General features: G+C 63.1%; 117 protein-coding genes and 1 pseudogene. 63 read left to right on the forward strand and 55 right to left on the reverse strand.

Annotated features, from left to right (window positions below):
• The first annotated feature begins 43 nt into the window (after positions 1-43).
• A complete protein-coding gene (locus JQ597_RS13720; protein WP_349628830.1) occupies positions 44-1,282 on the forward strand; it encodes an MFS transporter in 1,239 nt (412 codons plus the stop codon).
• Here JQ597_RS13720 and JQ597_RS13725 read toward each other — a convergent pair.
• On the reverse strand, positions 1,279-2,304 hold the full coding sequence (locus JQ597_RS13725; protein WP_212264803.1) for a fatty acid desaturase family protein: 1,026 nt from the start codon (positions 2,302-2,304) through the stop codon (positions 1,279-1,281). The two genes, JQ597_RS13720 and JQ597_RS13725, sit on opposite strands and share 4 nt — an antisense overlap.
• Positions 2,301-3,032, reverse strand: a complete 732-nt coding sequence (locus JQ597_RS13730) for a TetR/AcrR family transcriptional regulator C-terminal domain-containing protein (protein WP_212264804.1) — start codon at positions 3,030-3,032, stop codon at positions 2,301-2,303. The genes JQ597_RS13725 and JQ597_RS13730 overlap by 4 nt, the downstream gene beginning before the upstream one ends.
• Positions 3,033-3,361: 329 nt before the next feature.
• Here JQ597_RS13730 and rpsF point away from each other — a divergent pair, with 329 nt between their 5' ends.
• The 4 genes from rpsF to rplI all read left to right on the forward strand — a co-directional run bounded on the left by rpsF (position 3,362) and on the right by rplI (position 5,827).
• Complete coding sequence (gene rpsF / locus JQ597_RS13735; RefSeq protein WP_211994594.1) at positions 3,362-3,832, forward strand: 30S ribosomal protein S6; 471 nt, start codon at positions 3,362-3,364, stop codon at positions 3,830-3,832.
• Positions 3,833-3,837: 5 nt separating this feature from the next.
• Positions 3,838-4,077, forward strand: coding sequence for a 30S ribosomal protein S18 (gene rpsR, locus JQ597_RS13740; protein WP_002711478.1), 240 nt, complete (start codon positions 3,838-3,840; stop codon positions 4,075-4,077).
• A 123-nt stretch (positions 4,078-4,200) separates the two neighbouring features.
• Positions 4,201-5,172: a hypothetical protein gene (locus JQ597_RS13745; protein ID WP_212264805.1), complete on the forward strand. Its 972-nt coding sequence runs from the start codon at positions 4,201-4,203 to the stop codon at positions 5,170-5,172.
• A gap of 55 nt (positions 5,173-5,227) precedes the next feature.
• Positions 5,228-5,827, forward strand: coding sequence for a 50S ribosomal protein L9 (gene rplI / locus JQ597_RS13750; RefSeq protein WP_212264806.1), 600 nt, complete (start codon positions 5,228-5,230; stop codon positions 5,825-5,827).
• 53 nt (positions 5,828-5,880) lie between these two features.
• Here the strand turns inward: rplI and JQ597_RS13755 are convergent, their stop codons facing one another.
• From JQ597_RS13755 to JQ597_RS13765, 3 genes are all read right to left on the reverse strand, one after another.
• A complete protein-coding gene (locus JQ597_RS13755; RefSeq protein WP_212264807.1) occupies positions 5,881-6,345 on the reverse strand; it encodes a PaaI family thioesterase in 465 nt (154 codons plus the stop codon).
• Positions 6,342-6,947 (reverse strand): TetR/AcrR family transcriptional regulator, encoded by a 606-nt coding sequence (locus JQ597_RS13760; protein ID WP_212264808.1) that lies wholly within the window; start codon positions 6,945-6,947, stop codon positions 6,342-6,344. The genes JQ597_RS13755 and JQ597_RS13760 overlap by 4 nt, the downstream gene beginning before the upstream one ends.
• 188 nt (positions 6,948-7,135) lie before the next feature.
• Positions 7,136-7,813 (reverse strand): pentapeptide repeat-containing protein, encoded by a 678-nt coding sequence (locus JQ597_RS13765; protein ID WP_212264962.1) that lies wholly within the window; start codon positions 7,811-7,813, stop codon positions 7,136-7,138.
• A 552-nt stretch (positions 7,814-8,365) separates the two neighbouring features.
• On the opposite strand from JQ597_RS13765, the gene JQ597_RS13770 reads away from it, so the two are divergent.
• The 7 genes from JQ597_RS13770 (at position 8,366) to JQ597_RS38285 (ending at position 15,944) form a co-directional block, all read left to right on the forward strand.
• Positions 8,366-9,616, forward strand: a complete 1,251-nt coding sequence (locus JQ597_RS13770) for a cyclopropane fatty acid synthase (protein ID WP_212264809.1) — start codon at positions 8,366-8,368, stop codon at positions 9,614-9,616.
• A 372-nt stretch (positions 9,617-9,988) separates the two neighbouring features.
• Positions 9,989-10,111: a hypothetical protein gene (locus JQ597_RS38090; RefSeq protein WP_283813416.1), complete on the forward strand. Its 123-nt coding sequence runs from the start codon at positions 9,989-9,991 to the stop codon at positions 10,109-10,111.
• Between the two features lie 314 nt (positions 10,112-10,425).
• Entirely contained in the window at positions 10,426-11,928 is a 1,503-nt protein-coding gene (locus JQ597_RS13775) for a replicative DNA helicase (RefSeq protein ID WP_212264810.1), read from the forward strand.
• A 175-nt stretch (positions 11,929-12,103) separates the two neighbouring features.
• The gene (gene alr / locus JQ597_RS13780) at positions 12,104-13,399 is read left to right on the forward strand and encodes an alanine racemase (protein WP_212264811.1); all 1,296 of its coding nucleotides are present in this window, start codon (positions 12,104-12,106) and stop codon (positions 13,397-13,399) included.
• A 15-nt stretch (positions 13,400-13,414) separates the two neighbouring features.
• Positions 13,415-14,185 carry an exodeoxyribonuclease III gene (locus JQ597_RS13785; RefSeq protein WP_212264812.1) on the forward strand — a complete coding sequence of 257 codons (771 nt, stop codon included), beginning with the start codon at positions 13,415-13,417 and terminating at the stop codon, positions 14,183-14,185.
• Between the two features lie 90 nt (positions 14,186-14,275).
• Complete coding sequence (locus JQ597_RS13790) at positions 14,276-14,656, forward strand: hypothetical protein (protein ID WP_212264813.1); 381 nt, start codon at positions 14,276-14,278, stop codon at positions 14,654-14,656.
• Positions 14,649-15,944 carry a methyltransferase family protein gene (locus tag JQ597_RS38285; protein ID WP_212264814.1) on the forward strand — a complete coding sequence of 432 codons (1,296 nt, stop codon included), beginning with the start codon at positions 14,649-14,651 and terminating at the stop codon, positions 15,942-15,944. The genes JQ597_RS13790 and JQ597_RS38285 overlap by 8 nt, the downstream gene beginning before the upstream one ends.
• A gap of 15 nt (positions 15,945-15,959) precedes the next feature.
• On the opposite strand, the gene JQ597_RS13800 is transcribed toward JQ597_RS38285, so the two are convergent.
• Positions 15,960-18,224, reverse strand: a complete 2,265-nt coding sequence (locus JQ597_RS13800; RefSeq protein WP_212264815.1) for a fused MFS/spermidine synthase — start codon at positions 18,222-18,224, stop codon at positions 15,960-15,962.
• A 228-nt stretch (positions 18,225-18,452) separates the two neighbouring features.
• Positions 18,453-18,902 carry a cupin domain-containing protein gene (locus JQ597_RS13805; protein ID WP_212264816.1) on the reverse strand — a complete coding sequence of 150 codons (450 nt, stop codon included), beginning with the start codon at positions 18,900-18,902 and terminating at the stop codon, positions 18,453-18,455.
• Between the two features lie 156 nt (positions 18,903-19,058).
• Here JQ597_RS13805 and JQ597_RS13810 point away from each other — a divergent pair, with 156 nt between their 5' ends.
• A complete protein-coding gene (locus JQ597_RS13810) occupies positions 19,059-19,787 on the forward strand; it encodes an adenylate/guanylate cyclase domain-containing protein (protein ID WP_212264963.1) in 729 nt (242 codons plus the stop codon).
• Positions 19,788-19,815: 28 nt separating this feature from the next.
• On the opposite strand, the gene JQ597_RS13815 is transcribed toward JQ597_RS13810, so the two are convergent.
• A complete protein-coding gene (locus JQ597_RS13815; RefSeq protein WP_212264817.1) occupies positions 19,816-20,184 on the reverse strand; it encodes a GFA family protein in 369 nt (122 codons plus the stop codon).
• Between the two features lie 211 nt (positions 20,185-20,395).
• On the opposite strand from JQ597_RS13815, the gene JQ597_RS13820 reads away from it, so the two are divergent.
• From JQ597_RS13820 to JQ597_RS13875, 12 genes are all read left to right on the forward strand, one after another.
• Entirely contained in the window at positions 20,396-21,121 is a 726-nt protein-coding gene (locus JQ597_RS13820) for a sulfite exporter TauE/SafE family protein (RefSeq protein WP_212264818.1), read from the forward strand.
• Positions 21,122-21,255: 134 nt separating this feature from the next.
• Positions 21,256-22,140, forward strand: a complete 885-nt coding sequence (locus JQ597_RS13825; RefSeq protein ID WP_212034038.1) for a prohibitin family protein — start codon at positions 21,256-21,258, stop codon at positions 22,138-22,140.
• A gap of 73 nt (positions 22,141-22,213) precedes the next feature.
• Positions 22,214-22,645, forward strand: coding sequence for a hypothetical protein (locus JQ597_RS13830; RefSeq protein ID WP_212264819.1), 432 nt, complete (start codon positions 22,214-22,216; stop codon positions 22,643-22,645).
• A gap of 139 nt (positions 22,646-22,784) precedes the next feature.
• Positions 22,785-23,450: an HAD family hydrolase gene (locus tag JQ597_RS13835; protein WP_212264820.1), complete on the forward strand. Its 666-nt coding sequence runs from the start codon at positions 22,785-22,787 to the stop codon at positions 23,448-23,450.
• Between the two features lie 152 nt (positions 23,451-23,602).
• Positions 23,603-25,006: an adenylate/guanylate cyclase domain-containing protein gene (locus JQ597_RS13840; protein WP_212264821.1), complete on the forward strand. Its 1,404-nt coding sequence runs from the start codon at positions 23,603-23,605 to the stop codon at positions 25,004-25,006.
• 99 nt (positions 25,007-25,105) lie between these two features.
• Positions 25,106-26,251, forward strand: a complete 1,146-nt coding sequence (locus tag JQ597_RS13845; RefSeq protein ID WP_212264822.1) for a threonine synthase — start codon at positions 25,106-25,108, stop codon at positions 26,249-26,251.
• Between the two features lie 83 nt (positions 26,252-26,334).
• Complete coding sequence (gene radA, locus JQ597_RS13850; protein ID WP_212264823.1) at positions 26,335-27,810, forward strand: DNA repair protein RadA; 1,476 nt, start codon at positions 26,335-26,337, stop codon at positions 27,808-27,810.
• A 167-nt stretch (positions 27,811-27,977) separates the two neighbouring features.
• A complete protein-coding gene (locus JQ597_RS13855; RefSeq protein ID WP_192740670.1) occupies positions 27,978-28,607 on the forward strand; it encodes a CvpA family protein in 630 nt (209 codons plus the stop codon).
• A 30-nt stretch (positions 28,608-28,637) separates the two neighbouring features.
• Entirely contained in the window at positions 28,638-30,146 is a 1,509-nt protein-coding gene (gene purF / locus JQ597_RS13860; protein WP_212264964.1) for an amidophosphoribosyltransferase, read from the forward strand.
• Positions 30,147-30,313: 167 nt separating this feature from the next.
• The gene (locus JQ597_RS13865) at positions 30,314-31,054 is read left to right on the forward strand and encodes an SDR family NAD(P)-dependent oxidoreductase (RefSeq protein WP_212264824.1); all 741 of its coding nucleotides are present in this window, start codon (positions 30,314-30,316) and stop codon (positions 31,052-31,054) included.
• 295 nt (positions 31,055-31,349) lie between these two features.
• Positions 31,350-32,426 carry an NHL repeat-containing protein gene (locus JQ597_RS13870; RefSeq protein WP_249147857.1) on the forward strand — a complete coding sequence of 359 codons (1,077 nt, stop codon included), beginning with the start codon at positions 31,350-31,352 and terminating at the stop codon, positions 32,424-32,426.
• Between the two features lie 103 nt (positions 32,427-32,529).
• Positions 32,530-33,756, forward strand: coding sequence for an ABC transporter substrate-binding protein (locus JQ597_RS13875; RefSeq protein ID WP_212264825.1), 1,227 nt, complete (start codon positions 32,530-32,532; stop codon positions 33,754-33,756).
• Between the two features lie 45 nt (positions 33,757-33,801).
• On the opposite strand, the gene poxB is transcribed toward JQ597_RS13875, so the two are convergent.
• The 5 genes from poxB to JQ597_RS13900 all read right to left on the reverse strand — a co-directional run bounded on the left by poxB (position 33,802) and on the right by JQ597_RS13900 (position 39,682).
• Complete coding sequence (gene poxB, locus JQ597_RS13880; RefSeq protein ID WP_212264826.1) at positions 33,802-35,538, reverse strand: ubiquinone-dependent pyruvate dehydrogenase; 1,737 nt, start codon at positions 35,536-35,538, stop codon at positions 33,802-33,804.
• A gap of 128 nt (positions 35,539-35,666) precedes the next feature.
• Positions 35,667-36,884 carry a TCR/Tet family MFS transporter gene (locus tag JQ597_RS13885; protein ID WP_212264966.1) on the reverse strand — a complete coding sequence of 406 codons (1,218 nt, stop codon included), beginning with the start codon at positions 36,882-36,884 and terminating at the stop codon, positions 35,667-35,669.
• Between the two features lie 29 nt (positions 36,885-36,913).
• The gene (gene der / locus JQ597_RS13890) at positions 36,914-38,299 is read right to left on the reverse strand and encodes a ribosome biogenesis GTPase Der (protein WP_212264827.1); all 1,386 of its coding nucleotides are present in this window, start codon (positions 38,297-38,299) and stop codon (positions 36,914-36,916) included.
• Between the two features lie 145 nt (positions 38,300-38,444).
• Positions 38,445-38,999, reverse strand: a complete 555-nt coding sequence (locus JQ597_RS13895; RefSeq protein WP_212264828.1) for a hypothetical protein — start codon at positions 38,997-38,999, stop codon at positions 38,445-38,447.
• A gap of 29 nt (positions 39,000-39,028) precedes the next feature.
• Positions 39,029-39,682: a tetratricopeptide repeat protein gene (locus JQ597_RS13900; protein WP_212264829.1), complete on the reverse strand. Its 654-nt coding sequence runs from the start codon at positions 39,680-39,682 to the stop codon at positions 39,029-39,031.
• 260 nt (positions 39,683-39,942) lie between these two features.
• Here JQ597_RS13900 and JQ597_RS13905 point away from each other — a divergent pair, with 260 nt between their 5' ends.
• Positions 39,943-40,806: a hypothetical protein gene (locus JQ597_RS13905; protein ID WP_212264830.1), complete on the forward strand. Its 864-nt coding sequence runs from the start codon at positions 39,943-39,945 to the stop codon at positions 40,804-40,806.
• Between the two features lie 3 nt (positions 40,807-40,809).
• Here JQ597_RS13905 and JQ597_RS13910 read toward each other — a convergent pair whose 3' ends face one another.
• From JQ597_RS13910 to JQ597_RS13935, 6 genes are all read right to left on the reverse strand, one after another.
• Positions 40,810-42,405: a class I adenylate-forming enzyme family protein gene (locus JQ597_RS13910; protein WP_212264831.1), complete on the reverse strand. Its 1,596-nt coding sequence runs from the start codon at positions 42,403-42,405 to the stop codon at positions 40,810-40,812.
• A gap of 18 nt (positions 42,406-42,423) precedes the next feature.
• Positions 42,424-43,008: an NnrU family protein gene (locus JQ597_RS13915; protein WP_212264832.1), complete on the reverse strand. Its 585-nt coding sequence runs from the start codon at positions 43,006-43,008 to the stop codon at positions 42,424-42,426.
• A gap of 86 nt (positions 43,009-43,094) precedes the next feature.
• Positions 43,095-43,697, reverse strand: a complete 603-nt coding sequence (locus JQ597_RS13920; protein WP_212264833.1) for a UCP034077 family protein — start codon at positions 43,695-43,697, stop codon at positions 43,095-43,097.
• An 87-nt stretch (positions 43,698-43,784) separates the two neighbouring features.
• Complete coding sequence (locus tag JQ597_RS13925; RefSeq protein WP_212264834.1) at positions 43,785-44,342, reverse strand: TetR/AcrR family transcriptional regulator; 558 nt, start codon at positions 44,340-44,342, stop codon at positions 43,785-43,787.
• 60 nt (positions 44,343-44,402) lie between these two features.
• Positions 44,403-45,128, reverse strand: a complete 726-nt coding sequence (locus JQ597_RS13930; RefSeq protein WP_212264835.1) for a crotonase/enoyl-CoA hydratase family protein — start codon at positions 45,126-45,128, stop codon at positions 44,403-44,405.
• Positions 45,129-45,433: 305 nt separating this feature from the next.
• On the reverse strand, positions 45,434-47,053 hold the full coding sequence (locus JQ597_RS13935) for a peptide chain release factor 3 (RefSeq protein ID WP_212264836.1): 1,620 nt from the start codon (positions 47,051-47,053) through the stop codon (positions 45,434-45,436).
• A 151-nt stretch (positions 47,054-47,204) separates the two neighbouring features.
• Between JQ597_RS13935 and sugE the strand changes: the two genes are divergently transcribed.
• A complete protein-coding gene (sugE, locus tag JQ597_RS13940) occupies positions 47,205-47,519 on the forward strand; it encodes a quaternary ammonium compound efflux SMR transporter SugE (protein ID WP_212034055.1) in 315 nt (104 codons plus the stop codon).
• On the opposite strand, the gene JQ597_RS13945 is transcribed toward sugE, so the two are convergent.
• The 7 genes from JQ597_RS13945 to JQ597_RS13975 all read right to left on the reverse strand — a co-directional run bounded on the left by JQ597_RS13945 (position 47,520) and on the right by JQ597_RS13975 (position 54,024).
• On the reverse strand, positions 47,520-48,524 hold the full coding sequence (locus JQ597_RS13945; RefSeq protein ID WP_212264837.1) for an inorganic phosphate transporter: 1,005 nt from the start codon (positions 48,522-48,524) through the stop codon (positions 47,520-47,522).
• 14 nt (positions 48,525-48,538) lie between these two features.
• Complete coding sequence (locus JQ597_RS13950; RefSeq protein ID WP_212264838.1) at positions 48,539-49,183, reverse strand: DUF47 domain-containing protein; 645 nt, start codon at positions 49,181-49,183, stop codon at positions 48,539-48,541.
• 151 nt (positions 49,184-49,334) lie between these two features.
• Positions 49,335-50,303 carry a branched-chain amino acid ABC transporter permease gene (locus tag JQ597_RS13955; RefSeq protein WP_212264839.1) on the reverse strand — a complete coding sequence of 323 codons (969 nt, stop codon included), beginning with the start codon at positions 50,301-50,303 and terminating at the stop codon, positions 49,335-49,337.
• A gap of 1 nt (position 50,304) precedes the next feature.
• Positions 50,305-51,168, reverse strand: a complete 864-nt coding sequence (locus JQ597_RS13960) for a branched-chain amino acid ABC transporter permease (protein WP_212264840.1) — start codon at positions 51,166-51,168, stop codon at positions 50,305-50,307.
• 109 nt (positions 51,169-51,277) lie between these two features.
• The gene (locus JQ597_RS13965; RefSeq protein ID WP_212264841.1) at positions 51,278-52,495 is read right to left on the reverse strand and encodes an ABC transporter substrate-binding protein; all 1,218 of its coding nucleotides are present in this window, start codon (positions 52,493-52,495) and stop codon (positions 51,278-51,280) included.
• Between the two features lie 37 nt (positions 52,496-52,532).
• Positions 52,533-53,276 (reverse strand): ABC transporter ATP-binding protein, encoded by a 744-nt coding sequence (locus tag JQ597_RS13970; RefSeq protein WP_212264842.1) that lies wholly within the window; start codon positions 53,274-53,276, stop codon positions 52,533-52,535.
• A complete protein-coding gene (locus JQ597_RS13975; protein WP_212264843.1) occupies positions 53,269-54,024 on the reverse strand; it encodes an ABC transporter ATP-binding protein in 756 nt (251 codons plus the stop codon). Before JQ597_RS13975 ends, JQ597_RS13970 begins: the two co-directional genes overlap by 8 nt.
• Before the next feature lie 371 nt (positions 54,025-54,395).
• On the opposite strand from JQ597_RS13975, the gene JQ597_RS13980 reads away from it, so the two are divergent.
• Positions 54,396-54,998, forward strand: a complete 603-nt coding sequence (locus JQ597_RS13980; protein ID WP_212264844.1) for a PAS domain-containing protein — start codon at positions 54,396-54,398, stop codon at positions 54,996-54,998.
• Between the two features lie 4 nt (positions 54,999-55,002).
• The gene (locus JQ597_RS13985; RefSeq protein ID WP_212264845.1) at positions 55,003-55,632 is read left to right on the forward strand and encodes a hypothetical protein; all 630 of its coding nucleotides are present in this window, start codon (positions 55,003-55,005) and stop codon (positions 55,630-55,632) included.
• A 13-nt stretch (positions 55,633-55,645) separates the two neighbouring features.
• Here the strand turns inward: JQ597_RS13985 and JQ597_RS13990 are convergent, their stop codons facing one another.
• Entirely contained in the window at positions 55,646-56,014 is a 369-nt protein-coding gene (locus JQ597_RS13990) for an ArsC family reductase (protein WP_212264846.1), read from the reverse strand.
• A 113-nt stretch (positions 56,015-56,127) separates the two neighbouring features.
• Here JQ597_RS13990 and JQ597_RS13995 point away from each other — a divergent pair, with 113 nt between their 5' ends.
• Both JQ597_RS13995 and JQ597_RS14000 read left to right on the forward strand, forming a co-directional pair.
• On the forward strand, positions 56,128-56,286 hold the full coding sequence (locus JQ597_RS13995; RefSeq protein WP_212264847.1) for a DUF5993 family protein: 159 nt from the start codon (positions 56,128-56,130) through the stop codon (positions 56,284-56,286).
• Between the two features lie 7 nt (positions 56,287-56,293).
• Positions 56,294-56,851 carry a disulfide bond formation protein B gene (locus JQ597_RS14000; RefSeq protein WP_212264848.1) on the forward strand — a complete coding sequence of 186 codons (558 nt, stop codon included), beginning with the start codon at positions 56,294-56,296 and terminating at the stop codon, positions 56,849-56,851.
• Here the strand turns inward: JQ597_RS14000 and JQ597_RS14005 are convergent.
• The gene (locus JQ597_RS14005; protein WP_212264849.1) at positions 56,848-57,552 is read right to left on the reverse strand and encodes a glutathione S-transferase family protein; all 705 of its coding nucleotides are present in this window, start codon (positions 57,550-57,552) and stop codon (positions 56,848-56,850) included. The two genes, JQ597_RS14000 and JQ597_RS14005, sit on opposite strands and share 4 nt — an antisense overlap.
• Before the next feature lie 113 nt (positions 57,553-57,665).
• Here JQ597_RS14005 and JQ597_RS14010 point away from each other — a divergent pair, with 113 nt between their 5' ends.
• Together JQ597_RS14010 and JQ597_RS14015 are read left to right on the forward strand one after the other, a co-directional pair.
• Positions 57,666-58,502 carry an SDR family oxidoreductase gene (locus tag JQ597_RS14010; RefSeq protein ID WP_249135717.1) on the forward strand — a complete coding sequence of 279 codons (837 nt, stop codon included), beginning with the start codon at positions 57,666-57,668 and terminating at the stop codon, positions 58,500-58,502.
• Positions 58,503-58,520: 18 nt separating this feature from the next.
• Positions 58,521-59,153 carry an HAD hydrolase-like protein gene (locus tag JQ597_RS14015; protein WP_212264851.1) on the forward strand — a complete coding sequence of 211 codons (633 nt, stop codon included), beginning with the start codon at positions 58,521-58,523 and terminating at the stop codon, positions 59,151-59,153.
• A gap of 8 nt (positions 59,154-59,161) precedes the next feature.
• Here the strand turns inward: JQ597_RS14015 and JQ597_RS14020 are convergent.
• From JQ597_RS14020 to JQ597_RS14040, 5 genes and pseudogenes are all read right to left on the reverse strand, one after another.
• Positions 59,162-59,841, reverse strand: a pseudogene (locus JQ597_RS14020) (GNAT family N-acetyltransferase).
• Positions 59,842-59,863: 22 nt separating this feature from the next.
• A complete protein-coding gene (gene ilvD, locus JQ597_RS14025) occupies positions 59,864-61,579 on the reverse strand; it encodes a dihydroxy-acid dehydratase (RefSeq protein WP_212264852.1) in 1,716 nt (571 codons plus the stop codon).
• A gap of 6 nt (positions 61,580-61,585) precedes the next feature.
• Positions 61,586-62,920, reverse strand: coding sequence for an amidohydrolase (locus JQ597_RS14030; RefSeq protein WP_212264853.1), 1,335 nt, complete (start codon positions 62,918-62,920; stop codon positions 61,586-61,588).
• A gap of 69 nt (positions 62,921-62,989) precedes the next feature.
• Complete coding sequence (locus JQ597_RS14035; RefSeq protein ID WP_212264854.1) at positions 62,990-63,340, reverse strand: Lin0512 family protein; 351 nt, start codon at positions 63,338-63,340, stop codon at positions 62,990-62,992.
• A 140-nt stretch (positions 63,341-63,480) separates the two neighbouring features.
• A complete protein-coding gene (locus tag JQ597_RS14040; protein WP_212264855.1) occupies positions 63,481-64,665 on the reverse strand; it encodes an aminotransferase class V-fold PLP-dependent enzyme in 1,185 nt (394 codons plus the stop codon).
• A 251-nt stretch (positions 64,666-64,916) separates the two neighbouring features.
• Between JQ597_RS14040 and JQ597_RS14045 the strand changes: the two genes are divergently transcribed.
• From JQ597_RS14045 to JQ597_RS14065, 5 genes are all read left to right on the forward strand, one after another.
• Entirely contained in the window at positions 64,917-65,354 is a 438-nt protein-coding gene (locus JQ597_RS14045; protein WP_212264856.1) for a VOC family protein, read from the forward strand.
• 85 nt (positions 65,355-65,439) lie between these two features.
• Positions 65,440-66,384: a helix-turn-helix domain-containing protein gene (locus JQ597_RS14050; protein WP_249147844.1), complete on the forward strand. Its 945-nt coding sequence runs from the start codon at positions 65,440-65,442 to the stop codon at positions 66,382-66,384.
• A 154-nt stretch (positions 66,385-66,538) separates the two neighbouring features.
• Complete coding sequence (locus JQ597_RS14055; RefSeq protein ID WP_212264857.1) at positions 66,539-66,919, forward strand: nuclear transport factor 2 family protein; 381 nt, start codon at positions 66,539-66,541, stop codon at positions 66,917-66,919.
• A 26-nt stretch (positions 66,920-66,945) separates the two neighbouring features.
• On the forward strand, positions 66,946-67,596 hold the full coding sequence (locus JQ597_RS14060) for a hydrolase (protein WP_212264858.1): 651 nt from the start codon (positions 66,946-66,948) through the stop codon (positions 67,594-67,596).
• An 11-nt stretch (positions 67,597-67,607) separates the two neighbouring features.
• Positions 67,608-68,801 (forward strand): amino acid ABC transporter substrate-binding protein, encoded by a 1,194-nt coding sequence (locus JQ597_RS14065; protein WP_249147845.1) that lies wholly within the window; start codon positions 67,608-67,610, stop codon positions 68,799-68,801.
• Between the two features lie 44 nt (positions 68,802-68,845).
• Here the strand turns inward: JQ597_RS14065 and JQ597_RS14070 are convergent, their stop codons facing one another.
• The 7 genes from JQ597_RS14070 to JQ597_RS14100 all read right to left on the reverse strand — a co-directional run bounded on the left by JQ597_RS14070 (position 68,846) and on the right by JQ597_RS14100 (position 73,952).
• Positions 68,846-70,078: an MFS transporter gene (locus tag JQ597_RS14070; RefSeq protein ID WP_212264859.1), complete on the reverse strand. Its 1,233-nt coding sequence runs from the start codon at positions 70,076-70,078 to the stop codon at positions 68,846-68,848.
• A 94-nt stretch (positions 70,079-70,172) separates the two neighbouring features.
• A complete protein-coding gene (locus tag JQ597_RS14075; protein WP_212264969.1) occupies positions 70,173-70,598 on the reverse strand; it encodes a GFA family protein in 426 nt (141 codons plus the stop codon).
• A 74-nt stretch (positions 70,599-70,672) separates the two neighbouring features.
• Entirely contained in the window at positions 70,673-70,939 is a 267-nt protein-coding gene (locus JQ597_RS14080; protein ID WP_212264860.1) for a hypothetical protein, read from the reverse strand.
• Positions 70,940-71,018: 79 nt separating this feature from the next.
• The gene (locus tag JQ597_RS14085; protein ID WP_212264861.1) at positions 71,019-71,765 is read right to left on the reverse strand and encodes a DUF899 domain-containing protein; all 747 of its coding nucleotides are present in this window, start codon (positions 71,763-71,765) and stop codon (positions 71,019-71,021) included.
• Between the two features lie 54 nt (positions 71,766-71,819).
• Positions 71,820-72,350 carry an SRPBCC family protein gene (locus JQ597_RS14090; protein WP_212264862.1) on the reverse strand — a complete coding sequence of 177 codons (531 nt, stop codon included), beginning with the start codon at positions 72,348-72,350 and terminating at the stop codon, positions 71,820-71,822.
• 12 nt (positions 72,351-72,362) lie between these two features.
• Entirely contained in the window at positions 72,363-72,728 is a 366-nt protein-coding gene (locus JQ597_RS14095; RefSeq protein WP_349628831.1) for an ArsR/SmtB family transcription factor, read from the reverse strand.
• Positions 72,729-72,866: 138 nt separating this feature from the next.
• Positions 72,867-73,952 (reverse strand): adenylate/guanylate cyclase domain-containing protein, encoded by a 1,086-nt coding sequence (locus tag JQ597_RS14100; protein ID WP_212264864.1) that lies wholly within the window; start codon positions 73,950-73,952, stop codon positions 72,867-72,869.
• A 118-nt stretch (positions 73,953-74,070) separates the two neighbouring features.
• On the opposite strand from JQ597_RS14100, the gene JQ597_RS14105 reads away from it, so the two are divergent.
• Positions 74,071-74,529 (forward strand): SRPBCC family protein, encoded by a 459-nt coding sequence (locus tag JQ597_RS14105; protein WP_212264865.1) that lies wholly within the window; start codon positions 74,071-74,073, stop codon positions 74,527-74,529.
• A 99-nt stretch (positions 74,530-74,628) separates the two neighbouring features.
• On the opposite strand, the gene JQ597_RS14110 is transcribed toward JQ597_RS14105, so the two are convergent.
• Positions 74,629-75,534, reverse strand: coding sequence for a LysR substrate-binding domain-containing protein (locus JQ597_RS14110; RefSeq protein ID WP_212264866.1), 906 nt, complete (start codon positions 75,532-75,534; stop codon positions 74,629-74,631).
• A gap of 287 nt (positions 75,535-75,821) precedes the next feature.
• Between JQ597_RS14110 and JQ597_RS14115 the strand changes: the two genes are divergently transcribed.
• From JQ597_RS14115 to JQ597_RS14130, 4 genes are all read left to right on the forward strand, one after another.
• A complete protein-coding gene (locus JQ597_RS14115; RefSeq protein ID WP_212264867.1) occupies positions 75,822-77,180 on the forward strand; it encodes an NAD(P)H-dependent oxidoreductase in 1,359 nt (452 codons plus the stop codon).
• A gap of 86 nt (positions 77,181-77,266) precedes the next feature.
• On the forward strand, positions 77,267-78,262 hold the full coding sequence (locus JQ597_RS14120) for a TRAP transporter substrate-binding protein (protein ID WP_212264868.1): 996 nt from the start codon (positions 77,267-77,269) through the stop codon (positions 78,260-78,262).
• Positions 78,263-78,367: 105 nt separating this feature from the next.
• Positions 78,368-78,868: a TRAP transporter small permease gene (locus JQ597_RS14125; protein WP_212264869.1), complete on the forward strand. Its 501-nt coding sequence runs from the start codon at positions 78,368-78,370 to the stop codon at positions 78,866-78,868.
• A gap of 1 nt (position 78,869) precedes the next feature.
• On the forward strand, positions 78,870-80,162 hold the full coding sequence (locus JQ597_RS14130) for a TRAP transporter large permease (protein ID WP_212264870.1): 1,293 nt from the start codon (positions 78,870-78,872) through the stop codon (positions 80,160-80,162).
• Positions 80,163-80,208: 46 nt separating this feature from the next.
• Here the strand turns inward: JQ597_RS14130 and JQ597_RS14135 are convergent, their stop codons facing one another.
• The 3 genes from JQ597_RS14135 to JQ597_RS14145 all read right to left on the reverse strand — a co-directional run bounded on the left by JQ597_RS14135 (position 80,209) and on the right by JQ597_RS14145 (position 83,385).
• A complete protein-coding gene (locus JQ597_RS14135; protein ID WP_212264871.1) occupies positions 80,209-81,372 on the reverse strand; it encodes a substrate-binding protein in 1,164 nt (387 codons plus the stop codon).
• Between the two features lie 76 nt (positions 81,373-81,448).
• Positions 81,449-82,399: a 5-dehydro-4-deoxyglucarate dehydratase gene (gene kdgD, locus JQ597_RS14140; RefSeq protein ID WP_212264872.1), complete on the reverse strand. Its 951-nt coding sequence runs from the start codon at positions 82,397-82,399 to the stop codon at positions 81,449-81,451.
• A 95-nt stretch (positions 82,400-82,494) separates the two neighbouring features.
• Positions 82,495-83,385 carry a LysR family transcriptional regulator gene (locus JQ597_RS14145; protein WP_212264873.1) on the reverse strand — a complete coding sequence of 297 codons (891 nt, stop codon included), beginning with the start codon at positions 83,383-83,385 and terminating at the stop codon, positions 82,495-82,497.
• A gap of 205 nt (positions 83,386-83,590) precedes the next feature.
• Between JQ597_RS14145 and JQ597_RS14150 the strand changes: the two genes are divergently transcribed.
• From JQ597_RS14150 to JQ597_RS14160, 3 genes are read left to right on the forward strand one after another with little or no spacing between them, the layout of a single operon-like run.
• Positions 83,591-84,574: a Bug family tripartite tricarboxylate transporter substrate binding protein gene (locus tag JQ597_RS14150; RefSeq protein WP_212264874.1), complete on the forward strand. Its 984-nt coding sequence runs from the start codon at positions 83,591-83,593 to the stop codon at positions 84,572-84,574.
• A 31-nt stretch (positions 84,575-84,605) separates the two neighbouring features.
• Positions 84,606-85,064: a tripartite tricarboxylate transporter TctB family protein gene (locus JQ597_RS14155; RefSeq protein ID WP_212264875.1), complete on the forward strand. Its 459-nt coding sequence runs from the start codon at positions 84,606-84,608 to the stop codon at positions 85,062-85,064.
• Position 85,065: 1 nt separating this feature from the next.
• Positions 85,066-86,565, forward strand: coding sequence for a tripartite tricarboxylate transporter permease (locus JQ597_RS14160; RefSeq protein WP_212264876.1), 1,500 nt, complete (start codon positions 85,066-85,068; stop codon positions 86,563-86,565).
• 24 nt (positions 86,566-86,589) lie between these two features.
• On the opposite strand, the gene JQ597_RS14165 is transcribed toward JQ597_RS14160, so the two are convergent.
• Positions 86,590-87,186 (reverse strand): YdeI/OmpD-associated family protein, encoded by a 597-nt coding sequence (locus JQ597_RS14165; RefSeq protein WP_212264877.1) that lies wholly within the window; start codon positions 87,184-87,186, stop codon positions 86,590-86,592.
• Between the two features lie 380 nt (positions 87,187-87,566).
• Here JQ597_RS14165 and JQ597_RS14170 point away from each other — a divergent pair, with 380 nt between their 5' ends.
• From JQ597_RS14170 to JQ597_RS14185, 4 genes are all read left to right on the forward strand, one after another.
• A complete protein-coding gene (locus JQ597_RS14170; protein WP_212264878.1) occupies positions 87,567-88,226 on the forward strand; it encodes a VOC family protein in 660 nt (219 codons plus the stop codon).
• Between the two features lie 99 nt (positions 88,227-88,325).
• Complete coding sequence (locus JQ597_RS14175; RefSeq protein WP_212264970.1) at positions 88,326-88,727, forward strand: cupin domain-containing protein; 402 nt, start codon at positions 88,326-88,328, stop codon at positions 88,725-88,727.
• A 30-nt stretch (positions 88,728-88,757) separates the two neighbouring features.
• Entirely contained in the window at positions 88,758-89,459 is a 702-nt protein-coding gene (locus tag JQ597_RS14180) for a cytochrome c biogenesis CcdA family protein (RefSeq protein WP_212264879.1), read from the forward strand.
• 2 nt (positions 89,460-89,461) lie between these two features.
• Positions 89,462-90,442, forward strand: a complete 981-nt coding sequence (locus JQ597_RS14185; RefSeq protein ID WP_249147846.1) for a thioredoxin family protein — start codon at positions 89,462-89,464, stop codon at positions 90,440-90,442.
• On the opposite strand, the gene JQ597_RS14190 is transcribed toward JQ597_RS14185, so the two are convergent.
• Together JQ597_RS14190 and JQ597_RS14195 are read right to left on the reverse strand one after the other, a co-directional pair.
• The gene (locus JQ597_RS14190) at positions 90,421-91,833 is read right to left on the reverse strand and encodes an amidase (protein WP_212264881.1); all 1,413 of its coding nucleotides are present in this window, start codon (positions 91,831-91,833) and stop codon (positions 90,421-90,423) included. The two genes, JQ597_RS14185 and JQ597_RS14190, sit on opposite strands and share 22 nt — an antisense overlap.
• An 8-nt stretch (positions 91,834-91,841) precedes the next feature.
• Entirely contained in the window at positions 91,842-92,393 is a 552-nt protein-coding gene (locus JQ597_RS14195; protein WP_212264882.1) for a carboxymuconolactone decarboxylase family protein, read from the reverse strand.
• Positions 92,394-93,330: 937 nt separating this feature from the next.
• On the opposite strand from JQ597_RS14195, the gene JQ597_RS14200 reads away from it, so the two are divergent.
• Positions 93,331-93,828 carry a peptide deformylase gene (locus JQ597_RS14200; RefSeq protein WP_212264883.1) on the forward strand — a complete coding sequence of 166 codons (498 nt, stop codon included), beginning with the start codon at positions 93,331-93,333 and terminating at the stop codon, positions 93,826-93,828.
• Between the two features lie 115 nt (positions 93,829-93,943).
• On the forward strand, positions 93,944-94,600 hold the full coding sequence (locus JQ597_RS14205; protein WP_249135743.1) for an NAD(P)-dependent oxidoreductase: 657 nt from the start codon (positions 93,944-93,946) through the stop codon (positions 94,598-94,600).
• A 91-nt stretch (positions 94,601-94,691) separates the two neighbouring features.
• Here the strand turns inward: JQ597_RS14205 and JQ597_RS14210 are convergent, their stop codons facing one another.
• Positions 94,692-95,090, reverse strand: coding sequence for a RidA family protein (locus JQ597_RS14210; RefSeq protein ID WP_212264885.1), 399 nt, complete (start codon positions 95,088-95,090; stop codon positions 94,692-94,694).
• 149 nt (positions 95,091-95,239) lie between these two features.
• Between JQ597_RS14210 and JQ597_RS14215 the strand changes: the two genes are divergently transcribed.
• Positions 95,240-95,836 carry a TetR/AcrR family transcriptional regulator gene (locus JQ597_RS14215; protein ID WP_249135721.1) on the forward strand — a complete coding sequence of 199 codons (597 nt, stop codon included), beginning with the start codon at positions 95,240-95,242 and terminating at the stop codon, positions 95,834-95,836.
• A 22-nt stretch (positions 95,837-95,858) separates the two neighbouring features.
• Here JQ597_RS14215 and JQ597_RS14220 read toward each other — a convergent pair whose 3' ends face one another.
• Positions 95,859-96,338 (reverse strand): GNAT family N-acetyltransferase, encoded by a 480-nt coding sequence (locus JQ597_RS14220; protein WP_212264886.1) that lies wholly within the window; start codon positions 96,336-96,338, stop codon positions 95,859-95,861.
• Between the two features lie 118 nt (positions 96,339-96,456).
• Between JQ597_RS14220 and JQ597_RS14225 the strand changes: the two genes are divergently transcribed.
• The 4 genes from JQ597_RS14225 to JQ597_RS14240 all read left to right on the forward strand — a co-directional run bounded on the left by JQ597_RS14225 (position 96,457) and on the right by JQ597_RS14240 (position 98,170).
• Positions 96,457-96,771, forward strand: a complete 315-nt coding sequence (locus tag JQ597_RS14225; protein ID WP_249119179.1) for an ArsR/SmtB family transcription factor — start codon at positions 96,457-96,459, stop codon at positions 96,769-96,771.
• The gene (locus tag JQ597_RS14230; RefSeq protein WP_212264887.1) at positions 96,768-97,220 is read left to right on the forward strand and encodes an SRPBCC family protein; all 453 of its coding nucleotides are present in this window, start codon (positions 96,768-96,770) and stop codon (positions 97,218-97,220) included. The genes JQ597_RS14225 and JQ597_RS14230 overlap by 4 nt, the downstream gene beginning before the upstream one ends.
• Positions 97,217-97,864, forward strand: a complete 648-nt coding sequence (locus tag JQ597_RS14235; protein WP_212264888.1) for a glutathione S-transferase family protein — start codon at positions 97,217-97,219, stop codon at positions 97,862-97,864. Before JQ597_RS14230 ends, JQ597_RS14235 begins: the two co-directional genes overlap by 4 nt.
• 144 nt (positions 97,865-98,008) lie before the next feature.
• On the forward strand, positions 98,009-98,170 hold the full coding sequence (locus tag JQ597_RS14240) for a hypothetical protein (RefSeq protein ID WP_212264889.1): 162 nt from the start codon (positions 98,009-98,011) through the stop codon (positions 98,168-98,170).
• A 157-nt stretch (positions 98,171-98,327) separates the two neighbouring features.
• Here the strand turns inward: JQ597_RS14240 and JQ597_RS14245 are convergent, their stop codons facing one another.
• Entirely contained in the window at positions 98,328-99,125 is a 798-nt protein-coding gene (locus JQ597_RS14245) for an MBL fold metallo-hydrolase (protein WP_212264890.1), read from the reverse strand.
• 199 nt (positions 99,126-99,324) lie between these two features.
• Positions 99,325-99,768 carry an SRPBCC family protein gene (locus JQ597_RS14250; RefSeq protein ID WP_212264891.1) on the reverse strand — a complete coding sequence of 148 codons (444 nt, stop codon included), beginning with the start codon at positions 99,766-99,768 and terminating at the stop codon, positions 99,325-99,327.
• Positions 99,769-100,757: 989 nt separating this feature from the next.
• Here JQ597_RS14250 and JQ597_RS14255 point away from each other — a divergent pair.
• Positions 100,758-102,164 carry a DUF8225 domain-containing protein gene (locus JQ597_RS14255; RefSeq protein ID WP_212264892.1) on the forward strand — a complete coding sequence of 469 codons (1,407 nt, stop codon included), beginning with the start codon at positions 100,758-100,760 and terminating at the stop codon, positions 102,162-102,164.
• 3 nt (positions 102,165-102,167) lie between these two features.
• On the forward strand, positions 102,168-103,574 hold the full coding sequence (locus JQ597_RS14260) for a Dyp-type peroxidase (protein WP_212264893.1): 1,407 nt from the start codon (positions 102,168-102,170) through the stop codon (positions 103,572-103,574).
• A gap of 263 nt (positions 103,575-103,837) precedes the next feature.
• On the opposite strand, the gene JQ597_RS14265 is transcribed toward JQ597_RS14260, so the two are convergent.
• Positions 103,838-105,250, reverse strand: coding sequence for a sensor histidine kinase (locus JQ597_RS14265; RefSeq protein WP_212264894.1), 1,413 nt, complete (start codon positions 105,248-105,250; stop codon positions 103,838-103,840).
• Between the two features lie 133 nt (positions 105,251-105,383).
• Complete coding sequence (gene guaA / locus JQ597_RS14270; protein ID WP_212264895.1) at positions 105,384-106,979, reverse strand: glutamine-hydrolyzing GMP synthase; 1,596 nt, start codon at positions 106,977-106,979, stop codon at positions 105,384-105,386.
• A gap of 133 nt (positions 106,980-107,112) precedes the next feature.
• On the opposite strand from guaA, the gene JQ597_RS14275 reads away from it, so the two are divergent.
• Both JQ597_RS14275 and JQ597_RS14280 read left to right on the forward strand, forming a co-directional pair.
• Complete coding sequence (locus JQ597_RS14275) at positions 107,113-107,487, forward strand: nuclear transport factor 2 family protein (RefSeq protein WP_212264896.1); 375 nt, start codon at positions 107,113-107,115, stop codon at positions 107,485-107,487.
• Between the two features lie 217 nt (positions 107,488-107,704).
• Positions 107,705-108,037, forward strand: coding sequence for a DHCW motif cupin fold protein (locus JQ597_RS14280; protein ID WP_212264897.1), 333 nt, complete (start codon positions 107,705-107,707; stop codon positions 108,035-108,037).
• 97 nt (positions 108,038-108,134) lie between these two features.
• On the opposite strand, the gene JQ597_RS14285 is transcribed toward JQ597_RS14280, so the two are convergent.
• Positions 108,135-109,433, reverse strand: a complete 1,299-nt coding sequence (locus tag JQ597_RS14285) for an RsmB/NOP family class I SAM-dependent RNA methyltransferase (protein WP_212264898.1) — start codon at positions 109,431-109,433, stop codon at positions 108,135-108,137.
• 91 nt (positions 109,434-109,524) lie between these two features.
• Positions 109,525-109,947, reverse strand: a complete 423-nt coding sequence (locus tag JQ597_RS14290) for an MAPEG family protein (protein ID WP_212264972.1) — start codon at positions 109,945-109,947, stop codon at positions 109,525-109,527.
• A gap of 189 nt (positions 109,948-110,136) precedes the next feature.
• Here JQ597_RS14290 and JQ597_RS14295 point away from each other — a divergent pair, with 189 nt between their 5' ends.
• Both JQ597_RS14295 and JQ597_RS14300 read left to right on the forward strand, forming a co-directional pair.
• On the forward strand, positions 110,137-110,844 hold the full coding sequence (locus JQ597_RS14295; RefSeq protein WP_349628832.1) for an acriflavin resistance protein: 708 nt from the start codon (positions 110,137-110,139) through the stop codon (positions 110,842-110,844).
• 185 nt (positions 110,845-111,029) lie between these two features.
• Positions 111,030-111,869, forward strand: a complete 840-nt coding sequence (locus JQ597_RS14300; RefSeq protein WP_212264899.1) for a metallophosphoesterase family protein — start codon at positions 111,030-111,032, stop codon at positions 111,867-111,869.
• The last annotated feature ends 260 nt before the right edge of the window (positions 111,870-112,129 follow it).

Consider the following 112,129-nt stretch of genomic DNA (forward strand, 5'->3'; position numbering starts at 1 on the left):
TTACCCAGGTGATCTCTTGAGTCCTGAACCTTCTGCGAAACCCGTGGCGTCAAGCTCGTTCGCGGCCATGAAGTCGCGGCCCTATCGGGCCCAGTTCATCGCCTACGTGCTGGCCATGATGGCTGACAATGTCGAGCACGTGATCAGCTACTGGGTGGTGTTCCAGAAATTCCATTCGCCGGCGCTGGCGGGCTTTGCGGTGCTGTCGCACTGGCTGCCATTTCTGCTGTTTTCCGTCGCCGTCGGCGGGCTCGCCGACCGGTTCGATCCACGCCGCATCATTCAGTGCGGAATGCTGCTTTTCATCGTGGCGTCGGCGGGATGGGGAGTTTTCTTCGTCACCGACACGCTTCAGATGTGGCACGCGATGCTGCTCCTGGTCATCCACGGCTGCGCCGGCGTGCTGTGGCAGACGCCGAACCAGCTGCTGCTTTACGATATCGTCGGCCCCGCCGACCTGCCGAGCGCGGTGCGGCTGAACGCGATGGCGCGCTATTTGGGAATCCTGGTCGGTCCGGCCGCGGGCGGCGTGATCATGCTGGCACTCGGCCCGTCCCACGGCATCATTCTCAACACGCTTTTTTATCTCCCGATGCTGCTCTGGCTGTTCTGGGCACCCATCAGCGCCCAGGGCGCAGTGGCAAAGCGCCTCGCCGTCCGCGGCCTTTCCGACATCGTGCAGACCATCCGTGTCATCGGCACCTACCCTGTCCTGATCTCGATGACGCTGCTCGCCGGGCTGACCTCCTTCATGATCGGCAACGCCTATCACGCCCAGATGCCGGGCTTTGCCATCGATCTCGGCCACGGCGACCCCGGCGTGGCCTACAGCGTGCTGCTGGCGGCCGACGCCGCCGGCGCGCTCCTCGCAGGCATCGCGCTGGAAGCGTGGGGACGGCTCAGAGCGACGCCTCAGACGGCCATCGTCCTTGCCATTCTATGGGCGTTGTCGCTGCTCGCGTTCGCGTCGGTCGGGATCTACTCGCTTGCGATCGCACTGCTGTTCGCCGCAGGTTTCTTCGAGCTGTCGTTCAACACGATGGCGCAGACCATGGTCCAGCTGAATGCCCCCGCCGACATTCGCGGCCGCGTCGTCGGCCTGTTCAACATGGCCGGGCTCGGCATGCGGGCCTTCAGCGGCATCACCGTGGGCCTGTTCGGCGCGGCGATCGGCATTCACTGGTCGCTCGCCCTGTCGGCCGCGGTGCTGTTGGCGTTTCTGTTCGTGCTGTTTCGCCGCGCCAATCCGCAAGCCGGCCGAACACGCGTTAGCGGCGGCTAGAAGCCGCCGGCCTTCTGATCGCCGCCGACCTCCGCCCCGGCCCGCGCACGGCGCGCGCTGCTCACAAGCTGGCCCGGACGATCCTGCTGGTTTGGCTTCGCGGTGGCGAGCCGCAGCACGGCAGCGTAATTCGGCTGCACCTCCATGCGGTCCGCATGCCGGCTTTGGCTCAGAATGCTGTGGACGCGCGGCAGGTTGTAGCAGGGCACGTAGAACAGCAGATGATGCTCGAGATGATAGTTCACGTAATAGGGCGCGATGAACAGCCGCTCGAGGAAGCCGGCATGCGTGGTGCGGGTGTTGCGCAAGGGATCGCTGCTGTCGGGCACCACGGCATGCTCGGCGATATTGCGGATGCGGGTGATCACCATCTGCCAGGTGAAGAGCGGCAGCAGCCATAACAGCGGATAGGCCCACCACACCCCGGCAGCGGCAAGGCCTGCGAACATCACCGCATTGACCGCGAACTGCGGACCAAGCTTTTCCCAAAAATGGGCAGCGCGCTTCGACAGTGGCCATTCCGCAGGACCCAGCGCGTTGAGCAATTGCGCCTTGCGCTGCTGATAGCCGGTCTGCCCGGTGATATCGCGCAGGAATTTGCGGCGATAGCTCATCTTCGTAATCGGAAACGGCGCCGACAGGATGAGATCGGGATCATCCTCCTGCTGGGTGCGCGCATGATGCTGCAGATGATAGCGGCGATAGGCGCGGGTCTCGGCAAAAACCGGATAGGCGCAGAACCACTGGCTCAGAGTCAGATTGGTTTTCTCGTCGGCCGACAGGCAGCCATGGGCGCCGTCATGCATCAGGATCGCAAGCCCGAGCTGGCGCGAGCCGATGATGCCGACGGCCAGCAGAAACGTCAGCAGATTGGGCCACCACGCCACCAGCGCGATCGAGCCAATGATCAATACCCAGGCATGAACGATCAGGGCAACGCCTTTCCAGGTCGAGCGCCGGCGCACGGCGATCAATTCATCCTCGGACAGGAAATCACGGGCACGCATGCGAAGCGCGGTCATGACGATGTCTCCCCTTCGGTTGAATCTGAAGCGGATGTGGGATTGCCGACGAGGCGCAGGCGGCCGCCGTCGCCGGCCGATTTCGTCGTCGCCTGCTCGCCCAGCACGCGCAGCATCTCTGCGGATAATTCTTCGGCCGAACGGCCCATGGCATAGCCCTCGACCATCACGCCGATCGCGACCGCCCAGAATCGCCGCGAGGTCGCGTCGGGATCGCGCAGCGTGCTCCAGCCGTGGCATTCGATCTGGTTCGAATAGGCGCGCAGGCCCTCGCCGTGCAGCCGTTCGATGGTGCGCTCCACCAGCGGCGCGAGATCCTGGCGGCGGCGCGTCAGCGTCAGAGCTTCGGCAAAGAAGGCGACCGAATCCGTTGATGTCACGCTCTCGACCAGCGCGCGCGTGTAGTCGCGCGGCGTGTGCGCCGACAACGCCGCCTGCTCGGCCGCACGGGCGACATAGAGCATGTCGCGGCAGGCGGCCTCGACGAACAGCGCTTCCTTGGTGCGGAAATAATAGGTGATCTGGCTCGGAAACGCGTCGGCAGCGGCAGCGATATCCGAGATCGAGGTGCCGGAAAGGCCACGCTCTTTGAACAGGCGGCTGGCGCCATCCAGCAGGCGGGAACGCATCTGGCGTCCGGCGGAACGCGTGGCGCGGACGGCGTGCTTGGGGTCGCCGGCCAGTGCCTGAGCGGTTTCGACGGACTCGGAAACCATTTTGGGAGCCATTTTGCCCTCTCGTCTTTTATTTGTATGACATACAAACAAATATGTCAATTGGGTCCTTGGAGGCAGAGGTCGGCCATGGCATCAACCGGGCCAAAATCCCGCATCAACGCTTGCCAGCGGGCTCAAAATCTCTATAAACCGCGCATCCGTGGATCCCGGCCGGGAGCTGAACGGACGGTCTCAGCAATCTCACCTTTCGGCGATGTTGATGTGGCAGGGCCAGTTGGCCCGTCGTCCCGTGCTTCCGCCTTCTGAGCATTATCGAGTCCTTTCCGAAGGTCTCGAAGGGCTTGCCGCCGGGAACCGCGCCAACACAGGAAAGGACACCCATGCCTCTTTATGAGCATGTTTTTCTCGCGCGTCAGGATGCGAGCACCCAGCAGGTCGAAGAGCTGACCACCCAGATGACGGGCATCGTCGAAGGGCTCGGCGGCAAGATCACCAAGACCGAGAACTGGGGCGTGCGCTCCCTCACCTATCGCATGAACAAGAATCGCAAAGCACATTTCGTGCTGATGAACATCGATGCGCCCTCCGCTGCGGTCACCGAGATCGAGCGGCAGGAGCGGATCTCTGAAGACGTCATCCGCTATCTCACCGTCCGCGTCGAAGAGCACGAGGAAGGTCCCTCCGCCATGATGCGCAAGGCCGATCGTGACCGCGAACGCGACGACCGTGGTGGTGGTGGTTTCCGTGGTGACCGCGAAGGCGGCTTCCGTGGCGACCGTGAAGGCGGTGGCTTCCGTGGCGACCGTGGCCCGCGCCGTCCGCGCGATGAAGACGCAGCGGTTGAGGAGTAAGAATCATGGCTGAAGCTGGTGCACGCCGTCCGTTTTTCCGCCGCCGCAAGACCTGCCCGTTCACGGGTCCGAATGCGCCGAAGATCGACTACAAGGATTCCAAGCTGCTGATGCGTTACGTTTCCGAGCGCGGCAAGATCGTGCCGAGCCGCATCACCGCCGTCTCCGCCAAGAAGCAGCGTGAACTCGCCCGCGCCATCAAGCGCTCGCGGTTCCTCGGCTTGCTGCCCTACGTTATTCGCTAAGACGATTTCGATCGGCGGCATCCGTGCCGCCGATCGCGACTTTTCATAAGGCTTCCGGGTCGTCCGGTCGCCGATGGTTGGGGTCCAAAGACCTCTAACCGCTCGAAGGGAGCGGGACAGCTGATGATCGTGATCATACTCATTGCGCTTGCGGCCGGCTCTGCGTCGGCGCTGATGTTCGCCTCGATCATCTCGGGCGCGCTGATCTCATTGCTGCTGTTCTATCTGGCCCCGCTGCCACTGATGGTGGCCGCGCTTGGATGGGGACCGCTTGCGGCGACGATCGGCGGCATCGCGGCGGCTTCGGGCCTCGGGCTGATGTTCGGCCTGCCCTACTGCGTCGCCTTTGTCATTACCGTCGCCCTGCCCGCCTGGTGGCTCGGCCATCTCGCGCTGCTCGGACGACCGCTGCCCGCCGAGGAAGCAGGCAACGGCGCCCCGCCTGCCGCGGCTGCCGTGGAATGGTATCCGGTCGGCCGCATCCTGTTGTGGATTGCAGGCTTTGCGATGCTGACCACGATCACCGCCATGCTGACGCTCGGCAGCGACGCCGAGGCGATCACGGCGTCACTGAAACGCGGCCTGATGCGAATTCTGACGCCTCGCAATGCTGCGCCATCGGGCGACACCGAGCGGTGGGTTAGCGCGCTTGCAATCATCGCGCCGCCGGCAGCCGCGATCGTCGCCATGATGACGCTGACGCTCAACCTCTGGCTCGCCGGCAAGATCACGGCGACCTCGGGCCGCCTGCACCGGCCCTGGCCGGACTTGAAGAGCGCTGAATTGCCGCCGATGACGCTGGTCGCGTTGTCGGTCGCCCTCGCATTCTGTTTCGTCGGCGGGCTCGTTGCGTTGTTCGCGCAGATCACGGCCACCGCCTTGTTGATGGCTTACGCCATCACGGGCTTTGCCGTGCTGCACACGCTGACACTGGCGCTGAACGGCCGCGCGTTCTGGCTGTCCTGCGCCTACGCCGTCGTCGTGGTGTTCGGCTGGCCGGTGCTGGCACTGGTCGTGCTTGGCCTCGCCGACGCCGTATTCGGATTTCGCCAACGCTTTATGCGCGGCAGACCACCGCCGGTGCCTGCAGCGTAACCATTCCACCCATCCACTCAAACCGGATCATCACCACTTCAAAAGGAGAACGAATATGGAAGTCATTTTGCTGGAACGCGTCGCCAAGCTCGGTCAGATGGGCGAAGTCGTCAAAGTCAGGGACGGATTTGCCCGCAACTTTCTGCTCAAGCGCGGCAAGGCGCTGCGCGCAACGTCGGACAATCGCGCCAAGTTCGACGGCATGAAGGCCGAGCTCGAGGCCAACAACCTCAAGGCCAAGGGCGAAGCCACCAAGGTCGCGGAGAAGATCAACGACCGCAACGTCGTCGTGCTGCGCCAGGCCTCCGAAACCGGCCAGTTGTTCGGTTCGGTCAGCGTGCGCGACATCATCGCTTCCTTCGAGGCCGACGGCGTCACCATCAGCCGCAGCCAGGTCATGCTGGACGCGCCGATCAAGACCATCGGCAAGCACTCGATCGCCATCGCCGTGCACCCCGAAGTCGAAGTCAGCGTCAGCGTCACGGTTGCACGCAGTGCCGATGAAGCCGAGCGCATCAACCGCGGCGAAGACATCTCGAGCCGTCAGGAAGATCAGGACGCCGCCGCCGAGGCGCTGGCCGCCGCCGGCGAATTCTTCGATCCGGAAGCCCAGCACGACGACGAAGCGCCGGCTCCGGCTGCGACCGAGAAGTAACGCGCGCCTCTCTTTATCGCGCCTCTGTTTATGTGAGAACCAAGCCCGGCCGATCAGGCCGGGCTTGGGATTCGTGCCGCCGCTTTCTCGTCGAGCATCGCGATCGAGGCCAGCGCCGTTGCGGTGTGCTTTTCGACGCCGTCGGTGAGGCAATAGACATCGGCCGCAACCACCGCGACCTGACGTCCGGGCTTGATCACCCGCGCCCGGCAGATCAGCCGCTCGCCCACCGCCGGCGACAACAGATTCAACTTATATTCAGCCGTGAGCGCCGCCTGGCCGCGCGAGGTCGCAGCCGCGATGGTGGTCGCATTGTCGACCAGAAACGCGGTAACGCCGCCATGGAACAGGCCGTGCTGTTGCAACAGCTCCGGCCGGCGGTCGACCGCGAGCGTGCAGGAACCGCGCGTCAGTTCGGACAGCTCCGCGCCGATATGGGTCATAAAACCCTGGCGGCCGACATTATCGCGGATGCGCGTGGCGATCGGCGCGAACTCCGGATCGGTATTGGCGATCATGGGGTCTCTCCTGTTATGTGGCCGGCATCGATGGCGACCACCGCACGGGTGGCGCAGGCGATCAGGGTGTCGGCGTGGTCCCTGGGATCGGCGCGGTCGCGGCCCGACAGCCAGGCGCGGCAGAAAATCTGCGCAGGTCCGATGATCTGGCTGAAGAACAAGGTCGCCGTCATCGGCAGCAATTCGCCGCGCGCGATCAGCGGCGCGCGCCAGCGCTCGACGGCCTCGGCGAGACGCGAATTCTGCGCGCGCTGCGCACCACGGATTTCTTCGGTCCATTCGCTGCGCGAAATCTCGAACAGATAGCGCGCCTCGCGCCGGTTGTTCACGACCCAGTCAAGATGCCCATGGATCAACCGTGCCACGCCTTGTCTGGCGCCGCAGGATTCGTCGATCCCGGCGAGTACTGCGGCGTGATAGCGGCCGAAGATTTCCAGGAACAGCGTGCCGGCCAGCTCCTTCTTCGATCCGAAGAAATGGAAGAAGCTGCCGTTGGACGCGCGCGCCCGGGTTCGAATGGCGGCCACGGTTGCGCCCTCAAAGCCGTCGCGGTCGAACACCGCCAGTCCCGCCGCCAGCAAATCCTCTCGCGCCGTGGTCACCACGCCAAACCTCGCCGGTTAGATCACTGCTCTAGAGTATTACTCTAGCGATGATTGAGCAAGTCCGCTCGCGAGCTTTCCTTCGCGAACGTTATTGGTGTGCGTTGTTGGAACGCGGCGTTACTGGGAAATCGGCGGTGCGGGCGGCCCGGCCGGCACGACCGCCGGTGGAGGCGGCGCAACTGCCGTCACCTCGGGCGGAGTGGCCGGCGCAGTTGCTGCGGCGGGCGCCGACGGGCTCGGGATGGCGGCTGGCTCTCTCGGAATCGCGGCTGATTCTGATGTGCCGCTGGGGGGCGGCGCGGCGGCGGCCGGCGCGGGCGTGACCGGAGGAACTGGATCAGGCCGCAGCGGCGTTGGTTCGCTGCCGCCGGTTTCCCTGGGCGCATCGACCTTGGCGGTCTCAGACTTGGCTGCTTCAGGCTTGCTCGCTTCAGATTTGCCTGTTTCAGATTTGCCTGTTTCAGACTTGCTCGGGTCAGACTTGCTCGGGTCAGAGATCCCCTCGCCCGCCGGCTTGGCGGCTTCAGGCTTTTCGCCGGCGTCCACCTTGGCGGTTTCGCGCTTGGCCTCTTCCTTGGCCGCCTCGTCCGGTTTCGGCGGCTCTTCGGCAGGTTTGCCGCGCTTGCCGAGCTTCTGCTTGGCGCCCGTCTTGCTGTCGGTCGCGGCCTGCGGCGTCTGGCCATCGGCGGGCCTGGCGGCATCGGCCGGCTGCTGGCCCGGCCGTCGCCTGCTCTCGCGTGCGGGGCCTTGCGGCGTGAGGCCATCGGCGTCGGGCCGGGACGCCTCTTGCGTGGCGGCGGGATGTTGCCGGCGGCCGGGCTGATCCGGCCTGGCAGCCTCTTGCTTGGCGCCCTTTGCCGCATCGGTCTTCGGCTGATCCTTGCTCTGAAAGCGCGTGTCGGCGGCGCCGTTCGATATCAGGAACGAGGCGAGCACCCCGGCCATCTCGCTGCTGGTGGTGTAGTGCTGGCGCAGGAAGCCGGGCAGCGACGATGCCGAAACGTTCTTCAACAGGCCGCGGGGGCTCTTGTGGCACGCGTTGCAGGTACCCGCGAAGATCTGGGAAGGGGTCTTGCCGGCCTCCAGGTTTTCAGCCCGCGCCATCAGACAGCCAACCAGAAGCATCACCGTCGCCAGACTGAGCGCTCGGCTCAACATTCCCTGCTTCTCCAATTGGAATCGCTTCCAGCGTCGCGCAACACGGCCGACGGCGGTCACCTTTTAGCCGATTATCCTGCGAATGGAAGCTCACTTGTGACGCAACTGCGTGATCTCCACATTTTGGAATATCCGCTTTGACTACAACGCCCTAGCCCGTCGGGTTGATCACGATTATGATCTGGTTGACGCACATGGGAACCTTCGTTCCCGCCGTGCGTCGGTTGTAACGGGCCGGTCGTTCCATTGGTGCTTTGATGGATCGTTTGTTGCGTTATTTCCTAGGACAGTTCATCCGCCGCGGCACGATGACATTCACGGCCGCGAACGGGACCACATTTACCTGCGGCGACGGCACCGGGCGGCCGGTATCGGCCCGGTTCCTGAGCCCGCGCACCGAGCGGCGGATTCTCCTCAATCCCGAACTGGCGCTGGGCGAAGCCTATATGGACGGCACGTTCGTCGTCGAAAATGGCTCGATCGCAGACGCGCTCGCGATCCTGCTCGATCAGCCTGCCATGGTGCCGCAATGGGCCCGGCTGCAATGGTGGATGCGCTATCTCGCCCGGCACATCAGCCAATTCAACTGGCGCGGCCGGTCACGAAACAATGTCGCGCATCATTATGACCTCGACGGGCGGCTCTATTCGCTCTTCCTCGACGCCGACAAGCAATATAGCTGCGCCTATTTCGAGACGCCGGATGCCACGCTCGATGATGCCCAGTTGGCCAAGAAGCGCCACCTCGCCGCCAAGCTCAGAATCGGGCGCGGCGACCGCGTGCTCGACATCGGCTCGGGCTGGGGCGGCCTTGGGCTCTATCTGGCCGAGATGACCGGCGCCGATGTTACCGGCATTACGCTCTCGACCGAGCAATTGCAGGTCGCTAACGCCCGCGCCGGGGAAAAAAAGCTGGGCCGTCAGGCGAAATTCCTGCTCAGCGACTACCGCGACATTCCGGGTCCGTTCGACCGGATCGTGTCGGTCGGGATGTTCGAGCATGTCGGCGTCGGGTTTTATGAAACCTTCTTCAAGCGATGCGCCGAGTTACTCAGCGACGACGGGATCATCGTACTGCACTCGATCGGCCGCTCGACCGGCCCCGACGTGACCAGCCCCTGGATCACCAAGTATATTTTCCCGGGTGGCTATATCCCCGCGATGTCCGAAGTGACGCCGGCGATCGAGAGCGCCGGGCTTCTGGTCTGCGACATCGAGATTCTGAGGCTGCACTATGCGGAGACGCTGAAAGCCTGGCGCGAGCGCTTCATGGCGCGGCGCGAAGAGGCCGTGCGCCTTTACGATGAACGCTTTGCCCGGATGTGGGAATTCTATCTGGCCGCGTCGGAGATGTCGTTCCGCAAGCAGAACCTGATGAACTTCCAGATCCAGCTCACCAAGCGCCAGGGCGTCGTACCGATGACGCGCGACTACATCGCGCGCGAAGAGGCGCGGCTGCGCGGGATCGAAACCGGAAAGCAACCGCGGCTGCAAATCGCGGGCGAGTAGGCCGGTTTTGAGCTGAATGTCTTAGTTTCGGAAGCTGTAGCCCGAGCCGTAGGCTATTCCGGCAGTAGCGGGGCGCGCGAGTTGCGCGCGCAGAGCGTCCAAGACGTCGATATCGCAAGGCGCGACACGCGATTCCGGGCGCGAGACAAGTTCCATGGTGTCGATCAACATCGACAACCAAGCACGCTGCTCGCTTCCTGATCGCCATGTACCGAGCTGTTGACCCATCGTCTTGTCCTTGATCCCTGCTCTTAACCAACCCGAAAGCCTAAAACCCGTTCCCGAATTCCTCGACCAGGATGCCGGCCAGAAAGCCCCTCGGATGTGATCTGGTTCACAGAGTTCGCCGGCTGATTGCCGTAAAACTACTGAATGGCCCAGAAAACCTACTCAACCTCGCTCGTCCCTCGCGCCGATCTCATCGTCGATTACGCCTTGATCGCGACCGGCATCGGCTCGGCCCTGATCGCGTTGATCTTTCTCATCCTGGCTTGATCAATCGCTAACATCGCGGCCCGGATGACCTCCGCAGCCTTGGATAGGTCTGTCCAACTGGCGATAAAGTTCAGTTGGCCCTAACAGCTTTCCCAACATTTTCGTGAATTCGGTGGCACCGCCCGGCCGCCGCGCGGTTTTGGCCAAAACCCGTCAAGTGCAATGCCGCAACGACCGACGGGGATTCACATCTCGCTTGTGTGAATCGGGCATAAGGCATGTAGGTACTTCCGCTCGGCACGAGGGGAGCGCTTTATCGCCGCCCCAATCCGGCATCCCAAATACCGACCCAAATCCGAAGAACAATTCCGAGCATGGCGCTGACTGATTCGAACATTCTGAAGCTTGCCCCCGACGCGGGAACTCCGGCCTATCGGAGTGCGCCGCACAATATCGAAGCCGAACAGAGTCTGCTTGGCGCGATCCTGGTCAATAACGACGCGTTCTACCGGGTTTCGGACTTCCTCGAACCAAAACACTTCTTCGAACCGATTCATCAGGCGATCTACGAGACCGCCGGCAGCCTGATCCGGATGGGCAAGGTGGCGACGCCCGTCACGTTGAAAACCTTCCTGCCCGCCGAGACTGATATTGGCGGCATGACGGTTGGCCAGTACCTCGCCCGTGTCGCGGCCGAGGCCACCACCATCATCAACGCGCAGGATTACGGCCGGACGATCTACGACATGGCGTTGCGCCGCGATCTGATCCGGATCGGCGAGGACATGGTCAACGTTGCGTTCGACGCGCCGGTGGATTTTGCCCCGCGCGCGCAGATCGAGGACGCCGAACGCCAGCTCTACGAGCTGGCGGAGTCCGGCCGTTACGACGGCGGCTTCCAGCGTTTCGCGCAGGCGATGAAGACCGCGCTCGATATGGCGGCCAACGCCTATCAGCGCGACGGAAAATTGTCAGGCATTTCAACTGGCCTCCGCGATCTCGACTCCAAGATGGGCGGCCTGCAGCGGTCGGACTTGATCATCGTGGCCGGACGTCCCGGCATGGGCAAGACCGCGCTTGCCACCAATATCGCCTATAACATCGCCGAAGCGCACCAGGCGGAAGTTCAAGCCGACGGCACCATGAAGTCGGTCAATGGCGGCGTTGTCGGCTTCTTCTCCTGCGAAATGTCCGCCGAACAGCTCGCCACGCGTATTCTGGCCGAGCAAACCGGCATTGCGTCCAGCATGATCCGCCGCGGCGGGATCAAACAGGACGAATTCGACAGGATCCGCGACTACACCATCAAGCTCGAGCACTTGCCGCTGTTCGTCGACGAAACGGGCGGCCTTTCGATCTCGCAATTGACGGCGCGCGCGCGGCGGCTGAAGCGGCAGAAGGGCCTCGACATCATCGTGGTCGACTACATCCAGCTGCTGCAGGGCTCCGGCAAGCGCGGCAACGACAATCGCGTGCAGGAAGTCACCGAAATCACCACCAGCCTGAAAGCGCTCGCCAAGGAACTCAATATTCCCGTGGTCGCGCTCTCGCAGCTGTCGCGACAGGTCGAAAGCCGCGACGACAAGCACCCGCAATTGGCTGACTTGCGCGAATCCGGCTCGATCGAACAGGACGCCGACGTGGTGCTGTTCGTGTACCGCGAGGAATATTATTTGCAGAACAAGGAACCCAAAATCGGTACGCCCGAGCACGAGAAATGGAAGCTCGACATGGAGCTCGCTCACGGCAAGGCCGAGGTCATCATCGCCAAGCAGCGCCACGGACCGACGGGTACGGTCCAACTGCAATTCGAGGGGCAGTTCACGCGGTTTAGCGATTTCGCCGAAGGGGATAATCTACCCTACCGCGCGCCCTAGCGCGGTTTCCAGCGAAGCGTCGGACTTGATCCGGGGTGGTGCTAGGTTCGCGTGAAGAAAACACGTCAAAACAATAATCTGGAGCGCGATCGGTTCTGATCAATCAGGACCGATCGTGCCCCAGTCCTGCCTTCTGCGCGGTTGAACCATGGCGTTCGCCCGCGTAAAATGCGGCATGAACATCGCATCCGACCCCAAATCCATCCCAACCAGCACCCTGCTCTCGCCCGAGGCGAACCAGGCCGCCGCGCTGGCGAGCGTCACCGGCGTGCTGACCGTCGATCTCGACGCCATCGTCGCCAACTGGCGCAAGCTCGAAAAGACCGCCGTGCCGGCCGAATGCGCCGGCGTGGTGAAAGCGGACGCCTATGGCTGCGGCGCTGAACAGGTCGCGCGCGCGCTGGCCAACGCCGGCTGCAAGACGTTCTTCGTTGCGACGCTCGAGGAAGCCCGCGTGGTCCGTGAGGCTCTGCCCACCGTCACGATTTATACGCTCGACGGCTTCTTCCAGAACACCGGCGACGCCTACGCCAAGCTCGACTGCAAGCCCGTGATCGGCGATCTCAACGAACTCGCCGAATGGGACGTGTTCTGCCGCCGCTCGGGCTGGTCCGGCGGTGCGGCCATCCACATCGACACCGGCATGAACCGGCTCGGCCTGACCGTGACCGAGGCGCAAGGTATCATTCCGCGCATCAATGCCGGCGATCACGGCATCACGCTTGTGATGAGCCACCTCGCCTCCGCCGAACTCCTCAACAACCCGCTCAACGCCAAGCAGCTCACGACCTTCCGCGAAATCGCGAGCCTGTTCGCGGGCGTGCCGGCGTCGCTGGCGAATTCGTCCGGCGTTTTCCTGGGGCCGCAGTTCCAGTTCGAACTGGTGCGGCCGGGCGCCGCCGTCTACGGCATCAATCCGACACCGGAAGCCGACAATCCGATGCAGCCGGTCGTCGAATTGAAGGCGCGCATCGTGCAGATCCGCAATCTGGAAAAGGGCGAGACCGTCGGTTATGGCGGCACCTGGACCGCGCGGCGGCCGACGCGGGTCGCGATCGTCTCCGCAGGCTATGCCGACGGATATTTCCGCGCCGCCAGTTCGAATGACGGCAGCCGGGGCGCCGAGGTGGTGGTCGCCGGCAAGCGCTGCCCGATCGCGGGTCGCGTCTCGATGGACCTGATGGCGGTCGACGTCACCGATCTGGAGAAGAACGCCGTGCGGCGTGGCCACATGGTGACGCTGATCGGCGAAGGCATCACGGTCGATGAACTCGCCCATCATTTCGGCACCATCGGCTATGAAGTGCTGACCAGCCTCGGCAAGCGCTATGCGCGGATTTACAAGGGCGGCGAGGCAAAGCTGGAGGCGCCGTCGGTAACGGCGTCAACACCACCGGCAATCGAACCAGTGCCCGCGACCGCTGAACCGGCCGCCGCGCCAGCTCAGGCCCCGCCTCCGCTGCCGACCTGACAATTCCTGTCAGGCATGAAGATCGCCACCTTCAACATCAACAACATCAATCGCCGCCTGCCCAATTTGCTGCGCTGGCTGCGTTCGGCAAAACCGGATGTCGTGGCGTTGCAGGAGTTGAAATCGGCCGACGCCGATTTTCCGGCTGCTGCAATCGAGAAGGCCGGCTATGGCGCGGTGTGGCGCGGCCAGAAGACCTGGAACGGCGTCGCCATCCTGGCGCGCAACGCCGAACCGGTACTGACGCGGACCGCCCTGCCCGGCAACGCTGGGGATAACGAGGCGCGCTACATTGAGGCCGCCGTCAACGGCGTCATCGTCACCAGTCTCTATCTGCCGAACGGCAATCCGCAGCCCGGGCCGAAGTTCGACTACAAGCTCGACTGGTTCAAGCGGCTGCGCTCGCACGCCGCGAAATTCATCAAGCAGGATTTCCCCGTGGTGCTGGCCGGCGACTACAACGTCGCGCCGACCGAACTGGATATCTATCCGACCAAATCCTGGGACAAGGACGCGCTGATCCAGCCGAAAAGCCGTGCTGCGTTCAAGACGCTGACGGCGCAAGGCTGGACCGACGCCATCCGCACGCTGCATCCGTCAAAGCCGATGTTCACGTTCTGGGACTACAAGCGCAACCGCTGGCCGCGTGACGCGGGCCTGCGGCTCGATCATCTGCTGCTGAGCCCCGTGCTGGCGCCGCGCTTGTTGAAAGCCGGCGTCGACCGCAAGATCCGCGGCGAAGACAGCGCCAGCGATCACGCCCCAGCGTGGATCGTGTTGAAGTAGACGGCCAACGCCGCATTGCTTCCATTTGAAGCCAAGTTTCCTAAACTTCATTAGGGCTTTGCGGCTAGGCTCTCGCCGGAGGTCGTTGCCATGCCGCCTGCCCAGGCCGGTCCGGATTATCCCTATGGATCGACGCAGCTGCGGCCGCAGTGGCGCGACCGCTGGGCGCAGGGCCTCTCATTCGTGGTCGTGGCATGTGCCGGCACTTCACTGCTGATCTATCAGCATGTCTGGCCGCTTGAGCGGATGGCGCTGACGATCCTCTTTCCGGCGCTGCTCGGCATTACATTGGCCTTCGCGCCTGACCCTCCCGCCCTGATCTCGCGGCTGGCCAAGCGATTGACGGTGGCCGGCTGCGCCATCGGCACCTTGTCGGGCCCGTGGCTCGCGCCGATGATCCTCGCTGTACCGGCCTTGCTGGCCTCATCGGTCGCGATCGGCTGGCTCTACGGGGAACGCCGCCGTGACTGACAGCTCCGAATTCGTCGCGCTGGCGAGGACCACCCTCCTCATCGGGCCGACCCTCGCGGCCATGCTGATGCTGGTGTTGGTCCGATGCTCGCCGCGGCAGGCGACCGCGGCGATGCTGGGCGGCCTCTGGCAATTGCCGGCGCTCCTGTTGCTCAATTGGTACGCCCAGCAAGCGGGCTGGTGGCGGTTTCAACCTGATGCCGCATCCGTCCTCGGTCTGCCGGTCGATCTCTGGATCGGGTGGGCGATCTGGTGGGGACCGATCGCGGTGCTCGCCTCACGCAAATTGCCGATGCCACTCGTGATCGCCGGTCTGGTCGCCGCCGACATCATATCCATGCCGCTTCTCAAGCCTCTGGTGGTGCTCGGTGACAACTGGCTGATTGGCGAAATCGTCGCGGTCATCTTCGCGCTGCTTCCGGCGCTGATGCTTGCCCGCTTGACGGAAGCCGACCGCTTTCCCGTGTTGCGGACCTGTTTCCATGCGCTCGGTTGGGGCGGCTACATGCTGCTCGTGCTCCCGGCGTGTGTGCTGGCATGGGAGGGACGCGACTACATCGACGCGCTTGCGCAAGCCACGCCGTGGCGATGGATCGTGGCGCTCCTGATCGGACTGCCCTCGCTGCTGATCGGCTGGGCCGCCGCGCACGAATTCGCATTGGTCGGCCGGGGAACGCCGATCCCCTACGATCCGCCGAAACGCGTTGTGACCAGTGGCCCCTACGCATCGATTGCCAATCCGATGCAGCTGACATCGGCATTGGTGATGGCGGCGCTCGCGATCCTGGTGGCTTCGCGCGCGGCCTGGTCGCTGCCGATCATGTTTCTAGTGTTCGACGGCATTTTCGCCGCCTGGTACAACCGCGCCCACATCGCACTCGCCATGCCGGAAGACTGGGAGCGTTATCGTGCCGAGGTCCGCGACTGGCGCTTTCGGCGCCGTCCCTATATCGCGCGCACCGCGACGCTGCATTTTCCTGACTCCGGTCGCGACGCCAAGGCGTGGGCCTGGCTGATGCGGCGCGCCGCCGACGGGCTGACCATCGAGGTAGCACCCGCGCGTCCAAGCCTCGAGCGCCAGCGCATCGTTTATGTCAGCAGCGATCCCGATCTCGATGCCGTCGGCATCGCCGCGTTCGGGCGCGCGCTCGAGCATCTCGGCGGCATCCCGGCCTTCATCGGCTGGATGTTTCGCCTGCCGGGCGCCAATCATTTCGTCGAACTCGTCACCTTCCTCGTGCCATTGCGACGCCTGAACACGCGGCTCGCGCTCTGGTCCAGGTCGTGACGGCTGCGTGCGGCGTTACCCGCCGAATTTCTTGTGCAGCATGACGCCAAGAATATTGGAGTAATCGTCGGTCCACAGCGCGCTCGACCGGTCCGGCTGCAACGGCGTCCAGCTTGCGGCAACGCTGCCGGTGGCGGCCGCATCGCGCGCCAGGACAACGAGGCGTGCATTGGCTTTCATCGTGGTCAGCAGATCGCCGGCGCTGGTATCTTCGCGCAGGTAGGCGACAAGCCCAAGGGATTGCGCGACGTTACCCACAACAGGCGCGAGATCGAAGTACCGGTTGGAGATATGCACCACGATCACACCATGCGGCGTGAGCTTTGAAAGATAACCCGCAACCGCTTCGCGCGTCAGCAGATGCACCGGAATCGCATCCGACGAGAACGCATCGAGCACGATCAGATCATAGCGGTCGGTTGATGCCTCCAGCGTCAGGCGCGCGTCGCCGGCGACAATAGGCGCATCGGGGGCGCATTTCGACAGGAACTCGAAGCGACGCGGATCGCGCGCGATCCGGATCACTTCGGGGTCGATCTCGAAGAAGGTCCAGCGCTCCCTACCCTTGCGATGACAGGCCAGCGTGCCGGTACCGAGGCCCACGACGGCCACATGGTCAAGGCTGCCCCGCGCGGCACGGGCGGCGCCAATGGCTTCCGCGTACGGACCACCCGGATAGTAATAGGTCTGCGGCAAGAGCGGTCCGGTGACCGGCGTGCCATCATCGTTGCGCAACCGCTGCGCGCCATGAATGGTGGTGCCGTGGTAGAGCAAACGGGCACTGCCGCCGTTGATCTCTGCGACCTTATGGACGCCGAAGAAACTGCGCGCGGTTTCGATCGGCGCAATGCCGGGCCGCCACAGGGCGGTCACCGCAAAACTCAGGATCACGAGCCCGACGAAGCGCATCGGCCGTTGCCGCTGAAACAGCGTCGCCGCTGCCAGCAGCGCCAGCAGCACCTGGAAAGCCAGTTCCAATGTCGCCGGCGGCTGATAGCGCGTGACGTACCAGACCAGCGCCAGCGCTGCGCTGATCGCAAGCCATGGCAACGCGCCGGTCAGCGCCTTGCGGACGCCTCCGGTAAAAATGCCAGGCGCGCACAACAGCGCGAGCGCGATCAGGATCGGATATTCGTAATTGCCATTGAAGATCTGCGGCGCGACCAGCCCCGCAAAGGCGCCACCGATCACCCCGCCAAGTGACGTGCAGAGATAGAACTCCGTCAACCGCCGCGGGCTCGGCCGCCGCGCGTAAAGTTCGCCGTGGCACATCAGCGTCAGCAGCGCGAAGACGACGAGGTTGAGGGCGATGGTCGTCAGCCAGAACACCTTCTCACCGCCGATCAGGCTGACCGCGAGCGGCGCCACCGCGAACGGAACGAAGCGCACCACATTGGCGTGGCCGATCCATGGCCGCTCGCGGAACACGGCGACGAAAGTCAGCAGATAAATCGCAAGCGGCACCACCCACAGGAATGGTGCGGCGGCGATATCGGTCGTCAGATAGGCAGTGACCGCGATGACGAGCCCCGATGGCACGGCGGCGAGAGCGATCCACCGCATCCGTTCGCCGGTACTCGCGCGCATATCGTCAGAAACCTCGACCTTTGCGGCGACAGGCTTCGCGCGCGACGTCAACACCGCGACCAGGCTCAGGAGCATGGCGAGCAGCGCAAAACCTATCGACCACGCCGCAGCCTGCGTCTTCAACGTGAGAAACGGTTCGATGACGACGGGATAGGCGAACAGCGCCGCGAACGAACCAAGGTTGGACGCGGCGTAAAGAACGTAGGGATTGCCGGCCCGGCTGTGCCCGCTGCCTGCGAACCAGCTTTGCAGCAGCGGCGCGCTGGCCGACAGCGTGAAGAATGGCAGGCCGATCGAGACCGCGAACAGGCCGAACAGCCAGAGCGCCGTCCCATCCGATGGCGGAACACCCCATCCAGGTGCGATCGCGATCGGCAGCATCGTCGCGGTTGCGCCGAGCAGCGCAAGGTGGAACACTGCAGCCCAACGCGGCGGAAGCACACGGTTCAGCAGATGCGCGTAGGCATAGCCGCTGAGCAGCACGGTCTGGAAAAACACCATCGCCACCGACCACACCGCGGGAGCGCCGCCGAGCTTCGGCAACACCATCTTGGCGAACATCGGCTGGATCGAGAACAATAGCAGCGCCGAGACGAACAGCGTCGCGACATACAGCAGCGGCGTCAGCCGGACCACCATCGCCTGCCGATCGCAGTCGGGCGAAATCCGATCGGAAGCATTAAAAAGCGACATAGTCCCCCTGGCACACCGGCAATTTAGGGTTGCACGGTAGCCAATCAGTCCTGAGCAAAGTCTTAATCCGGCTGCCGGGAACCGCTAACCTGCGCCATGGTAAAGGCCGCCTTGCCAGGTTCCAGCCTTCGCTCGCGAAGCGCGTGAAGGCTGCCGCGCCAAAGCCGCAGGCGAAGGCGGGCTGCTCGGCCCGCGAGCTACGGCTCGGCAAGGCAAATGCCCCGCGGATCAGCCCTTCTTAGTATGGCCCCAGATCTGGTCCCAGTCCTCGCCCGCAGCATCGACGACACGGCCGTCGGCCTCGAAGAACTTGTTCGGGACCTGGAAGATCGCCAGCATCAGCCCGCCCTCGGGGCACCAGGCGACGTGACGGCTGCCCTGCTCGCGCCAGATGTATTCGCCGGCCTTGCATACGATGCCCTCGGCCGGCCCCTCCTTGTCGACCAGGCTGCCTTCGAGCACGTAGGTCTGCTCGATGTTGACATGCTCATGGTCGGGCAGCACCGCGCCGGGTTGAAACCGCATCAGCGCGGTCATCAGGCCGGTCTTGCGATCGAACAGCAGCGTCTTGGCTTCGCAACCGGGGAAACGGGTCTTCTGCCACTCCATGTCGGCCGGGCGAACGAGATGCGAATGCGTGTCTGCGGTCTCTGGGTGTTTCGGCGTCACGGCGTCCATGGCGATCCTCCGTTTTTTTGGATTTGAGGCGATCCTAGCAGCTTTGCCCGCGACCGCCAGCCGGGGGAACCCGCATGCTGCCTTGCTGGCGCCCGCCCGCAATTGTAGGCTCGACAAGCCTGCCCCTCCCGCGACGCATGGTGAACAATGGCGGCGCTGCAACATTCGCGTTTCTGCAAGGGCTGCTGGGAGCAGATGCACATGCCCGTTCCGCTCCGCGGGGTCATCTCGGTGCCGTTCCGGGCGTTTGGCGTTCGCCCCAGCCGAATGAACCCCAACACCTGCACCATCTGCGAGCTGATGTTCACGAAGGTGATGCGAGCCCGCAAGATCACCATCGACGCGACCGTGATGTTTGCCGATCTGCGCGGCTATACCAGCCTGTCCCAATCGAAGTCGGCGGAGGCCGTCTCGGGCCTGCTCGACGCGTTCTATGATGAGTGTGCGGGCGCGATCTGGGCGCATGAGGGGCTCCTCAACAAGACGATTGGCGATGCCGTCATGGCCGTCTTCAATTTTCCGTTGCGGCGCGATGACCATGTCCGCAATGCCCTGCTCGCGGCACGCGATATCCAGAGGAACTGGCGCGAGCGGCGCGACAGCCTTGCAGTGGCCCTCGGCCTGAACGCCGGCGAACTCGGGATCGGCATCGGCATTCACGCTGGCGAACTCAGTTTTGGCGAATTCGGCCGGTCACACCGCGACCTCACCGCCATCGGCACCGTCGTCAACACCGCTTCCCGCGCGCAGTCGGTCGCCGAAGCCGACCAGATTCTCGTGACGCAGGAGGTCTATCAGCGCGCCCGACCGGATTTGCAGGAGAGTCATTCGAAGACCTTTCAGCTCAAGGGATTCGATGCCCCGATCGAGCTTTACGCGGCATAGCCCTGCCTCGCTTTCCAGCGGTCCTTGCTCACCAGAGGTTCTTGCCGTCGATGACCGTCACCGGCACGGTGTCGAGATCGACATCGTCGAACAGCCGCGCATTGACGCCGACCTTGGGATTTTCGAAATCCGGTTTACCCGTCGACCAATCGGGCGATTCCCCATAGGTCCCGCAGCCGCAATTGGCGCAGAAATGATGCTTGATGGTGCGGCTGCCCCACAAATAAGTGGCGACATTTTCCGGCGGCGAGGTCAGACGAAATTGCGCGGGCGTGTAATAGGCCCATAGCGCGCCGCGCTTCGAACATAGCGAACAGGTGCAGCGGGTCACGTCGGCCGGCATCTCGTTCACCTCGAATTGCGTCTGGCCGCAATGGCAGCTTCCCTTGATTGGCACGATCTGTTCCCTTCCGATTGATCCGACACGGCGAGGTTCATAAACGGTGCCTGCTGCCAGCATGCTGTCAGCAGCAAGCAACGTCGTGTCTCCATAACGCCGCCAAAGGTGACCGGGTTGCATTGCCGCTGCGTCGCGAAAGTTGCTAGCTTTCCGGTCCCGCCGGATCGAGTCGGGAGCAAGTCTTCGGAGTAAGTCTTGGGAGCAAGTCTTGGGTTTCCTCTTCGTCCTCACGGTCGGGCTTCTCGCCGGTACCATCAGCGGCATCGTCGGCACCGGCTCGTCGATCATGCTGATGCCGGTGCTGATCTATCAATACGGGCCGAAGGAAGCCGTGCCGATCATGGCGGTGGCGGCCGTGATGGCGAACCTGTCGCGTATCCTGGCCTGGTGGCGTGAGGTCGACTGGCGTGCCTGCCTCGCCTACTCGATCACCGGAATTCCGGCTGCGGCGCTCGGCGCCCGGACGCTGCTGGCCTTGCCGTCGCACGCCGTCGATATCGCGATCGGGCTGTTTCTGATCGCGATGGTGCCGGTGCGGCACTGGCTTGACCGACACCAGCTTAAAGCGCGGCTCTGGCATCTGGCGGTCGGCGGCGCTGTTATCGGCTATCTCACCGGCATCGTGGTGTCGACCGGCCCGCTCAGCGTGCCGCTGTTTCTGTTTTACGGGCTGAACAAGGGCGCGTTCCTCGCCACCGAAGCCGCAAGCTCGCTCGGGCTCTATCTCAGCAAATCGGTTACCTTCGAACGCTTCGGCGCGCTGACATCAGATGTGGCGCTGAAAGGCCTGGTTGCAGGCTCCTCGCTGATGTTCGGCGCCTTCATTGCCAAGCGCTTCGTGCTGCACCTGCAGCCCAACATGTTCCGCCTGCTGATGGACGGCATCATGCTGGCGGCGGGACTTTCCCTGCTTTGGTCGGCCTTCACTGTTTGAAAAATCCGCTCGTTCCGATCTGAACCAACCCTTCGGTCCAGGAGACGAAGTGACGTGCATCACATCCAATTTCGGATGAGGCCTTAGACGTTGCGTGGCGTGAACACTCATGTTCAGCCACAGGAGATTTAGAAATGAACAGGGGCATTATCGGCGCCGTCGTTGCCGTCATCGCCATCGGCCTGATTGCAGCCGGAAGCTGGTACACCGTCGATCAGACCGAGCGCGGCGTGCTGCTGCGCTATGGCGCTGTTATCGGCACCGCACAGCCGGGCCTCGGCTTCAAGATCCCGCTGATCGACAGCGTCGAGAAGGTAAGCGTCAAGACCACGACCTTCTCCTGGGACAAGATGAATTCCTATTCCTACGACCAGCAGCCCGCCGATCTCAAGATCAGCGTCACGTTGCGGGCATCGCCGGAAAAAGTAACGGATCTCTATGCCAAATTCGGCCGGCTGCAGGCGGCGGTCAATCAGGTGGTCAGCCCTGCCGTCAACCAGCAGGTCAAGATCGTATTCGGCCGCTATACCGCGGTGAAAGCCATTCAGGAGCGCGGCGCCCTCAACAACGCGATCCGGGACGCCATTACCGCTTCGCTCAAGGATGATCCGATGATCATCGTCGAGAGCGTGCAGCTCGAGAACATCGAGTTCAGCTCGACCTATCTGCATTCGATCGAGCAGCGCATGCTGGCCGAAGTCGAGGTGCAGAAGCTGCAGCAGAACGCCGAGCGCGAGAAGGTTCAGGCGCAGATCACGGTCACGCAAGCCAACGCCAAGGCCAACGCCGTCCGCGCCGAAGCGCAGGCCTCCGCCGACGCGTTGCGGCTGAACGGTGAAGCCCGCGCCACCAACATCAAGCTGACCGGTGAAGCCGAAGCCGCCGCGATCGAAGCCCGCGCCAAGGCGCTCGGCACCAACCCGAACCTCGTCACCCTGGTGCAGGCCGAGCGCTGGAACGGTGTGCTGCCGACCACCATGGTGCCCGGCTCCGCGGTGCCGTTCGTCTCGGTCAAATAATCTTCGAAAACATCCGGAAGCGGTGATGCCTGGGATCGCGATCTCAGGCATCATCGTCTCAGGAGCAGGTCCCATGCGGAATGTCATCACCATGGCGGGCATCGCGATCGCTTTCGCCCTCGTCACGCCTGCGTCGCAAGCCGCGACGCCGGCGTCGCAAGCCGCGGAGAGCTTCGACGGTCTCTGGGCCAGGACCGCGAAGGACTGCCGCAACAAGGAAGGCCCCGACAGCAAAACGCTCATCGACATGAGCAAGCCGATCGGCGGCAAGCCGGCGCCGATGGTCGACCAATATGAAAATCACTGCCGGATCGACCGCAAGACCGTGGCCGGAGACGGCATCAATCTCTCGGTCACCTGTTTTGAATTCTGGGATTATTTCAACAAGGGCATCGAACCACGCAAAGCGACCGTCAAGCTCGCGCCCGGCCCGAACGGCACCATCAAGATCGACGGCAAGCCGTATCTGCGCTGCAAGGCCGGGAGTGGTGCCGCCAGGCGCTAGGCGCAGACCGTTTGCCTGAACCCCCGGTTGATACACACCGCAACAGAAAGTGTTCGACTGCTTCCGGTTACGTCAGTCCATTTCATGCGGGACCGCATGCTAACGTGCGAACCTCGATCCCTTCCTGGAATTGATAATCGTGGGCGCATTGATCTTCGACTTCGACGGCGTCATCGCTGACAGCGAGGCGATCGCCAATACCGTTCTGGCGGAAACGGTCACCGGCCTCGGTCATTCAACAACGCTCGACCAGGCGCTTGCGCGCTATTCCGGCCGGAGATGGGATGAAGCCGTGGCTGAGATCGAGGCGGCAATCGGAAAACCGCTACCTGCGGATTTCTCCAACCAGCTCAAGCTTGCCACCTTCGAGCGGTTCCGGGCTGATTTGAAGGAAGTGAGTGGCGCTTCGGATTTCATCAGGCGTTTTTCCCACCTGCCCCGGTGCATCGCCTCGTCCAGTTCGATGGATCGGCTGCAGCTGTGCCTTTCGGTATTGGCGCTGGAAGCGGAATTCGGCAGTCATGTTTTCAGTGCCGATATGGTCGCGCGAGGAAAGCCGCATCCGGACATCTTTCTGTTCGCTGCAGGCAAATTGGGCGTAGGCCCGGAGAAATGTCTTGTGATCGAAGACAGCGCAAGTGGGATCAGGGCGGCGGTTGCCGCTGGCATGACCGTCGTCGGGCTGTGCGCGGCAAGTCATATTCGCGATGGCCATGATCTCAGGCTGCGCGATGCCGGCGCCGTCCACCTGGCGCATTCGTGGTCGGACGTCGAGCACGTCGCCCTGCAGTTTTTCAAGAGCTAGGCCGCCCGCAAACGCCGTCAGCGAAGGCGCAGGCCGGGGCATCGCGACCCGCATTTGAAAAACGCCGCCGGATGACATCATGCTGACGCCAACAATGCCCGGTACCGTGGCATAATGCATGATCCGATCAATTCGGCCTTGAGGGCGATGTCTTGAGCGCAATAGCTGATGTGGCTGCTATCACCGATACCGGCAACCGGGTGACAGGGAAAACCGACGTCCGGCAAGATACCCTGAAATTCGCGGAGGCCGCGCTTACCGACAGCAAGCGCGAGGGCTTGCTGCTCGCCGTTCGGGCCCGTTGGGTTGCACTGGCGGTGACGGCCGCAACCCTGCCGATCATCAATCCGGAATGGGAAGTTCTCTATTACGTCCTGATGCTCGGCCTGTTCGCCCTGATCGGCTGGGCCCAGCTCAAGGTCGGCAAGGCCGAGCGGTCGTGGCCGGAGCTTATTCTGATATTTTGCGACCTGCTGCTGATGACCTTCCTGACCGTCGTGCCAAATCCCTGGAGCACGGTCGATTGGCCGCTTGCGATGCAGTACAGATTCGACAGCTTCATCTACTTCTTTGTTTTCCTGGGCACCGCGACGCTGGCCTATTCATGGCGCACCGTCGTGGCGATGGGGTTCTGGACATCGGCGCTGTGGGCGATCGGCGTCGGCTGGGTTTACCTGCAGCCACAAACCCACGCCGCGCTGTCGGAACTGGTGCGGGCCGCTGTCGGCTCCGACGTCAGGCTGTTCGATATCATCGACCCCTCGTCGATCGGCTTTGGCGCGCGGTTCCAGCAGATCACCGTCTTCCTGATCGTCGCCATGACGCTGGCGCTGGCGGCGCGACGCTCGAACGCCCTGCTGATCAGCCACGCCGGCATCGAACGCGAACGCACCAACCTTGCGCGCTATTTCTCTCCCAATGTCGTCGAACAGCTGTCGAAAAACGACGATCCGCTCAAACAGGTGCGAACGCAGAATGTCGCGGTACTGTTCGCCGACATCGTCGATTTCACCGCCTATGCGGACGGCCGCAGCCCGATGCAAGTGATCGGGACGCTGCGGCAGTTCCACGAGCGGATGGAACGGGAAGTGTTCCGGCACTTGGGAACGCTGGACAAATATCTCGGTGACGGATTGATGGCGACGTTCGGCACGCCCTTCACCAGCGATTCCGACGCCGGCAACGCGCTGCGCTGCGCGCAGGCCATGATCGGGTCGATCGCTGAACTCAACCGCGAACGAAAAACCCGCGACGAGCCGCCGATCCAGCTCAGCATCGGATTGCATTTTGGTCAGGTCGTGCTCGGCGACATCGGCCTGAACCGGCTTGAATTTGCTGTCATCGGCACGGCGGTGAACGCCGCCAGCCGCCTTGAGGCGCTGACCCGCGAATACGGCTGCGCCCTGGTGGCCAGCGACGAACTGGTGCAGCGAGCGCGGGCAGAAACCGGCAGCTCAAACGCCGACTTCTTGCACCTTGTCAAAAAGCCGCCACGGACCATTCGCGGTCTCGAGCAACCGGTTGGGATCTGGACGCGGGATTACGATGCGTCTTGAGCAACGACGCCAAAGCAGCGGCCACGGTTCGAGGTTGACCTTGCACCGTTTCAGGGCGCATAGGCCACCGCAGATTTGAACCCGCGTATGGCTGACCCAATGCCCCGATCCAAACAAAATCAAAATGAGTCCTTCTACGTCGAACCGCGCAGCGGCGAGCGTTATCCGCTGGATGTTCCGCGCTGGTGCGCCGACGGGCAAAAGCCGCTGCTGATCAACCCGCAACCCGGTATCACCAGAGACGACATCGATCGCGGCACGCGGTCGCTATGGCGCTATCGGGCCTCGCTGCCGGTCGAGATTGCAAAACCGATTTCGCTCGGGGAAGGCTGCACGCCGCTGGTGCAAAAGGAATGGGACGACTTCCGGCCGTTTTTCAAGCTGGAATGGTTCAACCCGACCTGCAGCTTCAAGGACCGCGGCACCACGGTCATGCTGTCCTATGTGCGGCAGCTCGGCATCGATGCGGTGCTCGAAGACAGTTCTGGTAATGGCGGCGCGTCGGTTGCGGCCTATGGCGCAGCCGGCGGCATGCGGGTGAAGATCCTCGCACCCGCCTATACGTCGCCCGCCAAGGTCGCGCAGGTTCGCGCCTATGGCGCCGAGGTGCAGCTTGTCGAAGGGCCGCGCGAGGAGTCCCAGCGCGAGGCGATCCGCCAGTCCAGCGAGATCTTCTACTCCAGCCACAACTGGCAGCCGTTCTTCCTGCAGGGGACCAAGTCGGTCGCCTATGAGATTTGGGAAGATTTCAACTTCACGGCGCCCGACAACATCATCATCCCGGTCGGCGCGGGCAGCAACCTGCTCGGCTGCCACATCGGGTTCTCCGAGTTGCTCGCCGCCGGCCAGATAAGCAAACTTCCAAGACTGTTCGCCGCGCAGCCGCTCAACTGTTCGCCGCTGGATGCGAGCTTCCAGGCCGGCGTCGACACGCCGGTCGACCGCGCCGTCCGCACGACGATCGCGGAAGGCACCGCGATCGCGCATCCGCTGCGGCTCAAGGAAATGATCCACGCCTTGAAGGACAGCGGCGGGCAATCGATCGCAGTTTCCGAAGACGAGATCATCTCAGCCCTGAGGCGGCTCGCGCGGCTCGGCCTGTTCGTCGAGCCCACCTCAGCAGGTGTCGCCGCGGCGTTCGCCAAGCTCACGGCGCGAGGCGTCATTGCGGAGCGCGAAAGCACGGTGGTGTTGATCTCGGGAACGGGCATCAAGACGGCGTCCACGATTGCCGAGCTGTTTTGATTCCGGCTTTGCACCTCCCAGCCTTTGACTTGGCTCCGGAACCACTATAGAACAAAATAAGAACATTCGCTCACCGGGACTTCATGGCCAAATCCACCCTCTCCTTTGTCTGCCAGAACTGCGGCGCGGCGTTTAATCGCTGGCAGGGCAAGTGCGAGTCCTGCGGCGAGTGGAACACGCTGACCGAGGAGGACACGACCGGCGCCACCTCGATGCCGGTCTCGATCCGCTCCAAACGCAGGGGAAGAACTTTCGCGCTGGAATCGCTGACCGGCAAAAGCCAGGACGCGCCCCGCCTCTCCTCCGGCATGGTCGAACTCGATCGCGTCACCGGCGGCGGCTTTGTCCGCGGCTCGGTGCTGCTGGTCGGCGGCGATCCCGGCATCGGCAAATCGACGCTGCTGACGCAGGCCACCAGCATGATGGCGCGTGCGGGGCATCGCGCGGTCTACATTTCAGGCGAAGAAGCCGTCGCCCAGGTGCGGCTGCGCGCCGAGCGGCTCGGCCTTGCCGACGCGCCGGTGCAGCTCGCCGCCGAGACCTCCGTCGAAGACATCGTCTCGACGCTGTCCGAGGGCGCGGTGCCGCGCCTGATCGTGATCGATTCGATCCAGACCATGTGGACCGATACGGTGGAATCAGCCCCCGGCACGGTCACCCAGGTCCGCGCTTCGGCGCAGGCGCTGATTCGGTTTGCCAAGAAGTCCGGCGCCACGATCATCCTGGTCGGTCACGTGACCAAGGACGGCCAGATCGCCGGCCCCCGCGTGGTCGAGCACATGGTCGATGCGGTGCTGTCGTTCGAGGGCGAAGGCTCGCAGCAATTCCGCATCCTGCGCGCGGCGAAGAACCGCTTCGGCCCGACGGATGAAATCGGCGTGTTCGAGATGACGGGCCTCGGCCTGCGTGAGGTCTCGAACCCCTCCGAATTATTCCTGTCGGAACGCGACCTCGGCAGTCCCGGCACCGCTGTGTTTGCCGGCATCGAGGGCACCCGCCCGGTGCTGGTGGAATTGCAGGCGCTGGTGGCGCCGACCACCCTCGGCACGCCCCGGCGCGCCGTGGTCGGCTGGGACCCGAGCCGGCTCTCGATGGTGCTGGCGGTGCTGGAGGCCCATTGCGGGGTCAAACTGTCCGGCTACGACGTCTATCTGAACGTGGCCGGCGGCCTGCGGATCCAGGAGCCTGCGGCCGACGTCGCGGCCGCCGCCGCGCTGGTGTCGTCGCTGGTCAACGCGCCGCTGCCGACGGATGCGGTCTATTTCGGCGAGATTTCGCTGTCCGGCGCGGTCCGGCCGGTGGCGCAAACCTCGGCGCGGCTGAAGGAGGCGGCAAAACTCGGCTTTGGCCGCGCAATACTGCCCGAATCGGCGCGTGGCGAGGCCGGCGGCGACGCGGGCCTTGTGCTGAACAGCGTCGGCGGATTGACCAGCCTGGTCGCCGAAATTGCCGCGCGCGGCACGCCCAGAGCCAATCGAGAGGGTAACCGCGAGGCCAATCGCGAGGGCCCAGCGGAGAAAAATGCCACACCGGCGCGATTCCGTCGCGAGAACGGCTAAAGCGGCGTGACGTTACGCCCCCTCGCCGCTATACAACGCGCGCGAAAGGCGCGTGGGATGGCGTGATATCCGGCCTTGCGGGACACGCCATATGACCATCACCTAGAACGGCACCGACACGCCGATTCGCAAGACTTTGAGCATTTACGAGCGGACCTGACCAGCCGATGCCGATAACGATACTCGATCTCGTCCTGCTTGGTGTGATGCTGATTTCGGGGCTGCTCGCCATGGTGCGCGGCTTCATGCGCGAGATTCTGTCGATCGCAGCCTGGGGCGCGGCAGCTCTGGTCACGCTGTATGCTTTCTCCAAGCTGCTGCCGACCGCCAAAACTTATTTCAATAACGACACGGTCGCGGCCGTGGTGGTGGTGGCCGGCACCTTCATCGCCACACTGGTCGTGGTGTCCATCATTACGGTGCGGATTTCGGACATGATCCTGGATTCCCGGATCGGCGCGCTGGATCGTACGCTGGGGTTCCTGTTCGGGCTGGCCCGCGGCCTCCTGATCGTGGTTGTCGCCTTCCTGTTCTTCAGCTGGCTGGTTCCGGACAAGCAGCGACCCGACTGGATCACCGGGGCGAAGTCCCGGATGGTGCTGCAGGGAACCGGCGATTGGTTAATGGCGCTCTTGCCTGACGACCCTGAGAACACCATCTTAAAGAGATTCAAGAAGAATAAACCCGACGACGATTCAACTGACGCCGAGCCGGCAGCCCCGGCGTCCGGCGATGGCTACAGCAAACCTGCCCGCGACGGCCTTAAAAAGCTGATCGAGAAACCTGCGAGCAAGTAACTCTTGGCCAAAAGAGAGGCGATGGACGCGATGCAAAACCCTTCCGATCCCGCCGAGCAACTTGACCGAAACTCCGGTCCGATCGATTTGCAGGACGATCTCGAAGGCGACACGCTACGCGAGGAATGCGGCGTGTTCGGCATCTTCGGCCATCCCGAGGCCGCCGCCATCACTGCACTCGGACTACACGCCCTTCAACACCGAGGCCAGGAAGCCGCCGGCATCGTCTCCTTCGACGGCAGCCGCTTCCACAGCGAACGCCGACTCGGCCTCGTCGGCGATACGTTCTCCCGCCGCGAAGTGATCGAGCGCCTGCCCGGCAACGCTGCCGTCGGCCATGTCCGCTATGCCACCACCGGCGCCACCATCCTGCGCAACGTGCAGCCGCTGTTCGCCGAGCTCAATGCCGGCGGTTTCGCGGTCGGCCATAACGGCAACCTCACCAACGGCCTGACGCTGCGCCGCGAACTCGTGCTCCACGGCGCCATGATGCAGTCGACCACCGACACCGAAGTGATCCTGCATCTGGTCGCGCAATCGAAACGCACCCGCTTCATCAACCGCTTCATCGAGGCGCTGAGCACGATCGAGGGCGCCTATTCGCTGGTGTCGCTGACCAACAAGAAACTGATCGGCGCGCGCGATCCACTCGGCATCCGGCCGCTCGTGCTCGGCGACCTCGACGGCCGCCCGATCCTCACCTCGGAGACCTGCGCGCTCGACATGATCGGCGCCAAATATGTCCGCGACATCGAACCCGGCGAAATCATCGTGTTCGACGACAAGGGCGCGCACAGCCACAAGCCGTTTCCACCCAGGCCGCCGCGGCCCTGCATCTTCGAATACATCTATTTCTCGCGGCCGGATTCCATCGTCGGCGGCCGTTCGGTTTATGAAGTGCGAAAAGCCTTCGGCGCGCAGCTCGCGCGCGAAAGCCGTGTCGAGGTGGACGTCGTGGTGCCGGTGCCGGATTCCGGTGTGCCCGCCGCGATCGGTTACGCCCAGCATTCCGGCGTGCCGTTCGAACTCGGCATTATCAGAAACCACTATGTCGGCCGCACCTTCATTCAGCCGACCCAGAGCGTGCGCGAACTCGGCGTGCGCATGAAGCATTCGGCCAACCGCGCCGCGATCGAAGGCAAGCGCATCATCCTGATCGACGACTCGCTGGTGCGCGGCACCACCTCGAAGAAGATCGTGCGCATGATGCGCGACGCCGGCGCGCGCGAAGTGCATTTCCGCCTCGCCTCGCCGCCGATCCTCTACCCCGATTATTACGGCATCGACCTGCCGGACCGCGGCGGACTCCTTGCCGCTACGCATTCCCTCGAGGAGATGCGCGAGATCATCGGCGCCGATTCACTGGCGTTCCTGTCGATCGACGGCATGTACCGCGCGATGGGCGAACCCGGCCGCGATCCCGCCAATCCGAAATTCTCGGACCATTGCTTCACGGGCGCCTACCCGACCCACCTCACCGACCAGAGCGAAACCGAGCCGTCGCCCCGTCAATTGTCGTTGCTGGCGGAGGCGAGTTGACTGTGTCGTCCCGGCCTAGGGCGCAATTGCGCTCCGGGGCCGGGACCCATAACCACCGGCCTTCGTTTTTCGAACGCCATTTGATACAACCACCAATCGCCTCATAACCGTCACGGCGTATGGGTCCCGGCCTTCGCCGGGACGACGTTTTTGCTAGAGCTTCTTCTATGCCCCAATCCCTCGCCTCCCGTATCGCTCTCGTGACCGGCGCCTCGCGCGGCATCGGCTATGCCACCGCGCGCGCGCTTGCCAAGGCCGGCGCGCATGTCGTGGCGGTGGCGCGCACGCAAGGCGGGCTGGAAGAGCTCGACGACGAGATCCGCAAGGACGGCGGCAGCGCCACGCTGGTGCCGCTCAACCTCACCGACTCCGACGGCATCGCCCGGCTTGGGGCGGCGCTGCACGAGCGTCACGGCAAGATAGACATTCTCGTCGGCAATGCCGGCGTCGCCGGCCCTTCCTCGCCGCTCGGTCATATCGAGCTGAAGCCGTGGAACGACGTGATGGCGGTCAACGTCACCGCGAACTTTCAATTGATCCGATGCATGGAACCGCTGCTAAGGCAGTCCGACGCCGGCCGCGCCGTGTTCGTCACTTCCGGCGCCGCCAACAAGGCCAGCGCCTATGTCGGTCCCTACGCCGCCTCGAAGGCCGCCCTCGAAGCCCTGGCGCGCGCCTGGGCACAGGAGACCGCGAGCACCAATCTCCGCGTCAACCTTTTCAGCCCCGGCCCGATCCGCACGAAGATGCGCGCCACGGTATTCCCCGGCGAAGACCCCGCGACGCTGGACACGCCGGAGCAGGCAGCGGAGTTCATCGTGCCGATGTGCGCGCCCGACTGGACCGAAACCGGCAAGCTCTACGATTACAAGACGCGCACGCTGATGGACTTTCGCGCGCCGGCTTGAACTCTCTCCACGTCATTGCGAGCCAACGGGACGCCCGAATGCGCGCCCGATGACAGGCTTCGCGAAGCAATCCATTCTTCCTTTGCGTGACGCCATGGATTGCTTCGCTTCGCTCGCAATGACGGTGTCATACCGTTGACTCCTCCCCCTCCCCGCGATTGACTGCCCGCGCAAGCGGGAGCAACCCGCCAAGAAGATCAAGGGAGGAAGCATCATGCCGATGCATCATCGCGCGCGCTCGATACCTGCCATCCAACATCTCACCAGAACCATTTTCGCAGGCGTCGCGACCGCCATGCTGATGTCAGTTGCGGCGATGCCGCTTCCCGCGCTCGCCGGCGACATTCCGACCTTCGCGGTCGATGCATCCTGGCCGAAGCCACTGCCGAACAACTGGATTCTCGGCCAGGTCGGCGGCATCGCCGTCGACTCCAAGGACCACATCTGGGTCATCCATCGTCCGCGCTCGCTGACCGACGACGAAAAGGGCGCGACGCTGACCCCGCCCCGATCGAAATGCTGCGTCTCGGCGCCGCCGGTGCTGGAGTTCGACGCCGAGGGCAATCTGCTGCGCTCCTGGGGCGGTGCGGGCGAAGGCTATGAATGGGTCGGCCGCGAACATGGCATCGAAGTCGACGAGAAGGGTTTTGTCTGGGTCGGCGGCAACGCCGACAATGACAACGCGGTTCTCAAGTTCACCCTCGACGGCAAGTTCGTGATGCAGATCGGCAAGATCGCGCCGAGCAAGGGCTCCAACGACACCACGCAACTCGGCAAACCCGCCGAGACCGCGGTCGACAAGGATGCCAACGAGATCTACATCGCCGATGGGTACGGCAACCGCCGCGTCATCGTGTTCGACGCCACGTCAGGCGCCTACAAGCGGCATTGGGGCGCCTATGGCAGGCCACCGAACGACGACAAGCAGCCGCCCTATGATCCCAAGGCGCCGGCTGCCCAGCAATTCGCCAATCCCGTGCATTGCGTGAAGCTCACCAATGACGGGATGGTTTATGTCTGCGACCGCATCAACAACCGCATCCAGGTGTTCAAGAAGGATGGAACTTTCGTGAAGGAGTGGTTCTTCGAGAAGAACACGCTCGGCAATGGCGCGGTGTGGGACATCGCCGTCTGGCCCGATCCGAAACAGACCTGGCTGTTGAGCGCCGATGGCGAAAACAACGAAATCCGGGTGCTGAAGCGCGACGACGGTACCGTGGTCGGGAGTTTTGGACGCAGCGGCCGCAATGCCGGGCAGTTCCACTGGATTCACGCCATGGCCGTGGATTCCAAGGGCAACGTCTATACCGCCGAAGTCGACACCGGAAAGCGAATCCAGAAATTCAGGCTGACATCGGACGCGCTACGATAGGTGGATTGCCCAGGACATCCGGAACCACTACCACCGTCTCAGTCATATGCCGGGCGTGGACCTCCCAAAGAAGGCCACCCGGCGACATAGATGGAGGAAATACATGACTGCATTCACCGCGCGGCGACTCGCCGCGTTGATTACCGTTGCCGGCGTCAGTTTTGCTGCGCCCGCCTACGCCCAGGACAAGACCGTCAAGATCGGCGTGTTGAACGACATGTCGAGCCTTTACGCCGATATCGGCGGCCCCAATTCAGTGGTCGCGGTCAAGATGGCGATCGAGGATTCCGGGCTGCTCAAGAAGGGCTGGAAGATCGACGTCGTCAGCGGCGATCATCAGAACAAGCCCGACGTCGGCGTCAACATCGCGCGGCAATGGATCGACAACGACAAGGTCGATGCGATCGCCGATACGCCGAACTCCGGCGTGGCTCTCGCCGTCAGCAACCTCGTCAAGGAGAAGAACATCGCGCTGCTCAATTCGGGCGCCGCGACGGCCGATCTCACCGGCAAGGCCTGCACGCCGAACACGATCTCCTTCACCTACGACACTTACATGCTGGCCAACGGCACCGGTAAGGCGCTCACCAAATCCGGCGGCGACACCTGGTTCTTCCTGACCGCCGATTACGCCTTCGGCCACGCACTGGAGCGCGATACTTCCGCGGTCGTCACCGCCAATGGCGGCAAGGTGCTCGGCGGCGTCAAGCATCCGATCAACACCTCGGATTTCTCCTCGTTCCTGCTGCAGGCACAGGCCTCCAAAGCCAAGGTCGTCGGCCTCGCCAACGCCGGCGGCGACACCACCAACGCGATCAAGCAGGCCTCCGAATTCGGCATCGTCGCCGGTGGCCAGAAGCTGGCCGCACTGCTGCTGTTCATCAACGACGTGCATTCGCTGGGATTGAAGACGGCGCAAGGCCTGACCTTCACAGAATCCTTCTACTGGGACCTGAACGATCAGACCCGCGCCTTCTCGAAGCGGTTTGCCGCATTGGCGAGCAAGAATGCGATGCCGTCGATGACGCAAGCCGGCAACTACGCCATGGTGCTGCATTATCTCAAGGCGATGGAAGCGCTCGGCGGCAATCCGCATGACGGCGCCAAGGTGATCGCCAAGATGAAGGAACTGCCGACCGACGACCCCTTGTTCGGCAAGGGCCCGCTGCGCGCCGACGGCCGCCGTCTCATTCCGGCCTACCTGTTCGAAGTGAAGAAGCCGGAAGAGTCGAAGGGTCCGTGGGACTATTACAAGCAGATCGCCACGATCGCCCCGGAAGACGCCGCCAAGCCGCTCGAAGCCAGCGACTGCCCGCTGGTGAAGAAATAACAAAGCCGACCGGCCGCACCCATCGAGGTCCGGCCGGTCGCTCCTTCAACGCGGCAGCAGATTGGTCTTGGCGAGATCGAGCACCTCGTCGCCCCGCCCGCTCATGACAGCCCGCAGAACCCACAGACTGAAGCCCTTGACCTGTTCCGCGGTGATCGTGGGCGGCATCGACAATTCCTGCCGCGCCGTCACGACGTCGAGCACGGCCGGCCCGTCATGATCAAGTACGTCGCGGATCGCCTGCGGCAGATCGCCGGGATCCTCGACCCGCCGCGCATGAATGCCCATGGCCCGGGCCATCGCCGCGAAATCAGGGTTTTCGAGATCGACGCCGGTCTCGATGAACCCGGACGCCTTCATTTCCAGCGCAACGAATCCGAGCACGCCGTTGTTGAAGATCACGATTTTCACCGGCAGCTTCATCTGCCGCAGCGTGATCAGGTCACCCATCAGCATCGCAAACCCGCCATCGCCGGACATCGACACCACCTGTCGCCCCGGCTGCGACGCCTGGGCGCCAATCGCATGCGCCATCGCGTTGGCCATCGAGCCGTGCACCCAGGATCCCAGCAGACGACGGCGTCCATTCATGACGAGATAGCGCGCCGCCCAGATCGTCGGCGTACCCACATCGGCCGTGAACACAGCGTCGTCGGAAGCCGCCTCGCTGAGCAAGCGCGCCAGATATTGCGGGTGAATCGGCTTGTGCCCGGGCGTCCCGCGCGCCAGTTCGTCCAGTCCGGCGCGGGCTTTCTTGTAGTGGGCGGCACTGTCGTCGAGATGGCGGCGATCATCCTTTGCCGTCAGTTTCGGCAGCAGCGCCTCGATCGTGACGCCGACATCGCCGACGAGACCGAGATCGAGCTTGCAGCGGCGGCCGAGATTTTCGGGGCGGATATCGACCTGCGCGATCTTCGCTCCCGTCGGTAGAAACTGCTTATAGGGAAAATCCGTCCCCAGCATCAGCAACACGTCGCAGGCGTGCATGGCGGCGTAGCCGGACGAGAAGCCGATGAAGCCGGTCATGCCGACATCATAGGGGTTGTCGAATTCAACGTGTTCCTTGCCGCCGAGCGCATGCACCATCGGGCTCTTGAGCTTGTCCGCCAGCCGCATCAGGCTGGGATGGGCGCCCGCGCAGCCGCGGCCGCAGAACAGCGTGATACGTTTGGCGCCGTTCAAAAGCCCCGCCAGCGCCGTCAATTCCGTCTCATCCGGCCGAACCACCGGGGCTTTCGGCAGAAGCCCAGCATTCGGTGAAATGCCACGGCTGGGCGCCGGTCGCAGCGCGATATCGCCGGGGATCACCAGGACGGCCACGCCACGGCGGCCGACCGCAGCGCGGATCGCATTTTCCAGCACATAAGGAAGCTGCGCCGGATCGGAAACGAGCTCGCAATAATGACTGCATTCGCGGAACAACTCCTGGGGATGTGTCTCCTGAAAATAGCCCCCGCCGATTTCCGCGGATGGAATCTGGGCGGCGATAGCCAGTACCGGCGTGCGGCTGCGATGCGCATCGAACAAGCCGTTGATGAGGTGAAGATTGCCCGGCCCGCACGATCCCGCGCATACCGCGAGCCCGCCGGTGATTTGCGCTTCAGCTGAAGCCGCGAAGGCGGCGACTTCCTCATGCCGGACATGAACCCAGTCGATCACCTCGCGTTTGCGCAGCGCTTCGGTCAAGCCGTTCAGGCTGTCCCCGACCACGCCGAATATCCGCTTCACGCCGGCCTGGATCAGCGTTTCCGCGATGAGGTCGGCGACGGTGTCGATCGGCATGGTGGCCTCGCTCTGTTGGGGGGAGCTTCGGAACGTCAGCCATCAGATGTAACGGGCCGGCCGGATCCAAACAATTCAGGCTACCGTGATGTCAGGGGAACTCTCCATCCGCTCAGAGACGGCCGCCTTCAAGCGGCTGGTTTGCCAGCCATGGTCCGCCACGCGACCACCAGCGCCAGCACCAATAGCGTCGCGGCCAGGAGGAACGGCGCGCCCGGCATTTTCACCGGCGCAGACTCGCTGATGAAATAGGCAAAGATCAGCGTAAACAAAAACGGTCCCACCATCTGGGCAACGCTGTTGACGCTGTTGGTGGCGCCCTGCAACTGGCCCTGCTGATCGGGCGCGACCAGTTGCGTGGTCAGCGACTGGATCGCCGCACCGGCAATGCCCCACAGCGCCATCACGGGAATGCCGGCCCAGAACAGCGGACCGGTCGGCGCAGCGCCATAGATCAGGAAACCGAGCGCCCCACAGCCGAGCCCGAGCAGCAGCGCGCGGCGTTCGCCAAGGCGCGTGACGATCGGTCCGACGCCTGCGCCCTGCACCACCATGGCGCAGACACCGACCAGCGCCAGCGTCAGCCCGACGGTCTTGGTGTCCCACCCATAGCGATAGGTCGCATAGAGCACGAAGGTCGAGGGCAGCACGACATGCGCGACCTGGCCAAAGAAATTGGCTAGCGAGAGACCTGCGAGAACCCGATCGGAGCGCAGCAGATGCAACGCGCCGAGCGGGTTGGCGCTCTTCCAGCGGAACGGCGAACGGCGCTCCGGCGGCAGCGACTCCGGCAGAATCAGCCAGCCATAAAGCGTATTGGCAAAACTCAGGCCCGCCGCGACCCAGAACGGCAGCCGCGGATCCATGTCACCGAGCAGGCCGCCGACGGCGGGGCCGAGAATAAATCCGGCGCCGAACGCCGCGCCGATCTTGCCGAACACGGCAGCGCGCCGTTCCGGCGGCGTCACGTCGGCGATGTAGGCGAAAGCCGTCGAGATACTGGCCGAGGTGATGCCCGAGATGACGCGGCCGATGAACAGCCACAGCAGCGACGGCGCCAGCGCCATCAGTACATAGTCCAGCGCCAGGCCAAAATTGGACAACAGCACCACCGGCCGGCGGCCGAACCGGTCGGACAAGGCGCCGAGGATCGGTGAGAAGATGAACTGCATCACCGCCCAGGCGGTGCCGAACAATCCAAAGATCCGCGCGGCGGTCGCGGTATCGTTGTCGACGAAGCTTTCGACCAGCTTGGGCAAGATCGGCAGGATCAGGCCGAGCGCGAACATGTCGAGCAGGATGGTAACGAAAATGAAGATGGCTGCGCCGCTGCGCACCGGCGGCATCCCGGTCGCGCGTTCCGAGGCCGCCTCGTTCACGACGGCCGTTTGCGCTTGTGGGCGAACGGATTGGCCTTCTCGCGCAGCATAATGCGGATCGGCGTACCCGGCAGATCAAAGGCCTCACGCATGCTGTTGGTGAGATAGCGCAAATAAGACGTCGGCACCGCGTCGGCGCGCGAGCAGAACAGGATGAAACTCGGCGGCCGCGCCTTGGCTTGCGTGATGTAATTCAGCTTCAGCCGGCGGCCCGACACCGAGGGCGGCGGATTGGCGTCGACCGCCTGTTCGAACCAGCGATTGAGGGCTGCCGTCGGCACGCGCTTGTTCCATACCGCATAGGCTTGCTCGATCGCGCTCATCAGCCGATCGATGCCCTCACCCATCAGGCCCGACACGGCAACAACCGGCGCGCCCTTCATCTGCGGCAGCAAATGATCGACATCGGTGCGCAGCCCCGAAACGAGGCTGCCTTTCTTCTCCATCAAATCCCATTTGTTGACGGCCAGAACGACCGCGCGTCCCTCGCGCTCGATCAGGTCGGCGATGCGCAAATCCTGTTCCTCGAACCGGTTCTGCGCGTCCATCATCATGACAACGACTTCGGCAAAGCGCACTGCGCGCAGCGCGTCCGCCACCGATAGCTTCTCCAGCTTCTCGTCGATCCGCGCCCGCCGCCGCAAGCCGGCGGTATCGAACACCCGGAAGTCGCGCCCCTGCCAGGTCACCTCGACCGAAATGGAATCGCGGGTGGTGCCGGCCTCGGCGCTGGTCAGCAGCCGCTCCTCGCCGAGCAGATGATTGATCAGCGTCGATTTGCCGGCGTTGGGACGGCCGACGATCGCGACGCGAATCGGACGCTTGGCGAAATCCTCATCGGATTCGATGATGTCGTCATCGTCGAATTCCTCACCCTCCTCGGTGGGATCGGGCATCAGCACGCGCAGTGCGTCGTAGAGATCGCTGAGGCCTTCGCCATGTTCGGCGGAAATCTGCACGGGATCGCCGAGCCCGAGCGCATAGGCTTCCATCGCGCCGACTTCGCCGTGCCTGCCCTCGCTCTTGTTGGCGACCAGCACCACCGGCTTGTTGGCGCGGCGGGCGAAATCGGCAAAGGCGCGGTCGTTCGGCGTAAGCCCGGCCCGCGCGTCGATCACGAACATCAGCGCGTCGGCAAGCGCAATCGCGGTTTCGGTCTGTTCCTGCATCCGCGCGGTGAGCGAACCCCTGGCGCCTTCATCGAGGCCGGCGGTATCGATCACGGTGAATTCGAGATCGCCGAGGCGCCCATTGCCCTCGCGGCGGTCGCGGGTGACGCCGGGTTCGTCGTCGACCAGCGCGAGCTTCTGCCCGACCAGCCGGTTGAACAGCGTCGACTTTCCGACATTGGGCCGGCCGATGATGGCAATCGTGAAGGGCATAAATAAATCCAAACGCCCTTTTTGATGGACGTGTCAATCGAACGAAACGATAGAGCACGGTTCCGTCGGAACCGCGCTCTGATTTTGTTTTGACGCGTTTGCTTTACGCGAACCGGCGCCGACTTCGCGCGAAAACGCTATGCAATTAACGCGTGAAGCTGCCGCTCGGCATCGGCGCCGGGAACGGCGCGGCGGATTGTTGGGTGGACTGCGCGGGCGCCGCCGATTGGGCCGCCGGCTGGTCGGGCGGCGGCGCGGTGGTGCGCTTGCGCACGATCTTCTTCGGCTTCGGCGCCGGCGGCGCTGCGTTGGTGCCGCCCTCTTCCTCGGGCGCGGCATCGGGCTCTGCGGCGGCGGGCTCAGCCGCGGGCGCTGCTGCAACCGGGGCCTGCCTGCCTCTGGATTTCGCGGATCCCTTCGATTTCGGCTCCTGCGGCGCCGGTGCGACCGCTGCCTGGGCATTCGGGTCGTCGATCTGCTGCTGGCGCGCGCCTCTGTAGAGATCCTTCGGCACGCCCTGCTCGAGACCGGGCACACCGTCGGGGAAAACCGGTTTGCGTTCACCGGGCAGCTTCTTTTTGGTGTCGAGGAAGTCGAGCATGTCGGTCGGATCGAAATTGCCGATGCTGCTACAGCCCGCCAGCGCGCTGGAAAACGCGATGAGGACGGTGGCTGCGATCAGACGGTGCGGGCGGCGCATGCTCGGTTCTCGTTATCTCGTTGGCCGGCTCAGCTCTTTGCGACAGGCGGAAGCAACGCCTGCAGCGCTTCGGCGCGTGAGCGCAGGCTCGGTGGCGTGCCGCCGTCATTGGCAATTACGTCCAGCCATTGCCGTGTCGCTGTCGCATCGTTGGCGCGCCAGGCCGACAGCGCCAGCAATTCGCGCGCAGTATGGCGAAAGGTAGCAGCCGGTCCGGCTGCCGCCTCGAGGCGAGACTTCATGTCGGGATAGGAGGTGCTCTCCAGCAGCAACTGGGCGGCGCGAATCCGGGCCAGATCCTGTTCCGCCACGCCGACGCTGCGGTCGGCGGCAATCTCGTCGAACATCTTGGCGGCAGCCTGCTGGTCGCGGCTTGCGACCTCCGCGGCCGTACGCAGGCGCGCCAGCACGCGGTATCCAGCCGGCGCCTTCGCCGCCAGCTCGGCAAACGCCGCCTCGGCCTCTGCGTGCTTGTTGGCTTCCGATAGCTCTGCCGCCTTGTCGAAGGCCGCACCGGCCTCAACCGCCTTCTTGGCTTCCAGATATTGGTAGCCACGCCAGCCACCCACGGAGGCGATGATCAGGAGCGCTCCGGCAATGATATAGATGGAATATTGGTCCCACAGCTTCTTGAGCTGATCGCGACGGACCTCCTCATCGACTTCATTAAATAATTCAGACACTTAAGACTATCCCATCCCCGCTGAGCCGCTGGACGCGCGGCGGCGCCCTGCGCCCGATCCCCGCATGGCGGCGGCGATACCCTAACGATATGGCGGTGGCAAGGCAAAGCGAGCCGGATCAAAGCGTTAACGCTGGACGTGGCAGTCGGAAGCGAGTTGTCCCGCGCCGCGAACGTCCGGGAATATTGACTTCACGGTTCAAAGCTTGGCGTAATCCGTTCGATTTTTGTCGGTTATTCGTCTGATTTTGCAGGTGCTTCATGGTTTGCCGCGCCCTGGTCGTCACGCTTGCCATCGGGGCCGCCGCCCTGCCCGCCGCGACCCAAGCCTACGACATCAAGGCGAGGACGCCGGACTCGGCATTTTCCGGCAAGCTGCGCCCGGACATTTTGGGCATCTCGGCGGATTCCACCGCTGATTCCGCGCGTGCCACGCTAGAATCGTTCTTCAAGGGACGCACCAACACCACGACCGACGTCCAGCAGCAGAAGTTCGGCAGCACCGCGATCAGCTTCACCTCGGCACTGACTTTCAGCCTTCCTCCCGGGCCCAGCCAGAACGGTGAGATGCTGTCGAGCAGCTTTTCGTCGCCGGCGAGCGGCAATCGCATTTACTTCCTCGCCCGCAACCTCACCTTTGCGAAGGACCAGCAGCCGGCGAAGGCCGACATGGTCAAGGAGGTGATGGGCAAATACGGCGCACCCACCATCGTCGGCGATCAGCACCTCTATTACATCTATCGCGCCGGCTCGATCGTATCGGTCGGCACGAAATACAAGGAAGCAACCGCGATCGAGGCCATCGGCAAGCCACTCGATCCCAAGGCCGCGCTCAAGCTCAACGGCGAAACCATCCGGGGCAGCTGCGTGGCGGTCGTCAAGCGTGCGCAGGCAAAGGAGAAAGCGCTGGCCGCGATGCTCAGCGAAGCCAAGGGCGCCAATTGCGACGGCGTGCTGAGCGTGCAGCTGATCCCCGGCACAGCATCCGACCGTGTCGGGATCGCGCAGTTTTCGCTATTGGACGTCAAACGCGTCATCAGCGCGGCGGCGATCGACAGCGATGCGCTTACCGCGGAACAGAACGAACGCAATGCGATGCCGAAAGGCAGCGCGCCGAAGCTCTGATCGTCAGGCGCTTAAATTGCGAGCCTCACGCAACTGCCGTTTCAGCACCTTGCCGTTGGCGTTGCGCGGCAGCGGATCGGCGGTCAGGTCGATGGTTTCCGGCACCTTGTAGTCCGACAGCCGCTCGGCACACCACGCACGCAAGGTCTCAACGCTGGCCCCGCCCCTGATCACGACCACGGCGTGGACGCGCTCGCCGAGCACCGGGCACGGTTTGGCGATGATCGCGCTTTCGAGCACGTCGGGATGGCCTGACAGGACAGACTCGACCTCGGCAGAATAGATCTTCAGGCCGCCACGGTTGATCATGTCTTTCTGGCGATCGAACACGCGCACGAAACTGGCTTCATCGACCGAGCCGAGATCGCCGGAATGCCAGAAGCCGGCGGTAAAACTTTCAGCCGTTGCTTTTGGATTGTTCCAGTAGCCCTTGATGACCGAGCCGCTGTGGATCCAGATTTCACCGATCGCGCCGCGCGGCAGTTCATGGCCGTCGGCATCGACGACGATGATCTGCGCGCCGGGACAGGGCAAGCCGACGCTGTCGATGTACCGCGCGGTCAATTCGCCGGGCATCATGGTCGACGGCGACGTCGTCTCGGTGGCGCCGTAGCAATTTGCCAGCTTCAGGCCCGGAATCCTGGCGGCCAGCCGCTCGATCGTCGCAATCGGCATCGGCGCCCCGCCAAAGCCGCCGATCCGCCAGCTCGACAGATCGTAGCTGTCGAAATCCGGCTGCAGCAGGCAGAGATTGTACATCGCCGGCACCATCACGGTGTAGGTGACGCGCTCTCGCGCCGCCAGCTTCAGATATTCCGCGGCCTTGAACTCCGGCATCACGATCAGTGCGCCCGCGCAGCGAGCCATGGTCGTTATGTTGGCGACCACGCCGGTGACGTGCCCGAGTGGCACCGCGGCGATCGAGCGGTCCGCCGCGGTCAACTGCAGGCAGGACACGAAGACCATCGACGAATGGATGATGTTGCAATGCGCCAGCATTGCGCCCTTTGGCTTGCCGGTGGTGCCCGACGTGTAGAGGATCATCGCGGTGTCTTCTTCGCCGACCTCGGCAGGCGCCGCAGACGCTTCGATATCCAACAGATCGGAGAACTGCGAGGTGCTGCCGTCACCGACGGAAACGCGATGCAGGAGGTCAGGCACATCGCGCGCATCCGGCACGCGCTCGGCCAGTGTCGCTTCGTGGACCAGGAGCGTTGCGCCTGAATCGGTCAGCACATAGGCGATCTCAGGCTTTTGCTGGCGGATCGACAGCAACACCGTCACAAGGCCGGCATGAGCGGCGGCGAACATCGTCAGCACGAACTCGACGCGATTGCCGAGCAGCACGGCGATACGATCGCCGCGCTGCAATCCGAGCCGCTGAAACCCGGCCGCAATCCGTGCCGATTGAGAGGCCACGTCGCGCCAACTCATCCGGCGATCACCGCAGATCAACGCTTCGCCATCCGGATTTCTCTCTGCAGCCTCGGCAATCATCGCCCAGACGGAGCCCGGCCGTTCGCTAAATGCCGACACGACGCGATCGCTGAAGCGCGTCTCGAGCCGCATCGCCGGAATAGGATGTTGCGACCAGTCCATGGCTCAACTCTTGCCTTGCTAGACTCCAACCACGGGGACGCCGATCACGACCGGATGGAAGGCAAATGCCAGTGCCAGATAGGCGATGACCCCGACCGCGATTGCGATCAGGTCGTTGCCGGGACCGCCGACCGGTATCGGCGGCCCGCCGGCGTCGGCACGGCGCTTCAGCGAGATGCGGTCGAACACCGCCCACGCCAGGAACGAGCCGAACAGGATGATCGAGCCGAGATCGCCATTGGCTAGCAGATGCGCGGCCGCCCACAGCTTGACGCCGGTCAGCATCGGATGCTTCAGCGTCGTGTAGATCCGGCCGCGGATGTAGGAGGCGACCACCAGAATGATCGCGGGCAGCATCAGGGCCACGGTAATGTGCTTGAACGCCGTCGGCGGGTTCCAGACGTTGATCCAGCCCGTCGCGCGATAGTTGGCGAAGCCCCAGATGATCAGCGCCAGGCCCGCAACCGAGGCCAGCGTATAGCCGATCTTGTAGCCGCCCTCGCCCATTGAGCCGACGACCCGTGCACGCAATTTGCGCTGCGTGGTCAGCGTGTGGACGCCGAGAAACAGGACCAGGCCCAGGATCATCACCAGCAGTCCCATGATGTCCTCTCCCTGGGCGGCTTCGCTTCTACCCTCGCCTATCATTGATGGGGCTTGGAGCGCAATGCGCTACGCCGCCATCCGCCTCATGGCTTCTCCGCTTGCTTCTTCAGATCGCGGTTGTCGACATAACGAATGGCGATCGGTCGCCCGGCCAGCGCGCCTCCGAGCTCGCCGGTGAATTTCAGCGGTTTGCAGGCCTCGAGCGAGGCGTTGATCGCCTTCAGGTAGGTGGCACGGGTATCGGCTGGAACGCCGGCGGTGGCGAAGGTCAGCCGGGGCGCGGCAATGATTTCGCCCGACCGCTTGAAACTGAAGCGCACCGACATCTGCATGCCCTCGCGCGCGCTATCGGCCGGCGGCGGGGTCCAGCAGGATCGCAGCGCCGCAAACAGGTCGCCGATGCTGTCGAGGTCGTGGTCCGGCTTCCGGTATTTCGCCGCCTGGTCCTTTGGCGGTACGCTTTCGATCGTCAGTTGCAGGTTCTGGCCGTAGGGATAATCGATCTCGGGAATGCAGGGGCCATCGTTGAACACGCTGCAGAATGACGGTGTGCAGGGCTGGCCGTCGAGCACGCTGCACGGCGCGTGCGAAAACGGCGTGGCGTCGATCTGACGCCGCGACTGGGCGTCGGCGGCGCCGATACCGGCAACCGCGACGATCAGGCAGATGATGACGCGCCGGAGCATACGCCGGTTCCCTTGATGTCGACGATCCAATCAAATTGGTCCGCGCCTTGGTCGGGTTCAAGCGGGCCGGCGTTCACATCCCCGCGTTCATTTCCCGGCATTCATCGCCGATAGTTCCGCAATCAGCGCCTTTTCGCTGGGCTGGTCGAGCACGCCGGCCGCATAGAGCGAAATACCACCATAGAGCGTGATGTAGATCTTCATCACGGCCCGGCGCCGCGCGGCTGATGTCGGGATGTCCTGGCAAAAGATCCGCATCGCCTGGGTGATGACGCCGTGGACCGCGGTCTGCAGCGGCGGATTGTGCTTCATCGTCGCGTGCGGGCGGCTGGTCATCAGCGCATAGAGCGCACGGTTGGCGAGCGCGAAGCGGACATATTTCGCGGTGTAATCCTCCGGCGTGGTCGCCTTGACGAGGATCGCGGCCAGCCGGTCATAGGCGCCGGTGGCGACCGCATCGAGCAGCGCTTCGCGATCCCTGAAATGATTATACAGCGAGCGATGCGCAACACCGACGGCATCAGCCACCTCGCGCAGACTCAATTGCTCATGGCCGGCCTTGCCCACCAGACGGGTGGCGGCCTTCAGCGCGGCTGATTTCAGATTGCCGTGGCGATAGGTCGTCCGGCGCGGCGATGCGGTCATATCCCTTCATACAAAGGCCCCGGCCGCAGCGCCACTGTCGCGGACACGAATTTCCGAAGCTTAAGCCGAAGCGCGGCTCCTGATGCGATCCTCGCCATATTGCGGGGTGATGTCCTCGTCGATCATGCCGCGGATCATCTTGATCACGGCACCGCGCGCCCGCGCCTTGGTGGCGGCATGCGCCGCCATGTCGAGCGTGCTCAGCTTCCCGGCCACCTCCTCCGCACTGCGCTCCAGGGCGTCAGCCGGCACTACGCGGTCGAAGAAGCCGGCCGTGACGGCTTCCGCCGGACCGAACATTTCGGCCGTCATCACGACCCGGCTGAAATAGGTCGGCGTCAGCCGCTGCCGGGCGATCTCTATGGCGAACCGCGGCACCGTGAGCCCGATTGCAGCTTCATTCATCCCGATCAAGTAATTGCCCTCGGCGGCGAGACGGTGGTCGCTGGACATGATCAGGAAGGCCCCCATCGGATAGGCATTGCCCTGGCAGGCGGCGACCACCGGGGTCGGAAACGACAGGATGCGCAGCGCCAGTTCGGCGCCCGCTTTCAGCATCAGGTACTGATCCTCGGCGCTCCCTTTGGCGAAGACGTTGAGGTCGAAACCGCCGGAAAAGTGCCTCCCGCGCGCCTTCAGGATCACGACGGTTTTGTCTTTTTCCGCCTGGTCGAACGCCGCATGCAGCGCGTTCAGCATCGCCAGCGACATCACATTGGCCTTGCCATCATCCATCACGATGGTGCCGACGGGGCCGGTGCGGGAATAGGTCGCAAGATCAGTCATGTTGGCCTCCCTGTTCTATAAGCATCCACTGGATACTTTCGGAATGCCTGCGGGCGTGCAAGACCAGTCAGGGAGCAAGAAACGCATACATGCCTCCACTGGATGCATGGGTAATGGGCGTGCTGTGCTGTAACGACACGCCGCTGCTGTCGCCACCCGCCTTGTGCGCAATTGCGCACTGGGGCGGGTGCCCCAGTATTCCAGAGATGGTTATTGAATAATCGAAAGGCCGCGGCGGACTGGGTCCCCCGCTTTCGCGGAGGACGACAGGAGAACGGAGGCCAATTGCAGCCTCCCCGCGTCCCTCACGCCTTCTTCTTCACATCCTTGATGTGAGAAAACACGATGCCCTCGGCGCGTTCCTTGGTATAGCCCAAATAGAACTCGTTCTTGGCGAGGAACACCGGGTCACCGTCGACGTCATCGGCGACACCCGAACCATTGGCCGACATGAACGCGTCGAGCTTCTTGCGGTCGTCGGACGAGATCCAGCGCGCCAGCTGGAATTCCGAGACTTCGAATTCGACCGGCAACGAATATTCCGCATCGAGCCGCGCTTTGAGCACGTCGAGCTGCAGCGGACCGACCACGCCGACCAGCGCCGGCGCGCCGTCGCGCGGGCGGAACACCTGCACGACGCCCTCCTCCGACATCTGCTGCAGCGCTTCCTTCAGCTTCTTGGCCTTCATGGCGTCGGTCAGGCGCACGCGGCGGACGATTTCCGGCGCAAAGCTCGGCACGCCGACGAATGTGAGGTCTTCGCCTTCGGTGAGCGTGTCGCCGATCCGCAAAGTGCCGTGGTTGGGAATGCCGACGACATCGCCGGCAAAGGCTTCATCCGCCACCGAGCGGTCCTGGGCAAAGAAGAATTGCGGCGAGGACAGCGACATGTTCTTGCCGGTGCGCACCAGCTTGGCCTTCATGCCGCGGCTGAGCTTGCCGGAGCACAGCCGCGCGAACGCGATGCGGTCGCGGTGGTTCGGATCCATGTTGGCCTGGATCTTGAACACGAAGGCGCTCATGCGCGGCTCTGATGCCTCGACCTTGCGCAGGTTGCTCTCCTGCGCGCGCGGCGGCGGCGCAAAGCGCCCCAGACCTTCCAGCAAATCGCCGACGCCGAAATTGCGCAGCGCGCTGCCGAAATAGACCGGCGTCAGATGGCCCTCGCGGAACGCCTCGAGTTCGAACGGCTTGCAGGCTTCCGAGACCAGCGCGAGTTCGTCCTTGACCTCGGCGACGTCGAGATTGGCGCTCCGGCCGGCGAGATCGGCGATGTCGATCTGCTGCGCGGCGCCGGTCTTGGCGCCGCCGCCTTCGAGCAGGCGCACGCCGCCGGTGGCGATGTCATAGGTGCCGAGGAAGTCACGGCCCCGGCCGACCGGCCAGGTCATCGGCGTGGTGTCGAGCGCCAGCGTCTTCTCGATCTCGTCGAGCAACTCGAACGTGTCGCGGCTCTCGCGGTCCATCTTGTTGATGAAGGTGATGATCGGGATGTCGCGCAGGCGGCATACCTCGAACAGTTTTCGCGTCCGCGCCTCGATGCCCTTGGCGGCGTCGATCACCATGACCGCGGAATCGACTGCGGTCAGCGTGCGGTAGGTGTCTTCCGAAAAGTCTTCATGGCCCGGCGTATCCAGGAGGTTGAAGACCAGGCCATCGAACTCGAAGGTCATCACCGAGGTCACGACCGAAATGCCGCGCTCGCGCTCGATCTTCATCCAGTCGGATCGGGTGTTGCGGCGTTCGCCCTTGGCCTTGACCTGGCCGGCAAGGTTGATGGCGCCGCCGAACAGCAGCAGCTTTTCGGTCAGCGTGGTCTTGCCGGCGTCCGGGTGAGAAATGATGGCAAAGGTCCGCCGCCGCGCCACTTCATCTGCAAGCGGCGAGCGGGACGGCGATTCGGCTGAAACGGCAATGTCGGACATGAATCGAGCGTTTGGCAGGGAAAACGGGCGCAATCAAGGGCGATTTGGCAATTGCCGACCGTGGATACAACCCCCATATCCAGCAGGGAAGGACGACCTTCCCATCACCATCATCCGCGGGGACGACCCTGCCTTATCTGGAGGGTTTGTCATGGCCTGGGCTGTGTTGTTCACCGCGGGTCTCCTGGAAATCGGCTGGGCCATCGGTCTCAAATACACCGAAGGCTTTACGCGGCTGGTGCCGTCGGCCCTGACGCTGGCGGCCATGGCCGGAAGCATCCTCCTGCTCGGACTGGCACTGAAAACCTTACCGATCGGAACGGCCTATGCCGTCTGGACCGGAATCGGCGCCGTCGGCACGGCTATCCTTGGCATCGCCCTCTTCGGCGAACCCGCCACCGCGGCCCGCCTGGCCAGCATCGGGCTGATCGTAGCCGGCATTGTCGGGCTGAAGCTGGTCACCTGATTAGCGCAGCAGCACCACCGCCCAATATGTCGCTGCGGCCACGATTCCCGAGGCCGGGATGGTGATGACCCAAGCATAGACGATCGAACTGGCCACGTTCCAGCGCACCGCCGAGACCCGGCGCGCCGCGCCGACGCCAACGATGGCGCCGGTGATGGTATGGGTGGTGGAAACGGGAACCCCGAGCCAGGTCGCCATGAACAGGGTCGCGGCCCCGCCGGTTTCCGCGCAAAAACCCTGCATCGGCGTCAGTTTGGTGATCCGCAGGCCCATGGTACGGACGATCCGCCAGCCGCCCATCAGCGTGCCGAGCCCCATCGCCGCCTGGCACGAGATCACCACCCAGAACGGGATCGAGAATTCAGTGCCGAGATGGCCCTGCGAATAGAGCAGCACCGCGATGATGCCCATGGTCTTCTGCGCGTCGTTGCCGCCATGACCGAGCGAATACAGCGAGGCCGAGACGAACTGCAGGATGCGGAACGCGCGGTCGACCGCGAACGGGGTCGATCGCACCGACAGCCACGACACGATCGCGACCAGCACCAGTGCCAGCAGGAACCCGACCAGCGGCGACAGCACGATTGCCAGCAGCGTCTTGGAGAGTCCGCTCCAGACCGCTGCGGACAGGCCTGCCTTGGCGATCCCGCCGCCGAGCAAGCCGCCGATCAGCGCGTGCGAACTGGACGAGGGAATGCCAAGCCCCCAGGTGATCAGGTTCCAGACGATGGCGCCGACAAGCGCGGCAAAGATCACCGTCGCATCGACGATGCTGGGCTCGATGATGCCGGTGCCGATGGTGTTGGCGACGTGAAGACCGAACACCAGAAAGGCGATGAAGTTGAAGAAGGCGGCCCAAAACACCGCATATTGCGGCCGCAATACGCGGGTCGACACGATCGTGGCGATCGAATTGGCGGCGTCGTGCAATCCATTGAGGAAGTCGAACAGCAGCGCGACCGCAATCAATGCGATCAGAATTGGAAGACCAAGCGCAGCATCCACTTGTTGGCCCTGCCCTATACCTGTTCAATCACGATGCTGTTGATCTCATTGGCGACGTCGTCGAAGCGGTCTGAAACCTTTTCAAGATGCTTGTAGATCTCGGCGCCCACGATGAAATCCATGGTGTTGGCGTCGCGATGCTTGAGAAACAGTTCCTTCAGCCCGATATCGTGGAGGTCGTCGATGCGACCCTCAAGCTTGCCGATCTCCTCGGTGATCGCGGTCAGCATCGCGACGTTGTCACCGATCGCCTGCATCAACGGCAAAGCGCGCCCGACCAGATTGGCGCATTCGACGATCAGCGTTCCGATTTCGCGCATCGGCGGCTCGAAGACGCGGACCTCGAACAGAATGACGGCCTTGGCGGTCTGCTGCATCTGGTCGATGGCATCGTCCATCGAGGTGATCAGGTTTTTGATATCGCCGCGGTCGAACGGGGTGATGAAGGTGCGCCGGACCGCAGTCAGCACCTCGCGGGTGATATTGTCGGCATCGTTTTCGAACTGATTGACGCGCTGGCAGAACACCGGCGTCTCGTCGCCGCCGCGCAGCATGTCCTGCAGGGCCAGCGCCCCCTGCACGACGGTCTGGGAATGACGGGCAAAGAGGTCGAAAAACCGCTCTTCCTTGGGCAGGAAATAGCGAAACCAGCGCAACATCGGTCTTATCCATCGTTCTGGAACGGCTGCCCGAGGCAGCCTGTCACAAAACTGTCATAGACCATTCACAGGCAAAGCGCGCGACGACGGACCCCGGAATAGTGGTCATCCACCGCTTTGTAGGCCGTAAAAATGCACCCGAACGGGCAATTTACAGCGAACGGCGGAAGAAATGCGCGATCTCGCCAATCACGCCGCGGCGGAAAGTCAGCACGCAGGCGACGAAGATGACGCCCTGGATCACCGTCACCCACTGGCCGAAACCGGCCAGATATTGCTGCATGGCGATGATCACGAAGGCGCCGACCACAGGACCGAATACGGTTCCGAGACCGCCGACCAGCGTCATCAGCACGATTTCGCCCGACATCGTCCAGTGCACGTCGGTGAGCGAGGCGTTCTGCGCCACGAATACCTTTAGCGAGCCTGCGAAACCGGCGATCGTTCCGGAAAGGATGAAGGCCAGCAATTTGTAGTGATCGGTCTTGTAGCCCAGCGAGATCGCGCGCGGTTCGTTTTCGCGGATCGCCTTCAGGACCTCGCCGAACGGCGAGTTGATGGTGCGATAGATCAAGAGGAAACCGCCAAGGAACCCGACGAGGATGACGTAATAGAGCACCGTCGGCTTGGCGAGATTGAAGATGCCGAACAGATAGCCCTGCGGGATGCCCTGGATGCCGTCCTCACCATGGGTGAACGGCGTCTGCAGGTAGATGAAATACAGAAGCTGCGACAGCGCCAGCGTGATCATCGAGAAGTAGATGCCCTGACGGCGAATGGCGACGACGCCGGTAATGACGCCAAGCCCGGCGGCACCCAGGGTGCCGACCAGAATTCCGAGCTCCGGCGACAGCCCCCAGACCTTCAGCGCATGCGCGGTGAAGTAACCGGCCGTGCCCAGAAACATCGCGTGGCCGAACGACAACAGCCCGCCGTAGCCGATCAGGAGGTTGAACGCGCAGGCCAGCAGCGCAAAGCACAACGCCTGCATCACGAAGAACGGATAGATCCCGGTCAGCGGCACGATCGCCAGCAGCGCCGCCATCAGGACGAATACGATCATCTCGTCGCGCACGGCGCGCGGTGATGCCGGCAGTGTATCGTCAGTCAATGCGCTCATATCAGGCCGCCCGTCCGGTCAGACCCGTTGGCTTCACCAGCAACACCAGTACCATCAGGACGAAAACCACGGTGTTTGAAGCTTCGGGATAGAAGTATTTGGTTAGTCCTTCGATCACGCCGAGCGAAAAGCCGGTGATGATCGATCCCATGATGGAGCCCATGCCGCCGATCACCACCACCGCGAACACGACGATGATCAGGTCGGCGCCCATCAGCGGCCGGACCTGGTTGATCGGGGCGGACAAGACACCGGCCAGCGCCGCGAGGCCCACGCCGAGCCCATAGGTCAGCGTGATCATCCTGGGCACGTTGATGCCGAACGCGCGCACCAGTGTCGGGTTTTCGGTCGCGGCGCGCAGATTGGCACCAAGCCGCGTCTTTTCGATCAGGTACCAGGTGGCGAGGCAAACGATGAGCGAGAACACGACCACCCAGCCGCGGTAAATCGGCAGGAACATGAAGCCGAGGTTCATGCCGCCCCTCAGTTCATCGGGGATCGCATAGGGAAGGCCCGAGGAGCCGAAATAATTCTGGAACACGCCCTGCACGATCAGCGCGATACCGAACGTCAGGAGCAGCCCGTAGAGATGATCGAGGCCCGAAAGCCACTGCAGCATGGTCCGTTCCAGGATCATGCCGAAGATGCCGACCACGATCGGCGCAATGATCAGCGCCGGCCAGTATCCAATACCCGCCAAATTGAGCAGGAAATAGGCGCAGAACGCACCCATCATATAGAGCGCGCCATGGGCGAAATTGATGATGTTGAGCATGCCGAAGATCACGGCCAGCCCCAGACTGAGCAGCGCGTAGAACGAGCCGTTGATCAATCCCACTAAAAGCTGCGCGTAGAGAGCTTGCATCGGTTTCGCACTCGATTTCGTTGTGACGCTATTTCGCGTGGTGACGCGAAGGTATCGCGTGGTGACGCGAGGGGAAGCCCGCCGGCACGGTGCCGGCGGGCTGCCGTCGTTACTTCTTTACCAGCGGACAGAGGCTCTCCGAAAGCGGCCTGAACGCCTGGTCCGCCGGGGTCGTTCCGACCAGCTTGTAATAGTCCCACGGTCCCTTGGACTCGGCAGGCTTCTTGACCTCAAACAGGTAGGCCGGATGAAGCTTGCGGCCGTCGGGCCGGATGGTGCCCTTGCCGAACAGCGGATCGTCGGTCGGCGCCGCCTTCATTTTCTCGACGACCTTGATGCCGTCATGCGGATTGCCGCCCATCGCGTCGACCGTCTTGAAATAGTGGATCAAGCCCGAATAGACGCCGGCCTGCACCATGGACGGCATCGCCTTGTTCTTCATGCGCTCGGAAAAGCGTTTGGAAAACGCGCGGGTGTCGTCGTTGAGGTCCCAGTAGAAGGTTTCGGTGAAGTTCAGGCCCTGAGCCACTTTCAGGCCAAGCGCGTGGACGTCGTTGATGAACAGCAGCAGACCTGCGAGTTTCTGGCCACCTGCGACGATGCCGAATTCCGACGCCTGTTTGATCGTGTTGGTGGTATCGCCGCCGGCATTGGCCATGCCGACGATCTTGGCCTTGGAAGCCTGCGCCTGCAGCAGGAACGAGGAGAAGTCCGACGAGTTCAGGGGATGCCTGACGTTGCCGATAACCTTGCCGCCCGATTTAACCACGACCGCTGCGGTGTCGCGCTCCAGCGCGTGGCCGAACGCGTAGTCCGCGGTCAGGAAGTACCAGGTATCGCCGCCGGCCTTCACCAGCGCCTGCCCGGTGCTGTTCGCCAGCATGTAGGTGTCGTAGACCCAGTGAATTGTGTTCGGCGAGCACTGGGCATTTGTGAGGTCCGACGTCGCCGCGCCGGTATTGATCATGATGGCGTTCTTTTCCTTCACCAGGTTGTTGACCGCCAGCGCAACACCGGAGTTGAGGACGTCCACGAAGATGTCGACTTTCTCGACGTCCATCCATTGGCGCGCGATTGTCGTGGCGATGTCGGGCTTGTTCTGGTGGTCGGCCGAAATCAGATCGATCTTCCAGCCCTTGGCGGCAAGCCCGGAATCCTCGATCGCCATCTGGGCGGCGAGCGTGGAGCCGGCGCCGCCGAGGTCGGAATAGAGACCGGAATTGTCGGTGAGTACGCCGACCTTGACGGTTTTATCCTGCGCCAGCGCGCCGCTCGCGGCGAGGGTCAGCGCGGTGCCGAAAAGAAGTGCCGAAATTTTCTGTTTCATATTTTCTCCCTGAATTTTGCTTGCCGAACTATACCGATCAGACGCCAAGATAAGTGTGGAGCTTGTCCATATTGGCCTGCAGTTCCGAATTCGCGAACCCGTCGATGACTTTGCCGTGCTCGACGATGTAATAGCGATCCGCAACCGTCGCGGCGAAGCGGAAATTCTGCTCGACCAGCAGGATGGTGAAACCTTCCGACTTGAGCCGCGCGATGGTGTGCCCGATCTGCTGGATGATGACCGGTGCCAGACCTTCGGTCGGCTCGTCCAGCATCAGGAACCGCGCGCCGGTACGCAGGATTCGGGCGATCGCGAGCATCTGCTGCTCGCCGCCTGAAAGTTTGGTGCCCTGGCTGTTGAGGCGCTCCTTCAGGTTGGGAAACAGCTCGAAGATCTGATCGAGCGACAGGCCGCCCGGGCGCACGATCGGCGGCAGCAACAGGTTTTCCCGCACGTCGAGGCTTGCGAAAATGCCGCGCTCCTCCGGGCAGAAGGCGACGCCCATCCGCGCGATCTTGTCGGACGCGGCGCGGGTAATGTCCTGATCGTTGAAGCGGATCGAACCGGTGCGCTTGCCGATGATCCCCATCACCGATTTCAGCGTAGTGGTCTTGCCGGCACCGTTGCGGCCGAGCAGCGTTACCACCTCGCCGGCATTCACATTGAAGTTGATGCCGTGAAGAATGTGGGATTCGCCGTACCAGGCCTCCAGGTTCTGAACCGAGAGAACCGGCGTGCCGGTCGTCTTTGCAGGGGCTTCCGCCATCTTTACCTCAGCCATGACCGGCCCCCAGATAGGCTTCCTTGACGCGCTCGTCCTTGGACAGATCGGCATAGTTGCCTTCCGCCAGCACCTGACCGCGCGTCAGTACCGTGATGATATCGGAAAGGTTCGCCACCACGGAGAGATTATGCTCGACCATCAGGATCGTGTGTTTCGCCGAGATGCTCTTGATGAGCGCCGCGATCTTGTCGATGTCCTCGTGGCCCATGCCGGCCATCGGTTCGTCGAGCAGCATCATCTCCGGATCGAGCGCCAGCGTCGTTGCGATTTCGAGCGCGCGCTTGCGCCCATAGGGCATCTCGACAGCCGGCGTGTTGGCGAACTCGCTCAAGCCGACGTCGTTCAACAGCTCATGGGCACGATTGTTGAAGCGATCGAGCACGCTCTTGGAGCGCCAGAAATCGAATGAAGAGCCGTGCTGGCGCTGTAGCGCGACCCGAACATTCTCCAGCGCCGTGAGGTGCGGAAACACCGCCGAAATCTGGAACGAGCGCACCAGCCCGAGGCGGGCCACATCGGCCGGCGCCATCGCAGTGATGTCCTGCCCCTTGTACAGAATCTGGCCCGCCGAGGGCTTCAGAAACTTGGTCAGGAGATTGAAGCATGTCGTCTTGCCGGCGCCGTTCGGCCCGATCAACGCATGAATACTGCCGCGACGCACCTTGAGAGCAACGTCACGAACAGCGAAGAAACCCGCGAATTCCTTGGTCAATCCGTGGGTTTCGAGAATGATCTCATCGGCCAAACAAACTTCCCCCATCAGCCCGCTGCGAAGTCCCCTCGCGCGCGGCCAATTTTTCCCTTGTCGGGCAGGCTCTCCCGGACGCCTTGGAAACCGTCCCGGACCTGCCGCCTCCGGGCGGAATATGCCGTCAACGGCACGGATTAGGCAAGGCGGAAAGCTTGGCTAGGCCAAAGCATTAGTGCCGGTTCCAAATCCGCCCTTAGTCGAATTGCACGACCTGCGCGAATGGCAGGGGGCCGGAGCGTTTTTCCGCCGTACCCGTGCACCGGAAAGCCGCCGTTAACGGTGTTTTGCTGCAATCGGGCCGTTTCATAGAATATTACCGCCCGGGGCAGATCATCTCGCGATTTAGTCAGGCAGGGATCGCGGCCGTGGATTTTGCAAGCGCCGACCCATCAATCGTCAAATCGATCAAGCAGCGCGATTTGCTGAACACCTGGCTGCGGCTTTTTGCCCGAGATCAGGCCGTGCCGCGCATGAACGAATTTCAACCGGCGCGGATCGAGGATGAACTTCCCGACCTTGTTTTTCTGGATGTCGATACCGGCGCTCAGCCGCCGCGCCTGGTGATCCAGAGCGACGGCACGCGGATGTCGAGCGCGTATGGCAATACCGGCAAGGGCCGCTATCTGGACGAGTATCTTGGCGCAAGGCTCGCACCGATCGTGATGCCGGTCTATTACGAAAGCATCGCCCGCCGGCTCCCCGCCTACACCATCGCCAATATCGATGACATCTACGGGCGAATCGTTGCCTATGAGCGGCTGCTGCTGCCGTTCTCCGACGACGGCAACGTCACCCACATCATCGCATCGCTAAAGACCATCAGCGAGGATGGCGGTTTCGAGATCAGGAATCTGATGCGCGGAAGCGGCAAGCTGCCGGTGCCCAAGCTTCGCACCATCATCGACCGCGATCTTTTCCATCGCGCGCCCGGCCGCATTCCGTCCGGCGACGTGCTCGAATTCGGCTAGGGCAATGGAATTCGCAAGTGCCGATCCTTCGGTCGTGAGGTCGATCAAGCAGCGCGAGCTCCTGAATGCGTGGCTGCGCGCCGCAACCAGGCACCGGCCTCTTCCCCTCGTCGATGATTTCCAGCCCAACCGCGTCGGCGACGAACTGTCCGACATGATGGGATTTGACGTCGAAGGCGACGGCGACGGCGACGGCGCGCGCTTCCTGATTACCCAGGCAGGCGCAAGATTAAGCGCCACTTATGGCAGCGACCATCTCAGCCCGGCTGAGCGCATCAATCGCTATCTTGACGACGCGCTCGGGCCTGAACGGTATGCCCGCGTGATTGCCCTGTATCGCGCTTGCCTGAAGCACAGGCGGCCGGCCTATTCGATTTCAACGGTGCAGGACGCCGACAACAAGGACGTGTCCTACGAGCGGCTGCTTATGCCGTTCGGCCGGGGCGATGCGGTCGAACAGATCGTGGGCTCCTACAAGAGCATCAGCATCGAGGGCGGCTTCAAGATCAACAACCTGATGGGCCTCCGGCCCAAAGCCGTTCCTGTGATCCTGGTCCGGGCCATCATCGATCGTGATTTCGTGCCGAGCACCGCGAGCCGGCAGCTGTCCGACGACGTCATCGAACTGGGCTAGGCCTCTAACTCGACTAAGCCTTGCGCTTGCCCTTCGACGCCACTTCCTTGGCGTATATATCCGGCTTGAAGCCGACCAGCAATTTGCCGCCGAGATCGAGCACGGGCCGCTTGATCATCGACGGCTGCGCCAGCATCAGCGCCAGCGCCTTGCGCTCGTTCAGCCCTTCTTTGTCGCTATCCGGCAGTTTGCGGAAGGTCGTGCCGGCGCGGTTGAGCAGGGTTTCCCAGCCGAGTTCATCGGACCATTGCTTGAGCTTGTCCTTGGCGATTCCCGCGGTCTTGTAGTCGTGGAAGTCGTAGGCGGCGCCTTGGCTGTCGAGCCAGGCGCGGGCCTTCTTCATGGTGTCGCAGTTCTTGATGCCGTAGATGGTGATGGGCATTTCAATGCATTCCAGATTTGGCGCCATGCTGGCGGAGCGTCCGCAGGTTTTTATACAATGCAGATCAGCGAATCCATCATAGACTGACGTGTCACCCGCAGGTGAGGCCCCGCATGGAATTCACCCTTTTGTTTCTGGCAGCAAGCATGGTGATGCTGGTTGCCTGGCGCGGTTCACGCGCCCTTGCGCTCGGCCTGTACGCCGCCGTCATGGTTGTCTGCGCCGCAACCTATCTGCACCACGCGACCGATACCTTGAAACTGTCGTTCTGAGCCGCGCATGACCCAGACCCGCGCCATCACGCTGAATGCGCTCAGCCTCTACGCCGTCGCGCTGGTGCTGGCGGCGGCGTTTGCGGCGCAGCTGCTGCTGCACGAACTGCCCTGCCCGCTCTGCCTGCTGCAGCGCATCCTGTTTGCGATGCTGGCCATCGGCCCGATCCTGAACATCCGTTTCGGCCCGCGTCCCAGCCATTATGCGTTGTCGCTATTGGCAGCGGTTGCCGGCGCTGTGGCCTCGACGCGGCAGGTGCTGCTGCACATCATGCCGGGAGACGCGGGCTACGGTTCGGCCTTGCTCGGCTATCACTATTACACCTGGGCCCTGATCGGCTTCATCGCCGCCATCGTTCTTCTCGCGGCGACGCTGCTGTTCGACCGGCAGTTCGAAGATGATGGCGCTGCATTGCCGCCGACCGGCGGCCTGTTCGCGCAGGCCGCCGTCTGGCTCGTGATCGGGCTGACAGGTCTCAATGTGGTTTCGACCCTCCTTGAATGCGGTTTCGGCGCCTGCGCCGACAATCCGACCGTCTACGAACTGCTCAAGCGCTTCTCCTAAGGCCGCTTCGGAATATTCAGGCCGCGCTCCACGGCAGGCCGCGCGAGGCCGCGCTCCAGCCATGCCGGCACGTGCTTGAGAGAATCGAACGCGACGAGTTCGCGCGCGCCGTAAAAGCCGATCAGGTTGCGCACCCAGCCGAGCATGGAAATATCGGCAATGGTATATTCATCGTCCATCACCCACTGCCGGCCGTTGAGATGGATCTCAAGCACGCCGAGCAGGCGTTTGGACTCGGCGACATAACGCTCAAGCGGCCGCTTGTCGGGAAAATCCTTCCCGGCGAATTTGTGGAAGAAGCCGACCTGGCCGAACATCGGTCCGATCCCGCCCATCTGGAAGTGCACCCATTGAATGGTCTGCCAGCGGCGCGCGGCGTCCGCCGGCAGCAGCTTGCCGGTCTTCTCGGCGAGGTATTGCAGGATCGCGCCGGACTCGAACAGACCAAGCGGCTTGCCGCCGGGTCCATCGGGATCGAGAATCGCGGGTATCTTGCCGTTCGGATTCAGCGACAGGAATTCCGGCGTCTTCTGGTCGTCCTTGTTGAAGTCGACCAGATGCACTTCGTAAGGCAGCCCGATCTCTTCCAGCATGATCGAGATCTTGACGCCATTCGGCGTCGGGAGCGAATAAAGCTGAAGTTTTTCGGGATGTTTGGCGGGCCAGCGCTTTGTGATGGGAAAGCCGGAAAGGTCGGACATTGACACTCGTTCTTTGCTTGGTTGTTGTCAGGCGGGTAATGTACGAAGCTTGCCGCGCTTAACAAGGGTTGGCGCCACCAATGACTGATCATCCGTCGCCGCCGAAGCTGGGCATGACAGACGCGGAGCTCGCGGTTCATCCGACTGTGTTCGCGGCGGATGCTCTCAAAAGTCAGGTCGTGCTGGTGTCGGGCGGCGCCGGCGGCATCGGGCGAGCGATCGCCTGGCTGTTTGCGCGGCTCGGCGCGCATGTCGCCGTGGTCGGGCGCGATCAGGGCAAGCTCGATGCGCTGGTGGCCGAAATGGCCGGACGCGGCCTGAAAGCATCGGCCCACACCGCCGACATCAGGGAGCCCGACGCAGTCGACGCCCTGTTCGACGCCGTCTGGGACGCCCATGGAAGGCTCGATATTCTCGTCAACAGCGCCGGCGGGCAGTTTCCGCAAGCCGCGATCGACTTTTCCGTGAAGGGCTGGAACACGGTCATCAACACCAACCTAAACGGCACCTGGTACATGATGCAGGCCGCCGCGCAACGCTGGCGTGACCGCAAGCATCCCGGCAGCATCGTCAATATCGTGGTGGTGACGACACACGGGCTCTACGGCATCGCGCATTCGGTCGCGGCGCGAGCCGGCGTGATCGGGCTGTCGCGCGCCGTCGCCGTCGAATGGGCGCCGCTGAACATCCGCGTCAATTGCGTGGCGCCCGGCGCGATCGAAACCGAGGGCTGGAACGTCTACACGCCGGAAGCCCGCGCCGCCTATCCGCGCTCGAACCCGATGATGCGCGCGGGGTCGCCCTGGGACATCGCGGAAGCCAGCGTCTACCTCGCCGCCCCATCCGGCAAATTCGTCACCGGCGAAACGCTGACGGTCGACGGCGGCGGTCAGCTCTGGGGTGAGACCTGGACCACCGGCAAGCCGGACTATTTCGGCGGCGACAGGTGATGTGCTAGTCGATCCCGCATGCCCCGCTATCGCCTCGCCATTTTCGATTTCGACGGCACGCTCGCCGACTCGCTTCCCTGGTTTCGAACCGTTTTTCACGACCTGATCACGAAGTTCGACCTCGCGCCCGTCAGCGCCGAGGAACTGGAGGGATTGCGCGGACGCTCGGGCCGCGAAATCATCGCCCGCCTCAACATGCCGATGTGGAAGCTTCCAGCCATCTCGCGCGACATACGGAGGCGCAAGCTTGCGGCCGCAAACCAGATATCGCTGTTCAACGGCGCCTCGCAACTGCTGGCCGACCTGCAGAGCCTCGGCATCCACACCGCGATCGTCAGCTCCGACAGCGAAGCATCGGTACGCCAGGTCCTCGGTCCTTCCGCGGCGCTGATCGAGCGCTTCGACTGCGGCGCCTCGCTCTTCGGCAAGCATCACAAATTCAAGCGCGTTGCGCGGCAGCTCGGAACAAGTGCTTCCGAAGTCCTCTGCATTGGCGACGAACTCCGCGATATCGAAGCCGCCAAGACCGCCGGGATGGATTCAGGCGCGGTGGCGTGGGGCTACGCCCTGCCCGCCGCGCTGCAGGCCGCCGGGCCGACGCATTTCTTCCAAACGTTGGAAGAGATCAAACAAGGGCTCACGATCGCCTGATTGAACCGTCACGCCTTTTTCTGCAGCACCGTCACATGCAGGCGGCGGCGGATTTCCATTCCCTGGCGCCGATACAGCGCGATGGCGGATTCATTGCTGGTAAACACATGCAGAAACGGAATTTCTCCCCGCGCCACAATCTGACTGGCCACTGCACCGAGCAACGCCTGCGCGTAGCCGCGGCCGCGATACGAGGGATGTACGCAGACGGCGGTCATCTCGGTGTAATTGCCGGGCTTCATGCGCTCGCCGGTCATCGCGACGAGCTGGCCATCGACCCGGATGCCGAGAAACGTTCCCAGTTCATGGGTTCGCGTACGAAGGGACCGGGTTTTGTCAGCTCGACCAGCGCGATCATCTCGGGCACATCGGCGGCGCCGAGCGTGACGATGTCCACGCCGGGAAGCGAACTTTGCGCTGGTGTGCCGACCATCTGCTCTCCGGTCTCGGCAAGCAGGGTTTTGAAGTCATCCGGCACGCTGACCGCTTCTGACGTAAACAGCACAGCGATCTCGGTTCCGGACATCAACGCGCCAAGGGCTGCAAAGCTTTCGGGTGACATGTCCACCATGTCAGCGAATGGCGCGATCGTGAGCGGAAAGCGCCGCGCCACGGCACCGCCCTCCGCCAGCGCCTGCTGCCGGGTCGTTAGAGCGCTCCAGATGGGCTGATCGAGCGGATGGGTCATGGTTTTGCTGGCGCAAGTCCGCTCAAAGCACGCAGCCATAATGCGCCGACGACACCAGCCGGATATATTTGTCGTGCACCGAGCCGCGCCGCACCCGTGCCGCGTCAGGCGCGCGCCAGTCGGCCATGCGCCGGGCGATCTCCTCGGGCGACACGTCGAGGGTGACGGTGCGAGCGCCGGGATCGATCACGATGATATCGCCGTCGCGCACCGCCGCGATCGGCCCGCCACGCGCCGCTTCCGGCGAGACATGGCCGATCAGGATGCCGTGCGAGACGCCGGAGAAGCGCCCGTCGGTGATGAGCGCGACATCCTCACCGAGGCCCTGCCCCTGCAACTGGATCGTCAGCATTACCATTTCGGGCATGCCCGGCCCGCCGACCGGACCGACATTGCGCACCACGATCACATTGCCGGCCACGATCTCGCCGGCGCGGATCGCAGCCATCGTGGCAGCCTCGGACTCGAACACGCGGGCCGTGCCGCGAAATTGTCCGTTGTCGAGCGTCTTGCCCGACAGCTTGAGCAGGCAGCTTTCGGGCGCGAGATTACCCTTCAGGACACTGATATGGTTGTTCGGTGGCGCGACCGGATTGGACACCGGGGAAACAATTTCCTGCGGGCCGATCTGCTCCAGTGTCGGCACATCAGCGAGGTTTTCCGCCAGCGTCTTGCCGGTCACGGTCATGACGTCGCCATGCAGCAGGCCGTTGCGCAGCAGTTCCTTCATCACGACAGGCACGCCGCCGATCGCATGCAGGCTTCCCATCGCGAACGGTCCGTGCGGCTGCAGATTGGCCAGCAGCGGCACCCGCTCGCCGACCTGCTGGATGCGTTCGATCCCAACCGGCACCTGCGCCTCGCGCGCGACCGCGAGCAGGTGGAGATACATGTTGGTCGAACCGCCCATCGCGTAGACGGTCGTGATCGCGTTCTCGAAGGCACGCTCGGTCATGATGTCGCGCGGCCGGATGCCGGCCTCGATCAGCCGGTACAGCGCGTCGACCGAAGCACGGGCCTGCGCGCGGACGTCGGCATGGATATCGCTGCCGGCATGGTAGTCGGCGGGATGCGAGGCGCCGCGCGGCAGCATCATGCCGATCGCTTCCGCTATCGTGCTCATCGTGTTGGCGGTGAACATCGCACCGCAGGTCCCGCTGCCGGGCATCACGTTGCGTTCAATTTCAAGGAACTCTTCCGACGAGATGCGACCGGAATCGTTGGCCGCGCGCGCCTCGGCGTAATCCATCACCGTCAGATTGTTGCCCTTGGCGGCCCACGCCCCGAACGACACCCGGCCCGGCGAACTGGTGCCAGGATAGAGCACGAGACCGAAGGCATTGGTCCGCGCGAGCGGCATCAGGGCGGCAGCTCCTGTTTTGTCGCAGCCGGAGATCACGATCATGGCGTCGCCATGGTGCGCGTAGTGGCCGATCTCGAAGCAATCGGCGACGACGTCACGCGATGCCAGGCTGTAGCCCGCCGTCGGCGTGCCCTGCGTCAGCGCGTCCGACACCGCAGGCGCCCCCACGATCAGCCCCTGCCCGCCTCGTTCGGCGAGAAGTTCGACGAGCAAATCCGTAATGGTACGCACGCGATTGTTGCAGCGATGCGCGTTGGTATAGGCGCTCGCAATCGTCACGACGGCGCTGGTCTTCGCGGCGCGGTCCGGTTCGAAGCCGGCGGCACGCAATTCGACGCGGGCTTTCTTCCAGTAGGTGCTGCTGTCTTCAACCATTATTGTTTATTTGCCCCTTGCATGCTGATCGAACGCGCTGAGCACGGCGAGCGTCAACGCCGTGATGCCGGTCTGGATAGTCGGCTTCGGCACCGGCGCGAACAGCGGTGAATGATTGCCCGCCAGCGGCGTACCGGCCTTGTTTGCCGCCATCCATCGTTCAGGCTCGTAGACGCCGATATTGAACATCATCGACGGCACCCCGGCTCCGGCGAACTCGGAAAAATCCTCGCTTGTCGTGTTCGCCGGCGTCTGCCTCAATTTTTCGCCGAACGCCGCCTTGAGCACTTTCTCGGCGGTCGCGACCACGCCAGGATCGTTGATCACGGCCTTGGTGCCCTCCGCGATATTGATCTCCGGTGGCGGCGCATCCGACATCGCAGCGGCGGCCTTCGCCACCCGTTCGATACCCGCCACTAACTTGTTGCGCACCGCGGGCTTGAAGGTACGAATCGTCCCCAGCAGCGTTGCCTCATCCGGGATGATATTCCCGACCGTGCCGCTATGGATCGACCCAATGGTGACAATCGCGAATTCGGTCGGATCCTTTTCGCGGCTGATCACACTCTGCACATCGACGATGAAGCGCGCCGCCATCATCACGGGATCGATGGTCAGCTGCGGCATCGCACCGTGACCGCCGCGGCCACGGAACTTGATATAGAGGCCGTCGACAGTGGATGAGCCGACACCGACGCGATAGTTGACATTGCCGTAGGGAACGCCGCCGGCATGCAGGGCAAAGGCGAAATCGGGCTTCTGAAATCGCGTGAACAGGCCGTCATCCAGCATGGCCTTCGCGCCTTGCACGATTTCCTCGGCCGGCTGCGCGATGAACATCAGCGTGCCCTTCCACTGGTCCTTCAGGCCTACCAGTGTCTTGGCCGTTCCGACCCAGTTCGCCATGTGGATGTCGTGGCCGCAGCTATGCGCGACGAACGTCTCCCGGCCGTTCCAGGTGGTCTTTTCGCGGCTCGCATAGTCGAGGCCGGTCTTCTCCTCCATCGGCAGCGCATCGAGCTCGGTGCGCACCAGAATGGTGGGGCCGTCACCGTTCTTGTAGATCGCAACCAGCCCGGTCCTGCCGACCTTCTCGGTGACCTCAAAATCAAGCGCGCGCATCTCGGCGGCGAGTTTTGCCGCGGTCTTTACCTCCTGAAAGGCGAGCTCAGGATGGGCATGGAGGTCCTTGTAGAGCGCATCGAGTTTTGGATAGTCCGCCTCGAACGATTTTTCGATTGCGGCCTTGAGAGCGGGAACGTCCAACTCGGCATGTGCGGGCCAGAGCGGGAGGGCGCAGAGCGCCGCGGACACGAGCAAGGATTTGACAGAGTGCTTCATGGCGGTGACGCTCCCTTGTTTCCCCGGTGTTGTTCTTATCGGCAGCTTGGACGACGGCTTGTTGGGTGTCTAGCCGGTTTTACCGTCGTCAAAGCTCACGATCACGGCAGCGTTGGCGATCAGGATAGGATCGTTGCCCAGATCGGACGGGATCTCGAGCCCGCCCGCGATCGCCTTCACGGTCTTGGTGCCATATGGCAATTCCTTGGCGACCCCCGCGGTATCCACCGCCTCGGGGTTCGGCACGGCGATGGTGACATCGACGTACATATCGTTAGCGGTCTTGCCCAGCATCCGGAAGAAGCCGAGGCTGGAATGGCGGATCGCGTCCGAGACCGCGCGCTTCGCGGCCTTGGTGGCGTCGCGGCCATGAACATCAACGCCCATGCCCATTTCGGTAATACAGCGCACGCGTGCCATCAGGTTTTTGCTTTCGTTGGAGTGCGGGGGATATCAGTCTTGGCGCAGAGTTTCGCGCCATGGCGGTCCGAACGCAAGCGGCCGACCGAAAGCGACCAAGCAATCCGCTCCTTCTTGACGCGGCGGGATTCGCAAACTGATCACTGGCGATCCCTGAGCTTCCGAACAGCCGTCGTCAGACGATCGATTTCGTCCTCCGTATTATAATAGTGAGGCGAGGCGCGCACGATCGAAGGTAATGCGCGCCGCTTCGCGTCGAGCAGCGTGCTCGCAGGGTCCGACGTGCTGACATTGATCCCCGCGCCGGCCAGATGCGTCTTCACCGCATCGGCCCCAAAGCCAGGGACGGAGAATGTCACGATCGCCGCCGGATGCGGTCCGAGGTCATGGACCGTTACATCCGGAATCTGGCCAAGCCCGGTGCGCAGCAGGCCGGCCAACGTCCGGCAACGCGCGGCAATCGGCTCGATTCCGATCGCTTGCGCATAGTCCACCGCGACACCGAGCCCTAATCTTGCGGCGTAGTTGTTCTCCCAGGTCTCGAAGCGACGGGCGTCAGGCCGAAGCTGGTAGCGATCGGGCGCCACCCACGGCGCTCCAAAATGATCGATCATCGGTGGCTCGAGCTTGCCCAGCAGTTCGCGACGCACATACAAGAATCCCGTCCCGCGCGGACCGCGCAAGAACTTGCGTCCAGTCGCCGAAAGCATGTCGCAGCCAAGCGCCGCTACGTCGACTGGCATCTGTCCAACGGCCTGACACGCGTCGAGCAGATAGGGAATCCCGTGCGCCCGTGCGATGCGGCCGACGTCAGCCGCAGGATTCACCAGGCCGCCATTCGTCGGCACCCAGGTGATCGCGATCAGACGCACGCGCTCGTCGAGCATCCGCTCCAGCGCTTCCGCATCCAGCACGCCGTTTGCGTCATCAGGGATGATCTCGATCACCGCCCCCGTGCGCCTGGCGACCTGCAGAAACGCAACGTAATTCGCCGCGTATTCGGCCCGCGCGGTCAGGATGCGATCGCCGGCGCGCAGTGGCAGGGCGTAAAAGGCCATTTGCCACGCCACAGTGGCATTTTCGGTCAGCGCGATCTCATCCCTGGCGGCGCCGATCAGACCGGCAACACTGTCGTAGACGCCGTCAAGGCGTGGTGCAGCCTCGGCGGCCGCCTCGTACCCCCCGATCTCGGCCTCTCGCCTGAGGTAGTCTGTCATCACCTGCAGCACCGGCAAGGGCATCAGGCCGGCGCCGGCATTGTTGAGATGGACACGGCTGACAACACCGGGTGTCTCAGCGCGAAGGCGTTCAAGATCAATGGACATGAGCAATCCGGTTTCAGACGAACCGGGGAAGCCTACCAGACCAGCCGTGTCCCCGGAGCGGTGGATCTGGCATAGCGAAAAAAAGAAACAGACCCTGTCGGAATCCCGTCCCCTCGTTCGTCCACCCGATGAGCCCACGCCGACGAAGGCCCAATAATCCTCGCTGATCTGCCTGTCGACCCTGCCCGGACCACTTTTCCCTCCAAAACACCGAGCCTGCCATTTCATCCCAACCGACAAGGACATCCGTCATGACTTCCATCACGCCGTTCCTCTGGTTCGACAACAACGTCCCCGCGGCCGTCGCCTTCTACAAATCGGTGTTTCCCAACGCCAAGGTCGAGGTCGTCAATGATTTCATGGCGAGTTTCGAACTCGAGGGGCAGAAGTTCAACGCCCTCAATGGCGGCCCCAAGTACAGGTTCAACGAGGCGGTCTCCTTCTTCATCAGCGTCGAGACCCAGGAAGAGGTGGACTATTTCTGGAGCAGGCTGACCGCCGATGGCGGCGAGGAATCGCAATGCGGATGGCTCAAGGACAAATTCGGCCTGTCCTGGCAGGTGATCCCTACGGCACTCGGTCGTTACCTCGGCGATCCCGATCGCACGAAGGCCGATCGCGCCATGCAGGCCATGATGAAGATGCGAAAGATCGTTATTGCCGATCTCGACAAGGCGTTTGCCGGCTGATCCCTGACACCGCAAGGTGATCAAGGTGACAACGAGCCCGGGCGCGCTAATACGTGCCCGGGCCCATCCATAGATACGGGGCGGGTTGAATGCTGCCGCGGCGGAGGGGGTGTGTTATGATATCAGGCGCATATCGGAGGATATCGACCTGCTTACCCGTGCCGACCACCTGACCTCGTTGCCGGAGAACGTGCTGAGCCTGGCGGTCGCGCAGCGCGCGTGGAACGGCGTGAGCGTCGACGTCAGCGAGTATCATTGCGCCGGCCGGGTGGTTCATCCGCTCCGCCACCAGACCGAAACCCGCCTCAGCGTGGTGCTGGAAGAGGTCGGAGGCCACTGCGAACCACGCCTGCGCGAAGATCAGCCCTGCCCGATCGACTATATGCCCCGGCACATGCACTTCGCGCCGGCGGGTCTAGAGATGTGGGGCTACAACGCCGACGCGCGCATTGTGAAAGACGCCACCCTGAGCTTCGACCTTGCGGTATTGGGTGAGCGGCTGGCCACCGGCTTCAACGCCGATGCGAGTACTGCGCCGCGGTTGCGCTTTGCTGATGATCGAATATGGACCCTGGTCAGGCTGCTGTCCGACGCGGTGAACGATCCCGATCCGTCGGCGCAACTCTATGGCGATGGGTTGGTCGCGGCGATCGCGGCGCGGCTGTTCGCCGATCCACCTGCACCGGGCGCGGATGCCAAGGGGTTGGCACCCCACCAGCTTCAGCGCGTCATCGAATATCTTAACGCGCATTTGCCGGGGCGTGTTGAACTTGCGCGTCTGGCAGAGCTGGCGGGCCTGTCGCAGTCGCAGTTCAGCCGGGCGTTCAAGGCTTCGACCGGGATGGCGCCCTACCGCTGGCAGCTCGACGCCCGCATCCGGCGCGCGCAGGCGCTGCTAATCGATACCAGCGCTTCGCTCGACGACGTGGCTGAAGCCACCGGTTTTGCCGACGCGGTACATTTCGGGCGCACGTTCCGGAAACTCACCGGCGCGACACCGGCGGCGTGGCGATACGACCGAAAAAACTGAGCCCATAGCAGTTTTGAACTGCCGGCAGCAGAATCGAACAGTGCCTTTCCCACACGGCAGAATAAATAGTCGCCCGACCGGACAGGCGGGCGAGCTGCCTTGAGTGCGTGACGACACCCGCCTTCCGGAATTTCTCACCCCCGGAACGCAGCAGATGACCGCTCAATCCATCGACTATGACAGCCTGATGCAGGCGAACCTCGCGCGGGTGTTCGGCGAGCGCGACGCCTCGCGCCGGCTCAAAGCCGTCACCGAACTCTATGCCGACAACGCGACATTGTATGAACCACCGGATGCCGCGGCGACCGGCCATGCCGCCATCAGTCAGGCGGTGGAAGCATTGCTGGCGAACCTGCCGCCCAATTTCGTCTTCACTTCGGTTGGTCCCGCTGTCGGTCATCACGCCATGGGACGGCTGCGCTGGCGGTCCGGTCCACCCGATGGTCCCGCCGCAGTAACCGGAACCGATGTCGCCAAGATCGAAGGCGGCCGAATCCAATCCCTCCACGTCTTTCTCGATCCCACCGGCGCCTGAGCGCCTGCACATTCCAAGGAGTATTCATGCCTGCCAAGACCGGCCTCGACGCCCTGCTTCGCCCGGAAGACAGCATCCTGGTGCTGATCGACCATCAGCCGTACCAGTTCACCAATCTGAACAGCCACGAGCCGACGATGATCATCAACAACGTCATCGGTCTCGCCAAGACGGCGAAAGTGTTCGACGTGCCGACGATCCTGACCACAGTGATCGAAGAGCGCGGCGGCTATATCATCAAGGGTCTCCAGGATGTGTTCCCCGAGCAGAAACCGATCGACCGCACCTTCATCAACACCTGGGAAGACCCAAAGGTTACCGACATCGTCAAGAAGAGCGGGCGCAAGCAGCTGGTGCTGGCCGCGCTCTACACCGAGATCTGCCTTGCGATGCCGGCGATCCAGGCGCTCGCCGAAGGGTATGACGTCTTCATCGTCACCGATGCATCAGGCGGCGTCTCGCTGGAAGCCCACGACATGGCGGTGCGCCGCATGGTCGCCGCCGGCGCGGTGCCGATCACCTGGCTTGCGGTGCTGGGCGAATGGCAGCGCGACTGGGCGCGCGAGAAGACCGCGGCCGGCGTCGCGGCCGTCGTTCTCGAACATGGCGGCGCCAGCGCTGTCGCGCTGGCCTGGGAACTGCAGTTGCTCGCCGGTCGCGCCGGGGCCGGCGTCTGAAGAGCGACGCCATGCCCATCACGCCAGCGCCAATCCGTATCGGCTACGCCCTGTCATTGACCGGTCCGGTCGCCGACAACAGCAAATCGGCCCGGCTCGCCCACGAGATATGGCGCGAGGACATCAACCGACGGGGTGGGCTGCTCGGCCGTCCCGTCGAACTGATCTGCTACGACGATGGCGCGGACGCTTCGCGCGTCCCCGGCATATACCGACGTCTGTTGGACGATGATCGCGTCGATCTCGTCATCGGCGGCTACGGCACCAACACCATATTGCCAGCGATGCCTGCCATCATGGAGCGGCAGCGCTTTTTCGTCGGGTTGATGGGTCTCGGCGTCAACCACGCGCTGCTCTATCCGAACTACTTCGCGATGATTCCGACCGGCCCTGATCCGAACGCCGCCCTCACCGAAGGGTTCTTTGCGCTCGCCGCAGAGCAGAAGCCCAAGCCTGCCACGGTGGCGCTGGTTTCTGCGGACGCCGAGTTCTCGCGCAATCCTGTCCTCGGTGCGAAGGCGAATTCCGAAAAGTACGGTTTCCGGATCGTCCACGAGGCCACCTATCCGCTGACCACTGACGATTTCACACCTGTGATCGACGCGGTCGCCGCAACCGATTGCGATCTGCTGTTTCTCTGCTCCTACCTCGCCGACTCGATCGGCCTCGTGCGAACCATCCACGGACATCGCTTTCGCCCCAAAATGGTCGGCGGCGCCATGATCGGTCCGCAGAACACGGCGGTGAAAACCACGCTCGGACCATTGCTCAACGGCTTCGTGAACTACGAATATTGGGTGCCGATCCCGAAGCGGATGCTTCCCGGCGTTCAGGAAATGCTGAACACCTACCAGGCGCGCGCTGGCGAAGCTGGCGTCGATCTCCTCGGACATTACATGGCACCGCTCGCCTATGCCCAGATGCAGGTGGTGACGCAGGCGGTCGAAGCGACCGGTGGCTTCGACGATTCAAGCTTTGCGGCATACACCCGCGCCGCGACGTTTCACACCGTGATGGGCGATATCAAGTTCGGCGCAAAAGGCGAATGGGCAGAACCACGGGTTCTGCAGGTCCAATTCCAGGGAATATCCGGCCACGATGTCAGCCAATTCCGCAACGGGTCGCGGCAAATCGTGGTTTCACCACCGGGCTTCGCTTCCGGTGATCTTCGCTTTCCCTACGCCGCCGCACTCGCTTTCGCCTAGCCAGGCCCGGGCGCGCCAACAGCGCCCCGGGTTTGCTTATCCGATTATGCCGAAGCCGGCACCTGCGCCGCTTGCGCGTTGGCGTTCGCCTTGGGGAACGGCTTGAAGGTCATCGCGATCAGGAACGCGCCAAGTCCCATGGCCCAGGAGCCGACATAGAGCCACGTGTAGCTGCCAAGGGTATCGTAGATCAGACCGCCGGCCACCGGGCCCATGGCCATGCCGAGGCTGCCGGCCATCGCGGTCCCGCCGATCACGGTGCCCATCATCTTCAGCGGAAAATTCTCGCGCGCGATTGCAGCATAGAGTGGCATCGTGCCGGCATAGATGAATCCGAACACCGCCGCGACAGCATAGAAGCCGGCAAGGTCGCGGACGAACACATAGGCCAGCGCGCCGAAGGCCTGCACCAGCAATCCCGCGACCAGAACGCGCTTGGCGCCTAATTTGTCGCCGAGGATGCCGAACGCGACACGGCCGCCGAGCCCTGTGAGCCCCTCGAGGCTGTAGATCGAAACCGCCGCGATCAGCGGGATGCCACAGCTGACGGCATAGCTGACGGTGTGGATGATCGGACCCGAATGGGTGGCGCAGCAGAAGAAATTCGTCAGCAGCAGGATCGCGAACTGCGGCGAACGCACCGCCTCGCCTACCGACATCTCGGTTTGCTGCTCGCCGTTTGCCAGAGCTGGGGCGTTGGCCGCCGCGAGCGCCGGCGGGCGCCGCACCAACAGCGATACCGGAATCATGATCACGGCAACGATACCAGCCACGATCTGCAGCGTCGTTCGCCAGTCGTGGACCGAGACCAGCCAGGCCACCAGCGGCGCCATGGTCATGGGCGCTATTCCCATGCCGGCCGACACCAATGAGACCGCGAGACTGCGATTTGTATCGAACCAGCCGGTGACGCAGGCCATCATCGGCGCAAAGATCGCGGCAATGGCGCCGCCGACCAGAACGCCGAAGATGAACTGGAACGCGAGCAGCGAAGTCGCCACGCTGGCGAGCAAGAGGCTTCCGGCCAGCACCAATGATCCCGTCAGCACCACCGGCAGCGGTCCGAAGCGGTCGGACAGGCTGCCCCAGAGCATGCTGCAGCACGCCATGGCCAGGAAACCGATCGTCATCGCGCTCGATACGCCTGCGACCGACCAGCCGGTATCCCGCGTGATCGATTGCAGCAGCACCGGCAGGGAAAACATCGCCCCGGCCGCGACGCAGCCCAGCGTGCCGCCGGCCACGACGATCACCCAACGATAGCGAGAATGGTCCATTACAAATCTCCGTTTTGGCGCTTCTCGGTTCAAGACGTTTGAGAAGCGCCAAAGGCGACATGATCAGGATAATATTTTAGAGCATATGGCCGGTTCAGGAACTGGCAGCAGGTGGCATCTTGTCGAATTTCGGCAATGCCGGATCGAGATCGTCCCAGGCGTGGCCACGTATTCCGTAGGTGACGGCCTGCGGCTTGAAGCGGCCGGGATCGTCGAGGCTTGCCGCGTGCACGGTGAAGAGATCCGGCATGGCAGCAAAAGTCAGATACACCGGCGACCCGCAGGCCGGGCAAAAACTGTGCGTCTTCACATTGCCGCTGTCGCCGACGACGTCGCAATGCGCCGCCTGGCCTTCCAGCTTCACGCCCTTCCTGCCCATGAAGGTCAGATAGGAGCCGTGCCCGGTGCCGCTCCTGCGCTGACAATCCTGGCATTGGCAGTGATTCATAAAGGCCGGTTCGCCGGAAATTTCATAACGGATCGCGGCGCAGGCGCAGCCGCCGGTAAAAGCTTTGCTCATGTTGTTCCTTTTCGTGGGGGTGATGCGAGGTAATCTGGATTTCGAGAGCAGGATCAGCACCGGGCAACACCATTTCACCGGCGAGAAATCAGCTTCAGCCATGGCGCCAGATGAAAGGCGCTCATCAGCAAATACATCGGGACCATTCCGCTCAGCGGTGACGCCGGCGAACACAACGCCTCCACCGCTCCCCCGCCAAGGACGGCAGTCAGCAACGCCATGATCGCGAAGGTCGGCGCGGCCGCGAGGTACAGAAATTCGGCGGCGCCGGTCGCGGCCGCGTTGCCGTTGTTACGAGGAATCGCGCCGGTGCTGCGTGCGACGCCATGCGTCTCACTCATGGTCCTTCTCCTGCGTTACTGCTACCTGGCTGCTTCCGCTCGCACAGCACCTGCGCGAGCGGTGGCTGACCTCGCCGGATTAGCCGCTTTGCTTGCGCATGGCGGCCTCGCCGGCGTCCGACACCTCGGCCCACTTTTTGTCGGGCGCGGCGTCCGGGACGTAGCTGTCGTGCCAGTTCCACCATTTGTAGGTTGGCGTCTGCGGCGTGCCTTCCGGAGAATCCTCCCAGACCTCCTGGCGGCCGAACGGCGTGATGTCGAGGTAGTTCCAGGTGCCGCCCATCTGCTCATCGCCGCGGTTGTTGATGAAGTAGGTCCGGAAGACCTTGTTGCTATCGCGGATGAACACGTTGGTGCCGTGCCATTCGTCGACGCCGAAGTCCTTGTCGAAGCTGTCGGTGACGGTGTACCAGGGCATATCCCATTCCATCCGCTTTTTCAGCCGCGCGATGTCCGCCTGCGGCGCGCGCGAAACGAAGACGAGCGTGGTGTCGCGGGCGTTCAGATGGGCGACGTGGGCGACCTGGTCGGCCACCATGGAGCAACCGCGGCAGGCTTGCTCGGGCCAGCCATGCACGCCGGGCTCGTAGAACGCGCGGTAGACGATCAGCTGGCGGCGGCCATCGAACAGGTCGACCAGGCTCACTCTGCCGCCGGGTCCTTCGAACGCGTAACTCTTCTCCACGGCCATCCACGGCATCCGCCGGCGCTCGGCCGCCAGCGCGTCACGGGCGCGGGTATTGGCTTTTTCCTTCACGAGCATCTGCTGGCGCGCAGCTTCCCACTCCTTTGCCGAAACGACATGAGTCTCCATTGCTAGAGTCATAGCTAGCCTCCTGTTGGTTGCGATGCTTGTTGCGTTACGCGTCGTGCTGCAGTGTCAGGCCGGAAGCCGCCGGTCGTATTCGTCTCGCAGCCTGCTCCAGCCTTCCCAGAACGGCGCCGGCTCCTTGCCGGATGCGCGTGCGACCAGGACATCGAGATGCATATGCCAGCCGGCGCTGACCTTGAGCATGGTCGAGCGATCGGGCAGACGGCGATGGATCACCGTCAGCAGCACGCCCTGCCCCCTTGGCTCCAATTCAAACGTCACGTCGCCGCTGTTGTTCCAGGCGATGGAAAGCTTGCGCATCGGATCGAGTTCGGTGATCCGGCTTTGCATGCGGTGCTCTTCGGGGAAATCGGCCGGCCGCGGGCTTGGCGGATCGTTGAGCTCGCCGTTGCGCCAGACGAATTCGACGGGTGCGCCGATCTTCATCTCCATCGCGCCTGCCGCCAGCCATTTGCGGCGCAGGTCGCTGTCGATGAGATAGGCCCAGATGCGCTCGATCGGACCGGGCAACAGCCGCTGGATTTTCAGCGTCGTCGGTTCGATCAGCGCGCCGTACGCATCGGGTGTCTTCGCATCCATCGTTCTATTCCTTCACGTCTTGCTTTTCTTTGCCGCCGCTTCGTCTTCGGCGCGCAACAGGGATTCCAGCGTGTCGAGTTTTTCATTCCAGAAGCGCTCATAACGCCGCAGCCACTCATTGGCCTCCGCAAGCCGCGCCGCTTGCAGGCGGCAGAGATGGGTGCGGCCCTGGATCGTGCGCGTCACGAGGCCAGCGTTCTCCAGCACCCGCACGTGTTTCGAGGCGCCCGCAAAACTCATGCTGAACGGGGTCGCCAGCTCCCCGATCGTGAGTTCGCGTTCCGCGAGCTGGCCGAGCATGGCCCGCCGCGTCGGGTCAGCAAGGGCATGAAAGACGGCGTCCAAATGAGCGTGTTGTTCAACCATGTGGTTTAACATAGTCGCCTGAAACGGATTGTCAACCGATCGGTTTAACTTCTTCGTGATGGGTTCCGCGGGGGTTCCGGTGGCCTATTCTTACTTTGCATGGGGTTGTTTTCGCGATTTTGTGTTGTGCAGCCTTTGTCAGGTCGCCAACTAGCCGTCCGGCACGGTGTAGACGTCGCAGGGCGCGGCGATGCCGCGCAGAGGATGCGTTCCCAGCGGGATCAGTTTTGCGGTGGTCTCACGAGCGACTGCGCCGGAAATCAAAACCGTTCGGCCGAGCGGCCGGCAAAGTCCCTCGAGCCGGCTGACCAGATTGACGGCGGGACCGATCGCGGTGAAATCGAGCCGGTCCGCCGCACCGACATTGCCCCAAAGGATCTCGCCGAGATGCAGCGCGGCGCCAAACGCCAGCGATGGCAACTCCTGCTCTCGCCTGATCCCATCAAGATGCGCCATCCCGGCTTGCGCGGATGTGACGGCACGAAGCGCCGCGTTGCAGGCATCGCCGAGATTTTCCCCAGTGACTGGAAAGATCGCCAGCATGCCGTCGCCGATGAATTTCAGCACCTCGCCGCCGAAGGCGTGAACGGCGCCGGCCATGCAATCGAACCAGGCATCGAGCGCGGTGATGACGGAAGCCGGCGGCGAAGTCTCGGACAGCGCGGTGAAGCTGCGCAGATCCGCATAGAGCAACGCGGCACGGATGGTTTCGCCGACATCGCGCCGTAGCGGTCCCGCCATAACGCGTGCCGCACTGCGCCGGCCAAGATAGGCCTCGAGCGTTGCGGTCAGCGTCGCGCGCGCTGAAAGTGCTGCAAGTGGTGCCGCGGCAAAACGGGCGACCTCACGCAACCGGGCGATCTCTGTTGCCGTGAACTGACGCGGCCCGATCCATGAGAGCACCGGTCCATCCGGTCCCGGCCCCACGACGTCTTCATGCACCATTCCGCCCGCGAGCCCGGCCAGCCAACGCCAGCCGGCATCGCCAGCGGAATGATTCTGTGCTGCATCTGCCGGCGCAAAACCCACCGCCTCGATCACCTCGCCGTTCTCGGCTCGCCACAACCAGGTGCGGCGCGCAATGATCGGATGCGGAACCGCGAGCGTCAGGGCGCCGCCGACGAGCGGCAGATTATCAGCGATCAAATGCGCACCGAGTTCGGCAAGGAACCGGTCCGCACCCGGTGAAGCGCCCGCCGCATCGACCAACCATGTCAGCGTCGAATTGAGTTGCATGGGCCGATCATGTGGCAGCGGCGCGTCATTGTCATCAACCGCCCTTGGTAAATCCGCGCGCGGGCATATCTTCGCATCGGTTGCACCTTCTTCATGCCAACGAGCAACGAGGTTTTCGATGACTGAAGCGTTCGTCGTCCAGCGCGAGACCCACATTGCGGCACCACGCGCCAGCGTGTTCGCCTTCCTCACCGATCCCGACAAGATCGTGCAATGGATGGGGACCGAGGCGACGACGGAGATGCATCCGGGCGGGCTCTATCTGTTGAAAGGCGTTGGCAGCGCCACCGCGCGCGGCGCCTTCCGCGAGGTCGTGCCGGTGCACCGCCTCGCCTACAGTTTTGGTTGGGAAACCAACGACGAGGTGCCGCCGGGATCAAGCCTGATCGAAATCGATCTGATAGAACAGGATGGCGGCACGCTGCTGCGCATGACGCACAGTGGCCTTCCCAACGAGACAACCCGCGCCAGCCATGACAAGGGTTGGGCGCATTATCTCGGCCGGCTGACCTCAGCCGCCGCCGGTCAAGATCCTGGTCCCGATCGGGGCCCGAACGGCACGCGCGACGTTGCTTGATGTCGCCTACCCTGCACGCCAATCTCATTTCCTGCTTATTTCAAATTGCGGCACGCCAGCGTGAAACGATTCCGAGATTCCGAGCGCTGAGTTTCGTCGTCAGCGCCACTCGAAATGACGTTCCTGCGCCAGCATGCCGGTGATCCAATCAACAAAGGCGATGATTTCCGGGTTGGCGCGGTCCTCGCGGCGATAGAGCAGCCGGTGAGCGACGGCAGGAATGCCGAGCGGCCCGAAAGGCATCGTCAATGCGCCCCGGCGCAGATGGTCACCCGCCTGCAAGGTCGATTCGAGAGCGAGGCCAAGCCCGTCTGCCGCGACAGCAAGCGCAAGATGGGCCCGGTCGAATTGCAGGCCGCGCGGATTGAGCGGCACCAGCCGCGCGTGCCTGGCCGACCATTGGTCCCACGGCACCACGCAACGCAGCGAGTGGATCAGCGGCACGCGGGCGATATCGGCAGGGCTCGTCAACCGATGCTCGGCGACGAAGCCTGCGCTCGCCAGCGGCACGATCAACTCCTCGACGAGCGGCACCGCCTCGCAGGATTCCGGCACCGGACGCGCATACTGGATATCGACCAGGATGCCGTCCTGGCCGAGCCGCGCCGGCTCGTGACTGGCGTAGAGCGCAATGTCGATCGCCGGGTGCTCGCGCAGGAACTGGCCGAGCCGTGGCACCAGCCAAAGCGTCGCGAAGCTTGGCGAGGCGTGGATCGGCAGTCGGCGCACGCCGGCGCCGGAGGCGACGCGGCTGGTTGCGGTCACGAGCCGGGCGAAGCTCTCGCCTATCGATGCGCTGTAGGTCAGCGCCTCCTCCGTCGGGATGACGGTTCGCTTGACGCGCAGGAACAGCGGGCGCCCCAGCGTGCCTTCCAGCGCGCGCATCTGATGGCTGATCGCAGAAGGCGTCAGGTTCAACAGCCTGGCCGCACCGACAAAGCTGCCGGTTTCCATCACGGCGCGGAAGGTCAGCAGCCACTGCAGGGGCGGCAACTCGCCAATCATTGACGAATATAGCTCATCGATTCAGGCATCCTTATTCGCTTTTGTTGCCCCATTTGCCCATGCTAGCACGCATGAATGAGGAATGCAGCTCATCAAAAGAAGCTGCTAGCGATCGGGAAGAGACGTCACCCGCCATCGTGGGGGGCGAAGACCGGCAGGCGGCGCAAGCCCCTGGTGGTCGCTGTATGCCGCCTGGTACGCGGCACGGCACTCGCTGTTTCCGTCGATTCCTCACTGGATGAGGCTGGCCCGATCGTCGATCGGCCGAAGGCGGAAGGCGCACCAACATGAACCTGCATCGCATGCTCCTGGAACGGAAGGCGGCCGGACGGCCGGTCACGGTCGCCATCATCGGCGCCGGAAAATTCGGAACGATGTTCCTCTCGCAGGCCCGCAACACCGACGGCATGCACATCGTCGGCGTCGCTGACCTCAACACCGCGCGCGCCCGCTCGCAGTTGCAGCTGGCCTGCTGGCCGCAGGAGCAATATGCCGCCGCCTCGATCGAGGACGCGCTCAAGAATGGCGCGACGCATATCACCGACGATGGTGACAAGCTGGTCACCCATCCCGGAGTCGAGGTCGTCATCGAAGCGACGGGCGATCCCGGCGCCGGCATCCGTTTCGCGCTGAAAGCAATCGAGCACGGCAAACACATCATCATGGTCAACGTCGAAGCCGACGCCGTCGCCGGCCCGATCCTGGCCCGCAAGGCGAACGCGGCCGGCGTTGTCTATTCGCTCGCCTGGGGCGACCAGCCGGCGCTGATCGCCGACCATGTCGACTGGGCGCGCGCGGCAGGCTTCAAGGTGGTGTCGGCCGGCAAGGGCACGCGCTACCACCCGACTTATCACCAGTCGACCCCCGACACGGTCTGGGACATTCTCGACAAGTACATGAAGATCAAGGATCGCAACTCGATCAATCCGAAGATGTTCAACAGCTTCGTCGACGGCACCAAGTCGGGCATCGAGATGACCGCCGTCTGCAACGCGACCGGCCTTCACGCGCAGGCCAACGGCCTCTCCTTCCCGCCGGCGACACGTTTCGAGCATGCCGAGATATGCAAGCCGAAATCGGACGGCGGCGTTCTGGAGCGCAGTGGCGTTACCGAGGTCACCTCCTCCGTCTATCGCGACGGCACCGATGTCGCCAACAGCCTGGTCATGGGGACCTATGTCGTCTTCGAGAGCGACAGCGCCTATAGCGAGGAGTGCTTCCGCGAGTACAGCATGCTGCCGGACAAGACCGGCAAATACTCCTGCCTGTACCGGCCGATCCACATGATCGGGCTGGAACTGGGCATCTCGGTCGCCTCCGCCGCTCTGCGCAAGGAGCCGACCGGCGCGCCGATCATGTTCAACTCGGATGTCGTCGCCACCGCCAAGCGCGCGCTCAAGGCCGGCGAGATGCTCGACGGCGAAGGCGGCTTCTGCGTATGGGGCAAGCAGACGCCCGCCTCGGCTTCGCTCGATGAAGGTTATCTGCCGCTCGGCCTCGCCCACAACGTCAAGCTCAAGACCGACATCGCCGAAGGCCAGCGCCTGAAATGGAGCGACGTCGCGTACGACCCCGCCAATCTCGCCGTAAAAGTCCGGCGCGAGATGGAGGCGGCCTTCGCGCGCCCCAACACCCGCGTCGCCTGACCGACTTCATGACGGGGCGCCGTTGCGCCCCGCCATCGCCCCAGAGCCCGAACAACGGGCCGAACCACAACCGAGGAGGACTAACCATGACGACCAAGGGACGAAGCTATCTATCCCGCCGCGCCATGCTCGGCGGGCTCGCGACCAGCGCGGCGCTGATCGGCATGCCGGGCGTGCTCAGGGCCCAGAAGCTCAGTTGGATCGGCGCCAGCGCAGCCTCGCAGCAGGATTTCATCGGCATCAGCCTCGATTTCTTCAGCAAGCGCGTCGCCGAACTGAGCAAGGGCCAGATCGAAATCACCGGCCACCACGGCGGCGCGCTCGGCGGCGAACGCGAGCATGTCGAGGCCGTCCTCCAGGGCGCGATCCAGATCGCAACGCCGGGCCAGGGTGTGGTCGCCGGCTGGTACCGCCCGGCAGAGGTCTGGACCCATCCCTATTTGTTCAAGGACGTCGCCCACAAGGATCGCGTGTGGGACACGATGCGCGCCGAATATCAGGATGACATCGCCAAGACCTCCAAGCTGCGGCCGCTCGGCGCGATCCCGCGCATGCCGCGCATGCTCTCCTGCAACCGGGTGGTGAAAGTGCCAGCCGACATGAAGGGGCTCAAAATCCGCGTGCCGGAAACCGCGCTCTGGCGCCGCACCTTCGAGCTGTTCGGCGCCTCGCCTACCCCGCTTCCCTTCCCCGAAGTTTTCCAGGCCCTGAAGTCGAGCGTGATCGACGGCCAGGAGAACCCGATGGGCCTGACCTACAATTCCGGCATCTTCGACGCCAACACCCATCTGTCGCTGACCGAGCACATGATGCAGGACAACTGCGTCGTCATGAGCGAACAGGCCTACCAGAAACTGAGCCCGGAGCTGCGCCAGGCCGTCGACCAGGCCGCGCGCGACATGGAAGCCGAGATGCGGCCGAAGGTGATCGGCGACGACGTTCGCATCCTGGAACTGATCAAGGCCAAGAAGATCGTGATCTCCGAGGTCGACAAGGCGGCCTTCACGGCGACCGTGAAGGGCCTGACCACCGAGTTTCCGGCCGGCAAGAAATGGGCCGACCGCATCGGCCAGATCGCCTGATGCGTTCAGACCCGCTGCGGACGCGCACCGCTTCGGTCCACGGCCGAGGCGGCGCGTGAGCGCGTCCGGGGCGGGCAATTGTTGTTTGACAGCGGAGCATCCCGCATGAAGGCGCTCATCGGCAGGCTATCGGACGGCATCACCGAGATCGCCAAGTTCGCGCTCGGGCTCTGCGTCGCGGCGATCGTGCTGATCACCCTCGCCGCCGTGTGGTGGCGCTATGTCATCAACGCACCGATTGCCTGGGTCGAGCAGGTCTCCAACATCCTGTTCATCTGGATCACCTTCATCGGCGCGGCGGTACTCTACCGGCAAAAGCTGCATATCGGCGTCGACATGTTCATCGGCATGCTCAAGGGACGCGCCCAGCAGGTGATGTTCTGGGTGATCGAACTCGCCAACCTGACCTTCATCATCGTGCTGTTCATCTACAGCCTGAAACTCTCGATCGACGTCCTGCCCAACACCTATGGCGCGCTCGATATCACCCCGGCCTTCTTCTATTTCTCGGCGCCGGTCTCCTGCGCGATGATGATGCTCTACTTCATCGAGAAGATCGTCGATCCCTCCAAGCGGCAGCCTGACGGCTTCGCGGGGGATTTCTGAGATGAGCACCGTTCTGATCGGCGGCTTCTTCCTGCTGCTCGCCCTGTCGGTGCCGATTGCCTTCGCGATGGGGCTCGCCACTATCGGCGCGATCTTGACCCATGGCTCGCTGCCGATGTCGATCCTGGCGCAGCGCACGCTGGTCGGCGCCGATTCCTACGCGCTGCTCGCAATCCCCTTCTTCATCCTGGCCGGAAACCTGATGAATGGCGGCGGCATCACCCACCAGATCATCAGCCTCGCCAACGCCATGGTCGGCCGGTTCCGCGGCGGTCTGGCGCTGACCTCGGTGACGGCGGCGATGATCTTCTCCGGCCTGTCGGGCTCGGCGGCGGCCGACGCCTCGGCGCTCGGCAAGGTGCTGATCCCGGCGATGAAGAAACAGGGCTATGGCGGCGGTTTCGCCGCGGCGCTAATGGCGTCGGCCTGCGTCAACGGACCGATCATCCCGCCCTCGATTCCGCTGGTCATCTACGGGCTATCCGCAGGAAAGGGCGTCTCCATCATCGCGCTGTTCCTCGGCGGCATCGTGCCGGGCGTCCTGCTTGCGCTGTCGCTGATGGTCGCGGCCTACTGGATTTCGGTGACGCGCAATTACCCGGTCTCGGAAGCCGTGCCGATCCGGCAGATTCCGCGGCTCTTCCTGCCGGCAAGCTGGGCGCTCATGATGCCGGTGATCATCCTGATCGGCGTCACCGGCGGCATCGTCACGGTCACCGAAAGCGCCACCATCGCCGTGGTTTACGCCGCCTTCATCGGCTTCTTCGTCTACCGGGAGCTCAGCCTCAGGACGATCTGGCCGATCCTGATCCAGACCGCCCTCGACACCGCGCTGGTGATGTTCATCATCGCGCTGTCTTCGGGTTTCGGCTGGCTGCTCGCGGTGTCGGGCACGCCGCGCGCACTCGCGGTCTGGATCGGCTCCCTCTCCTCGGATCCGACGATCATCCTGATGATGATCAACGTCTTCCTGCTCATCATCGGCATCTTCATGGAGCCGCTGCCGGCGATGTTCATTCTGATCCCGGTGCTGGTGCCGGTGGTCCAGGCCGTCGGCATCGACCTCGTCCATTTCGGACTGGTGATGGTGTTCAACCTCTGCCTCGGGCTGATCACGCCACCGGTCGGCATCCTGCTCTACATCTGCGCCAACTTCGCCGGCGTGAAGCTGGAAGAGGAGAGCCGTGAACTCGGCCCCTTCCTGGGCGCCGGGGTCGCGGTGCTGATCATCATCTCGCTGTTTCCCGCGACGGTATTGTGGCTACCGAAACTGCTTGTGGGCTACGGCCAGTAGCGGCAGCGGCGGAGCCTTTGGAGGTGCTCGATAGAGCGCCTCCGCATTAGCGATCCGCCAGCTTGCACCCCGGCTGCGGCGCGATCTGGCCGAGCGCGCGGACCGTGACGAGTTCGTTCCCCTGCGTCCTGGCGATGAACATGTTCATCGTCGCATAGTGGTTCCGGTCGATCGTCACCGGCCCGGTCGGCGATGCGAAGACCAGCCCCGCCATCGCGTCGATGATGGCTTCCTTGTCGACCTTGCCGGCCTTCTCGATCGCTGCCTTGAGCGCGATCAGCGTGTTGTAGTGGGTCATGACATAGTTCGACACCAGGACGTCGGCGCCGGCCTCAGAGCGAACCTTGCCGACGAAGGCCTTGATGGCGGGATCGTCGCTGGTGGCGACCGAAGGCACCGCCGTATACATGTTCTGGCCTTTGCCGCGGAAAATGCCGAGATCGATTTCGGACAACCCGAGGAATGCGACCGTGGTTTCCCTGAACAACCCCTGCTCGTCGGCCTGCCGGATGAAATCGATGCCGTCGCCTTTCAGCGCGAACAGCAGCACCTTCGGTTTGACCGCCGCCACCTGCGCGATCAGCGGGGTGAAATCCGTCTCGGTGCCCAGCGTATATTGCGTGCCGACGACCTTGCCGCCGAGCTTCTCAATCAGCGGTTTTGCGATATCGAACATCTGGTGCGGCCAGACCCGGTCGGCGCCCAGCAGAAAATACGTATTGCCGAAGGTCTGGTTCATGTAGGGCAGTAATTGGCCCATGTCCTGGTTGGGCACGGTCGAGAACGAGAAGACATAACGGCTGCACTTGCCGCCTTCAAAATTGGTGGCGTAGAGCAGCGGTGTCTTCAGGTTCTCGGCGATTGGCACGATCGCATTCAGGTTCGCCGAGGTGACGGGGCCGACTACCGCGACAACGCCATCGGCGAGCAACTTGCGCATCGCGTCCTCGGCGGAGGGCGGCCTCGTCTTGTCGTCGGCGTAAATCACTTCAATCGGTCTGCCGAGAACACCTCCCGCCGCGTTGATCTCCTTGGCCGCGAGGTCGAGCCCGAGCTTGGCCTGCTGGCCGTAAAGCTCAACGCCGCCGGAAAACGGCAGCACCGCGCCGATGCGGATCGGTTCGGCGGCATCGGCGCCTGTTGAAGGGCTGAAGCCTACGCCACATACCAGCAGCGCGAGCGCCATGCGTTTGATCGACCGCAACGCCATACGCGTCCCCTCCGCAACCGAGAATCGGTTGCGGACGAGCCTACAAGGGATTTGTTAGGCGTGCAGCCGCACGAACTCAGGCGGCGGCGAGCGACCGGCGCGTGAATTCACTTGCTTTCAACCGGCTTACCAGCGCCGAAAGTTCCTCGACCTCTCCCGACGTCAGGTCGGTCAGCGGCGAGCGCACCGGGCCGGAATCGCGACCGATCACTTTCATCCCGGCCTTGATCATCGAGACCGCATACCCGCGCTTGCGGTTGCGGATCGCGAGCAGCGGCATGATGAAATCGCGCAAGCCCGCCTGGACGGTCTCGCGGTCGCGCCGCCGCACGGCCGCGTAGAATTTGGTCGAGAACTCAGGCACGAAGTTGAACACGGCGGAGGAATAGGTCGTGACGCCCATTTCGAGATAAGGCAGCGCGAAGGTTTCGGCCGTCGGCAATCCGCCGACATAGGTCAGCCGGTCCCCCATGCGCAGATAGATCCGCGTCATCTGTTCGATGTCGCCGACGCCGTCCTTGAACCCGACAAGGTTCGGGCAGCGTTCGCAAAGTCTTGCGATCGTGTCCTCGGTAAGGATGGCGTTGTCGCGGTTGTAGACGATGACGCCAAGGCTGGTCGCCTTGCACACCGCCTCGACATGATGAGCCAGCCCCGCCTGCTCGCTGAAAACCAGGTAAGGCGGCAGCAGCAGGATGCCGTCCGCACCGGCGTGCTCGACAGCGGCGGCAAGTTCCGTCGCCATCGCCGTGCCGTAACCGACGCCGGCCAGTACCGGCACGCGGCCGGCGGTCTGCTGCACGGCGGTTGCCACGACGTCGACCACTTCCGCCGGCGTCAGCGAGAAGAATTCGCCGGTGCCGCCGGCCGCGAACAGACCGGCCACCTCATAGCTGCACAGCCAGTCGAGATTCGAGCGATAGCGCGCGGCGTCAAATTTGTTGGCTGCGTCGAACGGCGTGACGGGAAACGACAGCAGCCCGTTGCCGATCGTCAGTGCCATTTCCTTCGGGGTCATTCTGCTCATCGCTGCGATCCTCGCTGTGAAGACCTCAGGAGTAGACCGGGACTGATGCCGCCGCAGACCAATTGCTGGATCGAATGATCCATTGATTGGATGGTTCAGGCGCCGGCAAGATCGCGGGCGATCGCCGCGATCACCGGCAACAGCGGATTGTCGTTGTCGTCCCGCCAGACGAAGTAGAGTTCGGCCGCCCGCTGCTGGTCGTCCGCCAGCGGACGCAGGGCGACGCCCCTGAACTGCAGTTTCTCGGCCGCTTCCGGCACCAGGGCGACGCCGACGCCGGCTTGCACGATGGCCAGGATCGAATGGATCTGCGCGAGGTGCTGGACATAGACCGGCGCCAATGCTGCGCGCGAGAAAAGCTCCACCAGCAGGTCATGGAAGTAACGGGCTTCATAGGGAGCATATGTGATGAACGGTTCGGCCGCGAGATCCCTGAGATCAATCGTCGTCGCCCCGGCGAGCTTGTGCCCGGCCGGCACCGCCGCGATCATCCGTTCGGCCTTGACCCGGAAAAACTGCAGGCCGGTGCGCGGGATCGGCGGCCGCAACAGGCCGATATCGATTTCGCCGGCACCGAGACGCTTGAGCTGGTCGCCGCTGACCATTTCCTTGAGGATCAGCTCGACGTCAGGCAATTGCTGACGGCAGGCCGCGACCAGCTCGGGGACATAGCTGTAGGAAGACGCGGCGGTGAAGCCGATATTGACCGAGCCGGCCTTGCCTTCCGCCACGCGCCTCGCCAACAAGGCCGCGCTTTCGGTGAGCTTCAGGATCAGCCGCGCCTCAGTCAGGAAGCTTTGTCCGGCCGGTGTCAGCCGGACCAGGCGATTGCCGCGCTGAAGCAGTTTTACACCCAGTATCCGTTCGAGAATCTGGATTTGCCGGCTCAGCGGTGGTTGCGTCATGTTCAGCCGGGCAGCGGCGCGGCCGAAATGCAGTTCCTCCGCCACGGCCACGAAGCAGCGCACCTGACTCAGTTCGAACATCCCACTCCCTTTATTCATTGCCGCATACCGGCTCCCAGTTCGCTAGCCTAGCGCATGTCCGCGATTTGATCCAAAATTGGTATCGGACCATCCTCATTCTAGTTCGCTATTGGATCGGTCATCGCCTATCGTGCCATTAGCGCGGCCAAAGACCGCGATGCGCGACGCCGCAGGCGCTTGCGCGAATTCGACCGGAGGAAAAACCATGCTTCCACGTTTCGGGCGCCGCGCCGCCCTCGCCGCCGCCGCAGCCATCCTGCTCAGCCAACTGCCCGGCGCTGCATACGCCCAAAACTTCGACCGGCCGGTGCGCATCATCGTGCCGTTCGCGCCCGGCGGAACCTCCGACATCCTGGCGCGGCTGATCAGCCCGAAACTGTCGGCGGCGATCGGCCAGAGCGTGGTGATCGAGAACAAGCCCGGCGCGTCCGGCAATCTCGGCGCCGACACCGTCGCCAAGGCGACGCCTGACGGCACGACGTTGCTGCTGACGGATCTCGGATCGCTCACGACGGCGCCCAGCCTGTTTTCGAACCTGACCTATAGTCTCGAAAAGGACCTCGCCCCCGTCACGATGGTGATGTTCGGCCCCTATGTGCTGGCCGTGCATGAATCGATCCCGGTCAAGACGGCGGCGGAACTGATTGCCTATGCCAAGGCCAATCCCGGCAAACTCGCCGTCGCCAACTCCGGCGTCGGCGGCGCCAATCACATCACCGCCGTGGTGATGCAGAAGGAACTCGGCATCCAGTTCAAGCACGTACCTTACAAGGGCGGTGCTGCGGCCACCCGCGCCGTCGTTGCCGGCGAGAGCGGCGCCCTCATCAATGGCGCGTCGGCCACCCTTCCCTTCGTGAATAACAAGCAGTTGATCGGCCTCGCGGTCACCGGCGAGAACCGCGTCCCCTCCGCGCCGGACGTGCCGACGTTCAAGGAAGCCAAGCTGCCCGGCGGCGAGTTCGGCACCTGGCAAGGCATCGTCGTGGCCAGCGGTACGCCGCCGGCAGTGATTGCACGACTCAATGCCGAGATCGGCAAGATACTGGAGACACCCGAGATCAAGGCCAAGATCGCCGAACAGGGCGGCGAAGTCCGCGCCGGCAGCACGGATGCGATGGCGACCTGGCTGAAGGATTCAACAAAGCGTTGGGGCGACATCATTCGCGAAGCCGGCATCAAGGGCGAATGACGCCATCGATAGGTGCGATGCGAGGCTTGCGATGAACGCCCGCCGAACGGATTGGCAGGACCTGCTCTTCGGCCTGTTCCTGATCGTTGTCGCTGCAATCGCGCTGGCGGCGACGCGCACCTTGTCGGGCGGCAATGCCGCCGACATGGGGCCGGGCTACATGCCGCGCGCCATCGCCATCATGCTACTGGGCTTCGGGCTCTGGTTCAGTGTCCGCGGGCTCCGCCGCCCCTTTGTCGGGATCGCGCCGGTCCGGCTGCAGCCCCTGCTCGCGATCACGGCATCCGTTGCCGTGTTCGCACTGACAGCAACGCGCTTCGGCCTTGCGCTGTCGTCCTTTGCCGCGATCCTGATCGCAAGCCTGGCGACGCGGGAAGCGCGGCCGATCGAAACCCTGCTGTTCGCGCTGGGGCTCTCGGCGGCCGCGGTGCTGCTCTTCGTCAAGGCGTTGGCCTTGCCGGTGCCGATCTGGCCTGGAGCATGGTTCTGACATGGAGCTTTTCGACAATCTGCTGATGGGGCTCTCTACCGCCCTGCAGCTGAACAATCTGCTGTTCTGCCTGATCGGCGTCGTCATCGGCACCGCGATCGGCGTGCTGCCCGGCATCGGGCCGATCCCGGCGGTCGCGCTGCTGCTGCCGTTCACCTTCGGCCTGTCGCCACCATCCGCCATGATCATGCTGGCCGGCATCTTCTACGGCGCGCAATATGGCGGCTCGACCACGGCCATCCTCGTCAACGTGCCCGGCGAAACGTCTTCGGTCGTCACCTGCCTCGACGGCCACGAGATGGCCAAACAGGGCAAGGCCGGGACCGCGCTCGCGATCGCCGCGATCTCGTCGTTCTTTGCCGGCACGGTAGCTACGGTCGTCATCGCCGTGCTCAGCCTGCCGCTGGCGGCGCTGGCGCTGAAATTCACTGCTGTCGAATATTTCAGCCTGCTCGTCCTCGGTTTGATCGCCGCCGTCGTGCTCGCGCACGGCTCCGTCGCCAAGTCGCTCGCGATGGTGCTGCTCGGCATCCTGCTCGGCCTCGTCGGCATCGACGTCAATTCTGGCGCGCCGCGGATGACCTTCGGGATCCCCGAGATCTCCGACGGACTCGACTTCGTGCCGGTCGCGATGGGGTTGTTCGGCCTTGGCGAGATCATCGCCAACCTCGAGCGCCCGGCGACGATGCGCGTCGTCAGCCAGTCGATCCGCAGCCTGATCCCGAGTGGCGCCGATCTTCGCGCCGCCTTCCCGGCGATGGTCCGCGGCACACTGCTGGGTTCCGTCCTCGGCGTGTTGCCGGGCGGCGGGGCGGCGCTGCCGCCGTTCTCATCCTATGCGCTGGAGAAAAAGCTCGCCCGCGATCCTTCGCGCTTCGGCAAGGGCGCCATCGAGGGCGTCGCGGGGCCTGAGGCCGCCAACAATGCCGGCGCGCAGACCAGCTTCATCCCGCTATTGACGCTCGGCATCCCCGCCAATGCCCTGATGGCGCTGATGATCGGCGCGCTGATGATGCAGGGCATCCAGCCCGGGCCGCAGATCATGCGCGAGCAACCCCAACTGGTCTGGGGCGTCATCGCCAGCATGTGGGTCGGCAATTTGATGCTGCTCGTGATCAACCTGCCCCTGATCGGCGTTTGGGTCTCGATGCTCAAAATTCCTTACCGGCTGCTGTTCCCGGCAATCGTGCTGTTCTGCTGCATCGGCACCTTCGGCATCGCGAACAATCTGTTCAACGTCTGGCTGATGCTCGGCTGCGCGGTGATCGGCTACTTCTTCATCAAGGTGGGCGTCGAGCCCGCGCCGCTGCTGCTCGGGCTCGTGCTCGGCCCGCAGCTTGAAGAAAATTTCCGGCGCGCGATGCTGCTGGCGGACGGCGATTTTTCGGTCTTCCTGCGCCGACCGATCAGCGCCACGCTGCTCGCCCTGGTCGCGGTGCTGTTCCTGCTGATGATATTCCCCGCGATCCGGCGCAGCCGCCAGGAGGCGCTGGCGGAGTGACCGCAACATCACTCATTTCTCGCCTCATTTCTTGCCTTGCGGATAGATCGTCTCGCCGCGCTTGAGCATCGCGACGAACGTCTCGACCTTCTTCTTCCGTCCGGCTTCGGTTTTCATGTTGTGGGTCCGAAACGCCAGCGCGAAGCGGTTCTGCGCGCTGAGTTTCGCCAGCATGGCCTTTGCCTTGGGCTCGGCATCGATCGCGGCCTGCAGATCATCGGGGATCTTCATGTCCTTGCTGTTATAGGCGCGCGCCCAGCGTCCGTCGGACTTGGCCGCGTCGACTTCCTTTAAGCCGTGATCGGTCATCCGGCCTTCGTCGATCAGCCGCGCGACATTATCGACGTTGATCTGACTCCAGATGCTTTTCCTCGTGCGCGGCGTATAGCGCTGCATATAGCTCTTGTCGTCAAAACCCTTGCGCTGACCATCGATCCATCCCCAGCACAGCACGACATCGATGGCCTGCTTGGGCGTGATCGATTTGAATCCTGAATCCACCTTGTGGATCTTGATCCAGATTTCGTCTTCCTTGTCGTGGTATCTGCCGAGCCATTTGTAGAAACTCACGGCGTCCTTGAATTCGCGGATCTTGTCGGGATTGATTTTAACGGGTGCCACCAGCGGACCTTTGATCGCAGAATCATTCGTAGTTGAACGCTTCTATCATCGCGCCTCAGGAACGGTGCAGCGCGCGGCCGGCCTTACTTTCCCTCGTCGATGTCGTCCAAATTGCTCCAGCCAGCACTGGCGCCAGCCGTCGCCAACTTACACATCTCCCGGCATTTCCGGCATGCCGCGCCGCTTTTCGTTTGAATTGTCTGGGGAATCGGCCCTGGCCCGTCTTTCACCGTAGCCGGCGCCCGCCTGCCGGACACGAACACGTGAATAATATATCGTATACGATTTAATCGGATACGTTGACTTTCGGGGCTTTCGGGCCTTTATAGCGCGTACGCAAATAGATCGCATCCGACCTAACTCGCAAAGGGAGAAGGACCATGACAAATGCAAGCAAGACCGCGACCCCCGCCATGAAGCTCGAGGTCGTCGTTATCCCGGTTTCCGACGTCGATCGCGCCAAGGCGTTCTACGGCAGCCTCGGCTGGCGGCTCGATGCCGACTTCGCCGACGGCAAGGACTATCGCGTTATCCAGTTCACCCCGCCCGGCTCCGACGCTTCTGTCATCTTCGGCAAGAACGTCACCGCGGCGGCCCCCGGCTCCGCAAAGGGACTCTATCTGGTCGTCTCCGACATCGAAGCCGCGCGCAAGGAATTGCAGGGTCGCGGCGTCGACGTGAGCGAAGTGTTCCATGCCGCCGACGGCGTGTTCACCGCCAAACATGAACCCTTCCTGCTCGGGCGTGATCGCGCCAGCGGCCCGGATCCGGAGCGTCGCACCTACCAGTCGTATGCTTCCTTTAGCGATCCTGATGGCAATGGCTGGCTGTTCCAGGAAGTCACCGCCCGCGCCCCCGGACGCGTCGAAGGCGACACGAATTTCTCGTCGTCGGCCGAAATCGCCAGCGCGCTTCGCCGCGCGGCGGCAGCCCATGGCGAGCACGAGAAGCGGAACGGCGGCCAGCACGATGTGAACTGGCCGGACTGGTACGCCGAGTACATCGCCAAGGAACAGGCCGGCGAGCCGCTGCCGCTGTGAGCAGCTTTTATCCCACGCGGACCGGCCGGGTCTCGGCCCGGTCCACGCGGGCTCGTGAAATTCCTCAACCCAAGGAGAATCGATATGAGCAACCATCTGATGAAGGCGATGCGAGTTGTAGCGAGCGCGGCGTTGATCACGGCAAGCGTTTTGGCGCTGCCTGCGGCGCAGGCACAGCCGTCCGGCATCACGCGAACCGACCTGCAGCGGCATGATCTCAGCATTCCCGGACGCGAGGCCGTCCAGGTGCGCGTCGATTTCGCGCCGGGTGCGGCGTTCGGCAGGCATAGCCATCCCGGCGAAGAGATCGTCAATGTGCTGGAGGGCACGCTCGAATACGAAATCGAGGGCAAGCCACCGGTCACACTCAAGGCGGGCGATGTTCTGTTCATTCCGGCCGGTACCGTTCACGCGGCCAAGAATGTCGGCAGCGTCACCGGCAGCGAGCTCGCCACCTACATCGTCGAAAAGGGCAAGCCGCTTCTGACGTTGAAGAAGTGACGGCGACGGCTTCCCACGGGGATTACTGCGATGATCGACATAGCCCTCGCCCTGGCGGCAGGACTGCTGACGGCAGCAGCGCCGTGCATCCTGCCGCTGCTTCCGATCCTGCTCGGCACGTCGATCGGCCAGCACGGCCGGTTGCGGCCAATGTTCATCGTGGGCGGTTTCGTCATCGCCTTCTCCGGCTTCGCCTTGCTGTTCAGCGCGTTCCCAACGGTGTTGGGGCTGTCGCATGACAGCTTGCGCAAGATTTCCATCGTGCTGCTCGGCGGATTCGGCGTGCTGATGCTCTGGCCGCAACCCTATGAGTGGCTTGTGGCGCGGTTGAGCGGTCTCCTCGCGCACGCGGATGGCGCCGTGCGGGCTGCCGGACCGGGCAATTTCGGCGGCCTCGTTCTCGGCCTCTCGCTCGGCGTGTTGTGGACGCCCTGCGCCGGGCCGGTGCTCGGCTCCATACTCACGCTGATCGCGACGTCGGAAGACCTCGCACGCGCCAGCGTATTGCTCGTCACTTACGCAATCGGCGCGGCCCTCCCGATATTGCTGATCGCTTATGGCGGGCAATACGCCACCACCCAGATGCGCAGGCTCGTGCCCTACACGCCTGCCCTGCAGCGCAGCTTCGGCGCGGCAGTACTGCTCGTCGCGTTCGCTTTCTACACGCAATACGACACCATCATCACGGTGTGGCTCTCGGACTTCTACCCGAACCACCAAACAGGACTATGACCATGCGCAAGCTTCTCACCGTCATTGTGCTTCTGATCGTCGGCTTCCTCGTCGTCGTGCAGTTCAGCCCGTCGCTGACCCGCGGTGAGCAAACCACATCGAGCGAGCGCCGCACCGCGCCGGAATTCGCCGGAATTTCGGCCTGGCTGAATTCTCCGCCGCTGACGCTGGAAAGCCTGCGCGGCAAGGTCGTGCTGGTGCAGTTCTGGACCTATTCCTGCATCAACTGCGTGCGCACCCTGCCCTATGTGACGAAGTGGTACGACACCTACAAGGACAAGGGTTTCGTCGTGGTCGGCATGCACACGCCTGAATTCGCCTTCGAGAGGGAGACGGCGAATGTCGAGACCGCCACCAAGCGCTTCGGTATCAAATACCCGGTTGCTCAGGACAATCAGTACCGCACCTGGCGCGCCTTCGGTAATCAGTATTGGCCGGCCGGATATCTGATCGACAGGTCCGGCACCATCGTCGCGACGCAGTTCGGCGAAGGCGGCTACCAGCAGATGGAGAACACGATCGCCCGCCTCGTCGGCGAAGCCACGCCGTCCGCGCAGGCAAGCGATCCGGATCTCGCCGGCATCGAAACGCCCGAACTCTATCTCGGGTCGGAGAAGAACGACGGCGCCATCGTGGCCTCGCAGGATTCCGCAGCCGGAGAGCGATCCTACGCGCTGCCGGACAGCGTGCCGCAAGGTCGCTTCGCGCTCGGTGGCGATTGGAAGCTGGTTGGCGACAGCGCCACCGCCTCGGCAGACGGTAGCGAGATCGTGCTCCGCTTCAACGCGCCCAAGGTCAATCTGGTCGCGGGAAGCGCGTTGCCGCAAGCGATCTCCGTCACCGTGGACGGCACGGCGCAACCGCCGGTCACCATCGATGGAAGCCGGCTTTATCCTCTCTACAGCGGCAGCAGCGGCGAGCATGTGTTGCGCCTGAAAGTGCCCAAGGCCGGCCTGAGCGCTTACACCTTCACGTTCGGTTGACCGGTTAGGTTCGGCCGCGCGCCGCTGGCGCAGGCCTGTTCGACGCAGCGGCTGGCGCGGAGGATTTTCTCCTCGCTGAACATCGGCCCCACGATCTGCAGGCCGATCGGCAAGCCTTCGACAAAACCACACGGCACCGAGGCCGCGGGCTGGCGGGTGAGATTGAACGGCCACGTCAATGGCGTCCAATCGAACCACTGGGGAAAGCGCGCCGAATCGGGCGTGTCGATGCCGGCGGCGAAGGCGGTGATGGGAATGGTCGGCGTCAGCAAGAGATCGTAGTGCTGATGGAAGTGATGCATCTGCTGGCTGAGCGTGCGCATGTCGGCATAGGCCGCCTGCAATTCGCTCGCCGAAATATCCTGGGCGGCGATGACCAGTCGCAGCAGGCCAGGATCGAGCGCCGCCAGTTGCGCGCCGTCGAAATCGCGCACCACAGCGGCATGCGATGCGCCCCAGATCACTTCCAGTGCAGGCTGCGCAGCTGACAGATCCAGATCAATGCTCTTCACGTCGGCGCCGGCCTTCACCAGTGCGTCGATGGCCGGCTGCATGCCGGCGACGACTGCAGGCTCGGTGACCGGGAAGCCGAGATCGGGCGACCATGCGATTTTCATTCCCGCCACCCCCTGGTCGAGGCCGTCGAGATAGTCGATGCCGCGATAGGGAATGGCGAAGGAATCCCGCGCATCGGGGCGCGTCAGCACGTTCAGCAGCAGCGCGCTGTCGGCGACGTCGCGCGACAGGCCGCCATAGACCGCGAGCGTTCCCATCGGCCCCAGCAAATTCGGCACCACGCCGTAGCTCGGCTTCAATCCGAACACACCGCTGAATGCGGCGGGGATGCGGATCGAGCCGCCGCCATCGCCGCCGGTGGCCAGCGGCACGACGCCCGCCGCAACCAGGGCGGCCGAGCCGCCGCTGGAGCCGCCGGGCGTGCGGGAAGTATCCCAGGGGTTGCGCGTGATGCCGGTCAGCGGGCCGTGCGTAATCCCCTTCCAGCCGAATTCCGGAGTCGTTGTCTTGCAGAAGAACACCGCGCCGGCCTCACGCAGCCGCGCGACACCCGGCGTATCTTCGGCGCTGGGCGCCGTTGCGGTCGAATGCGAGCCGATGCGCATCGGCCACCCCTTGACATGTCCGGTGTCCTTGATCGCGACCGGCACGCCGTCGAGCGGCCCCATTGGCTCACCGCGACGCCAGCGTTCCGCCGACTCTGCAGCTAATCGTCTCCCCTGCGGCTCATCCAGCAGGCACGTGGCATTGAGAGCCGGATTGACCGCATGCAGTCGCGCCAGGGTCGCTTCCAACACATCGACCGGCGACAGGTCGCCCTTGGCGAAGCGCCGGGTCATCTCGCGGGCGGAAAGCCAGTTCATATCGTCGGACATCGCGCGGGCTACTCGGCGGCTTCGCGCGCGGGGACGCTCGGCTCGATATCGCATTGCAGGATATCGGTGAAGCGGTTGAAGGCGCCACACAGGGCGATGCGCCAGGTCAGTTCGACAATCTGGGCTTCGGAGAAATGGTCGCGAAGGCGGGTAAAGATTTCGTCGCGGGTCTTGCTCCAGTTATTGTTCACCGCAACGGAATATTCGACCACGAGCTTGTCGACGGCGTCGAGTTCCGGATGGTCCTTGTAGTCGAGCAGCCGTTCGGCGCCCGCTTCCGATACGCCCTGGATCGCCAGTTTCGGCGCGTGGTGCGAAACGCAATAGTCGCACTTGTTCAACAGGGACACCGCGACCAGCGCGATCTCCAGATGCCGTTTCGACAAGGTGCCGCTCTCGGCGAGATCAACCAGCAGCGACCACGTATGCTTGAAGATCGGCGGCCGGTGCGCCATCACACCCGCCTGGTTCTCGAACGCGCCATAGGTCGTCATCTTGTCCCACAGCGGCTGCAACTCAGCCGGGAGATCGTTCTTGGTCTTGATCGACACGCGTGACATGGATTTATCCTTGGCCGAGGATGAGAATTGCGGTGATGTTGCCACAGACAGACAGATTTGGCGCGGCCTGCCTGGAATAGCAGGTCTGTCCGTGGTGAGTATTGTCAAACATGACTCCACCCATGCGTCGTCCCGGCGAACGCCGGGACCCATACCGCGTGGCGCCCGTTGTTGAAGAAGACCGCTAACGCCAGCGCTCCCGCCGATGGGCCGCGGAGTATCGGTCCCGGCTCAAAGGCCGGGACGATATGAGGAGAATTCCTGCTGCATATCTAGGACATGAATTCGCGTTCTCGCGGCGCATTGCGCCCGAGGTTTTTCAAGAGTTTCCGCCCCTCTCCAATCCGAGGGCGCAGGGAAGACCGGGTGCGCGCTGCACCCGCGGTCTCGTGTGCAATTGTGCAACAAGAGTGCGCACAGGAGCATACAGGTCCAGCGGAGAGCATCCGGCCTTCCCTGCGCAATGGCTTTACGGCTTACTTCGTGCTCTCCTCGGTCGGGCCGAGCTCGTTGTCACCGTCATCAGTCAGAAGCCTGAGCTTTCCACCAACTTGACGCCAGCATCGGGGCGTCGGGACCACACGACTTCACCGTACGCTTCAGAGCGCTCGTCAGCCGCAACTGTTGCGTCCATCACAACCCGTCCAACGTCCGTGACGACGGCCGACGCCCTCTGAGTGGGACGGGATGGCGAGAAATATGCCCCTGATTTGCCCTTCTGGAAACGCGAAATATTTTTTATTTCGGGACTTGACGTCAATTACGAAAATCGGAAATGATTTGCCCGACGGGTTGTTTTGTCGCACCCTGCGACCCAACTTTCGGCATTGCGAGTGCGACGGGTCGCGCGAATGCGCGCCCGATGAAAGCTCCGCGACGCAATCCATCGCGCCACTCGCGAGGTTCACGCGCGCCATCGTGTGCGCTACAACAGCTCATGACCATCCGTCCCATCGTCCGCTATCCCGACCCGCGCCTTGCGCTCACCGCGCAGCGAGTGACCGCGTTCGACGGCGCGCTGCGCGAGCTGGCGACGGATATGCTCGAGACCATGCACGCCGCGCCCGGCATCGGCATCACCGCGCCGCATATCGGCGTCTCGCTTCGCGTCGTCGTGCTCGATCTCGACCCGGTCGACGGCGCACGGACCTATGTCAATCCGGAGATCGTCTGGGCCTCCCCCGAGATGATCATGCATCAGGAAGGCAGCGTCTCGATGCCCGGCGTCAACGACGACATCGAGCGACATGCCCGGTTGCGGATCAGCTATCATGACGTCGACGGCCATGCCCGAACCGAAGAATCGCAAGGCCTCCGCGCGGTCTGCCATCAGCATGAGATCGATCAGCTCAACGGGATTTTCTGGATCAGGCGGCTGTCCCGGCTGAAGCGCGAGCGGCTGATCAAGCGGTTTGAGAAAGTGTCGCGGGGTTGAGGAGCGATCAGTCGCCGGCCGCAATGACAGAACGTATTGCGCCGACCAATCTGGATTAATTGAAATTTGTACCAATATTCCTATGTCCACATGTAACGAGGTGCCTGCAGTGAAAATGGTGGTCTTGGGAGCAACGGGAACGACCGGCGGGCTCGTCGTGGACGAGGCGCTGGCGGCCGGGCATGACGTGACCGCCTTTGTCCGCAACGCCGGGGCGGTCACGCCGCGTCAACGGCTCACGGTCGTCAGCGGTTCGATCGAGGACGAGGCCGCCATGTGCAAGGCCTTCGTGGGGGCGGATACCGTCATCTCCTGCCTCGGCGCCCGCGTTACGGTCGGTACCCTGCTCCGGGGAACCGATTTTCAACGGCGAATGCTGCCCAAGGTTATTTCGGCGATCAATCAGGCGGGAGTGAAGCGCTTCGTCCTTATGTCCTCCTTCGGTGTTGGCGAAACGGCGGCGAAGGCGTCGCTGCTTCCCAGGATTCTGTTCTACTACTTCATCGCCAAGAGGCTGTTCGACGACAAATCCATTGCCGAGCAGGCGCTCTCCCGTTGCGAAGCGAACTGGACCGCGGTCTATCCAGTGAGCCTGTGGAAGGGACCGCCCGATCCCGCCTGGGATCTCGTGGCACTGAACAAGGTGCGCAACGTTCCGGGTCTTCCCAAACTGGCCTTCGCCACCGTCGCGAAAGTGCTGGTCGCTTTGGCCTCCGACCAGACCCAGGCCGGTCAGAAACTGCTGCAGACCGTGCCGGGCGGATGGCGCTGACAGGCTGGCGCGTCGCTGGCTTGCTGCGCCGATCTGCATTGCTGATTGCGGTGACACGGCGCTTTTCTCGTTGCGATACGCCGCCATCCAATCAGGCAGACTGCGGAACGCGCGCGATGACCTTGATCTCGAAATCGAAGCCAGCCAGCCAGTTCACGCCCACCGCGGTCCAGTTCGGATAAGGCGCCTCGCCGATCGCCTTCAGCCGGATCGGGCCAATCGTCTCCCACTGCCTGGCCGGGTCGGTGTGGAAGGTGGTGACGTCGACGACGTCGTCGAAGGTACAGCCGGCGGCCTTCAGCACGGCGGCGAGATTGTCGAAGGCGAGCTGGACCTGCTTTTCGAACACCGGCTCGGGCGAGCCGTCATCGCGGCTGCCGACCTGGCCGGAGACGAACAGCAGGTCGCCGGAGCGGATCGCCGCCGAATAGCGGTTGATTTCGTATAGCGCCTGCCGGCCGGCAGGGAAGATCGCGTCGCGCTTGGCCATCGGTTCACTCCATTCGAACAGGCAAGACCCGGCCGCAACGGTCGCGGCCGGCGGGAGCATTGATATACGCCCCGTATGCCGCTATATCTGTTCATACGCGCCGTATGTCAATGGCATACGCGGCGTATGTTTTTTGATGGGAGTTGGCTTTGGTCGCAAAGCGACGGGCGCAGATGGTGGAGAAGACCCGGGCCAAGCTCATCAGGGCCGCCCGCAAGGCGTTTGCGGCGGAGGGCTACGCGGCGGCGTCGATGGACGATCTGACCGCCAAGGCCGGCCTGACGCGCGGCGCGCTCTACCACAATTTCGGCGACAAGAAGGGCCTGCTGCAGGCGGTGATCGACCAGATCGACGCGGAAATGGTGGCGCGGATGCGCGCCGTCCAGGACCGGGCCAAGACCGCGTGGCTCGGATTTCTCGACGCCAACATCGCCTTTATCGAGATGGCGCTGGAGCCGGAGATCCAGCGCATCATGCTGCTGGACGGGCCGGCCGTGCTCGGCGATCCCTCGCGATGGCCGAACCAGAACGAGTGCCTGCGCACCACGACGCAAACCATCCAGGCGCTGATCGATGCGAAAACGGTCAGGCCGGTGGATGCGGAAGCGGCCGCCCGGCTGCTCAATGGCGCCGCGCTCAGCGCCGCGCTGTGGATTGCCGCGGCCGACGATCCCCGCGCCGTTCTTGCCAAGGCAGTCGCGGCGTTCCGGCATCTTGCGGTCGGATTGCTGCAGATCGAGCAATGACGTCGCAATAGTCACAGCAACTTCACCGCTGCGCCAGGCACTTCTCATAACGCCAGATTTCGAGATCGAACGGGCCGTCAACAGTATCGAGGCGGTTGACCATCGTCCGGGCGAGATACCATCCGCTCTTCTCGTAAAATTTTGCGGCGCGCGAATTGCCGATCGCACAGGCGAGCCAGGCCGTCTCGACGCCGCGCTGCGACATCTGCACCTCCGCATCCGCGATCAGCGTGGCCGCGACACCCGTGCCGCGCGATGCCGATGTGACGTAGAACTGATTGAGTTCATCGCCCTTCAGCATCGCAAAGCCCAATGGCGCGCCTTGCGGGCCGATGACCCGCACATCGGCAAGCGCGGCGGACATCCGTTCGGCAAAATCTTCAAACGTGCGCGCACGCGCCAGCGCCGGCGGCAGGATCGCCGCGTGGGCATCCTGCCAGCCGTCATACCACAGGCGCGTCAGCACGCTGGTTTCGGAGGGGTCGGCGGGTCTTGGCTTCATCGCGTCAATATTATCCTCAGTCATATCGGTTGGAAACCTCATCAATCCGACGGCGAAGTTGACTCCGCCGGCGACAAAAGCAATACTTCGCTACATGGTGAAGTATCAAGCGTCCCGTATGGACCGCACGTTTTCCGCGCTCGCCGATCCTACCCGGCGGGCCGTCCTGCTACGGCTGAAGGAAAAACCCGGGCTTTCGGTGAGCGAGCTCGCCCGGCCGTTTTCGCTGAAACTGCCTGGAATGATGAAGCATCTGGATGTGCTGTCCGATGCGGGATTGATCAAGCGCACCAAAACCGGTCGCACCGTGTCGGTCCATCTTTCGGTCCGGCCGATGCGGGAGGCCATGGAGTGGCTCAAACGGTATGAGCGGCTCTGGACGGTCAGCCTCGATCGCCTTGTTGCGCTCGTGGAAGAGGATGGCGAGCGATGACCAAGAGCCTGCCGAGCGTGACCATCGTGCGCAGGATCAAGGCCCCGCCCGCCAGGGTGTGGGCGGCGATCACAGAGCCCAAACTGATGATGCAGTGGTGGGGTCCCGATGCCGGGCCGACGCTGCGCGCCGAGGCGGACGTGCGACCGGGAGGCCGCTTCAGCGTCGTATTCCGGTTGCTGAATGGCGAGGAGCACAATCCCACCGGGGTTTATCAGGAAGTGATTCCAGAGAAGAAGCTGGTGTTCACCTGGGACTTGCCCGGAACGAGGGAGCGCGAGTCGCTGGTCACGTTTCTGCTTGAGCCTGACGACGGCGGCACCAGGCTGACATTGCGACACGAGCATCTTCCCGACGAAGAGGCGCGCAAGAGTCACGAGCAGGGCTGGAGCGGCCTGCTCGATAAACTACCCGCCTTTCTCGAGGTTTTTTTTGGAGTTGCCGAATGAACGACCTGATCCTCACCACCTTCGATTGGGTTCCCGAACCGCCGCGCGGCTATGTGCGCGACATCCGCGTGCGTTGGGCGCTGGAAGAGGCCGGCCTGCCCTACCGGGTCGAGAGCGTGCCGTTTCGCGATCGGAGCGCCGAACATTTCGCCCACCAGCCGTTCGGCCAGGTGCCGTGGTTGACCGATGGCGACATCTCGATCTTCGAGAGCGGCGCGATGCTGCTTCATCTCGGCGAGCGCAGCGACGCGCTGATGCCCAGTGATCCGCGCGCTCGCAGCGATACGAAGGAATGGCTGTTCGCGGCGCTCAACTCCGTCGAGATGGCCAGCCTGCCCTGGTCCCTGCTCATCTTTTCCGACAACACCGGCGACACGCCGGCCTGGAAACTCTTTGACGGGTTCCTCCATCAGCACCGGCTCAAACACATGGAGGCCGTGCTGGCAGGACGCGAATGGCTCGCCGGGACATTTTCCGTCGCCGACATACTCATGGCGGATGTGCTGCGCCTCGTCGCCCGATTCGACGGCCTCGCAAAATATCCCGCCTGTCACGACTATGTCGCGCGCGCCACGGCCCGACCGTCTTTCGTGAAGGCACACGCAGACCAGTTGGCGCATTTTGCTGCGGCAGATGCAGCTTGAGATTTCTTCACCGCGTTTTCGAACCTCGTCGGCACCCAAGCGACGCCGTGTGACGTCAGTCACAGCGACGCGCGGCGTCCTGCGGCATTGATCTGCCCATCGACGGCGGAATGGTCCGCCCGACCTGACAAGGAGTGGACGACAATGCAGAACATGGAACAGAAGAACTCGGAAATCCGTGAATTGACCGATGCAGAGCTCGAGGCGATCAGCGGCGGCAACATCTTCGGCGACATCGGGCGCTGGATCGTTCGCCGTTTGAAAGGAGACGGCGACCTTCGCCGTGCGACCGACCGCCCGAACTGATTCATCTTCCAGACTGCCCCCGCGGCGCAAGAAGCGTTCGCGGGGGTCAGTCTGTGGGTTTGTGCTGACGCTGGCGCATCCGGCAGCGATCCGCTGAAGATAATCACGCCGAGGAGCCCACTGCCCCAGCCCGCGGTTGTTCGTTCCATGTGTGCGATCATCCTGCCGCCGGCTCATAGCCGTATGCTTCGCCCTTGCGAACGACGCGGCCAATGCCCGGCCAGCCAAGATGCGCGCCGGCGATCCACGTCCCGGTCTCAGCCGCCTCATGGAGAACCTTTTGGCGGGTTGCGCGTGCAGCCGGCTGGTCGTCGTCATAGCCCCAACTGAAATCGGGATTGCCAAACTGCAGCGCCGGGACATGAATGATGTCCCCGAAAAACAGAAAACGGTCTTCGTTCGTATCAAACGCGTAGCCGGTATGACCGGGAGCATGACCGGGCAATGCGACCGCGCTCAATCGCTCGGCCACCCGATCGCCATCCCGGATGGATTTCAGCAGGGGCCGGAACCGCGCAAGGTGCGCCTCGGCGAAAAAGCTCTCCACAGCCGCCTCGGAAATGACGATCGTCTTCAGGTTGGGAAACAGCACCCGGCCGTCCGCGGTCAACAGCCCGTGCAAGTGATCCTGGTGGGTGTGCGTCAACGCCAGAACCGTGATCGAAGCCGGCTCGATCCCGGCATCCGCCATGGTCTGCTCGAGACGCCCCACTGTCGGGTTCCAGCCACCTCCTCCGCTGTCGATCAGAACGCCGTCGACATCAGGACCTGCGAGGGCGAAGCAATTGACCGATAAGCGAAGCGTCCCCGCCCGCCCGGTCTGTGGCACGGGGTTATCCCGCGCGTCTCGCAAAAGGGACGCAGGCATATCGAGGTAGCCGTCCGATAGCGACCAGACGCGCCACCCTCCCGACGTGCCGCTGAGGACGTTGCGACTGCAGGACTTCACGATCATGAGGCCACCTCTTCGTTCCGGTTACGCCTTCCGCCTTCGCTCTGCGAGCCACGTCGGACAAGTCGGCTAATCCATCCTACGAGTTCTCTCTCCGTCATTCCGGGGCGATGCGCAGCATCGAGCCCGGAATCCATTCATCTACAGAGTATGTGGCCTAATGGATTCCGGGCTCGCGCCCGGCTTATCCAGCCTACGAACCCTACTGATTGATCTCGGGCTCGACGAGCTTCGCCAGGTTTCGGAGCGACTCCTGCCATCCGAGATAGCAAGCCTCGGCTGGAATGACGTCCGGTACGCCGGCCTGCTCGATATTCACCTCGGTGCCGACCAACACCTTCTTCAGCGTCACGGTCACCTGCATCTCGCCGGGCAAGCCCGGATCATCGAATGTATTGGTGTAGCGCAGACGTTCGCCCGGAACGAGCTCGTCATATTTGCCGCCGAACGAGTGGCTTTTTTCCGTCGTGAAGTTCCGGAAGGACATCTTGAACGTACCGCCGACCTTCGGCTCTTGATGGTGCACGGTGCAGGCAAAGCCGTTCGGCGGAAGCCATTTCGCAAGCGCATCCGCTTCGAGGAACGCGCGATAGACCTTCTGCGGGCTGGTTGTCAGGACACGGTGCAAACGGATGGTGCTGGGCATGCTGATGGACCTCTTGGATTGCGGGTTGGTGCCCCGAGGACGAATGAGCCTTGATCGGGCCGACATGGTGTCTGGGATTTTTTAAAGATAACCTCACGCCTGTTCCGCCGAATGACCCGTAGGGCGGGGGTTAGCCGCCGGGTCGCGCGAATGCGCGCCCGATGATAAACTTAGCGTAACCCGCCGCTTCGTCGCGGTGAAACAATACGGTGGCACGGGGCCGCATTCTCGCGGCACGACATGCCCGAGCTATTGCTTTGGTTTCGCCCTCGAAAGACAGAGGGCGCAGGGAATGCCGGATGCGCGCTGCACCCCCGGTCTCATGTGCGATTGTGCATAAGAATGCTGCACATGAGCATACAGGGCAGCGGAGAACATCCGACATTCCCTGCGCAATGGCTTTACGGCTTATAACGCGCTCTCCCCGGTGAGACGGCCTCTATTGCCACCGTCGCCCCTCGGAAGCGTTGGCTCCCGAAAGACTTGACGCCGTTACGGGCGCCAGGACCACACGCTTTCGCCGTACGCATCAGCCGCGACCGTCAATCGCAACATCAGCGTCCACCGCAACCCGTCCCTCGTCGTGACGACGGCCGACGCCCCTCTGAGTGGGACGGGATGGGTAAAGATGTGCTCCTGATTTGGGGTCGATGGAAACAAGAATATTTTTGTTTTTCAGAATTTTTGTACTTGACACGATTTCCGATAATCATAAGTGATTTGCCCGTCGGGTTGTTTTGTCGCAGGTGGAACGACAACTTCGTTATTGCGTGAGAGGCGCGGCAGTCCAAAGCGGCGCGAGCGATCGATGGATTGCTTCCACCTTGGCTCGCGAGCTACCGCGGACAACTCCCCTTATTAACTCGACTCCGAATGTCATAAATGCTACCTTTACGTGTATTCTTTCGGGTTACCAGATTCTTCGGCATATTCGGCCGTGAAGTTCATCCGAGGCAAAGTGATTTTTAGCTTGGATAAGGGAGCACACCATGACGGATTGGTTATTCGAGGCACCCGGTGGCGTAACCGACTTCAGAAATCCGAGAAATTGGCATAATGCCATGGCAGAGGAAGCTCGTGGCATTGTCCGTCAACTCGTTGCGGACATTGTCAAGAAAAACCCAGGCGACGTGACAGACGACGAGATAGCCGAACACGCCCCCACGCTCGGCTACATCGATCCTGCGACGACCCCACCGAGTTCTCCCGGGCAGACAGTCAATATCGCTTCCTGGCCAGCATTTCCACGCGCCGTGACAAGACGAAAACCCTGGCTCGATTTCAAACCAGTGACGGGCGACAATGACGGCACGCGCCGAGCGGCGGAGCATCTGGGTGATGAGGATCACAGGCCGGGGGTATTTGTCGACCAAAATGACTGCGTGCTCCATTTGCCGGTCCGGCATCGTCAGGACGAATATCTCGAATGGGTTGGCCGCAGGAACACCGATGGAAAGCTGTCAAAAGCCATATTTGTAGCCGAGGGTTACGACTATTACTCAGAGTTGTTCGAACACGACGAAGGCAGAGCGTTGGAGTTGTATCGCGACTTCACCGAGGACTCGACAATTAGGGTAGATGATTTGCGTGCGCGGCACGGCATCTACCGAAGATTGCCGAATGGATCCCGCCTAACCGTCGCTGAACCCGGCAGCTTCAACCCGCGCAATCGCTTCAATATCAATCCGGGCATCGTACATCTCTCGCATCGAGCGAACTCGCTTGGCGCAGAAGTCAATCTGGCCGGGGTTTCCGGCATTCTTCGCTTGAAGGCCGACGGAACCATCCTTGACGGAACCAATCCCGAGGAACTGCTCTGCTGCTGCGAGGGCGGAAATCCGAATAGAAATAGCGACCCACTCATTTCGCAACAGGCCTATGGGCTGGTGCGCAACAACAAGCGCTACACGCTTGCAAATCCAGTCGGGCTCTATATCGCATCGATAAACCACCAACGCGTTCAGACCCGGGGCGGCGAAGATCTTACGCCGGATTGGTGGACAGTGGTACGCGGAAACGGCCTCGACAAGCCGAGCACCAGCCGTGTGCTTCGCCTGGAACTTGCGCCTCCCAAAAACTCAAAACTTACGCTTGAGGACCTTGAAGTTGACGGAGAACCGGTTCGCTTCGTTGGTCAACTCGCTGACTTGCTACAGGTGCACCTCTTCGTAACCGTCTGGGATCGGGAGCACGGAAGCGAGAACCCCAGCCTGCCATGTACCGGCACTTGCTGCCGCCGGCACGGGACCCAGCAATTGGTGATAACGAACGATACCTGCGCACCTGATTTTGACCTCGCCTTCCCTGGCTTGATCAAGGACCCCGCTGCAATCGTCGCGTCAACGCACAACCTGGCTGCCGTCGCCGCAACCGCGCCGCTAGATAAGGGCCGTTAAGGGGTGGAACTCGATCTACGTGAAATCCAAGGAAACGTCCTCGCTGGTTTTAATACCAATATGCAAGTCCTGATCGGACTTTCAGTCGATGCCGGCCGAGCTAGCGATGCTGCCGCTTGGCTGGCAGGGTTGGCGCCGTCGGTTACGTCGATGGCGGATATCCGCGAGGAGCGCGGGATCATGAAGGCTCAACTCACCGGGGGGACCGGCGAGCGTGTCTGGCTAGGTATCGGCATTGGCTCCGATTTTCTCGCCCAAATCCGGGAAGATCTGTTTTTTTTCGATGCAGGCTTCACACTTGGGTTTCGCAAACGCGCTCGTCCGGTTCTGGGTGATCGCACGGACCAAAATGCCTGGCGGGTTGGTAGTCCCGATAACCCGCTCGACGTGCTGCTGATCTTCGGGTCGAACAATGAGGGGGCCGCTGATGGGCGCGCCGATGAACTCCTCGCCCAGGCCGCAGCAGCCGGGCTTCGCAATTCGTATCGGGAGACTGCGCGGAGGATCGACGACCTTGAGCATTTCGGCTTTCGGGACGGCGTATCGCAACCGCTGGTCAGAGGCATAGATACTGGCGGTGTCATCGATGCAGGCAACTTCGTGTTTGGCTATGCACGCAAGGCGGGCGAGAATCCTTATCTCCCAGGCGGTGACCCCAAGGGGTATCTGCGCAACGGTTCATTTTTAGTGTTTCGCCGGTTGGCGCAGGACGTGGGGGCCTTTCGTGACTTCTGCCATCGAAAAGCTAAAGCACTTGCGCAACATTTTCCTGGTTTGACGGCGGCCCATCTTGAGGCTTTGATCGTTGGCCGCTGGCCGAAGGGCGCGCTCACGCTGATCGGCGTCACCACCGATCCGGGCCAACGTCCGAACGACAACGCCTTTGATTTTCCGAGCGACCCGTTATGGGCAGAATGCCCGCTGGGCGCTCACATCCGCAAGGTGAATCCTCGATCCGGCCCCAAGGACGTCGTCGATGTGCCGCGCATCCTTCGCCGCGGCATTCCGTTCGGACCGCCATTTGATAGCGACCCGCCCGCTGAACGTGGTCTGGCGTTCATATCTTACCAGACCTCCATTCAGGAGCAGTTGGAATTTCTGACCTCAGCGTGGATGAACAGTCCGGCCGCGCCGGCGGGAAGTGCGGGTCACGACCTTCTGGTTGGTCGCAATAATGGTCCGAGGAGTATGCCTATTGCTTTCCCTTCGGGAACGGTCGAACTTTCAGACGACGGACAACAGTGGATCACACCGACCGGCGGTGGCTATTTGTTCGCGCCAGGGAAAACGACCCTTGGCCGGTTGACCGAGCCGGTAGCTGCCGGCGTTGGATGGCGGGCGAGCAAGCTGCTATCCAAAGCTTCAATTTTCGTCAATAGCACGCTCGGAATCGGCGGCTTGAAGCCGTAACCCGCCGTTCACGGTGAAGCAATGCGGTGGATTACGCCTTCGGCTAATAATCCACCCTACGAGCTGCCGATCGGCAGAGCGTCGCGCGCAGATGTTGTCCAGGATGCCCTTTGGCACCGGCGCAGCCGGCGCGAAGCGAGCACGGCGCTACTCTTTCGAAATAAAGGGAGACCGCCCACTTGACCGAGGGTAGGAGGTCCTACGCGCTTCGGACAACAAATCATCGGGGGAAGACAAGCGGCGGGGTGAGGCGCGGGCCGCGCCTAACCGGGAGCGTTCAGCGGCACCAAGATAACAAACGTCGTGCCTCGTCCAGGACCGGACTCGAGCTTTATGGTGCCGCGAAATCGCTGCACCACGATGTTGTGCACGATATGAAGGCCCAGCCCGGTCCCGCCCTGATTACGGTTGGTGGTAAAAAACGGGTCGAATGCGAGACGCCGCACTTCGTCGGACATTCCTTTTCCGTTATCGCTGAAGACGATTTCCACCTGGTCCGCCTCGCGCCGCGCGCTGATCCTGATGAATCCGCGCGGCATCTCCGCAAGGCCATGCACCACGGCATTGATAAACAGATTGGATAACATCTGCCCATACAGATCGGGATAAGAAGTAATCACGATGCCGTCGGGAACGTTGGTCTCCACCGTTACGTCAAGTCCGTTCAGGTGGGGCCGCAGCGTTGCCAGCATTTGGCTGGTCGCGAGTCCGAGATCGAATGAATGGCGATCCGCGGCTGTCTCGTCGACGGCGACCTGTTTGAACGATCGTACGAGTTCACTCGCCCGTTCCAGGTTGGCGACGAGCAGATTGGCGGCGTCTCGCGCGCCGGCAACGAACGCGTCGAGTTGGAAACGTCGCAGCGAACCGGCTGCCTGTTCGCCGACAAAGGCGTTGCATCGCAGGACGAGGCTCGAAGCGATCGTCAGACCCGTGCCGATCGGGCTGTTGATTTCATGTGCGATCCCGGCAGTGAGCTGGCCCAGCGACGCCAGCTTTTCGGTCTGCACCAGGCGATTTTGCGCGGAACGCAGCTCATCGAGCGACTGCGCCAACTCGTCCGAGCGCTGCCGAACCTCTTCAAAGAGCCTCACATTCTCGATGGCAACGACAGCCTGATCGGCGAACGTGTTGACCAGGTCGATGTCCCGCTGCACAAATTCTCCTTCCGAGTTGCGAGCCATGGAGAAGACGCCGATGGCCCGTCCCTCCCGCATCAACGCGACGAACATGATCGACTTGAATCCGAGCGCCTTCCGGAACGTGTAGAGGTTGGTTTTTCTATGGGTCTCGAAATCGGAGACAGTCGAGGGAATGCCGGTAAGCACTGTCCGGCCGACATAACTCTGATCGTCGATCTTGATCGGGATTTGCCGGACCATATCCGCCATGTTGCGATCGGTATGAAACACGCCAAGGGTCGTCAACGTGTCGCCGTCACGAAGCGACACCGCGCCAAGATCCGCCTTGCAAATCTGGCAGGCCGAGCGCGCGATCGTGTCCACCACGGTTCGGAGATCGAATCGGGAGCCGCCGATAACCCTCAATATAGCCGCGGTAGCCGCCTGCTGTTCAAACAGCTCGTCGCGCTCTGCGGAGACGTTTTTCAGTTTTTGTTCGAGGTCCGCAATGGTTCGGCTGCGGCCGGCCACATCGTCATCGTCGTATGCGGTCATCTAACCGGTTCCACATCGCGCCCACGCCCGGGAAACCCAGCGTACGACCGACCGCAAGTCGATGCTGAGACCCGCGCTGGATCATCGATCGCGCAAAGGCCGGACACTGAAAACCAACGACGTCAGCCGGTTCTCACTCCCACTCAATCGTCCCCGGCGGCTTGCTCGTCACGTCATACACCACCCTGTTCACCCCTTTCACCTCGTTGATGATCCGCGTCGCGGTCTCGCCCAAAAACTTCATCTCGAAGGGATAGAAGTCGGCGGTCATGCCGTCGGTGGAGGTGACGGCGCGGAGGCCGACGACGTATTCGTAGGTGCGGCCGTCGCCCATCACGCCCACCGTCTTCACCGGCAGCAGCACGGCAAAGGCCTGCCAGATTGCATCGTAGAGGCCGTGCTTTCGAATTTGATCGATATAGACGGCGTCGGCGTTGCGCAGGATGTCGAGCTTTTCCCTGGTGATGTCGCCGGGGCAGCGGATCGCGAGGCCAGGGCCGGGGAACGGGTGGCGGCCGACGAAGATTTCGGGCAGGCCGAGTTCGCGGCCCAGCACGCGGACCTCGTCCTTGAACAATTCGCGCAAGGGTTCGACCAGCTTCATGTTCATACGGTCAGGAAGGCCGCCGACATTGTGGTGGCTCTTGATCGTCACCGACGGGCCGCCGGTGAAGGAGACGCTCTCGATCACGTCGGGGTAGAGCGTGCCCTGCGCCAGGAAATCCGCGCCGCCGATCTTTTTCGCCTCAGTGTCGAACACGTCGATGAACAGGCGGCCGATGGTTTTGCGTTTTACTTCGGGATCAGTGACGCCTTCGAGTTCGCCCAGGAATTGTTTTGACGCGTCCACGTGCACCAGGGGAATGTTGTAGTGGTGCCGGAACAGGTCGACGACGGTCTTGGCTTCATCCAGCCGCAGCATGCCGTGGTCGACGAACACGCAGGTGAGCTGGTCGCCGACCGCCTCGTGGATCAGCACCGCGGCGACCGCCGAGTCGACGCCGCCAGAGAGGCCGCAGATCACCCTGCCCTTGCCGACCTGGGCGCGGATCTTTTCGATCGCCTCCTCGCGGAAGGCGCGCATGGTCCAGTCACCGGTGAGGCCGGAAACCTTTCGAACGAAATTGCGGATCAGTTTTGCGCCATCCGGCGTGTGCACCACTTCGGGGTGGAACATCAGGCCGTAATATTTGCGCTTCTCGTCCTGGATGACCGCGAACGGCGCATTGGCGCTGACGCCCGCGACCGAAAAGCCCGGCGGCATTTTGGTGATCCGGTCGCCATGGCTCATCCAGACCTGGTGCTTTTCGCCCATGCCCCAGGTGGATTCGAACAGTCGGCTCGCCGCCTTGACCTCGACGTCGGCGCGGCCGAATTCGCGGTGATGACCACCCTCGACCTCGCCGCCGAGCTGGGCGGCCATGGTCATCTGGCCGTAGCAGATGCCGAGCACGGGAACGCCTGAGTCGAATATGAGCTGCGGCGCGCGGGGCGAGCCGGCCTCATGCACCGATTCCGGGCCGCCGGAGAGGATCACCGCTTTCGGCTTCATCTCCTTGAACGCTTGCTCCGCCTTCTGGAACGGCACGATCTCGGAATAAACGCCCTCCTCACGCACGCGGCGGGCGATCAGTTGCGTCACCTGACTGCCGAAATCGACGATCAGAATCTTGTCGTGCGCCGAGGCCACCGAAGGCGTCGACTCTGCTGCGGGCTGTGCTGCTGTCATGGACAGGAATTACGCGACGGGGGCCGCGCTCGCAACCGCACAAACGGGGGACTCACATTCTTCTGCGGGGATGGACAGGCGCCATTATGTCAGTATTATTGACCTAATTTGGGTGACGGAAACGGAGGAAGCCATGGCAGGCCTGCCCCACGATGCCGCTGATCTCACCGCGCTGGGGCGGGAATGGATTTCCGCCTGGAATTCGCACGATCTGGAACGCGTGCTGGCGATGTATGCCGAGGACAGCGAGATGACGTCCGACCGGATTCCGGCGCTCGGCTTTGAAGCTTCGGGCACGCTGCGCGGCAAGGATTCCCTTCGCGCCTATTGGGGCCTGGCTCTGCAGCGGCTGCCCGGTTTGCGTTTTGAGCTGATCGATACCTTTGTGAGCCCGGACAGCGTGATCGTGTTGTATCAGAACGATCGCGGCGCGAGAATTTGCGAGTATCTGCGGGTGAATGACGAGGGCAAGATCAGACAGGGTTCGGCCAATCATCTGGTGCATTAGAGGGTGACTTCTCCCTCGCCCCGCACTTCGCGGGGTCGAGACGAGCGAAGCTCGCTCTTAGAGGGTTGGGGTGAGGGGCCCCCTCCGCCATGGTGGTCTAACGATAGACCTGTACCCCCTCACCCGGATTGCTTCGCAATCCGACCTCTCCCCGCAAGCGGGGCGAGGTGACCAAGACGCCGGCAGTTGTGAATTCATCGTTGAGGACGCTCACCCCATGAAAATCCCGACACTCCCCTTCACCGTTACCGACTGGAGCAAGGTCGAGCCAACGACGCACACGGGTGAGACCGGTCAGGCGACGTGGCGGACGTTGAACATCGGCGACTTGCGGGTGCGGATGGTCGAGTACACGCCGGGCTACCTCGCCGATCACTGGTGCGACCGCGGGCATGTGCTTTATGTGCTGGAGGGTGAGCTCGATAGCGAGCTGCGGGATGGGCGGAAGTTCAAGCTCACGCCGGGGATGAGTTACCAGGTGTCTGATTTCGGCGATGCGGCGCACCGGTCGTCGACGACGACGGGGGTGAAGCTGTTTATTGTGGATTGATGTTCTCCGTCATTCCGGGATGCGCGAAGCGCAGACCCGGAATCTCGAGATTCCGAGTTCGATGCTTCGCATCGCCCGGAATGACGGCCAGAGAGCCTCACCCCTTCTTCAACACCGACACGAAAAACCCGTCCGTTCCCGTGCGCCGCGGGGTCATCAGCCAACCCTCCGGCGTTTCCAGCGCGGCCTTGGCAAAATCCTCCGCCTTGTCCCACAGCACGCTCGCCGTCTGTTCCGGCGGTACGACCGCAAACCCCGGATGGCGCGCGACAAAACTGCGAACCTGCGCGCCGTTTTCCGGTGGCAGCACGGAGCACGTGATGTAAGCGATCCGGCCGCCCGGCTTCACCAGAGCCGCCGCGCGATCAAGCACTTCAGCCTGGTCCTTCAAGCGCACCTCGAGCGCGCCGGGGCGCATCCGCCATTTGGCGTCGGGGTTGCGGCGCCAGGTGCCGGTGCCGGTGCACGGCGCGTCGATCACGACCAGATCGGCTGAGGCGTGGATGTCGGCCAGCGGGTCAGCGTCGCCCTTCGGCGTGCGGACATCGGCGTTGTGGATCCCGGCGCGCGACAGCCGCTCGTGGATCGGCGCGAGCTGGCGCTTGTCGTGGTCGGTGGCGATCAAACGGCCCTTGCCCTGCATCATTGCCGCTAGCGCAAGCGTCTTGCCGCCGGCGCCGGCGCAGAGGTCGATCACCTGCTCGCCGGGTTTTGCCGCCGACAGCAATGCCGCAAGCTGCGAGCCTTCATCCTGCACTTCAACTGCGCCCTTGATAAAGTCTTCCTCGGCATGGATGCCGGGGTTGCGGGCATCGGCGCCGAGTTCGATGCGCAGGCCGATCGCCGACCATGGCGTCGGCTGTGCGCCGAGATGAGAAAGCCGCGGCAACATCTTCTCGCGGTTGGCTTTTAGGGTGTTAATGCGAAGGTCGAGCGGCGCCCGGCTGGCCATCGCGGTGGCTTCCGCCACGCGGTCGTCGCCGAACACATCAGCCAGATGCGCATCCAGCCATTCCGGGTAATCGCCGGCAATGTGCGGCGGCGCGCCGTCGAGGGAACGCGAGGTCAGCGCGGAGCGTTCGCCGTCGCTCAAGGGTTCCGGGGCAAAACGGCTGCCGTCGCAGAGCGCGGCAATGGCATCCGTATCGAGCTTGCGCTCAAGCCGGAGCATGCCGAGCACGCGGGCCCGCGACGTGTCGGCCTCCATCAGCCAGGCGCTCGAGGCGCGGCGGCGCAGCACGTCCCAGATCAGGCCCGAGATCGCGGCACGGTCGCCGGAGCCGGCATAGCGGTGCGCGGTGCCCCACTCCTTCAGCGCCTTGGCGGCGGGAACACGCTGGGCGTCGATAGTGTCGATCAGTTCGATGGCTGCGGACAGCCGGGCGGCGGGGGTCATTCAAAGCTTTCGGTTCGAGAAGGGCGCAAGCCTTACTCTTTGAGCATGATCTTCTTCGGAAAACCGGTTCCCACTTTTCCGGATCATGCTCTCAAATCAGCAACAGCATCTTCAGCGCGAAGTAGATCCACATCGCCAGCAGCACAAGGACGCCGGCGAACCAGGCCAGCGAGCGGGTCCGGACATCGTTGGAGGTCACGAAAATCCCGGCATGGGCAAAGCGCGTCACGACGAACACCCAGGACATCAGCAGGATGAAGAAATCGGCCTTGCGCAGCGGCAGCGCCAGCGCGATCAGGATGTAGAACAGGACCGGGATTTCGAACTGGTTGCTGTAACAATTGCCGATCTGGGTGGCCTTTTCGGGCCAGTTCGGCTGGCGCAGCGCGATGTCCTTCAGGGTGGTTTCCCTCGCTTTCAGGGCACCGGTCCGCGCCGTGGCCATCCACAGCAGAAGCGCAAAGGTGAGCCCGACCTGGGCAAAGACAGGCAGCAAGACCAGCTGAATCGACATCAGGACGCCCATGGGAATCTCCCCCGCAGGGCGTTCGCCGCCCGGCCAACCAATAGCGGGGGTGCCGCCCTGTGACAAATCAGCAGCCGCGTCCGCTTGAACCGCAATCGGCACCGCCGTGACCAAAAGCTGGAGGGTTCAGGTCATTCCGGCTTCGGACAGCTCCGACGCGACCTTCGAGATGGCGCCATGAACATCACCTCACCGCTCTGGACCGGCGCGGCCCGCGTGGCCGAAGTGCCCGGCGATTCCGTGACCTCCCTGCTCCGGATGGTTGGCGCCGGAACCGGCTGGTTCGACGACAGCGTCGATGGCGGGCTTGGCATTGTCATGTCGACGCTGGCCGGTGTCGCCGCCGCGCTGGCGGTGGCCATCGTGCTGTCGGTCTATTTCCGCAGCGGCTACCGCAGCCCGCGCGACCTTTTCAAGCACGGCCTCGCCGCTGTTGTCGTGATCGCCCTCGTCGCCTTCGTGGTCTACGACGTCAGGCATGCCGCGCTGGCCTATCTCGGCATCAATCCGGCAAAACCCGCGGTGGAGTTCGAAATCCGGCTGCCGAAGGCGGCGCTGACCGCAATTGCCGATACCCAGGTGGAACTGCTCACCGACCGGAACCAGAAGCTGGCCAAAGTGCTGGATGCGCTGGCCTCGACATCGGACGGCCGCAGCGTGCTCACGGGAACCGTCACGCTCGACTACCGCACCACCGAACGCATGGTGGTGCTCAATCTGCCCGGGAGAGCGCAAACCCAGTTCAAGCTGCGGCTGCCGGCCAGCCCGACGCATTCCGACAAGTTCGGGCCGTGGCATCTGGCCGACGGCATCACGCTTGCGAAGGGCGACACCGTGACACCCGAGACGCACAACGCTTTTGCGATCCGCTACCGCGTGCTGTGAGCCGATCTCTTTTCCCTTCTCCCCTTGTGAGAGGGAAGGAAGACGCGGCGTTCTCAATTCGAACATCTTTTCAAACAATCCTTCAAACAACCTTCGGTTGCCTGTCGTCGGACGGGGCGGTTACCATTGGAATTTCATCATTCCGTCGCCGACAAATCTATAATCAGGGACGAAAGGATTTTCGCATGAGCTCATTCCGCCTGACCCAGATTTCCGATACCCACCTCGCCCGCCGCCTCGCAAAGCTCACCGACAATTTTCATCGCGTAGCTTCGCATATCGACGCGACGCGGCCTGATCTCGTGATCAACAGCGGCGATCTCGCATTCAGTGCCCCGACCAGCCCGGACGATCTGGCCTTCGCCAAATCGCTACACGCCGAGCTGCCGGTTGCCTGCCGCTATCTGCCCGGCAATCACGACATCGGCGACAATCCGACCGCGGTTGGACCGGTGCCGTCGCATCCGGCGAGCGAACAGCACCTGCAAAACTTTCGCGCTGTGATCGGCGAAGACCGCTGGCGGTTCGACGAAGCCGGCTGGTGTTTTGTCGGATTGAACTCGCTGATCATGAACACCGGACTTGGCAGCGAGGCCGAGCAGTTCGACTGGCTGGCGTCGGAGCTGTCACGCACGAACGGCAGGCCGGTCGCGCTGTTCCTGCACAAGCCGCTCTATCTCGACGCGCCCGACGATCCCGAGCTTGAGGCTTCAGCGATCCGCTACGTGCCGCAGCCCGCGCGGGCGCGGCTGATCGAGATGTTCGGCACGGTCGATCTGCGCCTGATCGCCTCCGGCCATGTCCACCAGCGCCGCGATTTCACCTATGGCCGCGTCCGCCATGTCTGGGCGCCGTCTGTGGGCTTCGTCATTCCTGGTCGCATGCAGCCGTTGATCGCGATCAAGGAAACCGGGCTGGTCGAATACCGGTTCACGCCCGACAGTTTTGAAGTCCGCCACGTCCGCGCGCCGGGCCAGGTCGATGTCGACCTGGACGAGCTGCTCCAAAAAGCGCCGGCCAGCTAGCGCGCGAACCCGCGAATTCAGAATGGTCGACGGCCGTCCGCTTTGGCCGCCGTTCCGTTTCGCCCGGCCGGCTGGTCCTCGGCGCGGGCTAGGTTCCTCGTCCGCTGTCACCCTCTCCCTGGATATGCCTTTGCCTCCTTCTTGGGCCAAATCTGGCTGAAAACTGGTAATAACAACGTTGTCATTTTATCATACGGTGATCCGGCACCTTGGATCGCCACAGATGGAGCGACACATCCCCCTCGGCCTCTCCCATTCCT

Source organism: Bradyrhizobium sp. AUGA SZCCT0177, assembly GCF_018130125.1.
In the GTDB taxonomy this organism is placed as follows: domain Bacteria; phylum Pseudomonadota; class Alphaproteobacteria; order Rhizobiales; family Xanthobacteraceae; genus Bradyrhizobium.

Coding starts and splice junctions, on each gene's coding strand:
- JQ597_RS14115 (WP_212264867.1), top strand. CDS start 75,822: ATGAACCTGCATCGCATGCTCCTGGAACGGAAGGCGGCCGGACGGCCG.
- JQ597_RS13965 (WP_212264841.1), bottom strand. CDS start 52,495: ATGAAACAGAAAATTTCGGCACTTCTTTTCGGCACCGCGCTGACCCTC.
- JQ597_RS14190 (WP_212264881.1), bottom strand. CDS start 91,833: ATGTCCGACGATATGAACTGGCTTTCCGCCCGCGAGATGACCCGGCGC.
- JQ597_RS38090 (WP_283813416.1), top strand. CDS start 9,989: ATGGCCCAGAAAACCTACTCAACCTCGCTCGTCCCTCGCGCCGATCTC.
- JQ597_RS13725 (WP_212264803.1), bottom strand. CDS start 2,304: ATGACCGCGCTTCGCATGCGTGCCCGTGATTTCCTGTCCGAGGATGAA.
- JQ597_RS14235 (WP_212264888.1), top strand. CDS start 97,217: ATGAACGACCTGATCCTCACCACCTTCGATTGGGTTCCCGAACCGCCG.
- JQ597_RS14210 (WP_212264885.1), bottom strand. CDS start 95,090: ATGGCCAAGCGCGACGCGATCTTCCCTGCCGGCCGGCAGGCGCTATAC.
- JQ597_RS13745 (WP_212264805.1), top strand. CDS start 4,201: ATGATCGTGATCATACTCATTGCGCTTGCGGCCGGCTCTGCGTCGGCG.
- JQ597_RS13755 (WP_212264807.1), bottom strand. CDS start 6,345: ATGATCGCCAATACCGATCCGGAGTTCGCGCCGATCGCCACGCGCATC.
- JQ597_RS14290 (WP_212264972.1), bottom strand. CDS start 109,947: ATGTCGATTCAGCTGGTCTTGCTGCCTGTCTTTGCCCAGGTCGGGCTC.
- JQ597_RS14275 (WP_212264896.1), top strand. CDS start 107,113: ATGGCAGGCCTGCCCCACGATGCCGCTGATCTCACCGCGCTGGGGCGG.
- JQ597_RS14265 (WP_212264894.1), bottom strand. CDS start 105,250: ATGACCGCATACGACGATGACGATGTGGCCGGCCGCAGCCGAACCATT.
- JQ597_RS14170 (WP_212264878.1), top strand. CDS start 87,567: ATGACAAATGCAAGCAAGACCGCGACCCCCGCCATGAAGCTCGAGGTC.
- JQ597_RS14070 (WP_212264859.1), bottom strand. CDS start 70,078: ATGGACCATTCTCGCTATCGTTGGGTGATCGTCGTGGCCGGCGGCACG.
- JQ597_RS13885 (WP_212264966.1), bottom strand. CDS start 36,884: ATGCCGCCGGTGCGCAGCGGCGCAGCCATCTTCATTTTCGTTACCATC.
- JQ597_RS13950 (WP_212264838.1), bottom strand. CDS start 49,183: ATGTTGCGCTGGTTTCGCTATTTCCTGCCCAAGGAAGAGCGGTTTTTC.
- rplI (WP_212264806.1), top strand. CDS start 5,228: ATGGAAGTCATTTTGCTGGAACGCGTCGCCAAGCTCGGTCAGATGGGC.
- JQ597_RS14250 (WP_212264891.1), bottom strand. CDS start 99,768: ATGCCCAGCACCATCCGTTTGCACCGTGTCCTGACAACCAGCCCGCAG.
- JQ597_RS14030 (WP_212264853.1), bottom strand. CDS start 62,920: ATGAAGCACTCTGTCAAATCCTTGCTCGTGTCCGCGGCGCTCTGCGCC.
- JQ597_RS14240 (WP_212264889.1), top strand. CDS start 98,009: ATGCAGAACATGGAACAGAAGAACTCGGAAATCCGTGAATTGACCGAT.
- JQ597_RS13805 (WP_212264816.1), bottom strand. CDS start 18,902: ATGGACGCCGTGACGCCGAAACACCCAGAGACCGCAGACACGCATTCG.
- JQ597_RS13875 (WP_212264825.1), top strand. CDS start 32,530: ATGACTGCATTCACCGCGCGGCGACTCGCCGCGTTGATTACCGTTGCC.
- JQ597_RS14110 (WP_212264866.1), bottom strand. CDS start 75,534: ATGATTGGCGAGTTGCCGCCCCTGCAGTGGCTGCTGACCTTCCGCGCC.
- purF (WP_212264964.1), top strand. CDS start 28,638: ATGCAAAACCCTTCCGATCCCGCCGAGCAACTTGACCGAAACTCCGGT.
- JQ597_RS14145 (WP_212264873.1), bottom strand. CDS start 83,385: ATGTTCGAACTGAGTCAGGTGCGCTGCTTCGTGGCCGTGGCGGAGGAA.
- alr (WP_212264811.1), top strand. CDS start 12,104: ATGAACATCGCATCCGACCCCAAATCCATCCCAACCAGCACCCTGCTC.
- JQ597_RS14105 (WP_212264865.1), top strand. CDS start 74,071: ATGACTGAAGCGTTCGTCGTCCAGCGCGAGACCCACATTGCGGCACCA.
- JQ597_RS14225 (WP_249119179.1), top strand. CDS start 96,457: ATGGACCGCACGTTTTCCGCGCTCGCCGATCCTACCCGGCGGGCCGTC.
- JQ597_RS14010 (WP_249135717.1), top strand. CDS start 57,666: ATGACAGACGCGGAGCTCGCGGTTCATCCGACTGTGTTCGCGGCGGAT.
- JQ597_RS13800 (WP_212264815.1), bottom strand. CDS start 18,224: ATGTCGCTTTTTAATGCTTCCGATCGGATTTCGCCCGACTGCGATCGG.
- JQ597_RS14000 (WP_212264848.1), top strand. CDS start 56,294: ATGACCCAGACCCGCGCCATCACGCTGAATGCGCTCAGCCTCTACGCC.
- JQ597_RS14130 (WP_212264870.1), top strand. CDS start 78,870: ATGAGCACCGTTCTGATCGGCGGCTTCTTCCTGCTGCTCGCCCTGTCG.
- JQ597_RS14180 (WP_212264879.1), top strand. CDS start 88,758: ATGATCGACATAGCCCTCGCCCTGGCGGCAGGACTGCTGACGGCAGCA.
- JQ597_RS14045 (WP_212264856.1), top strand. CDS start 64,917: ATGACTTCCATCACGCCGTTCCTCTGGTTCGACAACAACGTCCCCGCG.
- JQ597_RS14295 (WP_349628832.1), top strand. CDS start 110,137: ATGAACATCACCTCACCGCTCTGGACCGGCGCGGCCCGCGTGGCCGAA.
- JQ597_RS13915 (WP_212264832.1), bottom strand. CDS start 43,008: ATGGGACTGCTGGTGATGATCCTGGGCCTGGTCCTGTTTCTCGGCGTC.
- ilvD (WP_212264852.1), bottom strand. CDS start 61,579: ATGGTTGAAGACAGCAGCACCTACTGGAAGAAAGCCCGCGTCGAATTG.
- JQ597_RS14300 (WP_212264899.1), top strand. CDS start 111,030: ATGAGCTCATTCCGCCTGACCCAGATTTCCGATACCCACCTCGCCCGC.
- JQ597_RS14185 (WP_249147846.1), top strand. CDS start 89,462: ATGCGCAAGCTTCTCACCGTCATTGTGCTTCTGATCGTCGGCTTCCTC.
- JQ597_RS14075 (WP_212264969.1), bottom strand. CDS start 70,598: ATGAGCAAAGCTTTTACCGGCGGCTGCGCCTGCGCCGCGATCCGTTAT.
- poxB (WP_212264826.1), bottom strand. CDS start 35,538: ATGCCGATCGACACCGTCGCCGACCTCATCGCGGAAACGCTGATCCAG.
- JQ597_RS14230 (WP_212264887.1), top strand. CDS start 96,768: ATGACCAAGAGCCTGCCGAGCGTGACCATCGTGCGCAGGATCAAGGCC.
- rpsF (WP_211994594.1), top strand. CDS start 3,362: ATGCCTCTTTATGAGCATGTTTTTCTCGCGCGTCAGGATGCGAGCACC.
- JQ597_RS13925 (WP_212264834.1), bottom strand. CDS start 44,342: ATGACCGCATCGCCGCGCCGGACGACCTATCGCCACGGCAATCTGAAA.
- JQ597_RS14220 (WP_212264886.1), bottom strand. CDS start 96,338: ATGAAGCCAAGACCCGCCGACCCCTCCGAAACCAGCGTGCTGACGCGC.
- JQ597_RS14120 (WP_212264868.1), top strand. CDS start 77,267: ATGACGACCAAGGGACGAAGCTATCTATCCCGCCGCGCCATGCTCGGC.
- JQ597_RS13870 (WP_249147857.1), top strand. CDS start 31,350: ATGCTGATGTCAGTTGCGGCGATGCCGCTTCCCGCGCTCGCCGGCGAC.
- JQ597_RS13995 (WP_212264847.1), top strand. CDS start 56,128: ATGGAATTCACCCTTTTGTTTCTGGCAGCAAGCATGGTGATGCTGGTT.
- JQ597_RS14005 (WP_212264849.1), bottom strand. CDS start 57,552: ATGTCCGACCTTTCCGGCTTTCCCATCACAAAGCGCTGGCCCGCCAAA.
- JQ597_RS14055 (WP_212264857.1), top strand. CDS start 66,539: ATGACCGCTCAATCCATCGACTATGACAGCCTGATGCAGGCGAACCTC.
- JQ597_RS13730 (WP_212264804.1), bottom strand. CDS start 3,032: ATGGCTCCCAAAATGGTTTCCGAGTCCGTCGAAACCGCTCAGGCACTG.
- rpsR (WP_002711478.1), top strand. CDS start 3,838: ATGGCTGAAGCTGGTGCACGCCGTCCGTTTTTCCGCCGCCGCAAGACC.
- JQ597_RS14125 (WP_212264869.1), top strand. CDS start 78,368: ATGAAGGCGCTCATCGGCAGGCTATCGGACGGCATCACCGAGATCGCC.
- guaA (WP_212264895.1), bottom strand. CDS start 106,979: ATGACAGCAGCACAGCCCGCAGCAGAGTCGACGCCTTCGGTGGCCTCG.
- JQ597_RS13785 (WP_212264812.1), top strand. CDS start 13,415: ATGAAGATCGCCACCTTCAACATCAACAACATCAATCGCCGCCTGCCC.
- JQ597_RS14035 (WP_212264854.1), bottom strand. CDS start 63,340: ATGGCACGCGTGCGCTGTATTACCGAAATGGGCATGGGCGTTGATGTT.
- kdgD (WP_212264872.1), bottom strand. CDS start 82,399: ATGAGCAGAATGACCCCGAAGGAAATGGCACTGACGATCGGCAACGGG.
- JQ597_RS13775 (WP_212264810.1), top strand. CDS start 10,426: ATGGCGCTGACTGATTCGAACATTCTGAAGCTTGCCCCCGACGCGGGA.
- JQ597_RS14175 (WP_212264970.1), top strand. CDS start 88,326: ATGAAGGCGATGCGAGTTGTAGCGAGCGCGGCGTTGATCACGGCAAGC.
- JQ597_RS14040 (WP_212264855.1), bottom strand. CDS start 64,665: ATGTCCATTGATCTTGAACGCCTTCGCGCTGAGACACCCGGTGTTGTC.
- JQ597_RS14095 (WP_349628831.1), bottom strand. CDS start 72,728: ATGTTAAACCACATGGTTGAACAACACGCTCATTTGGACGCCGTCTTT.
- JQ597_RS14155 (WP_212264875.1), top strand. CDS start 84,606: ATGAACGCCCGCCGAACGGATTGGCAGGACCTGCTCTTCGGCCTGTTC.
- JQ597_RS14280 (WP_212264897.1), top strand. CDS start 107,705: ATGAAAATCCCGACACTCCCCTTCACCGTTACCGACTGGAGCAAGGTC.
- JQ597_RS13790 (WP_212264813.1), top strand. CDS start 14,276: ATGCCGCCTGCCCAGGCCGGTCCGGATTATCCCTATGGATCGACGCAG.
- JQ597_RS13910 (WP_212264831.1), bottom strand. CDS start 42,405: ATGGACTGGTCGCAACATCCTATTCCGGCGATGCGGCTCGAGACGCGC.
- JQ597_RS14080 (WP_212264860.1), bottom strand. CDS start 70,939: ATGAGTGAGACGCATGGCGTCGCACGCAGCACCGGCGCGATTCCTCGT.
- JQ597_RS14135 (WP_212264871.1), bottom strand. CDS start 81,372: ATGGCGTTGCGGTCGATCAAACGCATGGCGCTCGCGCTGCTGGTATGT.
- JQ597_RS14100 (WP_212264864.1), bottom strand. CDS start 73,952: ATGCAACTCAATTCGACGCTGACATGGTTGGTCGATGCGGCGGGCGCT.
- JQ597_RS14200 (WP_212264883.1), top strand. CDS start 93,331: ATGACCATCCGTCCCATCGTCCGCTATCCCGACCCGCGCCTTGCGCTC.
- der (WP_212264827.1), bottom strand. CDS start 38,299: ATGCCCTTCACGATTGCCATCATCGGCCGGCCCAATGTCGGAAAGTCG.
- JQ597_RS14150 (WP_212264874.1), top strand. CDS start 83,591: ATGCTTCCACGTTTCGGGCGCCGCGCCGCCCTCGCCGCCGCCGCAGCC.
- JQ597_RS13765 (WP_212264962.1), bottom strand. CDS start 7,813: ATGCGGCAAAGGGCGCCAAGCAAGAGGCTGCCAGGCCGGATCAGCCCG.
- JQ597_RS14285 (WP_212264898.1), bottom strand. CDS start 109,433: ATGACCCCCGCCGCCCGGCTGTCCGCAGCCATCGAACTGATCGACACT.
- JQ597_RS14160 (WP_212264876.1), top strand. CDS start 85,066: ATGGAGCTTTTCGACAATCTGCTGATGGGGCTCTCTACCGCCCTGCAG.
- JQ597_RS13990 (WP_212264846.1), bottom strand. CDS start 56,014: ATGCCCATCACCATCTACGGCATCAAGAACTGCGACACCATGAAGAAG.
- JQ597_RS13855 (WP_192740670.1), top strand. CDS start 27,978: ATGCCGATAACGATACTCGATCTCGTCCTGCTTGGTGTGATGCTGATT.
- JQ597_RS13955 (WP_212264839.1), bottom strand. CDS start 50,303: ATGAGCGCATTGACTGACGATACACTGCCGGCATCACCGCGCGCCGTG.
- JQ597_RS13970 (WP_212264842.1), bottom strand. CDS start 53,276: ATGGCTGAGGTAAAGATGGCGGAAGCCCCTGCAAAGACGACCGGCACG.
- JQ597_RS14205 (WP_249135743.1), top strand. CDS start 93,944: ATGGTGGTCTTGGGAGCAACGGGAACGACCGGCGGGCTCGTCGTGGAC.
- JQ597_RS13920 (WP_212264833.1), bottom strand. CDS start 43,697: ATGCTCCGGCGCGTCATCATCTGCCTGATCGTCGCGGTTGCCGGTATC.
- JQ597_RS13895 (WP_212264828.1), bottom strand. CDS start 38,999: ATGCGCCGCCCGCACCGTCTGATCGCAGCCACCGTCCTCATCGCGTTT.
- JQ597_RS13905 (WP_212264830.1), top strand. CDS start 39,943: ATGGTTTGCCGCGCCCTGGTCGTCACGCTTGCCATCGGGGCCGCCGCC.
- JQ597_RS13830 (WP_212264819.1), top strand. CDS start 22,214: ATGCGGAATGTCATCACCATGGCGGGCATCGCGATCGCTTTCGCCCTC.
- JQ597_RS13865 (WP_212264824.1), top strand. CDS start 30,314: ATGCCCCAATCCCTCGCCTCCCGTATCGCTCTCGTGACCGGCGCCTCG.
- sugE (WP_212034055.1), top strand. CDS start 47,205: ATGGCCTGGGCTGTGTTGTTCACCGCGGGTCTCCTGGAAATCGGCTGG.
- JQ597_RS13825 (WP_212034038.1), top strand. CDS start 21,256: ATGAACAGGGGCATTATCGGCGCCGTCGTTGCCGTCATCGCCATCGGC.
- JQ597_RS14060 (WP_212264858.1), top strand. CDS start 66,946: ATGCCTGCCAAGACCGGCCTCGACGCCCTGCTTCGCCCGGAAGACAGC.
- JQ597_RS13930 (WP_212264835.1), bottom strand. CDS start 45,128: ATGACTGATCTTGCGACCTATTCCCGCACCGGCCCCGTCGGCACCATC.
- JQ597_RS13845 (WP_212264822.1), top strand. CDS start 25,106: ATGCCCCGATCCAAACAAAATCAAAATGAGTCCTTCTACGTCGAACCG.
- JQ597_RS13985 (WP_212264845.1), top strand. CDS start 55,003: ATGGAATTCGCAAGTGCCGATCCTTCGGTCGTGAGGTCGATCAAGCAG.
- JQ597_RS13935 (WP_212264836.1), bottom strand. CDS start 47,053: ATGTCCGACATTGCCGTTTCAGCCGAATCGCCGTCCCGCTCGCCGCTT.
- JQ597_RS14015 (WP_212264851.1), top strand. CDS start 58,521: ATGCCCCGCTATCGCCTCGCCATTTTCGATTTCGACGGCACGCTCGCC.
- JQ597_RS14090 (WP_212264862.1), bottom strand. CDS start 72,350: ATGGATGCGAAGACACCCGATGCGTACGGCGCGCTGATCGAACCGACG.
- JQ597_RS14065 (WP_249147845.1), top strand. CDS start 67,608: ATGCCCATCACGCCAGCGCCAATCCGTATCGGCTACGCCCTGTCATTG.
- JQ597_RS14195 (WP_212264882.1), bottom strand. CDS start 92,393: ATGTCACGCGTGTCGATCAAGACCAAGAACGATCTCCCGGCTGAGTTG.
- radA (WP_212264823.1), top strand. CDS start 26,335: ATGGCCAAATCCACCCTCTCCTTTGTCTGCCAGAACTGCGGCGCGGCG.
- JQ597_RS13960 (WP_212264840.1), bottom strand. CDS start 51,168: ATGCAAGCTCTCTACGCGCAGCTTTTAGTGGGATTGATCAACGGCTCG.
- JQ597_RS14085 (WP_212264861.1), bottom strand. CDS start 71,765: ATGACTCTAGCAATGGAGACTCATGTCGTTTCGGCAAAGGAGTGGGAA.
- JQ597_RS13770 (WP_212264809.1), top strand. CDS start 8,366: ATGGATCGTTTGTTGCGTTATTTCCTAGGACAGTTCATCCGCCGCGGC.
- JQ597_RS14255 (WP_212264892.1), top strand. CDS start 100,758: ATGACGGATTGGTTATTCGAGGCACCCGGTGGCGTAACCGACTTCAGA.
- JQ597_RS14245 (WP_212264890.1), bottom strand. CDS start 99,125: ATGATCGTGAAGTCCTGCAGTCGCAACGTCCTCAGCGGCACGTCGGGA.